The following is a 115,343-nucleotide window of genomic DNA, read 5'->3' as shown; positions in this document are numbered from 1 at the left end:
CCATGTACTCCTCGATCTCCTCGTCCCGTTCCTGAATCCGCTCCGGTCGGTAGGACTCCCCCAAGGCGTCCTTGTTGTGGAAGATGTTCTGTTTCCGCTCGAAGCGGCGCATCGTGCTTCGCACCTTACAGTGTACCCACTTAAAACCACGGTTACAACTGATTCATCTGATGCAAGTGAAGACACACACACTCCACTGTTGCAAGTGAAGCTAGTGTGAGAGGGTACTCTAGAAGAACAACACACCACTGTTTCATCTGAAGCGCTGATATTATTTGGATGGGGTATTCCGTTATTTCCTCGTGATTGGGCCTGACTAGTCTGTTTTCACTCGCAACAGTGGTGTCTGTCCGGGAGGGAGACGGCAGTTCTCAACTCCGGTCGCGAACCGATCAACCCCCTCGTTCGAACCTTCACTTGCAAAAGTGGTGTGTCTGTGTCCCGGTTCGCCGGGTCGATTGACCTTCGATCACCGCTTCGAGAGGCAACTGAACACCCCCCTCCCCACCGCCTCGGCCTCGATCACTTGCAACGGTGGGGTGTGTGTGCCGCCGCGCATTTCACTTGAATCGGTGGTGTCCGACGCCCTGCCGGCGACCGAGCGCGCTTCACGTGTAATAGTGGTGTGTCTGTGGCGGCCGACGCTCGATAGCTCCCGTTCGGCCGAGAGTCCTACCTTCGGCCGTCCGAAAGCACGTCGGACGCGGCGGTTATCACGGGTTCGTCGTCCCGAACGTCGGTATGGTATATCGTGACCGTCCCCTGACTGTTGACTCGAATCTCGTAGTCGTCGGTATAGAACAGCAACTGCCACTGCGAGTCGTTCTGACTCCTGAGGTCGGCGACGATGTCCGGGTCGATGTGGTCGTATAGGGGGCCTATCTCCAGTGGGTCCACCGCTTCTATCTCGGCTATCGTCTCGACTATCGTCTCTACGATGGGGTCCGGCCCCGTTCTGTTCGTCCACGTCGTCTCCGCGAGGACGCGTTCGCGGTCGGCGTCTCGTTCGAACGTTCGCGGGCGGACGGTGTACATCCCGACGAGGATACCCCCGCCGATACCGAGACTCCAAACGGTGACGAGTTGGTCGTTCAACTGCCAGACCGGCAGTTCGCGGACCCGGTGGAGGACGACCCACCACCCGCCGATAGCCCCGGCGGCGAGTGCCCCGACCCATCCCAGTTTGACGATGTGGTCTATCTGCTCGGACTCGAAGCGTTGGCGGCGGACGTAGAGCGTGAGTACCAGGAGTCCGACCGAAACGCCGACGGGGAGCAGTATCTCGAGGACGTCCGTCGGAACCGACCCCCGGTCTATCGGGACGTACGCTCCAACTCCGACGAGGACGGCGACGAGGAGGAGCGTCAGTTGGTGCTCCGACTGAACGTACCTCCCGCTATAATGCATGCTTCCGTGTACGTCTCGAATATTTATAAGTCGTCGGAATAGCGGTCGGAATCTGGACGACCGAAGCGGTCACACTGTTCCGACTCCCCCACGAAACCCTCCCTCCGCGAAGTTCCACCGCCCCGCGAACCACCCCCCTACGAAGGCTCAAAAGACTTTGCGGAGGGGGTCGATTTACCAGGCGTGCACCTGACCGCTGACCGTCACTTCTGCGTCCGACGACGGGGAAAGGGAGGTCCGACGCCGTTTCCATCGCCCATCGCCCGCCCGAGAACGCCCGGTCCGGGTCAACGGCCCGACAGTTCGCGGACTCCCGACCGGACGAGACTCGGACGGAGACGAACCCCCGACCGGACGGGACTCAGACGGAGACGAACTCGGAGGTCGGGATCGTGATTCGCTCCGACATCGACGCACGGAGCGTCTTCTTCGCTATCTTGCTCGCCTTCTTCGCGCTTCTCGTCGCCGCGATAATCAAACCGTTCCTGTCGTATCTCCTCGGGGTTATCCTCTTGGCGTTCGTTCTGTACCCGCTTCAACGGCGACTCGAACCCCGCCTCGGCGATCAGTTATCGGCGTTCGCTCTCGTCGCCGGCGCGCTAAGCGCGACGGCCCTCTCGGTGGCCGTGATGGTGATGGCGGTACCGACCGACCCCTCGCGAGTCACGCAGACGATAGAGAACGAACTCGCGCGCGGACAGTTTCAGCGGCAGTTAGAGAGCGCTCTCGGCGTCGAACTACCGCTTCAATCGTTCTTGGCGAACGCGCCCCGCCGCGTCGCGCAACTCCTCGTCGGCGACATCTCGAACATCGTCAGCGCGACGACGGACGTGTTCATCGGCCTCCTCCTCCTCGTCTTCTCGCTGTACTACCTGCTCAAGGACGGCGACCGACTCGTCGCGTGGATAAAACGGATGCTGCCGCTGGAAGCGGAGATAACCGAGGAACTCACCGACGAGGCGTACGTCACCACGTGGGCCGTGCTGAAGGGGCACGTCCTGGTCGCCGTCGTGCAGGGAATCGTAGCGGGCGCGGGCCTGTTCGTCGTCGGCATCTCGAACGTCCTCTTCTGGACGGCGGTGATGATGTTCCTCGCTCTCCTCCCCATCGTCGGCGTCGCCGCGGTTCTGGGGCCCGCCGCCCTCTATCTGTTCCTCGACGGGCGTCTCCTCGCGGCGGGGTTCTTGGTCGCTTACGGGCTCACCGCCGTCGCCCTCGTCGACGACTATCTCCGGGCGTACGTCGTCGATAGGGGGTCGTCGCTCCACTCCGCGGTCATCCTCGTGGGCGTCTTCGGCGGCGTGTACGCCTTCGGCGTGATGGGCCTGTTCTACGGCCCGATAGTCATCGGCCTGTTCAAGCGACTCGTCCAACTGTTCAACGAGCATTACGTCGAGACGGCCGAGACGCGAACGCGGGCGGAGTGATGCCGTCCCCCGACGGAGAGCTGCAAAAACATGTGGGTCGTTCGCACACCCGAAGAACGCTTACGTCGTCTCCGGCGGTCGGTTCACCGCACGGATGAATCTGTCCGCGGTCATCGACGACGTGAACGAGAACCCGCACCGCCGGCGGAGTTTCTACGAGTACCCTGAACTGTACGACTTCTATCACTCGCGGGTTCTCGACCGGGAGGCGCAGGTCGGCTTACTGGAGCGATTTAGCCCCGAGGAGACCGCCCGCGTTCTCGAGTTCGGGTGCGGAACCGGACCCCTCCTCGCGCGCATCGAAGGCGAGTACGACGAGGTGTTCGGCGTCGATTCGAACGAGTCGATGCTCGAACGTGCCGAGGAGAAAGTCGAGACGGCGACGCTTCGACGGGCGGACTTCACGGCGTGGTCCGCCGCCGACGAGGGCCGGGTGTTCGACGTCGCGGTTCTGATGGGCGGTCTACTCCACCTGACCGACGACCGGAATCTCGAATCGTTCGCCGAGAACGCCCACGAGAGCCTTCGAGACGGGGGCGCGTTCGCCACCTTCTTCCAACCGCTCTCGGACGACGTCGAGAACGGGAGTACGAACCTCCAAACCGTCGAGTCCGACCGGTACGCCGTCGAACGGCGCTCCGTGTGTGCGCTCACCTCCGAGCAGGGTCACTACACGACCACGCACCTGTTCGTCATCACCGACGAGAAACGGGGGACGGAGGCGCGCATGGGGACGGTGTTCGAGGGACGATTCCACGACCCGGAATCGCTCGAACGCGCGTTCTCGGCCGCCGGGTTCGGACGCGTCGAGGTACTCGACGGAGATGGTCCGTCCGTCCTCCACGCGGTGAAGTGACGCCGGTCAGGAGTCGCGTTCGAGGTACGTCATCGCCTCCTCGTCGGACACCTGTCCGAACCGGTCGTAGAACTGCCCGACGGCGCGGAAGTTCGACGGCGTCTCCAGACAGACCACCTCGTCGGCCTCCGCTTCGAGTTCGTCGATGGTCCGCGGCGACCCGACGGGGACGGCGAGGACGACTCGTCGCGCGCCCGCCTCGCGGACGGTCCTGACGCAGGCCGTCGCGGTGCCGCCCGTCGCGACGCCGTCGTCGGCTATCACCACCGTCTTCTCGCGCAACTCGGGCGTCGGCCGGTCGCCGCGGTACCGGTCGGCTTTCTCGCGCGAGGCGCGTTCGACGCTCTCGCGTTCGGATTCGACGTACTCCCTGTCCACGCCGCCCGGCCCGACGGCGTCGTCGTTCACCCAGAAGTGGCCCTGACTGGAGACGGCCCCGACGGCGTACTCGGGGTTGTTCGGGGCGCCGATCTTCTTCGCGACGATGATGTCGAGTGGGACGCCGAGTCTATTCGCGATGGGTCGCCCTATCGGCAGTCCGCCTCGCGGAACCGCGAGAACGACGTCCGCCTCGACCCCGCGCTCTGTGAGTTCCTCCGCCAGTTGCCGGCCGGCATCCGCTCTGTCTCGGAACATCTGTGCTATCGTGTGACGTAGGCGCGGCGGCGACATAAGCGGCGTCCCCGTTGGTTCTCACAGCCGACTTGGGGAACCAACGGGCGGTCGTAGCCCCCGCCCGGCGCTACAACGTCACCGTCGTCTCGGTGTGACCGGAGGGGACTTCGACCGTCTCCTCTTTCTGCTCCGTCGCGAGCGTGACCGCCGCGGCGTCGGTCGAATCGACGGTCAGCGTTATCGGGTCTGCCGGGTCGAGTCCCGCTTCTTCGACCCAGACGGTGGCTTCGCTCACCCGTTCGAGGACGGCCGAGAGCGCGTTTCGCTTCGGCGGGTCCGACGTCGGTTCCGTCCACTCCGTCCCGTGCTTCGTGTGCGGCGCCGGTTCCGTCCCTTCGCGTTCGTAGTTCACCGCGACCGGCGGCGCCTCGCCGAACGCGTGCGAGCGAACGTCGACTCGCCCGTCGGCCGCGCCGTCCGCCACCCGGACGCCGGAGACCCAGTACGCGCCGTCGTGAACGAGGTCGAACTGCTCGGCGTCCTGTGCGGGAATCGGACGGTAGACGACTCGAACCGGAGACTCTGGAACCGTCGACGTCCCGAGGAAGTCGCGGGCCGGACCCCACTGGTCGCGGAACGCGAACGTGAAGTGGTCGTAGCCGGGGAAGACGTCCAGTTCGTGACGGTACTCCAACTCGCGCAGTCGCTGTTCGGTACTCGTGTAGACCGGCGCCGGGACGAGTTTGTCGTTCGAACCGTTCCACATCCGCACCGGGAGGTTGCGGAATCCGTCGAGGTACTTCGGGGTGCTCGCCTCGTACGCCTCCGATTCGAAGGCGCCCCCGGCGACGGCGAACGCGCGGGCGAACAGGTCCGGATAGAGGCCGCCGAGGCGGAACGTCCCGAACGCACCCATGGAGTATCCGCCGACGGTCACGCGGTCCTCGTCGACCGCGAACCGGTGGGCCGCGTCGTTCCACGCCTCGAACACGTCGAGTTCGGCCTCGTCGTTGTACCATCCCGCCGGACCGCGCCCTTCCGGCGTCAGGACCAACGAATCGCGCTGTTCGCCGAGTTGGCGGAGGAGGTTCGGACTGAGGACCGCGTACTCGCTGTACGTCGACCCGAGGGAGTGGAGGTGGAGGTGCAACGCCGTCGGGTCGCCGTCGTAACTCTCCGGCACGTACAGCCCGTACGGTTGGATGCGGCCGAGCAACACGTCGTTCTCGGCGTCCACCCCCGACCCGAGGTCGTACCGCGACGAGTACAGGCAGGTGAGGAAGCCGGAGTCGGGGATTCGGCAGTCGGTGACGCGACTGTCGAGTTTCCCGAACTCGACGTCCGCGTGCAACTCCGAGACGTCTCGCTCGGCGAGTGCCTTCGCCTGCGCGTGGTCGCGCCAGTGGCCGTAGCCGATGCCGCGCGAACCGAGTTCGGTCGTCTCCTCCACCTCGCCGGTCTCCCGATTCACGTTCGGCGCGCCGACCGGTTCGTCGAACCGGAAGCCGACGTTGAACACCGGCGGGGGGTTCTCGCCGTGGGCACCGCCCGGATGCGTCGAGTCCGGCAGTTCTCGGACGGGAGTGAACCGCTCGTTCTCCCCGTCCCAGAGACCCGCGACGAGGTAGTGCCGCCACGTAGCGTCCTTCGGCGGAGAGAGGGGGACGGTCACCTCTATCTGGTTCCGTTCGAGGTCAACCGACGACTCGACGGACTCGCCGTCGAGTTCCGCGCCCGACCCCCACGTCACGAGCGTGTGATTCAGGCCGAGTTCGCCGAGGGTTCCGATTCCGTACCCCCAGTCGTCGGTTCCGCCGGACTCCCCGGTGTCGATGCCGAGAGCCACCGCCGCGGCGTCCGGTTCCACCATCGTGTTGAGGGTGAACCGATACCGGAGTTTCCCCTCGTGGCGCGTCGCGCGGAACTCCACCAAGTCGGCCGCGTTGTGCCGGTAGGTCGCCTCGTCGGTCGGGTAGACGACGTCGCCCGTCATCGTCCCGTTCTCCCCGTAGGCGTCCTCGCTGTTCGGCGCCGGTTGCGGCGGTTCGGACGTGTTCGTCGTGTTGGCGCCGTAGTCGTCGTAGACGTAGTCCTGATAGAGGTACTCCCCTTTGACGTACGCCTCGGTGCCGGCGACGCGGAGCGAATCGGCCTTCCACGGGGGTTCGTTCTCGAACTGCGGCGCCGTCACCGGTTCGTCGTACAGGAGAGACGGACCGGGGCCCGGCGACCCGCCGTCCGCGGACCGAAAGCCGCCGTCCTCGTCCGTCGCCCGCGCCGGCGTCGAGGCGAGAGCGCCCGTTCCCGCGAGTGCGCCGAGGAGACCGACGCTCCGCAGGACCGTTCGACGGGAGTGTCGCCGCCCCTCGTCTCGTTCGTTCTCTCGGCCGTTGTTATCTATCATGAAGAACACTCTGTCCGACCGCGTACAAGGAGTTACTGCGCGGTCTCTCGCCGACGAAACGATTGTCAATCTCTGCCGCACCCTCGTGGTCTCTGAACCAGAACCGGTCGATTCGGTACTCTGGCTACGTGCGAATCACACGACGTAAAAGTGATATATCAGGACGATGCTGGCCGTATTGTAAATTCCGTGCGCTACCATCGGTGCGGTTAACCGGCCGGTGTAAACGAACAACAGCGTGTAGGCGATAGTGGGAACTAAAATATCGAACCACTCTACGGAGTTCGTCGGCAGGTGGCCGACGCTGAAGAACAGTACCGATAGGAGTGCGGCCACCCACAGCCCGATACGCGGGTTCTCGAACGTGTCTCCGAGGACGGTGATGAAGTACCCTCTGTTGTAGAGTTCCTCGGTGATTCCGCCGCCGATTACTCCCAACGCCACGTAGGAGAGGAGACCCACGACCGTCGTTCCGTCCATCACGGAGATCATCTGCGCTACGTCCGCCCTCTCTGCCCCGCCGGTGGCCGGGATGATCCACCCCATCTGCAGTGCCGCCCAGCCTAACCCTATCGACAGTCCCAGTACGCCGTCTCGTCTCAAGTTCCGCGAGGTGAGACCTATCTCTCGGAAGTCCTTCCCGAGATAGTTCAGCGACACGTAGAGTAGCGCACCGACGGTGGTGAACTGGAAGAGTGCGACCAGCAGTAGATTGATGCCGGTGAGACCGCCGTTGTACCACGTGATTCCGAAAAAGAGGTTGGGGACGACGAAGAGGACGAACCCCACGACGACGGTCGTGACGAACACCAGCAACGTTTTGACTCTACTATCAGCGGTTTGAGACATAGCCGTCAATCCCCTGTAGAATGGAGAGATGAGCGGATAACCCTATCGTACTTGACACAACGCTAGTTTCTCCCCACCGCCGCGAGATGACGTTTCAGCGGGCGAATCCGCCGGTTCGATCCCACTTACTCAGATGACGCCTCCGAGTCCGAGGGCGATTATCGGGAGCGACACGATGATACCGAGAATCCCGGCCGCGAGTCCGAGGCGTCGTCCCCGGTCGTCGCTCATAGCTCCGTTATCGACGCTCTCTCACAAGTCCGTTCGCCGGCCGGCGGCCGACCGGCGTTCTCACTTGCGGACGTTTCCGTGTTCGTCTATCTCGCCGCGGACGATGCGCGTCGAGGAGATGCGTTCACCGTCGTCGGCGTAGACGTACGGGACGACGACGGCCCGAATCGGGTCCATCCCGCGTTCCCGCCGAACGTCGTTGATGGTCTCGACTTCGGGCACCGTCTCGGGGGAGACGACGAGTGCGTCGATGGAGGGGTCCTCGGTGGCTATCCCGTGTTCGTCCGCGAGTCGTCGCACGCTCACGTCGCGCCCCCACTCGTCCATGTCGGCTATCTCCGCCCGTACGTCGTCGGCCCGTCGGTCGTACGGCGGAACCGACCGCGTCCGCTCCGCGCCCGCGAGTTCGTCGCTCGTGAGTGCGACCACGACGCCGTCGTCTCCGAGTTCGAGTGCCGCGCGCAGGAGCGCCCGGTGGCCGTCGTGAAGGGGTCCGAACGTCCCCGCGACTGCGACTCGCATGCCCGAACGTTGGCTCGGGACGGCCGTGTATCCTCCGTTCGTTCGGTGCAGTGAAAATCACCGGAGACGACCTATCCTACCGGAATATCGGAGTTTCGCCTCAGCGTTTATTGATTCTCGGGCGTTAGCTCGGACGGGGGTGAACACGATGGACTACGACAGCTTTCTCGGTCAGGTGCAGAACGAACTCGAACTGAGCTCTACGGGCGAGGCGGCCCGAGCGACGCGCGCGGTCCTGACGACGCTCGGCGAACGCCTCGAAGGGGGCGAGGCGAGCGACCTCGCTGCACCGTTACCGATGGAGATAGACCGGTTCCTCCTCGAAGCGGAGTCCGGGCAGCAGTTCGACTACGACGAGTTCGTAGACCGGGTCGTCGAACGAGAGGGGGAAGACCGGTCGGAGGCGGCGTACCACGCCCAGGCCGTCCTCGACGTGGTGAGCGAGACGGTTCCGGAGGGAGAACTCGAGGAGGTCAAAGCGCAACTCCCCCCGGAGTACGAGGACCTCTTCGAAGTCGCGGAGCGAGCGACCGACGGCGGGCAGTAACCCGTCTCCGGTATCGGCCGAACCGCCGACCCCTCGTCGGCCGTTTCGCCCGTCCCGTCGTTCGCGTTCGTCGGTCGGACTCCTCCCTCGCACCGTCCTCGCGGGCGATCCTCTCCGGGCGTTCACTCCGACAAGAGTAAACTAATACCGGACTTCGGAGGATACATACGGACGATTTCGAGTTATCGTCCGACAAACGAGTTCTACTTTGTCGTTAACCGCGAAAATTTTTAATACGAGATCTGCTGTCTGTGGCCGTAGTGCGTGAGGATAGTTACCAATGCCCGACGTACATTTCGAGGTAGACACCGACGAACCGCCCGACGAACAGCCGGGAGCCAACCCGTTCAACCGCTGGCACCCGGAAATCGAACCCGTCGTCACGGCCGAACCCGGCGAGACGGTCCGCTTGGAGTGTCTCGACTGGACGGGCGGCCAGATACGGGATAACGACAACGCGAACGAAGTCCGCGACGTGGACCTGAATCAGGTGCACTACCTGAGCGGTCCGGTCGAAGTCGAGGGGGCGGAACCGGGGGACCTGCTGAAGGTGACGCTTCTGGACATCGGCCCCCTGAACGAACGCTCGGAGTACGGGTTCACCGGCATCTTCTCCCAGCAGAACGGCGGGGGCTTTCTCACCGACCACTTCCCCGACGCGTCGAAGGCCATCTGGGACATCGACGGCACCTACGTCTCGTCGCGCCACATCCCGAACGTCCGCTACGAGGGGATGATACACCCCGGACTCATCGGGACGGCTCCCTCCGAGGAACTGTTAGAGGAGTGGACGACGCGCGAACAGGAACTCATCGACCGACACCGGGAGGACCCCGAGTCGATTCCCGACCACCCCACGGGGGAGTCCGAACCGCCGGTTGCGAACCCGCCCACCGAGGACGGCGCCCTCCCCGGCGAGGCGACGGGCGACGCCGCGGACCGAATCGCCCGGGAGGGTGCGCGGACGGTCCCGCCGAGGGAACACGGCGGTAACTGCGACATCAAGGACCTCTCGCTCGGTTCGACCATCTACTTCCCCGTCTTCGTCGAGGGCGGGAAGTTCGGCATCGGCGACATCCACGCCTCGCAGGGCGACGGCGAGATAACGTTCTGCGGCGCCATCGAGATGGCCGGGTACGTGGACCTGCAGTTCGAGTTGGTGGACGACGGGATGGAGAAGTTCGGCATCGACCACCCCATCTTCGAACCGGGACACCGCGGGCCGAACTTCTCCGACTACGTCGTCTTCGAGGGCTACTCCGTCACGGAGGACGGCGAACAGAAGTACATCGACTCCCACGTCGCCTACCGCCGCGCCGCCCTCGAAGCCATCAGTTACCTCACGAAGTTCGGATACACGCGAGAGCAAGCGTACATGATTCTCGGGACGGCACCCATCGAAGGGAAACAGAGCGGCGTCGTCGATATTCCGAACGCCTGTTCGACGCTCGGTATCCCGAAGGACGTGTTCGAGTTCGACATCAGTCCGGACTCCCTCGGCGAGTTCGACGGCGAGGACTTCGGACAGGTCCCCATCACGGACGACCCACTCGGGTGAGCGACCGCGGCTGTCCCCTCTCTTTGGCGGTAAACCCGTGAGCGCGATATCGTCACCCCTCCGAGGCCGCCGGTCCGAGTCCGTCCTCCTCGACGACCCGACGCACCACGGACGCCAACGGGAGCAACTGCTCTTCGTCCACCGCCTCCGGTTCGGACACGTCGCCCGAGGCCACCGCGTGGTACCGCGAGGCCGCCAGCAACGCGATTCGCATCGCGTCGTTCGTCGTCACGCGCCGGTCCTCGACGGCGTCGTTCAGTTCGTCGCGTATCTCGCTCACCCGTTCGCGCGTCTCCATCGACATCGTCAGCGACACCTGATACCGGTGCGGAACCTCCTCGTGGAACTCCTCGACGGCGGACGCGAGGGCTTCGCTCTCCTTTGTCATAAGTTACCACGACGCTCGATTCGGCCCTAAGTCTTCGGGACGGCGGCGTCGTCGCCCGCACGGGCCGGCCGGGACAGCAGTTCGGTTACTGTCACGTTTACGGCCGAACAGTCCCCGAGACGGCGAACGGGATTTTTTGCGCTCGACGGCGTACCGACGGAGGATTCGATGGTGGAGCGAGATATCACGCGACTGGGTTCCGAGGGGCGGGGTCCGGTCGGCCGCATCGACGGCCGCGACGTTCGCCGGACGAACGTCGCCGCCGGACGGGGGGTCGCCGCGGTGGTGGAGTCCACGTTGGGTCCGAAGGGTCTCGACAAGATGCTCGTCGGCGCGGACGGACACGTCGTCGTCACGAACGACGGGGCGAAGGTGCTCGAGAACCTCCCTCTCGACCACCCGGCGGCGCGGGTTCTGGTCGAAACGGCGCGTCGGCAGGACGACCGGGTGAACGACGGGACGACGACGGCTGTCGTTTTAGCGGGGGAGTTACTGTCGAACGCCGGGGACCTCGTCGAACGCGGCGTCCCGCCGGCGGCGGTCGCGGCGGGGTACCACCGGGCGGCGACGCGCGCGTCGGACGCACTCGACGAGTATGCGGTCGATATCGACCCGGACGACGCGGCGAGACTCGAAGACGTGGCCCGAACGGTCGTCACGGGCAAGTGGGACGAGTCGGCGGCGGAGTGTCTCGCCCGGCGCGCCGTCGAGACGGCGGCGGCGGTCGGGGAGGGGCGCACCCTCGACTTCGAGCGAATCACGAGACAGACGGCCCCCGGCGGGTCGGTGTTCGATTCGACCGTCTGCGGCGGCCTCCTCGTCGATTTAGAGCTCTCCTCGACGGACGTCGCCTCGCGGGAGGCGACTCTCCCGGCGCGGTTTCCCGACGCGACGGTCGTTCTCGTCGACGGGCAACTCACCGTCGAGACGCTCTCCGGCGCGAGCGAAGTGGTCGTCGAAACCCCCGAGGAACTCCGGGAGTTCGAGGCGTACGAACGGGAGCGATACGACGACATCCGCGCGCGAATCGAGGGCGTCGGCGCGGACGCGGTGTTCTGTCAGAAGTCGATAGACGACCCGGTGCGGGACGCCCTCGCGCGGGCGGGGATTCTCGCCGTCGAACGCACGCGGGCCGACGAGTTCCGGACCCTCGCGCGCGTCACCGGCGCGTCCCCCGTCGCCGCCGTCGAGGAGTTGACGCCGGCGGACGCCGGCCGCGCCGAACTCGTCGAACGTCGGTCGGCGGGCGACCGCGAGTTCGTCGCAGTCGAGGGCGAGTCGGCGTCGCGTCACGTCTCCGTCCTCCTCCGCGGCGGGACGCCGCGCGTCCTCGACGAACTCGCGGGCATCTTCGACGACTGCCTCGGCGTTCTGCGGACCGCGGTCGAGGAGGGGGGAGTACTCCCCGGCGGCGGGGCCGCGGAGGTACGCCTCTCGCGGGAACTCTCGGCGTTCGCACCGAGCGTTCGGGGAACGGAGCAACTCGCCGTCGAGGCGTTCTCGGACGCGCTGGAACGCGTGCCGTGGCTTCTCGCCGAGAGCGCCGGCCTCGACCCGATAGACGTACTCGCGGAACTGCACGCCCGCCACGACGACGGCGAAGTGTTCGCCGGACTCGACCTCGCGGCGGGCGAACCGGCGAACACGCTGTCCCGCGGCGTCGTCGAACCCGTGCCGGTGAAGCGACGGTCCGTCCTCGGTGCCGCGGAGGCGGCGACGACGCTCGTTCGCGTGGACGACGCCGTCGCCGTCGCCTCGCCGGGGGAGGACGACGAACCCGGCCACGACCACGACCACGGCCGCGGCGGCGTCGTCGAGAGCACCGGCGGGTACCCGTGGACGCTCGGACATTGATCGAACATATGTGATCGTACAACCGGAATCCCGCCGACGCGGCTCCCCCGACTGCTCATCCTGCTCGGCGTGGCGGCCGTTTTGGTAACGCTCTCGCGCAGCGAGACGTTTCACAGTCTCCTCACGCCGCTCGTCGAGCGCGCTCTCAGTCGCACCGCGACCTTCGAACTCCGCGACTACGTCGGCCTACTGAACCTCAACCGCGAGTTCACCGTCGCCGACCTCACCGTCCGAGGAACTCGTCACGCGGGCCGAGGGCGACACCGAAGCGCACGAACGAGCGAAGAACGCGCACCGCCGCCTCCTCGACTTCGAGCGACGACTCGACCCGGAACAGGACCCGACGCCGGACGACGCGCGGTCCAACCGACATCTCCACCGAACGTAGCGCCGTTCGCCGCGAACGAGGCACCGTCACCGGAGTCGCTCCGCCCCACCGTCACGAGCCGATTAGTCCGACGTTATCCGCCTAGGCGACCGTACGACCGGCGTACGCGCCTTCCGTGCCCTCCGAGTCGTCTCCGGCGCTTCGGTGGCTTATGCACTCGTTAGGCGTCCCGTCGCCTCGCCGCGGCGGGGTATGGTCTGCGTTACAATCTATCCGCTGTTCGAACGGTGGGACAGACACATGGGCGTCGGTCGTTCACCGCCGAACTCCGTACTCTCCGGGGGGCGGTTCGGTCGGGATGCGCTTCGGTCGCGTCTGGAGTACGCCGCGTCGGTCGGGTGGTTCCCCGCCGTCGTCACCGTCTGGTTCTTCGTCGTCCAACCGTCCATCGCTCGGTTTCGACTGTTCGCGCTCCAGTCGACGCCCCCCTCGTCGCTCGAAGAACTCCCCGTTCGCGCGGTTGGCGTCTTCGCGCACGTCCTCTTTCACGACCCGACGCAACGGCCGCCGCTTCACCTGTTGAAGAACCTCGGCCTGTTCGCCGCCGTCGCCGTCGGCTTTCTGAGCCTGAACGAATCGGCGGACGCGATTCGTGCCGCCTACGCCCGTCTGGTGGTTCTCACGCCCCCGGTGACGGCGGCGGTGTTTCTCGTCACCGGACGGACGAAGTTCGGATACGGCGCGTCGACGGTCGGATTCGCCCTGACCGGGTACGTGGCGGGCGAGATCGTCGCCGGAAGCGCTTCGCCCCGTCACTCCCGACTCGCGTTCGCCTTCCTGTGCTACGCGACGGCGGTGTTCGTCGGGGACGTCGTGACCGGGGGACTGGCGACTGCGCTCCACGCGGCCGGATTTCTGCTGGGTGCGTCGTACGCGATACTCTCCGCGGCGCGGTGAGACGCGTCGGCGTGCCACGTCCGACCACCTCGCACGACGGTCGGACGACCCCTCGGCGGCCGAACCGCCGGGAGAGGCCGTCGCAACGGCGCAAAGACGCTCTTCGTCCCTCATTTGCCCGCCGCCTCACTCCGAGAGGTCGTTCAGCATGGTCGCAAGGGCCTCCTCGGCGTGCGGGCGCATCGGTTCGACGAACATCCCGACGAAGGCGTGTATCTGGTCGGAGTAGTGGTGGTGCCGAACCGGGACGCCCGCCTCCGAGAGGCGTCTCGCGTACGCGATTCCCTCGTCCCGAATCGGGTCGAACCCGCAGGTGAGAACCGACGCCGGCGGAAGTCCCGACAGGTCCCGCGCCCGCAACGGCGAGGCGTAGGGGTGTTTGCCGTCGAGTTCGTCGCCGAGGTAGTGGTTCCAGAACCACCGGCTGTCGGCGCGTTCGAGGTAGTACCCGGACGCGTTCTCCTCGTGGGACGGCGTGTCGAAGGCGTGTTCCGTCGCGGGGTATATCAGCAACTGTCGTTCGAGGGCGGGGCCGTCGAAGTCCCGAAACGAAAGCGCGACGGCCGCCGCGAGGTTGCCGCCCGAACTATCGCCGCCGACGGCTACCCGTTCCGCGTCGCCGCCGATGGCGTCGGCGTTCTCCGTCACCCACCGCGTCGCGGCGCGGCAGTCCCGCAGTCCGGCCGGGAACGGATGTTCCGGCGCGTGTCGGTAGTTCACCGAGACGACCAACCGACCGGACTCGACGGCCATGTGGCGGCAGGCGGCGTCCATCTTGTCGAGTCCGCCGAGCACCCACCCGCCGCCGTGGAAGTAGACGAGGACGCCCCGCCCGTCGTCGCCCGCCGGTCGGTAGATACGAAGCGGAATCGGGTCGTCCGGCCCGGGAATCGAGATATCGAACACCTCCTCCACGTCGGGTCCCTCCGTCCGTTCTACGAGCATCGCCGACTGTTCGCGCTCGGACTCGACGGAGAGGTTCGCCGTCGAGGGGAGGCCCCTCGACTCCACCCCCTCGAGGAACGCCTGAGCGTCGGGATGCAACTCGCCCCGTCCGGCGTCTTCGTCCACTCCGTCGGTCGATTCCCCCGTCATCGTCACTCCAACCCCCCTTCGGCGGCGCGAGGACGGAGGTCCTCGCTCGGTTCGGTGCGGCGTCTCTCCCGTCCTCCCTTCTCCGACGCGTCGGAAACGGTCGCGCGCATACGATATTCGAACGTGGTTTGGTACCAAAGAACTAGGGAGAGCCTCCTCCCGGTGGCCGCCTCTCCTCGCTCAAAGGCTCAAAACTATCTTTTCCGCCTTTGGTATCCAAACTCTTCTCCTGTCTTTGCCAGTTTTGCTATCTCGTATTTCTCTCATCGCCAGACGGTGGTGCCTCCGTCCGCTAGCAGTCCCGCCGTTCGGACCGCCTGACGCTCCCGTCACCCGAACGATTATGCGGGCCTCTCCCGTGACTCGGGGACGCATGACGAGACTCGACGACGGACGGACCGGCGGCTATCGGGGGGACGGGTAGTGCCGATGCCCCTCTCTTCCGTCTCGGCGGCGTGGATTGCGGAGGCGGGCGAGTCGATGGGGTTCGACCTCTCTGCGGCGGACGCCGAACGCTTCGCTCGCGGCGTGAGCGACGAACTCGGCGGGTACGCCGCCCTCGACGAACTCGCGCCGACGGACGCCTCGGGGTCGGTCGCGGTGCGCGACGTTCGCGCGCCCGGCGAGGACGAGGACCCCCACAACGCCTACATCACGGCGTTCTCGATGGAGAGCGGCGACGGTGACGCCGACGGCCCTCTCTCCGGCGTCGATGTCGCCGTGAAGGACAACCTCGCCGTCGCGGGCGTCCCGATGACCTGCGGGTCGCGCGTCTTCGAGGGCGTCGTCCCCCGACGGAACGCGAGTATCGTCGACCGACTGCTCTCTGCGGCCGCGCGCATCGTCGGCAAGACCAACATGGACGAACTCGCCTACGGCCCGACGAGCGAAACCAGCGCCTTCGGGCCGGTGACCAACCCGGCGGACGGGAGTCGAGTCGCGGGCGGGTCCTCCTCCGGAAGCGCCGCCGCCGTCGCCGAGGGGTCGGCGGACCTCGCACTCGGGAGCGACACCGGCGGGTCGGTCCGCATCCCGGCGTCGTTCTGCGGCGTCGTCGGCTTCAAACCCTCGTGGGGCGCGGTTCCGCGCGACGGGTTCGTGGACCTGGCGTACACGCTCGACCACGTCGGAACGCTCGCGCCGGACGTGGAGACGGCGGCGCTCGGATTCGACGTGATCGGCGGCTACGACGCTCGGGACCCCTCCTCGGCGCTAGCGAGGGAGATTCCGGTCGGCGAGTGCGCGTCGGGACTGACCGACGCGCCGGACCCGGCCGACCTCTCTCTCGGCGTCCCCGAGGAACTCCTCTCGGACCACGTCTCCGAGGAGGTGCGCGAACGCTTCCGAGACGCCGTGGCGACGCTCGAATCCGCGGGGGCGACCGTCGAATCGGTCCGACTGCCGACCGTCGAGGACGCCGTCTACGTCTGGAACGCGATAACGAACGTCGAGTTCGCCGCCGCACTCCGGCGGAACGGCCTCCCCCTCGAACGCCAGGGACCGTTCGACACCGCCCGGTACGACGCGGCGAGTGCGAGACAGTCCGCCGCGGGCGTCGGGTTCGGCGACGTGGTGAAGGAACGCGCCCTCGTCGGCGCGGCCTTGCTGGACCGGTACGACGGCCGCCACTACACCCGGGCGCGGAACGTCTGTTCGACCTTGAAGGCGGAGTTCGAGGCCGCACTCGACGGCCGTGACGCCCTCGTCTCGCCGACGATGCCCGTCGTCGCGCCGGAGGTGGGCGCGTGGCGACCCCACGAGTACGACGACGCGGACGGCGGGGAGAGCCTCGACGTGCCACTCGCGTACAACACGCGCCCGATGGATCTCGCGGGCGTCCCCGGGGTGACCGTCCCCGACGGTGACGACGACGGCGACGCACTCCCGGTCGGCGTCCAGTTCGTCGCCGGGTCCTACGAGGACGCGGAACTCCTCCGAATCGCGCGCACGTTCGAACGGGTGCGGGACGGGGACGCGTAGCCTCACCCCTCGATTTCGGTCGTCAACCGACCGTCGTCGTCGAACGTCAACCGCCTGCGCTCGCCTATCTCCACGTCGTCTCTCCCCTCAAGTTCGTCGAGAACCGGTTCCGACGCCAGCATCGTCCCGGGTTCGAGCGTGTTCCTGATGCGACCGATGCGCATCTCCGAGAGGTCCGGCACCCCGGTCATCGACGCCGCGAGGACGAACGCCGTCGCGTCGCAGGGGACGACGAACGGCACCTTCGAGCGTTCGGGTTCGCCGCTGGTCGTGATGTTGACGTACATGTCCTCGAAGTCCACCGACTCCAGCAGGTCCCTGCTCGCGAAGTCCGCGAGGCCGATGCCGATGGCGTTGCCGTGGGACTCCTCGGTGACCGACCGGACGTAGACGCGCGTTATCTCCGGGGTGTGGACCTCCGGTTGGTTGTGGAACCGAACCCGCCCGAGTACGTTCGTGTCCATCCCCGTTCCGCTGACGTTCTTGCCGAGTTCGTCAACCATCAGGAAGTCCAGTTGCTCGACGGGCAGGGAGGGGAAAAGCTCCGCCGACCGTTCGAGCAGTTCCGCCTCGCGTTCGGGCAGGTCCTCGACTGGGACGCCCTCGACGCGCGCGGCGCGTTCCCGGTCGTTCTCCACGACGGCGATGCCGCCGACGATGGGCACGTCGTCCGCCTCGAACAGCAACTCCGCGCGTTCGGGGACCACCTCGTCGAACCCGCGGGCGATGGCGGCGTTGTGCATGTTCTCCGCGCCGCGGTGCTTCCCGAGGCCGATGACGGCCATCTTACAGAGCCCCGACTCGACGGGTCCGCGGTAGTCGGTGTGGAGTTTCACGCGGTTCGCCAAGAGAATCGCGTCGGCGTCGAGTGCGTCCTCGGCGGCGTACACCGGTTCGCCGTTCGGGTCCTCGGCCACCGCCTCGACGGCCATCGACGACCGAATCTCGCAGTCCATCGACGCCTCCGTGATGCCGAGAGACGCCAGCGTCTCCACCTGTCCCTCCGCCGTCGCGCCGCCGTGACTCCCCATCGCGGGCATGACGAACGGGTCGAGCCCTCGGTTTCGGAGTTCCTCGATTGCCGTCGAGAGGACCGTCGGCATGTCGTGTATCCCCCGACTGCCCGCGGTTATTGCCACCTCGGCCCCGCGCGAAAGTTTGTCCAGCGCCGGTATCTCGGCTATCGCCGCGGCGGTGGCCGCGGGAACGTCGTCCACCTCGGGCGGGTCCGTCACCGTCCGCACCGTCGCGAACGTCGGGAGGTCCGAGAGCGACGCGTCGTTGACCGCCTCCAGTCGTTCCCGGCCCGGAAACTCCAGTTCGACCATCTCTCCTCCGAGTTTCGTCCCCGTGCTAATGAATCCCGCGCCGGTCCGCTCGCCTCGCCTTCACTCGTCCATCACGGCGACGACGGGCACGTCCGAACTCAGAAGCACCGACTGCGTGGTGCTCCCGAACAGGGCCTTCCCGACGGGCGTCCGCTTGCGCCCGCCGACGACGAGGTACTTCGCGTCCACCCGTTCGGCCTCGCTCAACAGTTCCTCCACCACGTCGCCGACGCGTCCGCGCGTCACGACCGGTCCCGGCCTGTCCGTCGAGGCTTTCACGACCGTCCGCGCCGTCGCCTCCGCGTCGTGCTGTCCGTTCTCGACGGTGTAGCGTTCGCCCCGCCGGACCTCGTCTCGCTTCTCGAACTCCTCCTGCGGGAGGACGTGGACGACGACGAGTTCGTCGCCGTACGCCTCCGCGAGGTCCTCTCCGACGGTGACCGCGCGGTCGGGTTCCTCGTCGCCGTCGACTGCTGCCAGTATCGCCATGGTGTGACACACGCCCGCAGAGGAACATAAACGTTGGCGGCGGACTGCCGGCGTGGCAAGGTATAACTTCCGCCGCGGGGGAGTGACGGACGATGACGGACGACGTCGCACGACGGTTCGAAGGCGCGCACTGCCCCCTCGTCACCCCCTTCGCGGGTAGCGACGTGGACCACGAGGCTCTCGGCGAACTGGTCGAACACGTCCTCGACGGCGGCGTGACGGGCCTCGTCCCCTGCGGGACGACGGGCGAGTTCGCCAGCCTCGACGCCGCAGAGTACCGGGCGGTCCTGGAGACGACCGTCGAGTACGCCGACGGCGCGCCCGTGATGGCCGGCACCGCGGGGACGAGCGTCGCCGAAACGCTCGATAAAATCGAGACGGCGGCCGACGTCGGCGCGGACGCCGCCCTCATCACCCTCCCGTACTTCCACGGGTCGAACGACCCGGCGGGCGACGAGGCGTTCGTGCGACGCGTCGCCGACGACGCCGCCCTTCCGATATACCTCTACAACATCCCCGCCTGCGTCGGCCGACCCATCGCCGCCGACTCCGCGGTCGAACTCGCGGAACACGACCGAATCCTCGGCGTGAAGGATTCGAGCGGCGACTTCAACTACTTCTCGGAACTCCTGCGGCGGACGCCCGAGTCGTTCCAACTGTTCGAGGGGTTCGACAGCCACTTCGTCCCCGGACTACTCTTCGGGTCCGACGGCGGCGTCAACGCTCTCTCGAACGTGATTCCCGAGGCGTTCGCGGCGGCGACGGACGCGGCGTTCGACGGCGACGCCGAGGCGGCCCGGCGGATCCACGAGGAACACGTCGCTCCCCTGTTCCAGCAGTGCGTCGAACACGGGTTCGGCCCGGCGACGAAGGCGGGACTCCGCGCGCGCGGCGTCCTCGAAACCGACGAGGTTCGACCCCCGTTGGTCGAACTCGACGCCGACGCTCGCGACGAAATCGCGTCGCTCGTGGAGGACGTCGTCGCCGCGTACGAGTGACGCTCTCCGGCCGTCCCCGTTCTCGCTTTTCCGCCGTCTGCGGTCGCTCTCGCACGGACGTTCACTCGTAAGCGTGGACTCTCCGGTCGTTCACTTGTAAGCGTGGAGTCCCTCGGACGTTCACTCGTAAGGGTGGAGTCTCCTCACCTTCACTCGTAAGCGTGGAGTCCCCCACCCCCGTCTCCCCGACCTGTCCCCGCGGCGCGTCGTTGCCCCGCCGCGGTGGAGACTCCCCGGCCGCCTACTCCTCCCGTCGGACGAGGCCCTCCGCGTGGTCGAGGGCCGCCGACGCTCCCTCGGCGAGGTGCGTCGCGTCCACGCCCGCGACGAGGAAGTCCACGCCCCAGTCGAGACGTGCCTCGCGTTGGTCGGCGCTGGTGGCGAACGTTCCGACCGCCGCGTCGGCGTCGCGGGCCGCCTCGATTGCGCTGTCGACGCGTTCGAGGAACTCCGCGTCGTCCCACTCGCCGAGGCGACCCATCGACAGCGAGAGGTCCACCGGCCCGACGAACAGGCCGTCGATGCCGTCCACCGTCGCGATGGCGTCGGCGTTCTCGACGGCGCGTTCGGACTCAAGTTGGACGAACCGGGCGAGTTCGTCTTCGGCCGTCTCGACGTGGTTTGAGAGCGAGCGACCGTACCCCGACGCCCGGGTGAGGCCGAGTCCGCGCCGCCCCTCCGGCGGGTAGCGACTCGCATCGACTATCTCCTCGGCCTGTTCGGCCGTCTCGACCATCGGGACGAGAATCGCCGTCGGGTCCAAATCGAGCGTCCGTTTCAGCGTCGTCGGGTCGTCGTCGGCGACGCGCACGAGCGACTCCGTCGTCCCGGGGGCGGCGTCCGCCGCCCGGAGCAGGTTCCCCATCGTCTCGTACGACATCGGCGTGTGCTCCTGGTCGAACGAGACGAAGTCGTAGCCGAGTCCGGCCAGAAGTTCCGCCGTCTCGGGCGCGGGGATGGTGACCCACGTCCCTATCGACGGCTCCGTCGCCTCGGCGATGCGCGCAAGTCCGCCGTCTTCGGTCATACTGCCTCCCTCGTCGCCCGGCCACCTATACCTTCGACTCCGGGTCGGCGTTGCCGCCGCCGGAGGCGGCGGTCAGAAGTGCGAGAACTTGTCGCGGCGGTAGAGGTCTATCTCGCTGACGGTGTTCGGCGGGCGTTGCTTCGCCGCGAACGCGATGGCTTCGGCCACCTCCGCGGGTTCGGTCACCTCGCCCGGTTCGAAGCGGTCTTTCATCTCGTCGTCCGTCTCGGACCCGAACTCCGTCCGCACCTCCGTCGGGTTGACGACGGTGACGGCCACGTCGTCGTCGCCGACGGTCCCTTCGAGACTCAGCGCGAACCCCCGCGTCCACCACTTCGTGGCGGCGTAGACGGCGTCGTTCGGTCGCGGGTACTGCCCGGCGAAACTGCCGAGGAACACCAGGTTCCCGGACGACTCGCGGAGGTGCGGAAGCGCCGCTTGCGCCGTGTAGAACATCCCGTTGACGTTCACGTCTATCATCAACTCGAAATCCTCGACGGAGAGGTCCTCGACGGGTTCGTTGACGCCGAGGCCCGCGTTGGCGACGACGACGTCTACCCCGCCGAACGTCTCGGCCGTCTCCGCCACCGCGGCCCGCACCTGCTCCGGGTCGGTCACGTCCGTCGGGACGACGATGGCCTCCCGGTCGTGTTCGGTCCGCACCTCCTCGGCGACGGTTTCGAGTCGGTCCTCTCGGCGCGACGCGAGGGCGACGTGCGCCCCCTCGGCGGCGAGTTCGAGGGCCGCCGCCCGGCCGATTCCGGAGGTGGCTCCCGTGACGAACGCGACGTTGTCTTCGAGTGCGTCTTCGTCCATACGCGAGGTACTCTCGCCCGGGGACGGTAAAGGTGAGGTTTCAAACGGGTATCACGAAGACTCCTGACGACCGTCACCGTCTCCGCTTCCGTCTTTTCCCGCCGTCTTGTCCCGCCTTACTCACCTCGTCTCTGCCTCCCGCCTCAGGCGGTACAGGCGTGGCCCGCCGCCGACGCCCTCTCGCGGAGGGTTCGCCGCGCGTCTCGCAGGGCCTCCGCGTCGCCCTCGACGCGCCCCTTCTCGATGCGGGTGGTGATGGCGGAGGCGACGCGGCACTCCGCCGCGTGCAGGTCGGTTTCGAGCGCCGACACCCGCTTTCGGTCCGCGGCGTCGAGGTTCCCCGCCCGCGCGTCGTCGAGCATCTCCGCGCCCCGCGCCGACAGGAAGACGGACTGCCGGGTGTGTTCTGAGAGTCTGGTCGCGTCGTCGCGGTCCCACTGCAGTTCGACCGCCTCCTCGCCGAGTGCCTTCACGAGGAGGGCGGCTTTGTCCACCGTCGCGTCCGTCTCGTCGTATCCGGGGAGGGCGTCGGCCCGCGCGTCGTACCCGACGAAGACGGCTCGCTCGGGCGCGCTGTAGGCGTCTGCGGGGTACGCCGCGGCTCCCACGCCGCCGACGCCGAACAGGAACAGGGCGACGAGGAACAGTCCGAGGAACGCCCGCGGCGCGCCGCGGACGGGTTTCGGTTCCAAGAGCGGGTGGTTCCGCGTCCGTTCCATCGGGAGCGAGACGACTCGCTCCACGAGGGAGGCCAGCGAGTGGGTGTTCTCAGAGGCGCCGGTGACGACGACTCGTCCGTCGCCCGCGATGCGGACGAAGGAGTTGTGGAAGCCGGTGTGACGAACCGTGAGGCCGCGACCCTCGCCGAACCGGTCGCGGCGGCACTCGTCGTACTCGTCGGCGGCGGCGACGGCCGCCTCGATGTCTTCGAGCGTTCCGTCGGCGTCGCCCACCTCGTCGCCGGAGACGAATATCGACTTCCGCTCGAAACTGAGGCTCGACCCGTTGCGACGGTACTCCGCGAGGCGTCGAATCCACAACTTCGCGCGGGCCAACGCGACCGGAATCGCCGGCAGGAGGACGGCGGCCGCGACTGCCCTCAGGTATCCGGTGCGGGACGCGGGCGCGACGCCGTATCGGAACGCCGCCCACAGGGTACCGACCGCGAGTGCGACCGACCCGCAGACGACGAACGCTCTGAGCTTGTTCATCCGGTCACCCCCCGAGGAACGTCCGCTTGATGCGCCCGAAGAAGCCCACCTTCCGGCGCTGACTCTCCGATTCGAACACCGGCCCGAGTTTCGCTTCGAGGTCCTCGCGGCTCTCGAAGCGGTCGACGTTCGTCTCCGAGAGCAGTTCCGCCAGCATGATGGAGTTGCCGTCCTCGTCCAACTGGACGTTCGCCAACGCGTGTTCACGCTCCAACCGGCGCACGGAGACGGGGTAGGACCACCCCGACTCCGAGACGAGTTCGTGGACCGCGTCCGGGCCGTGTGCCATGTTCACTCGTGGCGCTTCATCGAATATAAAACTTTCACGCGGCGTCAGCGGGTGCGGGCGGGGGGTCGGCGTCCCCGTCGTTCTCGGCGGGGTCGCTGGTTGCCGACGCGTTCGCTTCGTCCAGAAGCGACGCGACGCACCGAAAGCCGAGGCGACTCCCGGAGGGGTCGCGAACCGACGCGAGGAGCACCCGCGACCGGTCGAGCGTCTGCGCCCGCGAGAGTCGAACCCCGTCGGCGGTGAACGCGCGGACGACGACGGTGTACCGACCCCACCGCAGGACGGTCTGGTTCGTCCCGGCCAGCGACGACGTCACGGCCTCGGCGGCGGCGACCGACCGCCACCGGTCCACGGTGAGTCTGAGCGTCTCGCCGGACGGCGGCACGTACCTCGCGGTGTACCGCACCGCCGGTTCGGGGTGGTCGCCGAGGTCGACTCGCCCGTCGAACGACTCGATGCGTTCGGAGTCGAGGAGTCGCCACCCGTCCAACCCCGACGCACTCGCCCCGGGCACGACGGACGGGGTGAGTTCCTCGGGGTCGGCGTCGTCGGGCGGCGACGGACAGCCGAGTGCGGCGTAGTCGGTCCGCCCGCCGAGGCGGGAGGCCGTCGGTCCGCCCTCCACCGCCGCCGGGTCGGTCGCCGTCTCGACTCCCGTCCCGGTCGGCGTCGCGCCGTTCTCGGCGGACCCGAACGGCGGCGCGTCGAACGACGAGACGAGGCCCGGTCCGACGAGGGCGACGGCGGCGAGACACGCGGCGAGGGCGACGGCGGCGGCGAACCGCCGCCCGAGGCGTCTGCGCCGACTCAGAACTCGTTCGCGTTCGGCGCGGACGGCACCGGGCTCTGCGAACTTCTCGGCGCCGCGACCCAGATGCCGGGCGAGGAGCGACGTCGCCCGGTCGCGTTCGACCGCGTACCGGACGACGCGGAGCAGTTCCGCGGCGTCGACGACCGTCGGTTCCGGCGCGTCGGCGGTCGATTCGGGGACGAGACGGGAGGTGACGACTCGCGTCGCCCGTCCGTCGCGTCCCGGCGTCGGTTCGCCGTGGGTGACTCGGAGGCGACCGCTCTCGCCGCGGGTTTCGACGGAGAGCGTCGTCCCGTTGCGCGTCGCTGACCGCCCGCGCGCCTCCCAGACGGCCGCGACGAAGGCGGCGAACGCCTCCTCGTCGAGGCGGCGGAGCGCCGCCGAAAAGCGCTCGACCTCCGGGTCGGTTCCGCGAGAGCGAAGTCGCACGGTCGTTCAGAGACGCGCCCGGAGGGCGGAGACGACCGCCTCGACGACTTCGACCCCGATACCGTCACCCGGAAGTGCTGTGATATCGTACGTCACACCACGAGAGTCGCCGAGAGCGGTCAAAAGCGTTCCCCCGACGGACGCCGTCCTCGCCGGCACGTGTTCGACTCGGCGACGAGTCCTCGATTCGGCGTCGTCCGTCTCGCTCGGCCTCCGACGCGATCACCGGCCGCGTCCGGTCGTTTCTCCGCTCTTCCGCACCGTCAGACCTCCTGTTCTACCGTCCGGCGCGCCGTCTCGGCCCGTTCGCGGCCGTGGACGAGTGCCTCCTCGGTGTTGCGGTCGAACAGGTGGAGGTCCGACTCGTCGAACGTCACGTCCACTACCTCGCCCTCCGCCGGTTCGACTTCGACGGGCGCGCGGAGGCGGCATTCCTTGCCGCCGACCCGCAGGTAGAGGAAGTTGTCCGAGCCGACGATTTCGACGACGTCGACCGTCGCCTCGAACGTCTTCGCGGGCGGCGCTGTGGGGTCCACGCGGAGGTTCTCCGGGCGGATACTGAGCGTGTACTCGCCTTCGCCGCCGACGGCGTCGACTATCTCCTCGGAGACGCCGTACGAGATGCCCTCGCCGACCAAGGTCCCGGTGCCGTCGCTCTCGACGCGGAGGTCCACGTCGAAGAAGTTCATGCTCGGAGAGCCGATGAAGTCGGCGACGAACGCGTTGGCCGGTCGGTAGTACACCTCCTTCGGCGAGCCGACCTGTTGGAGTTGGCCGTTGTCGAGGATGACGATGCGGTCGGCCATCGTCATCGCCTCCTCCTGGTCGTGCGTCACGTAGATGGTCGTGATGCCGAGTTCCGAGTGGATGCGCGACAGTTCCGTCCGCATGTGCTTGCGGAGTTTCGCGTCCAAGTTCGAGAGGGGTTCGTCGAACAGGAACACCGCCGGTTCGCGGACGATGGCGCGACCGGTCGCCACGCGTTGCTGTTGCCCGCCGGAGAGGCTTCCGGGTTTCTTGTCGAGCAAGTCCTCGATGCCCATCATCTCGGCCGCCTCGACGACGCGGCGGTTCACCTCCTCGTCGCTGAGGTCGGTACTCAACTTCAGCCCGTAGGCCATGTTCTCCCGGACGGTCTTGTGGGGGTACAGCGCGTACGACTGGAACACCATGGCGATGTCGCGCTCCTTCGGCGACATATCGTTGACGGGCTGTCCGTCCAACCGAATCTCGCCGTCCGTTATCGACTCCAACCCGGCGAGCATCCGCAACGTCGTGGATTTGCCGCACCCCGAGGGACCGACGAACACCACGAACTCGCCGTCGGGAATCTCGAGCGACAACTCCTCGACGGCGACTATCGGGCCGGACGTATCCTCGAACACTTTCGTTACGTCGTCGAATTGAACACGTGCCATGTTAACTTACTCCAATTTTGGTTTGCGTCTCAGTTATTTAGTAGTATCCCCGAGAGGCGGGTCGAAACCCCCTCGGGGTGCCGATTCGCCTCACATCCCTCCCAGTCCCTCGCCGACGTAGCGTTGCGAGAGACCGTAGAAGACCACCGGCGGTGCCACGAGAAGGACCACGGAGGCCATGAGGATGTTCCACTGCCGGAGCACGTCGCTCCCGAGGATGTAGTGCAGGGCCACCGTGGCCGTGCGGACTTCCTCGTCGCTGGTGAGGACGAACACCCACAGGAAGTTGTTCCACGCCGTCAGGAACGCGAACAGGGCCGCCGCGCCCACGGCGGGCGCGGAGAGGGGCAGGACGATTCGCAGGAACGCCCCGAGTTCGCTGTGCCCGTCGATGAGTGCGGCCTCCTCGATGTTCTCGGGGATGCCCTGCCTGAAGAAGCCCTGCAACAGCCAGATGGTCTGCGGGAGGACGAAGATGGACAGGGCGATGATGACGCCCGTGAGGGTGTTGATGAGGCCGAGGACGAAGAACACCTCGTAGACGGGGATGGTGATGACTATCCACGGGAACATGATGGTGAAGACGGCGGTGTAGAACAGCACCTTCCGCCCCGGGAAGTCCAGTCGCGCGAACGCGTACGCGCCGGGGATGGAGAAGAACAGCGAGATGACAGTCGCCGTGACGGAGACGATGATGCTGTTGCTGAAGAACGTGACGAAGTTGTACCGTTCCCATATCTGCTCGTACGCGGTGATGGTGAGGTTCTTCAACGCCGGGAGGTAGTTCGTCTCCGGGTTGATGGCGGCGAAGTCCGTCAGGAACGACGTCCGAATCACCCAGTAGTACGGCGCTAAGGCGAACAGCGCGAACAGTCCGAGCGCGACGTACAGTATCAGTCGGGAGCGGCGAGTCTCGTTTATCATGGTCAGACGTACATCTCCTCCTCGTCTTGGATGACGGTCACGTAGAAGATGGCCGCCGTCATCGAGATCACGATCATGGCCATCCCGAGCGTGTAGGCCCGCGAGAACTGCAGGTTCACGTAGGCCGTCTCGTACGTGAGGATGCTCATCAGCATCGTCCGCGTCCCGGGGCCGCCGCCGGTCAACTCGAACGGTTGCGCGAACTCCGCGACGTTCCACGCCGTCCGAAGCGCGAGGATGACGATGGTGGGCGTCACGAGGTGCGGGAGGGTCACGTCGCGGAACCGCCGGAGGCGACCCGCCCCGGCCAACGCCGCCGCCTCGTACTGTTCGCGCGGGATGCCGACGATGGCCGCGGCGTAGATGATTCCGGCGTACCCGTAGTCGTGCCACGACTGCGCGACGATGAGCGACACGTACGGCCACAGGTCCTCCGCGAGGAACGCCGGCGTCGTCACGCCGAAGAGGTCCGAGACGAGTCTCGGGACCATCCCGAAGTCGCTGTTGAGGAACCACAGCCAGATGACGCCCCCCGCCAACGGCGCGGAGAAGTAGGGGGACATGACGACGGCGCTGGTCCACTCGCGCAACCCGCTTCGGAGTTCGGCCAACAGGAGCGCCGCGAACAGGCCGATGAACAACTGCAGGAACGTCGTCCCGAACACGAACACGAGCGTCCACCCGAACGCGAAGTGGAACAGGTCGTTCGTCAACAGCCACACGTAGTTGTCGAGACCCACGAACGTCCCCACTCCCCCCAACCGCGTGTTGGTGAACGTCATGTAGACGCCCCGCACGATGGGGAAGTAAAACAGGAGCGTGAACATCAGGAACGTGGGGAGAATGAACAGGTAGCCTATCCAGTTCTCCCGGGCACGGTCCATCAGCGTGGTCTCCTCCATGCCGTACTTCTGCCTGATGTGCTGTGTGTTTTCTTGTGCCAAGGTACTTCTTCGATGCCCTGCGACCGGTAAAAATGTTAGGGGCCGATTCTGCCGATAATACGGCGAACGACCGGCTAAGCGACGCTATCTATGCCGGGCCGCGGCGGCCGCGGCGGCTCCGAGACGCAGTTACTGTCCGAGTCGCTTCTGGATGCGCTGTCGGATGAGGCCGGGCGTCTCCTCGGCGGAGTGTTGCCCCGCGATGGCCTGACTGAGCGTCTCGTTGATGTCGGTCCACCGAATCGGGTCCACGTCGCGTACGTCCCACGACGCGCCCGTCGTGGAGTACTGGACGCCGTACTCGTCGGCGTTCTTGTACGCCTGCTCCGTGCTCTGTGCGAGGTCGTACTCGTTGAGGACGGCTTCCAGTTTCGTCTTGAGACCCGGAATCGCCTCGTAGTGTTCGCCCCAGGCGGGCAGGACGAACTCGTTGTCGCTCAAGAGGAACATGTTGAGGTCCCACGCGGCCTGCTGCTTCGCGTCGCTGGCCTGGAAGATGCACTGCTGTTGTTCGAGCGCCCACATGTGGCCGCCGTGCTCCCCCTCGACGCCTTCGAGGTCGCTGATTCCGAAGTTCTGCCCGAACTGGGGATCGACCTTCGGGTGCGGGAGGAGCATGAAATCGCCGTTGCCGCCCTGCCACCCGAACTTGACGTCGTCCTTGGTGGCGGTCCACCGACTGGCGGTCGGCACCGCGTAGTTGAACGAGGCGACGCGGCCGGTCAGCATGAGGGAGGGGATGTCCTCGTCGCCGCGTTGGGCCGCCTCCTGGCTACTGAACTGGTTCGCCATCTTGACGCAGGTCTTTATCATCCCGTCCGTCTTCCCTTGGTCCTCGTGTTCGTCGTTCCCCACGACGATGGTCGGGTTGTCCGGGTTGTCGCCCGGGCGCATCCACGGGTCGGTCCCGTCGGTGTACGCCGTCCGGGCGTACCCCCAGTACGATTCGAGGTCGCCGGGCACGCCGGTCTCCTCGTAGGCGATGGCGTCGGTCTGTTGGTCCACGCGCTTGACCGCGTCGAGGAACCCGCTCCACGTCGAGAGTTCCTCTTTGGGGTTGCTGACGCCCGCCTGACTGAACAGTTTCGGGCTGATCCCGAGGTTGCTGTTCGTGTTGCGCATTCCGCCGCCCGACCAGTACTCGCCGCGGTACTGCGCAGACTCCTTGTTTGCCGCCGTAAAGTCGTCCGGAAGCGAGTCGGTGGACTCGATGAACGGCTTGTGGTCCGGAACCTTGTCGTTGAGGTAGAACTGTAAGCCGCCGCCGCCGGCCTCCGCGAACGTCGGCGGGTTCCCGGACGACACCGTCGAGGAGAGTTTCGAACGGATATCCCCGTACGAAGCCGTCTGAAGGCTCACCGAGACGTTCCCGTTCTTCTCCTCGAACGTCTTCATCGACTCCTGGAAGTGGGACTTCATCGCGGAGTTCTCGACGGCCTGCGCGCTCAGGTAGTCGATGGTGACGCTCTCGGACCCGCCGGAGTCCGACCCCGTTTCGCCGGTCGAACCGCCGCCCCCTTCTTTCGGTTCCGGCGTGCCTCCGCCCTGTTCGCCGCTACACCCCGCGAGTCCCCCGAGTGCGCCGACCGTCGCCGTGGCGGCGGTCGCCCGCACGAAGTCCCGCCGCGACGGCTCTGCACCGGCCTGCCCCTCGGTGCGGTCCGCGCTCTCCCTGCCACTCGTGCTACTCTTTGACATTGCGCTATCTAAATGATAGACAGTGATAATAAATGTTTCTCACGCGGCCACCAATTTCTCGCGGTTTGTCCGCCAATTCCGGACGAATTCGACCGTTTCGTCCCGCAGACTTATGACCGGAGAGGAAGACTGCGCGACCATGGACTCCGACGCACGGCACGCGCTACTCGACGACGCGAACCGCGTCTGCGAACTCGTCGGGACGACGCTCGGTCCGCTCGGGACGAACAAACTCGTCGTGGAGTCGGGCGGGCGGGTGACGGCCACCTCCTCGGGGTCGCTGCTCTTGGACCGCCTCGAACTGGACGACCCGGCGACGACGCTTCTGGAACGGGCGGCCGGGGAGTTTCGCCAGCGACACGGCGACGGCGCGACGACGCTCACGCTCCTGACGGGCGCGTTGCTCCGCGAGGCCGACGGGTTACTCGACCGGGGCCTCCACCCGACGACGGTCGCCCGCGGCTACGAGGAGGCGCTCTCCGTCGCCGAGGACCGACTCGACTCCCGGGCCCGTCCCCTCTCGGTCGTCGGCCCGGAGGCCGTCGCGCGGACGGCCCTCACCGGGACGCGGAACCCGATGACGAGACGGCGGGTGAGCGAAGCGGTGGCCGACGCCGTCGAGACGGTATCGGCGGCGGACTCGCCGACCGGCGGACGCGGAGACGTCGCCGTCCTCGCGCGACTCGGCGGCGTCGGCGACACCGAACTCCTCGAAGGCGTCGTCGTCGAGACGCCACTCGTCTCCGACGCCATGCCGCGCCGCCTGTCCGGCGCGGGCGTCGCCCTCCTCGCTTCGACGGTGGACGTTCCCAAACTCGGCGGCGCGACCGAATCGACCGACTACGACCTCTCGATGGACGCGGACTCCTTCAAGGACCGGGCCGCCGTCGGCGAGTACGAACGCGAGGAGTTCCGCCGTATCCTCTCGTCGGCCGTCGCGTCCGGGTGTCGGTTCGTCGCGACGAAGGGGGGCGTCAACGACCGCGTGAAGACGCGACTCGCCGACGCGGGCGTGGCCGCCATCGACCGCGTGGACGACGAGACGATGGCGCGTCTCGTCCGGAACACCGGCGGGCGGGTGGTGCCCACTCTGGCGGAGACGACGCCCGAGACGATGGGGCGGGCGGACGTCCGCGTCGAACGCCTCGCCGGCCGGGAGTTCGTCTACGTCGAGGGCGACGACGCGCCGACGTTCACGCTGGTCTGTCGCGCCCCCGACCCGCGGTCGGTCACCTCGTTCGAAAGAAGCGCCGAGAGCGCCGTCGCGGCGACGCTCCGGGCACTCGACGACGAACGCGTCGTGCCCGGCGGCGGCGCGACCGAAATAGACCTCGAACGCGCGGTCAGGGCGGCGGCGCGGGGAACGTCCGGACGGGAGCAACTCGCCGCGGAGGCGTTCGGCAGGACCCTCGCGACGGTGCCCCGGCGACTCGCCGAGAGTGCGGGCATCGACGGGTGGTCGGGCGTCGTCCGCCTCCGGGTCGCCCACGACGAAGGCCGGTCGTCGGTCGGCGTGGACGCCCTCGCGGGCGAGATTCGGGACGTTCTCGACGGCGAACCGGTCGTCGAACCCCTCGGTCTCAAGCGCGACGCCGTGTCTTCGGCGACGGAACTGGCGACGCAACTGCTCCGCATCGACCGACAGATACCCGCGAACGACCTCTCCGACGAGGATTCGACCGCGGCGGCCAGATGAGGCGGTTCTCCACTCTCTCTCCTTCCTTCTCCCTCACTCGGCCGCCGTCAGTCGTGCTCCGTCTGCGGCGTGAACGGCCCGGGTTCGACGCCCGGCGCGACGACGGCGTCTACGGTCCCCAACTGCTCGGCCGTCGCGACGGCCGTATCGACGGCCTGCGAGAAGACGCGCCGCGGTTCGACGACGCCCATCTCCCACGCGTCCGCCGCCTCGCCGGTGGCGACGTCGAGGCCGACGGACGCGGGGCGTTCGGCCGCCTCGGCGTGCGCGCTTCGGAGTTTCGCCCGCACGTCGATGGGGTCGTATCCGGCGTTTCGAGCCAGCGTCGTCGCGAGCGATTCGCAGGCGTCCGCGAACGCCTCCACGGCCAACTGCTCTCTCCCCTCGACGCCGCGGGCGAACTCCCGCAGGTCGCGTGCGACCGCCACGGGTGCCGCGCCGGCCCCCGGGAGCACCTGCCCGTCCATCGCGGCGACGGCCGTCGTCTCCACGGCGTCGGAGACGAGTCGCTCGTGCGTCGTCCGGCCCTTCTCCGTCGGCGCGCCGACGAGAATCGTGAACACCGGGCCGTCGCACTCGTCGAAGTGCGCCCACTTCTCGTCGCCGACGCGCCGTTCGAACACCCGCCCCGCCCGCCCCAGTTTCGACTCGTCGAGGTCGGAGACGTGGCCGACGACGGTGGCCCCCGTCGCGCGGGCGACGCGGTGTACGTCGGATTTCGGGTACTGCGCCCGGTCGACGACGGCGACGCCGTGCGATTCGAGGGCGGCTTTCACCTCGTCGTCGAGTTCCGCCCGCACGACAAGCACGTCCGCGCCCGTTTCGGCCACCCCCGCGGCGACGGCGTCGACGGCGGCGTCGCGCCCCTCGGCGTACGCCGCGACGGCCCCAGCGGAATCGAGCGTCACGCCGGACCGGCCCTCCCGCCCGAAACTCGTCGCCGACTCCTCGACGTCGATGTCGCGTTCGAGGACGGCGACCCGAGCGTCCGCGAGGACGCCCTCGACGGACGGCGACCAGTCGAACGAGAGGCGACTCCGGTCGCTCGTCTCGTGTGCGCCGGGACGGCGACGCACGACGTGGCCGCGCGAGAGGGTACAGTCGGCGTCCACCCGCGTCCGTACCGTGACGTCGTCCGTGTCGAACCACCCGTCTTCGCTCTCGCGGGCGAGGCCCGAGACGGCCGCCGAGACGGCGTCCGCGTACTCTTCCCGCCGTCGGTCCGAGAGGTCGGAGGTCATCGTCGTCGCGGCCACCCGCGAGAGCAGTTCTCGGTCCGTCGCCTCGACCGGACGCGCCAAGTCGTCCAAGACGGCCCCGGTGCGGTTGGCCGCCATCGCGTACCCGACGGCGACGCTGCCGGGGTGGAGGCCGTCCCCGACCAACTCCGCCCCCGAATCGAGCAGTCTCGCCGCGAGAAGCGCCGCCGCCGTCGTCCCGTCGCGGAGGCCCCGCCGCACCGAGTCGAGTCCGTCCACGAACAGGGCGGCCACCGGGTGACCGAACCCGTCCCCGCGTTCGACGGCGTCGAGGAGTTGCCCGGCGTCTCTCGTCACCACCGTCTCGGGAACGTCCTGCGGGTCCACCGTCTCGACCAGCGTCGTCCCGCCCGCCGGACCGTACGTCGAGGCGACGAGCGATTCGACCGCCCGCGCCGCTTCGACGACGTACTCCCGCGCCGCCTCGTCGCGAGTGACCCATGCGCCCGTCCGCGCCCCGTCGTCGCGTGCCATGCATTGGCGAAGCACACCGCGGGATATAAATGTACGTGGCGGCGAGCGGGCCTGTACCGAGCGTCGACGAGACGGGCAGTCCTCGCCGGACTGTCGATATCGTCCGCCGAGACGCGACGTTCCCGGCGAACCGGTTCCGGCCGTGCGACGATATCGCACGAATGTGTGAGATAGTACCACGACCGGTCGCCGTTCCGCGGAACCTATCCGACGAACTTCGAGCGAAAACCCCACGACGAACGGCGTGACGCCGTTTCTGCGTCCCGATTCGTCGTCCCCGAAACCGGCGACGCTCACGTTCTCGAAAGCGTCGTTCATCATCGATAAACGTACTCTAGATGCGACAGTTTCGACTCTCGAACACCTTCGATGTCGCACTCTTCACCGCTGACTCCGCACAAATTCGGTGTTCGATTCCTCTCCGAGACGGATATCCGATACTTCTTCGTCCGTTCGGAACGTCCTTCGACACCGACGAACGAGCGATTCGGTTTCTGCTAACTCGTCACCGCGTTACAACCGTAGTTGCGTAACGGCGCGTCGGATCCGGCGACCGTTCGCGCCGACCGTCGCGGCGTCCGGCGGTCTGCGGGACGTGTGCGACGATGGTGAACGGATTCTCGAACTCGCCGTGGTTCCGGTCTAATCGTCCGACGTGCGTCCATCGAACCTGCGACGCGAACCAGCATTTATTACGGTTCCCCGTGTCGGCCGAACTATGCCACCGACCATCACGCGGATAGAAAGCACGGAATTCCGGTACCCACTCGAGGACGTGGGCACCGACGGAAACGGGTTCAACCTCTCGTACGAACCGGGAACGACGACGGAGCGGAAACTGTTCGCCATACGGGTCCACACCGACGAGGGCATCACGGGCGAGTACGTCGGGGGGAACTCCCCGGGTGCGGCGCAGATAAACACGTTCGCGGACTACCTCGTCGGCAAGAACCCCCTCGAACGCGAACGCCACTGGAGCGAAGTGAAGCGAGCGTTGCGGAAGTACGACCGCATGGGAATCGGTCCCATCGACATCGCCCTGTGGGACTTCGCCGGGAAGTACTACGACGCGCCCATCCACGAACTCCTCGGCACCTACCGCACGCGACTCCCGGCGTACGCCTCCACCTACCACGCCGACGACAACGGCGGGTTGGACTCGCCGGAGGCGTACGCCGACTTCGCCGAGGAGTGTCTGGAGGCGGGCTATCCGGGGTTCAAGATTCACGGCTGGGGCGGAAGCGACGAGGCCAGAGACGTGAAACGCGAAGTCGAGACGATTCGCGCCGTCGGCGAACGCGTCGGCGACGAGATGGACCTGATGTGCGACCCCGCCTGCGAACTGGAGACGTTCGCGGACGCGTTGAAGGTGGGACGCGCCTGCGACGAGTACGACTTCCTCTGGTACGAGGACCCCTACCGCGACGGCGGCATCTCCCAGCACTCCCACGAGAAACTCGGCGAGATGATAGAGACGCCCATCCTGCAGACCGAACACGTCCGCGGACTCGAACCGCACACGGACTTCATCGCCAACGGCGCGACGGACTTCGTCCGCGCGGACCCCGAGTACGACGGCGGCATCACGGGCGCGATGAAGATTTCCCGCGTCGCGGAGGGGTTCGGCCTCGACGTGGAGTATCACGCGCCCGGCCCGGCGCAACGACACTGCATCGCGGCGACGCGCAACGCGAACTACTACGAACTCGCCCTCGTTCACCCGGAGGCGCAGAACACCCAACCGCCGGTGTACAAGGGCGACTACTCCGACATGTTCGACACCATCGACGACGACGGGACGGTGCCCGTGCCGGACGGCCCCGGACTCGGCGTCGAGTACGACTGGGACTACATCGAGGAGAACAAGACCGGAAGCGTCCACGTCTACGAGTAGTGACCGTCGAGGCGGGAATCGTCGGCACGGGCGGAACGCGGGGATGAGAATCCCCGACGTGCACGAGGCCGAACAGAGAGGTCCGACGCGGTCAGAGGAAGGCGAACGCTCGGACCGGCGACCCGCTTGTCCCGCGGAAGTTCAACGGCGGGAAGAAGAAGTACGCGCGGCGACTCTCGGCGCCCTTCAGCACCCGGTCGAGGTTTCGCACCTCCTCGATGGGTATCACCCCGTTCTCCAAGAGGGGGAGGTGAGACTCGTCCGCGCCCACGTCGGTGCTCGGGCCGTGGGCGGGCACCTCGTCGACCCACCCGCCGACGCTCGCGCCCTCGGTTCCGACCGCCTTCAGGTTCAACTCGGCGCAGTACTGCGCCGCCTCGGCCGTCAGGTAGGGGAACTCGAACAGGTACTCCTCGGTGAGTCCGTAGTACTCGTCCCACCCGGTGTGCAGCATCAACACGTCGCCGTCCTCGATGTCCTCTTCGAACGCCTCGATGTCCTCGGCCGTGATGGCCTCCTCCGGGTCCTTCGGCGTCACGTCGATAGCGACGCCCTCGCCCATGAACTTCGAGAGGGGAAAGTCGTCGAGGGACCGCCCTTCGGGAACGAAGTGAAGCGGTGAATCGACGTGCGTTCCGGTGTGGGTTCGCATCTCGGTTCGCTCCATCGTGAACCCGTCGCGGGCCGCCCAGTCGGTCCGTTCGAGCTCGAACGGCGGGAACGTCGGCCAGACGGGCATGCCGTTCTCTATCGGGTTGCTCAGGTCGATAATCTCCTCCGGCGGGAACATACGCGCCGTACGTCTCCCCCGGGAGAGTTAACTGTTAGCACGGAACGGAAGGGGGCGCCTGCACGGACGCCTCAGAATATCTGCCACCCGCCGTCCACGTGGAGGAGTTCTCCCGTCACGTAGTCGGCGTCGTCGCTCGCGAGGTAGAGGTACGCGCCCGCCACGTCCTCGGGCGTCCCGGCGCGTCCGAACGGCACCGGCTTGATCAGGTCGCCGCTCTGTGCCTTCTCTCGGGCCTCCTCGGACCATCCCTCGGTGAACTCGGTGGCGATTTGCCCGGGCGCGACGGCGTTGACGCGGATGCCGTGTTCGGCCAACTCCAAGGCGGCCCCGCGGGTTATCATCCGCACCGCGCCCTTCGAGGAGTCGTACTGCACTTGCTCGAACTGCGCGGTGTTGGAACTTATCGACGCCGTGTTGAGGATGACGCCGGGGTCCTCCCTGTCGAGCATGTCGTTTGCGGCCACCTGCGTCCCGAAGTAGACGCCCTTCGCGTTGACGGCGTGTACCGCGTCGAACTCCTCGGGGTCGAGTTCGAGTATCGATCCGTTGATGATCAGTCCCGCGTTGTTCACCATCACGTCCACGCCGCCGAACTCGCGGGCCGCCTCGACCAGCGAACGGAGTTGCTCCCGGTCGGTTACGTCCGTCTCGACGAACTCCGCGGTGCCGCCCGAATCGCGGATGGCCTCGTGCGTCGGCACGTCGGCGTCCTTCGGTTCGTCGTCCAAGTCGGCGACTATCACCGTCGCGCCCGCGTCGCCGAAGCGCATGGATACCTCCCGGCCGATGCCGGACGCGCCGCCGGTCACGATTACCGTCTCGTCTCCGAAGTCTGGTCGGATTCGTCCCATCGCTCACGTCTGTATTCGCAGAGTTGACGGTTATACGTTTGCCCGGTCACGCCGTCGCCTCCAACAGTCCCTTCAGGTAGCCGACGGCGTAGAGGCGGCCGAGCGTCATGTACCCCGGATTCGAGTTCTCCTCGCCCGCCATCGTCGGCACGTGGTCCGGGCGGACCGGCCCCTCGAAGCCGACGTCGCGGTACGCTTCGATGCAGGCGCGCATGTCCGTCGGGCCGTCGTCGTGCCACGTCTCGACGAACTTCCGGGCGTCGCCCTCCACGTCGCGGAAGTGGACGAAGTTGATTCGGTCGCCGAAGCGACGGATGGTTTCGGGGATATCGACGCCCATCGCCGCGAAGTTCCCCTGACAGAACGTGATGCCGTTGTACTCGCTGTCGTACATCCCCATCACCCGGTCGTAGTTCTCCGGCGAGGTGACGATGCGGTCCACGCCGCGGATGCCGTCGATGGGCGGGTCGTCGGGGTGAAGTGCGAGTTTCACGCCCGCCTCCTCGGCGACGGGGACCACCTCGTTCAAGAAGTGTTCGAGGGCGTCCCACAGTTGTTCGGCGTCCACCGGCGCTATCTCCTGTTGGGGCGCGCCGGCCATCAGTTCGTCGTCGTACGCCGTGGTGAGAGCGTCACCGCGGATGGGGAGGGCGGTGGAGGTGCGCGCCCACCGCTTGCCCGCCATCCAGTCGTAGGCGACGACGGGCACGCCGAGTTCGCCGAGGTTCCGGAGGTACCGCTTGAACCGCGCTATCTCCTCGTCGCGTCCCTCGCGTCCGAGGCGGGTGGCGTCGGAGATGGGGACGCACCCCTCGATGACGCCGAGTTCGAGGCCGTAGTCGCGGAATTCCTGGACGAGTTCGAGGAGTTCGTCGTACCGCCACGGGCGCGACCCGTCGCCTATCTCCAATGAGTGATACACCGCGGTTTCGACGCCCGTCTGCTTCGCCAAGTCCCATCGCTCGTCGCGCTCTGCGGGCAGGATGAGTGCCGGTTCCATACCCCTCTCTCCCGCCGAACCGCCAAAAAACTACACTCCCGGCGAACGGGCGGGGCGGACGCGCCTCACGCGTCGAGAACGTCCTCCGCGAACTGGCCGCCCTCGAACTTTACGGGTTCGGCCTCCGAAACCACCCGTAAGTCGTCACGTTCGCCCGCCTCTTCGAGGAGGGCGGGCGACGCCTCGATTCGTTCGAGGCGCATCGTGTCGCGGACGCGGACGACGCGCGGCGCGTCGAGGCTCTCGACGCCGATAGTCGAGAGGCAGGCGAGGAGTCCGGCACGGTCCGTCTCGACGGCCGGCGGGACGTGCGCACTCCGCAACGTCCCGGCGGTGACCGTGTTCATCAGCATGTCGTGGAGGTCCGCCTCCTCGAAGAGGTCCGCGTGTATCAGGTCGGCGGACCCCGCGCCGGTGGCGTTGCCGTGGGAGGCCGGGGTGAGGCCGCGGACGAAGATGCGCTTTACGTCCGGGGTCTCCGGTTCGGGTTCGTTCCCGTACACCCGCCGGCCGATGACGTTCGTGTCCAACCCCGCCCCGGAGATATCCTTCCCCATCCGGTCGACCACGAGGACGTCCACCTCGTCGAACGGTAGCGTCGGCAGGCGGTCGTACGCGAGTTCGAGGAGTTCGGCCTCCCGATCGAGGAGTTCCGAGGACGGGACGCCCTCGATGACGGCGGTGTCGTCGCGTTCGTCCTCGACGACGGCGACGCCGCCCGCGACGGGCAACTCCGCGAGCAACAGCGATGCGATTTCGGGGAGCATGTCGCGGAAACTCCAGTCGGCGGCCCACGAGTGGGCCGTCTTCGCGCCTCGTTGCTTCCCCATGCCGACGACGAGCATCTTCGCGAGGCCCGACTCCACCTCGCCCTCGAAGTCCGTGTGGGGCTTCACGCGGTTGACGGGGACGATGGCGTCGGCGGCGGCGGCGTTCGCGTCGACGTGCACCGCCACGCCGCGGTCCGCCGTCTCCCCGACGACGACGGTGTCCATCGTCGCGCGTATCTCGCACCCGAGGGTGTCTTCGGTCATCCCGAGGGATTCGAGCATCCGCCGTTGCCCCTCGGCGGTTGCCCCGCCGTGACTCCCCATCGCCGGGAAGACGAACGGGTCGTGCCCCCGTTCGCGCAGGCCATCGACCACCCCGCCGACGATATCGGGGACGTTCGCGATGCCGCGACTGCCCGCGCCGACGGCCACCTCGCCGCCGTCGGGCACCGTCGCTAACTCCAACGCGGCCACGGCGTCGGCGGCGTGTCCTCGAACCTCGTCGGTCGGTATCGGGTCCGTCTCCCACTCCTGTTCGACGACACCCATCTCCGGAATCGACGCGTCGCCGCAGGCGTCGAGGACGGAACGCTCCGGAACTGGCGTCGGCCCCGCCCGAGAGCCGTCTCTTCGTGGCATGCTATACCAAACCCCGCCGCCGAGCAAAAAATTGACGCCGATTCCGGCGTTGCACCGGTGTCGGTGCCGTTCTATCCGTCGGGGGCGACGAGTTCCACGGGGTGGACGGCGTCGCGGGCGAACAGGGCGCTCATCTGTTCTGCGCAGGAGGTTCCGCTGGCGACGAGGGTTCTGTCGCCCGCGTCGGCGAAGTCTTCGCGCAAGTCCTCGCCGACGTCCATCGCCAGTTCATAGTACTCGCTCTTGTAGCCGAAACTGCCGGCCATGCCGCAACACTCCGAGTCGGAGGTCATCACGTCGTAGCCGAGTTCGGCGAGGACCGCCTCGGTGTACGCTTCGACGCCGAGCGTTCGCTGTTGGCAGTGACTGTGGTAGGCGACGGGGTTCGTCGGCCCCGAGAGGGCGTCCGCGTCCGCGCCGTTCCGAAGGAGGCCGTAGACGTACTCCATCACGTCGTAGGCGTTCTCCGCGAGTCGTTCGTGCGTCGCCTCGTCGAGCAGTTTCTCGTACTCGCGGCGGAACGCGGCGAGGTCCGACGGTTCGATCACGACCACGTCGAACTCGGCGTCGAGGTACGGGTCCACGTCGTCGGCGACGGCGCGGGCGTTCTCCGTCGCCGTCTCTATCATCCCCTGCGAGAGAGGCGCGCGTCCGCTCTCTCTCGGCGTCGAGAGTTCGACGTGCGCGCCGAGGGCTTCCAGCGTTCGGACGGCGGCCTTTCCCCTCTCGACGCGGATGTAGTTCGTGTACGTATCGGCGTAGAGGACGACTTTCCGGTCGGCGGTTACGTTCGGCGCGCGCGGCGTCCGCGACTCGAACCAGTCGACCAGCGTCTCCCGCTGGAACTCCGGCAAGTCGCGGCGGGCGTCCACGCCGATGAAGCGGTCCATCGCGGCGCGGACGGGGCCGAGGCTCGCAATCGCGTTCGAGAGCGGTGCCGTCGCAGAACCCAGTTTAGCGAGCGTCCCGAAGTTGCCGAAGAAGCGCTTCTGGAGGCTCATCCCGCCGGGTTCGACGTCGGGCGTGAGGCCCTCCACGAGGAAGTCGAACTGGGAGGGGTCCGCCCCCTGATTCCGCCTGTCTCGGACGACGGTGTTTATCCACGGCACGTCTATCTTCACCGGGCAGGCGTCCACGCACCGGGTGCATCCGGTGCAGAGGTCGTTGAAATCGTCGGCGCTGTCGATGCCGTGGACGCCCGTCTCCCACCCGGTGGCGATGCCGCCGGTGTACGTCTCGCCGCCGAAGGCGTGCCCGCCGACGTGCTGGAAGTTCGCGCAGGAGTTCGCGCAGGCCCCGCACCGGATGCAGTACAGCGTCTCCCGCAGTTGGTCGTCCTCGCGCATCTCCGTGCGCCCGTTGTCCACGAGGACGAGGTGGAAGTCGCGTTCGTCGGCGCTCCCGAGGGGTTCGTCCGGGGCGTCGAAGTCGATGGTCGGCGACTCCACGGGCGGCGTCAGCATCGTCACGTACTGCGCTATCGGTTGCCCCGTCGCCGCCTTCGCGATGAGTTCGATGAACGGCTGTAACTCCTCCGCGCCGGGAATCAGCTTCTCGACGCCCGCCACCGCGACGTGGGTGTCGGGGGTGACCGCCGACTTCCGGGCGTTACCCTCGTTCGTCACGAGTGCGATGGTGCCCGAGTCGGCGAGGACGAAGTTCGCGCCGGTCATCCCCACGTCGGCGTCGCGGATGCGTTCCCCGAGGTAGTCGCGGGCGAACTCGGTGAGTTCCTGGGCCGTCTCGAACGGTTCCTCGGGGTCGAACGCCTCGTTGAACAGGCGCGCCACGTCGTCTTTCGACTTGTGGAGCGAGGGCCCGACCAGGTGCGAGGGCGCTTCCTCGGCCACCTGCAGGACGAACTCCCCGAGGTCGGTCTCCCAGACGTCCGTCCCGCGCGCCCGGAGATGTTCGTTCACGTCCAACTCCTCGGTGGTCATCGACTTGCTCTTGACCACCGTCTCGGCGTTTTCGTCCTCTACGACGCCGGCGATGTACTCGTTCGCGTCGTCGGCGTCGTCGGCGACGTACACCGTCCCGCCGTTGGCCTCGACGCTCTCGCGGACCCGTTCGACCAGTTCCGGCAGGCGTTCGATGGCGTCCTCCTTGATTTCTCGCGCCTCGGTCCGCAGGCCCTCGTACTCGTCGAAGTCTGCGGTCACCGCGTAGCGGTCCTCGTTGAAGACGGTGGTGTTCGCGCGGATGGCGTCGCCCTCCGTCTTCAGCAGGTGCCGAATCCGCTCGGCCTTCCGCCGACGCTCTCTCCGTGCGCTCATCGCCCCTCCAGCAGAATCACGCGGACGGTGCGCGGCCCGTGGACGCCCTCGACCAACGCGCCCATGTCGCCGGTGGAACTGACGCCCGTGGCGAAGACGGACGACCCGCCGTCCGCGAACCGGTCTGCGAGGTACGGGACGGTCGATTCGACGTCCGCCGCCACGTCGCTCTCGCGGACGACGCCGACGTGCGTCGGCGGGTAGAGCGACACGAGTTCGTTCCCGGCGGCGTTCGAATCCACGACCAGCGTCCCGTACTCCGCGACGGCGCGCCCGACGGGCGTGACGCCCGTCTCCGCCTCCTTGATTCGACGGGGCGTCAACTCCGTCTCCACGGGCGTCTCGTCCAGCGACGCGCCGTCGAACCCGAGTGGCGTCCCGACGGCGGGTTCGTCCACCGCCTCGGCGACGGCGTCCGCGAACCCCTCGGCGTCGGTGCGGGTGAGCGTCACGTCCAACTCCGCGAGCGACGACTCGAACGTCGATACCGCGTCGATAGCCATGGTTCCCTCTTCCGTCACTACCGTGTTAACACTTGCTGCGGTAGATGTAACCGAGCTACAAAATACGGCTCGTCCTCATCTGCTGTCCCCACCGGGCGTCTTCACCGACCGTTCGCGCGTCGGTTCTCCACCACCGTCGCCGCGACGCGAACGGCGTCCACCATGCTCGTTTCGCTCGCGATGCCCTCGCCCGCGATGTCGAAGGCGGTTCCGTGGTCCACGCTCGTGCGGACGATGGGGAGTCCGATAGTCACGTTTACGCCGCTTACGCCGCCGGTGCCGTCGAATCCGAGCATCTTCAGCGGGATGTGGCCTTGGTCGTGGTACATCGAGACGACGCAGTCGAAGTCGCCCCGCGCCGCGCGGACGTAGACGGTGTCCGGCGAGAGGGGGCCGTCGGCGTCGATGCCCTCCTCGCGGGCGCGTTCGACCGCCGGGGCTATCTCCGCCTCGTCTTCGTCGCCGAGGAGTCCGCCGTCCCCGGCGTGGGGGTTCAACCCCGCGACGGCGACGCGCGGCGACTCGACGCCGAGTTCGCGGAGGGCGTCGTCGGTCACCCGAATCGTGTCGAGGACGTTCTCCGTCGTCACGAGGTCACAGGCCTCCCTGAGGGGGACGTGCGTGCTCACGTGCGTCACGCGCAGGTCCTCCTCTACGAGCATCATCGAGTAGTTCTCCGTGTCGGTTCGCTCCGCGAGGAGGCCCGTGTGGCCGGCGTGGTCGCTCCCCGCCATCCGCGTCGCCTGCTTGTTGATGGGCGCGGTGGCGATGGCGTCCACCTCGCCCGCGAGGGCGAGTTCGACGGCGCGTTCGACGTACGCCAGACTCGCCTCGCCGTACTCCGCGCGCAACTCCCCGTAGGCGAGTTCGTCCACGTTGTCCATGTCCAGGACGGACAGCGCCGAGGGGTCGTCGCTCGCCTCCGCAGCGGAGTCGACCGCGCGCACGTCGAGTGCGGCGTCGCACGCCTCGACGGCCGCCCGCACCGCGTCCGCGTCGCCGACGACGACGATACGCGCGAACTCCACCGCCGCGGGGTACGCCTTCGCGGCGACTTCCGCGCCGACGCCCGCCGGGTCGCCCATCGTCACGGCGACGAGCGGTTTACTCGAAGTCATCACGTCCTCCGAGACGGGCGGCGCACTTACGTATTGCCCCGGGCGTGCCGAACGCGCCCGCTTTCGTCACCACCGGCGTGCCGTCCGCGAGTCCGCCGGCGATTCGCCCGAGCGGTATCCCTTCCTCGACGGACTCCCCGGTGAGGAGGACGCCCGCGGCGTCCACCGCCTCGAACGCGTCCGCGGCCACTGCCCCGCCCGTGACGAACAGCGATTCCGGGGCGTCGCCGCAGTCGCGCCACAGTCGCCTCACCGCCTCCGCCAACGACTCGCTGACCCGTTCGCGCACCGTCGATTCGTCGACGCCGAGGCGCCGCCCCGCCTCGACGGCGCGGTTCGGTGCGTCGGCGTCCGGGGCAGAGACGAGTGCGGCGAGTCCGGACTCCGAGAGGCGGTCGGCGCACGCCGCCGCGGCGTCCTTACTCGCCCTCTCGGGCGACTCGACGGCCGTTTCGAGGGCGAGGGGAACGACCGACGAGTCGGGAAGCGCGCGAACCTGCGCTCTCGTCGCCGGGTTCGTGCTCCCGACGACGCAGAGGACGCTCCGCTCCCGCCTCGGGACCGACGGCGGGCCGTCGGCGGCGGGCGACGGTGTCTCGACGTACCGGGCGAGTCCCGCGCTTCCGACGTAGAGGACGTCACACTCCGCCCGCGCCGCCCCCGCGGCTATCGCTTCGAGGTGGCGTTCGTGGGCGGCGTCGGCGACGACGACCGTTCGGCCCTCCCGCGCCGTCGCCTCTACGTCGGCGGCGACGGTCGCCGCGCCCGCGGCGACGCGGTTCACCGCCAGTCGGACGACCGGGAAGGTGGACGCCGCGAACCGCGTCGGGAGGTGCGACGTCTCGACGGGTCGCTCCGGGTCGTTCCCCGCGTCCGTCTCCGCGACGGGGACGCCCTCGACGAGGTGGAACCCCTCGACGGTCGTGCGGCCGTTTCGCGGCGAGGCGGGCGCGACGAGGGCGATATCCGCGCCGGTCGCGTCGAGGGCGGCGTCCACTTCGGCGACGAGGTTCCCCCTGAGCGTCGAATCGACCTTCTTGTAGACGAACGCGTACCCGTCGTCGCCCACCGCGCGTTCGACCCTCGCGGCGGCGTCCGACGGGTCGGCGTACCGGGAGTCCGTGTCCACGACGCGAACGTCCGTCCCGGCGTCCGCGTCGGTCGATTTCCCTCGCGCGGAGACGAGCGTTCGAAGGCCGCGGGCGGCGAACTCGTGGCCGGTGTCGGTCGCCCCGGTCAGGTCGTCCGCGACGACGAGTCCCGAAGGCTGCATGCGACGGTCTTCCGCCAGCAGTCGTAAAAACCTACCTCGGGAGCGAAGGCGGCGGCGTTTAATCTGAGGTTCGTATATATCTCCGGTAGATTTACAACTCAGGCTTTCCAGTGCTTTGGCATGGTAGACCATGACAATAGTCTATCAGTTCTCGGGCGGAGAGCGTACTTAAAAGGGGCGTCGGTCGCCGCACTCGGCGGGTTAGCCGGGTGCACGGGCGGCGGTGACGGCGGCTCCGGCGGTGGCGACGGCACCGAAGGCGGCGAGGGGTCCTCGTACGACAAGGTGTTCGCGACGGCGGAGACGTTAGAGAACGACTACTGGAGCGCGTTCGCGGAGGGGTACGGAACGGCGGCGGACGCGTGGGGACTCGAACACGACATTCAGGCGAACGACGCCGACACCTCGAACATGCTCTCGCAGTTCGACTCGGCCGTCAGGGGCGGCGCTGACTCCGTCGTCGGCACGGCGAGCGACGACTCGGGCGTCCCGTCGTTGGCCGACGCCGCCGGCGGCGAGGGCGTGCCGTTCGTCGAGATGTGGGCGATGGGCAAGTGGTACACGCCCCTCGACGCGGGCGAGCACTTCGTCCAGTACAACATCCCCGAACCCGTGCGGACGGGCGGTTTGACCGCTCGCATCCTCTTCGAGGCCATGGGCGGGGAGGGGAACTTCGTCCACGTGACGGGCATGCAGGGCACCGTCGGGGCGAACGGGCGCAACATGGGCGTCGAGGAGGCGATGAAAGACTACCCCGACGTCGAACGCCTCGGCGACCCGTTGCCGGGCGACTGGAACCGCCAGAAGTCACGCGAGTCGATGCAGAGTTTCGTCTCCCGATTCGGCGACGAGATAGACGGCGTCTACGCGCAGAACGACACCGAGGCCCAAGGGGTGTTGACAGTCTGTCAGGAGCACGACCTGAACGTCCCGATAGTGGGCTACGACGGCACCCAAGAGACGGCGAAGGAGATTCAAAACCAGCCCGAAGACGGGAGTCGCATCGTCGCGACGTTCACCGCCCACCCCGCGTGGCAGGCCGGGTGGGCGATAGCGAAAACCTACGACTGGCACAACGGGTGGCGACCCGACACGCCCGAACGGATGATGTTCACCGGCGGTTCGCTCGTCGTCAACGACCCCTCGAAGTGGAAGGACACGCTCGACCACGACCGCTTCGTGAAGCCGCAGACGTACCTCGACTCCGTGTTCGGGTCCGGAGACCCGCCGTACGACTGGAAGAAGATGTCGGTGGTCGAGTCCGGCGAGGACGCGTTCGACCCGCAGAACAAGCTCGTTCCCATCCGGAAGAGCGACTTCTTCCAACTGCTGTGGACGGAGGAGAACAAGCCGAACGGCTACTCGCTCCCCGACGAGTACGACGACTCCGACGCGTTCGACGAAGTAGAACAGACGTACGCGGACCGGTGGTCGGACCCGTACGCATGAGCGTCACCGCCACGAACACCCCCACGCCTACGAGATAGATGTCCTCGAACAAACAACGAAACCAACCGCCTCGGGACGCCGAGGCCGCGGTCCGAGGCGAGGAACTGTTCCGCATCGACGGCGTCTCGAAGTCGTTCCGCCACGTGGACGCCTTAGACGACGTTTCCCTCACCGTCGGCACCGGAGAGGTCGTCGGCCTCGTCGGCGAGAACGGCGCCGGAAAGAGCACGCTGTTGAAGATTCTCACCGGCATCCACCGCCCCGACGACGGCCAACTGTTCCTCGACGGCGAACCGATAACCGTAGACGGGCCGAACGACGCCGCCAGCGAGGGCATCTCGCTCGTCCACCAAGAACAGGACGTCATCGGGAACCTCACCGGGTACGAGAACATGTACCTCGGCCTGTTCGACCGATTCACCACCGGCGGCGTCCTCGACCGGCGGGCGATGCGGGAGGCCGGACAGGAAGTCATCGACGAGTTGGGCATCGACATCGACCTCACCGACACCGTCGCCCACTACGACTTCAACGAACGGCAGATGCTGGAGATAGCCAAGGCGTTCAGCTACCTCGGCGACGCCGACCGGCCCATCATCCTGCTCGACGAACCCACCGCCGGCCTCGAAGAGGAAGGACGCGACCTCCTCTTCGAGCAGATACACCGACTCCGCGAGACGGCGTCGTTCGTGTTCGTCTCGCACGAACTCGACGAGGTCCTCGAAGTCTGTGACCGAATCTACGTCCTGAAGGACGGCGCGGTCGTAGACGAAGTCGCCGCCGCGGACACCACCGAAGACGAACTCCAGCGAGCGATGGTCGGGCGGGACGCCTCCGAGGAGTACTACCACGTCTCCGCCCAACGAACGGTTGCGGGCGAAGACGTGGCCCTCTCGGCGGACGGCCTCGCGACGGACGACGGTCTGGCGGACGTCTCCTTCGACCTCAGGGAGGGAGAGATCCTCGGCGTCGTCGGCGTCGACGGGTCGGGGAAGGCCCGACTCGGCCGGATTCTCGGCGGGGCGCGCGCGCCCGACGCGGGCACCGTCTCCGTCGGCGGCGAGCGAATCGAGAACCCGACCGTCTCGAAGATGGTCGACTCCGGCGTCGGCTACGTTCCCAAGGAGCGCAAATCGGAAGGGTTGCTCCTGTATCAACCGCTCCGGTTCAACGTCTCGCTGCCGAGCATCGGACTCCCCTCGATGCGCGACGACGTTCCGCTCGCCGGTCGGTCGCTCCCCCTCATCGACTTCGACCGCGAGGAGGAACTGGCCGAACGGGCCGTCGAGCGACTGAACATCAAGACGCCCGGCATCGACGAACTGGTCGAACGGCTGAGCGGCGGTAACCAACAGAAGGTCGTCCTCGCGAAGTGGCTGATGCGCGACGTCTCGGTTCTCGTCTTCGACAACGTGACCCGCGGCATCGACGTCGGCGCGAAGGAGGAGGTGTACAGGCTCTGTCGGGAGTTGGCCGACGACGGCGTCTCGATGCTGTTCATCGGCGACGAACTCCCGGAGGTCATCGGGATGGCCAACCGCATCCTCGTGATGAAAGACGGCAGTATCGTAGACGTCGTCGAGGCACCGCCCGGCGACAAACCGACCGAAGAGGAAATCATTCAGGAGATGATCTGACGATGTCAACGACTATCGGCGACGGCGCACGAGAGAAGTTCGAACAGTTACGCGAGAGACGCGACCTCCGCGATTGGCTGGTCGATTTGGGGCCCTTCGCGATGCTCATCATCCTCGTCGCGTTGTTCTCGTTCACGAGCGACGTGTTCGCCACGTACGGGAACTTCATCGGCATCCTGAACAACAGCATGATTCTGCTGCTCGTGGCCCTCGCGGGGACGTTCCCCATCCTACAGCAGAGCATCGACCTCTCGGTGGCGGCGTTGGTGGGCCTCACCGGCGTCGTCACCGCGATGATGGTCAACCAGATCGGAATTTTGGCGATTCCGGTCGGCATCCTCGTCGGCGTCGCGGCGGGCACCGTAAACGGCGTCATCTTCGCCAAACTGAAACTGCCGTCGTTCCTCGTCACCCTCGGAACGCTCTCCATCGCGCAGGGGTCGGCGCTGCTTCTGACCGACGGGTCGTCCATCCCGTTCCGGAACGAACAGGCCCAGTGGGTAGCGACGGGCGAACTGATTCCGACGGTTCCGAACCTCGTCCTCTGGGGACTGCTCATCTACGCGATTACCTCGTTCGTCGCGTGGAAGACGTCGTTCGGCCGCTACACCTACGCGCTGGGGGAGTCTGAGAAAGTTGCGGACCTCTCGGGCGTGAAGGTGGACCGGTACAAAATCGGCGTGTTCGTCCTCTCGGGGCTGCTCTGCGGCATCGCCGGGGCGTTGCTGGCCGCCCGCATCTCCTCGGGGCAGGCGACGATGGGCGACGGCTTCCTCCTCCCCAGCATCGCCGCCATCGTGATGGGCGGCACCGCCCTGACCGGCGGCGTCGGCGGCCCCCACCGAACCATCATCGGCGTGATGGTCATCCAGGTCCTCCAGAACGGACTGGACCTCAACGGCATCGGCTCGTTCGTCCAAGAGATAATCCTCGGGTTCGTCGTCATCGGCGCGGTGTGGATGTCGCTGGACCGCGACAAGATAGACGTGGTGAAGTGACGGGCGGCGAGGGCGAGCGACCGGCCCCCTCTCCGCCCGAGTCGGTGAGTGAACTATTCTTTCGACCGAACCGGGAGCGGAACGAACACTCGGTCTCCCGCCGGCGAAAAGACTAACACGCTCGTCATCGACACTCGTTCCCATGGGTCACACGTTTAGCGGCTACCGCAGGCCGGACGGCCGAGTGGGCGTCCGCAACCACGTCGCCGTCCTCCCCACGTCGGTCGCCGCCTCCGCCGTCGCGTCGGCGGTGGCCGCGGAGGCCGGCGCGTGGGCGCGGGCGACGCCGCACCAACTCGGAACGAGCCAACCGGACCCGGCGAGGCGGCAGACCGAGCGAGTGTTGACCGGCGTCGGACGGAACCCGAACGTCGGAGCGGCCCTCGTCGTCGAACTCGGCACCGAGGACATCGACGCCGACGATATCGCGGACAGCATCGCCGCCGACGGGGCGGCCGTCGAGACGCTCACGATACGCGAGGCCGGCGGCACCGAGGCCGCCCTCGCGGAGGGCGCAGAGCGCCTCGAACGCCTCGACGAGGAGGCGAAACGCGCCAGACGCGAGGAGGCGGACGTCTCGGAACTCGTCTTCGGCGTGGAGTGCGGCGGTAGCGACGCGACCAGCGGAATCGCGGCCAACCCGGCGGTCGGCGCGACCTGCGACCGACTCGTCGAGGCGGGCGGCACCGCCTGCTTCAGCGAGACGCCGGAGTTCATCGGCGCCGAACACATTCTCGCGGACCGGTGCGTGGACGAGGAGACGCGCGCGAAACTCCTCGACCGGGTCGAGAAACGCGAGGGGATGGCCGAACTGATGGGCGTTGACCTCCGCGGCGCGCAACCGACGCCCGGGAATCAGGAGGGCGGCCTCACCACCATCGAGGAGAAGAGCCTCGGCGCAATCTCGAAGGGCGGGACGACGCCCGTCCGCGGCATCGTCGAGTACGGCGAGGACCTGCCGGTCGGCGGCGGACTCGTCCTCATGGACACGCCCGGATACGACGTCGAGAGCGTCGTCGGCAAGGTTGCCGGCGGCGCGCAGGCGATAGCGTTCACCACCGGGCGCGGGAGCACAACCGGCAACCCCGTCGCGCCGGTCATCAAGGTGACCGGCAACCCGAAGACGTGGGAAACGATGGCGACCAACATCGACGTGAACGCGGGGACGGTGTTCGACGGCGAGTCCGTCGATTCGGTCGGCGAACGCGTCTTCGAGACGCTCGTCGAGGTGGCCGACGGCCGGCGCACCGAGTCCGAGCACCGGCGGTTAGAGGAGTTCGCCATCAACGAGATTCAACCGCGGGAACTCGACGCGGAGGCGGGCGCATGAAGGGTCGCGTCCTCGACGACGCCCTCCTCCTCCTGAGCGACGCCGACAACGTCGGAACGGCGGTGGACGACCTCTCCGCGGGAACCGAAATCGAGCGCGGCGGGCGGACCGTCACCCTCTCCGAGGACGTTCCCTTCGGTCACAAGGTCGCCGTGGAGTCGTTCGCCGTCGGCGACGAGGTTCGGAAGTACGGCGAGGTCATCGGCGCGGCGACGCGGGCCATCGGCCCGGGCGAGTGGGTCCACACCCACAACTGCGAGAGCACCCGCGGCCGCGGCGACCGGGCGGACGCCGGAGGTGAGGCGGCGTGAGCGCTCCGTCCGTCACCGGGCGGACGTTCGAGGGCGTCTTCCGAACAGACGGGAGCGTCGGCGTCCGCGACAACGTCCTCGTCCTCCCGTCGGTCATCTGCTCGCACATCGTCGCAGACCGCATCGCCGCCCGCGTAGACCGCGCCGTCTCGACGCCGCACGACCACGGGTGCGCCCAACTCGGGGCCGACAACGAGCAGACGCGCCGGACGTTCCTCTCTCTGGCGGAGAACCCGAACGTCGCGGGCACACTCGTCGTCGGACTCGGCTGCGAGGAGGTTCAGAGCGACGACGTGGCGAACGCGCTCCGGTCGCGGGACGTCCCGGTCCGGGAACTGTCGATACAGGGCGTCGGCGGCACCGACGAGTGCGTCGAACGGGGCGTCGAGGCGGCGTCGGAACTCGCCGAACCGCGCTCCGAGGCTCACTCCGACGCCTCCATCGGGGACCTGACGCTCGGAATCGTCTCGAGCGACCTCGACACCGCGACGGTGGACGTGGGGGACCCCCTCGTCGGCGACGTGGCCCGCGCCGTCGTCGCCGCTGGGGGTCGGGTCGTCGTCGCCGGGAACGAACGCGTCCTGGCCCACCCGGAGGCCGCACGCGACGCGACGGCGTACGAAGCCCGCGACTCGCTGGACGAACTCCTCGCCCGGCACGAGGGCGACCCGCCGCGCGCGACGCGCGTCGGTCGCTTCGCCCAAAAGCGGTCGTTCGAGGCGGTGACGCGTTCGTGGGGGGAGCGCGACGTGTCGGAGGTGTTGGCGTACGGCGAACGCGCGAGCATCTCGGAGGGTCTCGCCCTCGTGGACGCGCCGTCGCGGTTCGCTGAAGCGACGACGGCACTCGCCGCGGCGGGCGCGAACGTCGTCGTCCACGTCACCGGCGACGGCATCCTCGCCGGCCACCCCCTCGTCCCGGTGGTGAAGGTGACCGGCGACCCGGGGACGGCGGCGGCGCTACCGGACGACATCGACGTGGCGGCGGCGAACGCCGACGCCGACGACCTACTGGAGAAACTGGTCGCCGTGGCGAACGGCGACCCCTGTTGCGCGGAGCGACACGGCCTCACGGAGTTCGCCATCACGCGCGTCGGGCCGTCGATGTGAATCCGTCTCGGCGTCCGCTTTTTCTCGGTCTCAGAACGCGCTCGGGGTGACCGATTCGCCCGGCGGGCGAACTGGAAGTGACAGTTTGACGAACGACGAGTCGCAGAAATTGAAAACGCACGCCCGACGGGGGGCCGTCGGTCACGAGTACGTGAGGTTGAGTTCGATGACGTTCGCAGCGCTCTGGACGCGTTCGGGTATCTCCGATTCGAACGTCTCGCCCTTCATCCGACTCGTCGGCCCGGAGACGCTCACGGCGCCGATGGCGCGTCCGTCCGGGTTCGTGACGGGCGCGGCGACGCACCGAAGCCCGGAGAGTCGCTCCCCGTTGTCGGTGGCGTACCCGCGTTCGCGGATAGCCGCCAGTTCCTCGTCGAGTTCCTCCCGCGTCGAGACGGTGTTGGCCGTCTGCGCGGGCAGGCCCCAGCGGTCGACTATCTCGTCGACGCGTTCCTCGGGGAGGTGCGCCAGAACCGCCTTCCCCAGCGAGGTGCAGTGGAGGCCGACGCGCATCCCGGCGTGCGTGTCGAGGTTGACCGCTCGGTCGCCCTTCGAGCGGAGGAGGTACACTCCCCGCCCGTGCTCTTCGACCAGCAGATTCGCCAACTCGCCCGTCTCGTCGGCGAGGGACTCCACCTCCGGTTTGGCGACGTCGTAGATGCGCATCCGGTCGCGCGTGTGTTCGCCGAAGTCGAGGAACTTCAGGCCGATGCAGTACGTCTCGTCGTGCCAATCGACGTACTCGTGTTCCCGGAGCGTTCGAAGGTGACTGTACACCGTGCTCTTGGGAAGTCCGAGTTCGTTCGCTAACTCCGTCACACCGGCGTTCCCCTTCTCCTTCAACGCTTCGAGGATCCGAAGCGAGGTTCCCAGCGCCCCGATCGTGTTCGTGGTGTTAGTTCCCATGACACACACCGATTACCGTCCGATATATATAACGTTTGTTCACGTTCCCAGAACGTGTTTCCGACTATGGTGGTGGACGGCCCGACATCGTCGTGTGCGCCGAACGGACGGAGTGGCGGTGCGACCGCCTCCGAGAGGGAGGCCCGAAGATTCATGTTCATTGCTGACATAGTCCGCGGCGCGGTCGGAGGGGACTCGCGCGTAGTCCGAGAGCCGCGTGCCACTATCAGTTCAACCAGCCCACTGCCGTCATCCCCTCCGTCCCGCACGCCGTTCTGCGGTCGGAGCGACCGTTCGCGTCCGACGCGAAAAATAAGGTCCGAGAGCGCAGGCTCAGTAGTTGTCGTAGACCGTCTTCGTCGTCGTGAAGAAGTCGAGGGCGGCCTCGCCCTGTTCGCGGTACGTGTTACTGGAGGAGTCCTTCATCCCGCCGAAGGGGACGTGCAGTTCGAGTCCCGTCGTCTTCTCGTTTATCTTGACGACGCCGGCTTCGATGTCGTCCACGAAGCGGTTCGCCTCGGAGTGGTCGTCCGTGACGACGCTCGCCGCGAGGCCGTAATCGACGCCGTTCGCCACTTCGACGGCCTCCTCGTAACTCTCGACGCGGATGACCGAGAGCACGGGACCGAATATCTCGTCCTGCGCGATTCGCATGTTCTCGTCCACGTCGGAGAAGACTGCGGGCGAGACGAAGTAGCCGTCCGCGCCCTCGACGTCCACCTCCTCGCCGCCGGTTTCGAGGGTCGCGCCTTCGTCCTGTCCGATTTCGACGTACTCCAGCGTCGATTCGAGTTCGCTCTCGCTCACCTGCGGCCCCATATCGTGGCCGTCGAGGCCCGGGCCGACGTCGATGTCCTCGGCGGCGGCGACGACGCCGTCGACGAACTCGTCGTACACGTCGTCGTAGACGATGGCGCGGGAGGTGGCGGTACACGCCTGCCCGGTGACGCCGAACGCCCCGGAGGCGACGATATCGACCGCCTCGTCGACGTCCGCCGTGTCGGAGACGATGGTCGGGTTCTTCCCGCCCATCTCGCACTGGACGCGCTTTTGGTCGTCCGTCGCGGCGTCGTACACGTGGTGTCCCACCTTGGAACTCCCGGTGAAGGAGACGGCGTCCACGGCGTCGTGGTCCGTGATTGCGCCGCCGACGTCGCTCCCGGACCCGATGACGAGGTTCACGACGCCGTCGGGGATTCCCGCTTCGTCGAGACACTCGACGATACCCTTGGCGACGCCGGGGGCGAGTCGCGCCGGTTTGATGACGACCGCGTTACCCGTCGCGAGGGCGGGCGCTATCTTCCACGCCGGGATGGCGATGGGGTAGTTCCACGGCGTGATGAGGCCGGCGACGCCTAACGGCTCTTTCTGCGTGTAGAGGTTCGACTCGCGGCCGCTTGCGGCCTTGACGGTGCCGCCGTAGTCCCCCGCCTTCTGGGCGTAGTAGTAGAAGATGTCGACGGCGCGTTGGACCTCTGGTTCGGCCTCCGCGGGCGTCTTCCCCTCCTCGCGGGTGAGCGTCTCCGTCAGTTCCTCCGTGCGGTCTTCGAGCAACCGCGCGGCCTGCGTGAGAATCGCGCCGCGTTCCGGGCCGGGCGTAGAGGCCCACTCGTCGGACGCCGCGGCGGCGGCCTCGATTGCCCTCTCCGCGTCTTCGGTGGACCCCATCGCGTACTCCGCGACTACCTCCTCGGTGTTCGCCGGATTGGTCACCTCGAACGTCTCTCCCGACTCTGCCTCCGTCCACTCGCCGTCTACGTAGTTCGTGGCTGCCATGGGCACCGGGACGTACGCCCGCATGCCTTAGGGATTTTTCGGTGAATGTGATGCTGGAACTCCGGGAAATGCGACACTTCGGGCGGCGTGCTCTTCTAACTCCCGTCCGAACGCGGACCCGCCCACGGCGAGGCGAGCCCCACCGGCCGATACGTCGACATTTGCTAACAATTATGTGGCAGTATCCGGTAACTGAACGCATGCAGTACTACGCATTAGCGGGTGCGGAGCGACCGGCACTCGTCGCACGAGACGAGGACGACGCCTTCGACTTGACGAGTTCGAATCCGAAGGTGGAGACGTTCTCCGACCTCGCGCGGGCCGCGGACATAACGAATCAGAGCGTCGACGACGTCGCGCGTGGACTGCTCGACGAGGCGGATTCGTTCCCGGCGGACGACCTGTCCGAACGGGCCCGGCGGCCGGTCGTTCCGGACGAGGTGTGGGCGGCGGGCGTGACGTACCACATCAGCGAACAGGCCCGAGAGGCCGAAAGCGGGATGCCCGACGTGTATCTGGACGTCTACGAGGGGGAGCGCCCCGAGATATTCTTCAAGGCGACGGCGAGTCGGACCGTCGGCCCGAACGAGGCGGTCGGAATCCGCGGGGACTCCTCGTGGGACGTTCCGGAACCGGAGTTGGGCGTCGTCCTCTACCGCGGCGACATCGTGGGCTACACCGTCGGCAACGACGTGAGCAGTCGGTCCATCGAGGGCGAAAACCCCCTCTACCTCCCGCAGGCGAAGGTGTACGACCGCTGCTGTTCTATCGGCCCCTGCATCACCTCCGCCGCCGACATCGGCGACGCGCAGAACCTCGGCATGACGATGACCATCGAACGCGACGGCGAGGTACTGTACGAGGAGTCCGCCTCCACCGCCGAGATGGTCAAATCCTGCGAGGAACTCGTCTCCTACTACGCGCGTCACAACACCGTCCCCGAGACGGCGGTTCTCCTGACGGGCACGGCACTCGTCCCGAGCGACGACTTCACCCTGCAGGAGGGCGACGACGTCCGCATCGAAGTGGACGACATCGGCGTCCTCGAAAACACCGTCACGGTCGTCTGAGGCCCCTCCGAGTCGGAGGCGGCGCGCGCTCCCCGTTTACTGTCGTCGCACGAGACAGTACCATGAGGACACGGGAACGGAGTCGCTCGAACTGCGGACACTGCCGGTCAGAGCGACTGTCTCACCGCGTCCCGCACGAGAGACTCCGCGGAAGCCGGATTCTCCTCCGTGCGACGAAGCCGAACGCCCGTCCGTCATCGGAATCCGTGACCGAGGGACGACTGTAACGCCGGCCGAGCGAACGGGACCGTCCGCGGGCCGTTCGTCCAACCCGCCGGCCGCCGACATCGAGACGGCCTCGCCGCCGGTGGATTTCCGCGCCGCTTACCGGTCGAGTACCCGTCGGGACGAGACAGGATAGTCCGCCTCCGCCTCCCGACTCGTCCGCGGGTCGCTCCCGTCGAACGGGACGCCTCCGTCGTTCCGTATCGTCACACCGGCGCGACGGCCGTTCCTCTCCCGTAAAACCGGCGGAACGAGTCCGCGATGTTCGTCGCGCGGGCCGTAGACCGCTCGTCGTATGGGGTCGTCTCGACGGTAGCGCGGACGACGATAGCGGCGGTCCGACCGCGGAACGATTGCGGCCGACGGCCGACGAGTCGAATCACTCGGAGACGGTTATCATCCCCTTGACGACGGCGGGGTCCACCGCGTTGCGGAAGGCGTCGTCGATATCGTCGAGCGACGACTCGAACTCCACGATGCCGTCCACGTCCACGGCGTCGTCTTCGAGGAGGCCGATAGCCGCGTCGTACGTGTTCTTGTAGCGGAACGACCCGTGGACGTCGAGTTCGTTGTCGATGACGTCGAGGACGTCGAAGGGAACCTCCGCCTCGTCGGCGAGGCCCACCAACACGACGGTGCCGCCGCGGCGGACGGCGTCGATGGTCGAACGGATGGACGGTTCCGCCCCGGACGCCTCGACGACGACGTCGGCACCCGCGCCGTCGGTGTACTTCGCGACGGCCGTCGCCGCGTCCGTCTCCGAGACGTCGATGGTCAGGTCCGCGCCGCGTTCCTCGGCGAAGTCGAGTTTCTCCGGAACCACGTCGGTGACGAGGACGTCCGTCGCGCCCGCGGCGAACGCCGCCTCCATCGTCAGTAGTCCGATGGGACCCGCACCGGCGACGAGTACGGTGTCTCCGGTTCCGACGTTCCCCCGGCGACACGCGTGGATACCCACCGAGAGCGGTTCGCAGAGTGCGCCTTCGGTGGTCGAGACGTTCTCCGGAAGTTCGTACGCGAAGTCGGCGGGCCAGGAGACGTACTCCGCGAACGCGCCGTCGTGCGGCGGCGTCGCCATGAACTCGACGTCCTCGCAGAGGTGGTAGTCCCCGCGCTTGCAGTGGGCGCACCGGCGACAGGGGACGCCCGGTTCGAGCGCCACCCGGTCGCCGGGCGCGAGGCCCTCGACGTTCTCGCCGACGTCGACGACTTCGCCCGCGCTCTCGTGGCCGAGGACGAGGGGGTCCTCGACGACGTAGTCGCCGATTCGCCCGTGCTCGTAGTAGTGCACGTCCGACCCGCAGATGCCGACGTCCCGAACCGCGACGAGGACGTCGTCGGGGCCGGGCGAGGGGTCGGGGCGTTGCCGAATCTCGAACTCGTTCGGTTCGACCAAAACTGCGGCCTTCATACCCGCTTCGACGGGTGGAACTATCAAAAACGTGGGGGTGACCGGGCGTTCGTCACCACTCGGCGACGCTGCCGTCCTCGTGGTGCCAGACCGGATTGTACCAGTTGACGTGCGTCTGCGCCTGTTCGCGAACGTACGATTCGTCCACCTCGATTCCGAGTCCCGGCCCCTCCGGCCGTTCGACGTACCCGTCCTCGAAGGTGAAGACGCCGGGGTCTTCCAAGTACGCGAGCGCCGGACTCGACCCGGGGTCTTCGAGGCCCAAATCCTGTTCCTGCATGACGACGTTCTGCGAGCAGAACCCCACCTGCAGGCAGGCGGCGAAGGCGACCGGACTGAGCGGACAGTGGGGGACGACCGCGACGTCGAACGACTCGGCCATCGAGGCTACCTTGCGGAGTTCGGTGATTCCGCCGACGTGCGTGACGTCCGGTTGGATGACCGAGACGGCGTCCTCGACGAACAGGGGCTTGAAGTCGTACCGAGAGTAGAGTCGCTCGCCGGTCGAGACGGGAACCGAGGTGCGCGCCGCGAGTTCGGCGAAGGAGTCGTCGTGCTCCGGAGAGAGCGGTTGGTCGACGAACATGGGGTCGAACGGTTCGAGCCGTCTAAGGAGGTCTGCGGTCATGGGCTTCGAGACGCGGCCGTGGAAGTCCACGCCGAGGAACACGTCCTCGCCGACGGCGTCTCGAACCGCCGCTATCCGCTCTATCGCCCGGTCGGCGACGCGTTGGGTCTCCAACGGTCTGAACTCCCCGACGAGGTTCAACTTGAGCGCGCGGAACCCCTCCTCGACGTACTCGGACGCCGACTCGGCGATGCCCGCGCAGGAGCTGCCGCCGATCCACTGGTGGACGAGCATCCGGTCGCGGACGTGGCCGCCGAGCAGTTCGTGCACCGGCGCGCCGTAGTGCCGCCCTTTGAGGTCCCACAGCGCTTGGTCGATGCCGGAGAGCGCGCTCATCAGGACGGGGCCGCCGCGAAAGTACCCGCCTTGGTAGAGCTTCCGCCAGTGGTACTCGGTCCGAAGGGGGTCCGCACCCAACAGGTACCCCTCGACGAGTTCGGTGACCGCCGATCGGACCGTCTCGAGCCGCCCTTGGACTATCGGCTCTCCCCACCCCACTGTCCCGTCGTCCGTCTCCAGTTTCAGCAGTAACCACCGCGGCGGCACCGCGTACAGTTCGTAGTCCGTGATTTGCATGGGCGGCCTATTCGCGAGTAACCACTTGAAAGGGCGGGACGCCGGCGGAGCGCACTCGGCGGCGAGGAGTACTGATGCGCCGCCGTCGGCGTCGCCCTACTGCGTGCGTATCGCCTGCACGTGCTCTTGGAGAGCGACCTGCGCCCGGTCGTCCAGTCGGCGCTGGTGGACCGTCTCCCCGGTGTCGCCGTCGAAGAGGTGCACGTCCCGGTTCGGCACTTCGACGTACACGCGTTCGTCCTCGCTGATGGGGCGCTGTCCGTCGGTTTCGACGATGAACGGCTCGTCCGTCTTCGCCCCGTTCTCGGGGCGCAGGTAGACGTAGGAGACGCTCCCCATCGGTTCGACGACGTCCACGACGGCTTCGAACTCGTTGCCGCCCGCAGGCTGGTCGTTCAGCGACAGGTCCTCCGGCCGAACTCCGAGGGCGACGTCCGTCGAGGGTTCGACGGACGACTGCATCCGCTCGGTCAGGTCGTAGTCGAAGCCGTCGAGGCGGAGCGTCCCGCCCTCGGTGTGGCCCTCGAAGAAGTTCATCGAGGGTTCGCCGATGAAGCCCGCGACGAACCGGTTCGCCGGCCGGTAGAAACACTCCAACGGCGTCCCTATCTGCTGGAGTTCGCCGTGGTCGAGGACGACGAGTCGGTCGCCCATCGTCATCGCCTCCGTCTGGTCGTGCGTGACGTACAGCGTCGTGACGCCGAGGTCGTTCTGCAGGCGGTTTATCTCCGTCCGCATCTCGGCGCGCAGCTTCGCGTCTAAGTTCGAGAGGGGTTCGTCCATCAGGAAGACGTTCGGGTCGCGGACGATGGCGCGCCCGAGTGCGACCCGTTGCTGTTGTCCGCCGGACATCTCCCCCGGGGTGTTGTCGAGGAGCGAGTGGATGCCCATCATCTCCGCCGTGCTCTCGACGCGTTCGGCTATCTCCTCCTCGGAGAGCCCCGTGGACATCTTCAGCCCGAAGGACATGTTCTCTCGGACCGTCATGTTCGGGTACAGCGCGTAGTTCTGGAACACCATCGCGATGTCCCTCGCACGCGGGCCGAGTTCGTTGACGATGGTATCGCCGATGACGATGTCGCCCTCGCTCTGCCGTTCGAGGCCGGCGACCATCCGGAGGAGCGTGGACTTTCCGCTCCCGGAGGGGCCGACGAAGACGACGAACTCGCCGTCCCGTATCTCCATCGAGATGTCGTCCACGGCGACGACTTCGTTCGTTCCCTCTCCGAATCGCTTCGTCACGTCGTCGATGTTGATGCTTGCCATTGTCCTGCGTTCCGCACACGGCTGTGTAGCCCCGCCGTCCGGGCGCGATTTGCGAGCGATACCGACCGACCGTTCCGTCTCGCGGTCATTCTTTGAGCACCACGCCGAAGCTGAGTCCGGCCGCGAGGTACTCGTTGACCGCCACGACGAACACCAGCACGGGAACGATTATCGCCGTCGAAGCGGCGGCGAGCAGTCCCCACTCTATCTGGCGGACGCCGATGAACTGGTACACCTGCATCGACACCGTCACCGCCCGGTTGTTCGTCAACACGAGCGAGAACAGCAGTTCTATCCACGCGAAGATGAAGCTGATGATGGCCACCGAGAAGATGCCGGGCTTGGCCGACGGGAGGACGACGCGCCGGAACGCCTGAAACTGCGTCGCGCCGTCCACCTTCGCGGCCTCTTCGAGGCTCTCGGGGATGCCGTCGAAGAACGCCTTCATCACCCAGACGACGAGCGAGATGTTGATGGTGACGTACATGAACACCATCCCCATGCGGGTGTCGTACAGGTTCAACGCCCTGAAGATGACGAAGAAGGGGATGACCACCGCGATGGGCGGGAGCATCCGCGAGGAGAGGATCCACACCAGCACGTCCCGCTGTTTGGGCACGTCGTAGCGAGAGAGGACGTACGCCGCCGGGACGCCGATGAGGAGGACGATTATCACCGACGCCGTCACCATGACGAGACTGTTGGCGAACGCCGCGATGAAACTCGACTCCTGTGCGAGCTGCATGTAGTTGTAGACCGTCGGGAGGAATATCCAGTCCGGCGGCAGCGAGATGGCCTCCCGCGGGGGTTTCAGCGACATCGAGACGATCCAGTAGAGGGGGAACAGCACTACGAACGACCACGTCAGGAGGACCGCGTGACGACCGACGGACGCGAGTCGCTCTCTGGTGGTCTGGGAGAACCGGCGGGACGGTTTCGTCGGTTCGTTCGTCGCCATCAGTTCCACACCCCCTCGAAGCCCACCTTCGAGATGAGGACGTTACAGAGCGCGACGATGCCGACGAGGTAGACGATGGCGATGGCGCTGGCGACGCCGAGGTCCACGAACTTGAACCCCTGCTCGAAGATGTTGATGCTCACGAGCTGCGTCGCCGACCCCGGGCCGCCGCGCGTGAGGCTGAACACCAGCCCGAACGTCCGGAAGAGGTCGATGAGTCTGATGAGGACGGCGACGAACAGCACCGGTTTGAGGTAGGGGACGACGACGTGGACGTACCGCCGCCACAGGGGCGCGCCGTCCACCCGCGCCGCCTCGACGAGGGTGTCCGGCACCGACGAGAGGCCGGCGTAGAAGATGATGAACATGAACGGCGTCCAGTTCCACGTGTCGACGAGGATGACCGTCAGAAGCGGCACGTCGCTGAGGAAGTTCGGCGCGGCGAACGGCGTGTACGTGGCGATGAGGTACGGAACCACGCCGACTTCCGTATTCAGCATGATGCGGAATATCGTCGCCAACGACACCGGCGCGACGGCCATCGGGAGGATGAACGCCACCCGGTAGAACTTCCGCATCCGGTCCGAACGCACGCCGGTGACGAGTGCGGCCAAGACGAACCCGATACTCGTCTCTAACGTCAGCGCTCCGGCGACGAACGCCAGCGTGATTGCGAACGAGTGGGCCGCGCCGGCCTCCGCGAACGCCGTCTGGAAGTTACTCAGCCCCGCGAACGCGCCCATCGTGTCCGGACTCGCCAAGTCGTACTGGACGAAGCTGAGATAGAGGTCGTAGACGCCGGGGAAGACGGTGATGAGGAGCATCACCAACACCATCGGCGTCATGAACCAGTACGGGAGGTACTCGTTCCACAGTTCTCGGACCCTCGTCAGCGTGAATCCGTTCTGCGTCTCGGTTTTCGTTTGGGTGCTCATTGGTTGCTGTCGGGGTTTCGGTCGCTCTCGCCCGGTTCCGCGGCGGGCATCAGTTGACCGCCGATTCGGCGCTCTCGGCCGCGTTCTTGAGGGCTTCCTCCGCCGACTGGTCGCCCGCGATGGCGGTCTGGAGTTCCTCGGAGTACTTCTGTCCCCACTCGGGGTACTTCCTGTCGAACGGGTCGGGCTTCGACTTCTTGAGCGATTCGAGCGTGACCTGCGCGAAGTTCTCGCCCACCCGAGAGCGGAACTCGTCGTTCTCCCACACCGACTTCCGGACGGCGAACGCCGCGTCGTTCTCGACGTGCATCCAGTCTGTGGTCGGCTTCGAAGACGCCCACAGCATGAACAGGAACGCCTGCTTCGAGTTCTTGGCGTTCTTCGACGTCGAAATCTGCCACGCGTAGGAGTTGGTCGTGAAGCTCCCCTCGGCGGGGGAGGGAACCTTGCCGATACCGATCTTGTCGGCGACGTCCGAGGACTCGGGGTCCGTCAGGCCGGGCCAAAAGAGGTTAGCGTCGGCGACGATGTGACCGGCGTTCCCGGACTGCATCGTCGAGAGGACGTCCGACCACGTCTGACTCGACGCGCCCTCCGGGCCGTAGTTCCGTAGCAGGTCGACGTACCACTTCCCGGCCGAGATGGCACCCTCGCTGTCGAGGCCCGAATCGTCGGGGTAGCTGTCCCACAGCTTCGCGCCGAACTGGCGGATGAACGTGTTGAGGATGTAGATGTTCATCCCGTAGCCCTTCTGTCCGCGGCCGGCGGTGCCGACCACGCCGGACTCGGCTTCCTGTATCGCCTGGGCGTTGGCGACGAACTCCTCTAAGGTCTCTGCGACCTCCAGTCCGTGCTTTTCGTAGAGGTCCGTCCGGTAGAACTGGGTCTGCACCTCGACGGTTATCGGCATGCCGGTCCACGTGTCGCTGTACCCGCCGCCGTGGGCCTGCCACTTCGTCGCCTCGAACAGGTCGTCCGGCTTGAACCAGTCCTCGTCGTACAGGCTCTCGTCTTCGAAGTACGGGTCGAGGGGTTGGAGCCACCCGGACTCGCGGAACTGGTTGACGACCTGGTCGAGGAAGAACACGTCGAACTTCCCCGCGCCGGTGCTCACGTCGGTCAACCGCTTCGTCCGGAACTGCTGTTCGGGGAGGACGTTCCACACCACGTCGATGCCGGTCAGTTCCTCGAAGACGGGGATGGCGGGCTTGATAGCGGACACCCACGTGTGGTTGACCGCGCCGATGTTTATCGAAGACCCCTCGAACTGCCGCCAGTCGATGTCGGCGTCGTACTCGCTGAGCGGGATTGCCAACTCGTCGGACCCGCCGCCCCCGGTCCCGGTTCCGTCGCCGGAGCCCCCGGTACCGGCGCTGTTGGTTCCGCCTCTGGTACACCCTGCGAGACCGGCGAGGACTCCCGCACTCGCCGCTCTCTTGATGAAACTCCGTCTGTTGCTGTCGGTCATCGTCGTAGACCTCTGTCCAAGACAGTGAGCCGCATAGTATAAAATTATTCATTAGACACACTCGTTACCATTTGTCACTATGGCGGGACGGGTCGGTGGGCGCGGTCGTCACGAGACTAAACCGCAGCGAGAGCGCTGATACCGCAGGTTCGATCGAACGAACCGCCTCGTACCAAGTTTTATTAAACCGCCGGGATACGTCGAGTACGCTGACGTGGTAGCGTGAACCAAAGTTCCAACCATCGGCGGCGCGACCGCCGGCGGTGTCCTCGACCGAGAGGCGGAGACGAACCGTGAGACGAACAAGCGACGACCGGTCACTGCTCGACGACGAGACGGCGGCGCATCTCGCGGCCTGCCGCGACGAGTTGCCGGAACGTCCGCCCGCGACGGCGGTCACCTTCGGGTTCGACGGGTTCGTCGACAACGTCCGCGAGATGGTCGACGAACGTCGGAGCGCGGAGGAGTACGCGGAGTTGGAGACGCTCGGCGAGTTGGGAACGCGAATCGGCGACTCCGTGGCGGCGGACAGTTCGCTGACCGTCGAGTGGTGCCACCTCGGAACGCGGGCCGGCGGCCACGCCGCCCACCTCTCGCGCGCCTTCGGCCGACTAGGATTCGACCCGACGCTCATCGGCACGTTCGGAGAGCCCCCGAGAGACGCGTTCGAGGCGGAGTTCGGCGACTACGAGATGCACAGCGTCGGCGACCCGACCATCACGGACGCGGTGGAGTTCCGCGACGGCAAACTCATGCTGCAGGAGGCGGGGAGCCAACCGCGACTCGACTGGACGACGCTCGCCGACCGAGTCGGGGTGGAGACGCTCGCCGACGCCGTGGACGGGTCGGCGGCCCTCGGCGTCGGCTACTGGGCGAACGTCCCCGAGATGGCCACCATCTGGGACGGACTCCGGTCCGAACTGTGGCCGCTCCTCTCTGACCCGCCCGAGACGGTGTTCGTGGATCCCGCCGACCTCAGACACCTCTCGACGGACCGAATCAGGGCCGGCGCAGAGTCGCTTTCGGCCCTCGACGACGTCGTCCCCGTCACCGTGAGCGCGAACCGCTCCGAGACGGCCGTTGTCGCCGGCCTCCGCGACGGCGACGAGGAGGTGGAGTCGATTTGGACCGCGGCCGAAACCGCCCGCGACGTGCTCGGCGTGACGCGGTACGCGGTCCACTCGCCCACGGAGGTGGCCGCGGCGACGCCGGAGGGCGTCCACCGGGCGGCCGTCCCGCGGACGGACGACCCGGTGCTGACGACGAGCGCCGGCGACCACTTCAACGCGGGACTGCTGTTCGCGGAGATAGCCGGCCTCACGGCCGGCGCTTCGCTCGTCGTCGGCAACGCCGTCGCCGGTTACTTCGTCCGAAACGGCGAACCGCCGACGTACGACGATTTGCTCGGATTCGTCGCCGAGTACGAGCAGGCGTTCGAGTAGCCGAACGGGACGACCGGCCGAGACGAGAGGCGAACCGGCCGAAAACGGATCGACCGAAAGACGACCGAGACGAACCGGCTGAAAACGAACACGCCGAAACACGACCGAGACGAACGATGACCGAGACGAGAACCCGAGACGACGCACCGCCCGCAGAACGCACCCCACGGAAGACTCAGTAACTATGCGCGCAGCAGCACTCACGGACGTTGGCGAGATGGAAGTACAGACGCGAGATCGACCGACCCCGAACCCCGACGAAGTCCTCGTCGAAGTCGGCGCCTGCGGGGTCTGCATGACCGACTACCACATGTACCACGGTTCCTTCGACGTCGAGACGCCGTTGGTGCTCGGCCACGAGAGCGCCGGCACCGTCGTCGACGTCGGCGACGACGTCCGCGGCTTCGAACGCGGGGACCGAGTCGCGATGAACCCGGTCGTCCCCTGTAACGCCTGCTCGGCCTGCAAGCGGGGCGACACGCACCTCTGCGAGAACAACACGTCCATCGGCGGGGCGGGCGAGACGATAATCGACGGCGCGTTCGCCGAGTACGTCCGGGTCCCGGCGACCAACGTCGAGAGCGTCGGCGACCTGCCGTTTCGGGAGGCTGCGTTGGCCGAACCGCTCGCGTGTTGCGTCCACGGCGCGGACCGAAGCGGCGTCCGACAGGGTGACAGCGTGGCCATCATCGGGGCCGGACCGATCGGACTGATGTTGCTTCAGACGCTTTCGAACCGCGGCGCGAGCCCCATCGCGGTTTCGGAACTCGACCCCGACCGGCGCGAACTCGCGGCGGAACTCGGCGCGGACGTGGTGGTCGACCCCGCCGAGGGCGACCCGGTCGAGGCCATCCGCGACGAAATCGGCGAGGTGGACGCCGGCATCGAAGTCGTCGGCAAGGTGCCGACCATCGAGCAAGCCCACGAAATCACCGCCAAGGGCGGAAACACGCTGATTTTCGGCGTTCCGCCGCAGGACGCCACGCTCGAGGTCAACCCGTTCGACATCTACTTCGAGGAAGTCGACCTCCGCGGGACGTACGCGCTGAATCAGGAGTCGTTCGAACGCGCCGTCTCGCTCCTCCGGCGCGGGCGCATCGACGCCGACGCCCTCGTCTCCGAGGAAATCGGACTCGACGACATCCCCGCGGCGTTCGACCGGATGGCCGACGCGCAGGGTCTGAAGAAGATAGTCGTTCCCGGGAGAGGGCAATGAGCGAGTACGAACTCCTCGACACCGACTCCGGCAACGCCGTCGTCGTCGCTCTCGACCACGGCATCGGCATGGGCGCGGTAGACGGGTTCGAGGACCCCCGCGCCACCCTCGAAGCCGTCCTCGACGGCGGCCCCGACGGCGTCCTCGTCGGGCCGTTCTTCGCGGAACGGTTCGCCGACGTACTCGCGGCGTCGAGCGCCGACGTTTTGGTGACGGCCGACTTCGTCTCCCCGTCGAGTCACCCCGGCGAACAGGTCGGCCCCTGGGTCCAGCAACGCGCGTTCGACGCGGAACGCCTCCTCGACTGCGACCCGGTCGGCGTCAAATCCGTCCTCGCGTTCGGGCGGCAGGACACCCGCGCGATGGAGCGAAACGTCGAGTACATCACCGAACTGACCGAGGAACTCCGCGGAACGGGCGTCCCGCACATCGTCGAGACGGTGATGTGGGGCGACGGCGTCCCCGCGCGGTTCGAGACGGAGACGGAGTACGTCGCAAACGCCTGCCGCATCGGGTGGGAACTGGGCGCCGATATCCTCAAAGCGCCGTACACGGGGGACGCCGATTCGTTCGCGTCCATCGTCCGGAACGCGCCGGTTCCCGTGATGATACTCGGCGGCCCCTCCTCCGGGTCGGTACGTGCGATGCTCGAAGACGTCGAGGGAGCGATGGCGGCCGGCGCGCGCGGACTCGTCATCGGCCGCAGCGTCTGGCAGACCGACGACCCGACCGCTGTCACCCGCGCCCTCGGCGACATCGTCCACGACGGACGGTCCGTCGAGAGCGTCTGGCCGGCCTGAAATCGGCGGTACCGACTCCCTTTCTTTTGCTTCTCTGCGTTCCGGCTAGTAGGCTGTACCGGCCGTCTTCAGAGCAACCGCTTCGTTCTTCAGAGATGAACGAACTAAATTCGAACCCGACGGAGACTGAAACGACTCTCCTGAGTTATTGTTCATTATGTAATCTACGCAGACTAACCGCCTCCGAACGCCGCTTCGTTCACCTGTGCTGAACAAGATATTTACCCCGAGGGAGGGTACGCGCAGACACGATGTCCGAATACACGGTGGCGGCCACCCGAACGTCGTTGCGAATCCTCGAAACGCTCGTCGAGTCCGACGACGCCCTCGGCGTCACGGCGCTTTCCGAACGGGTCGGCGTCGCAAAGAGCGTCGCTCACAATCACCTCTCGACGCTTCGGGCGTGCGGATACGTCGTCGAGAAAGACGGGACGTACGAACCCTCGCTCCGAACGCTCAACCTCGGCGTCCGGACGCGCGCCCGGACGACCGTCTACGACGGCGCCAGAGAGAAGGTGGACGCCCTCGCGGAGGCGACGGGGGAGACGGCGACGCTGTTCGTACTCGAGGCCGACCGAGGCGTCCCCGCTTACGTCTCCGAAGTCGCTGACGGGTGGTCGCCGGAGTTCCGGGCGGGCGAACGGATGCCGCTTCACCTCAACGCGCCGGGAAAGTCCCTCTTGGCGTCGCTCTCCGAGGATCGACTGACGGAGATACTCGACCGAAGCGACCTGACCGCGCGGACGCAGGCGACTATCACCGACCGAGACGAACTCGAAGCGGAACTCCGCCGCATCCGCGACAACGGCTTCTCGTTCTGCAGAGGTGAACAGTTCGAGGGCATAGTCGGCGTCGCCGCGGCGGTTCCGAACGCGGGCGGCGACCGGACGGCCGCAGTCGGCGTCTGCGGCCCGGCCGACCGGTTGAACGGTCGGTACCTCGAAGAGGACATCACCGGGCAGGTGCTGAGTACCACGAAGTCCATCCAAGTGGACCTGACAGGGGAGTGACCGCCTCGCGGAGTGTGGCTCCGTCCGTGCGGCCGCGGACGGAGACGCCAACCGGGGGAGGACGGCCCTACGACTCGGGAATCCGCTCTCTCCGAAATATGTGACAGCACTATGACTGTAACGGGACGCTCGAACGCCTCTCCTCGTCTCACCTACTCGTATCGAACCGCGCGTCGGCGAGTCGGGAGCGCAACTAGGCGAAGATTCTGCCCCTTGCCACACGGCTTATGTTCCGGAGGGAACACCCACACGCGATGCACGCTCGGAACGCGGCCAGGTACGCCACGCTGGTGTTGGCCGCGGGTATCTGGTTCCTGAGCAAGTTCCTCCGGTACGCGTTTCCGCCCCTCTTCGAGACGATGCAGGCGAGTTACGGCGTCTCGAACGCGGAAGTCGGGACGATATACACCGGTCTCATGGTCGTGTACGCGTCGTTGCAGTTCCCCTCGGGGATGCTCTCGGACCGGTTCGGGTCCGTCCGCGTCGTCGCCGGCGGCGCTCTGTTGGCCTCTCTCGGGTCGTTCGTCCTCGTGTTCGACTCGCCCGCCGCGGTGCTTGCGGCGGCGGCCGTCCTCATCGGCGCGGGGACTGGCGCGCACAAGACGGTCACCGTGGGGATTCTCTCTCGGGTGTACCCGGCCCGAACGGGACGCGTGCTGGGAACGTACGACACGTTCGGAGCGTACGGCGGCGTCGGCGCGTCCGCGGTAGTGACGCTGTTTCTCGTCGCCCCGCCGGCGTTGGACGGCCTGTTCTCGCTGTTACCGGGTGCGACGTGGCGGGGAGTCTTCCTCCTGTCCGGCGTCGTCGGCGTCGCCCTCGCGGCGGCGTTCGCGCGGTACGTCCCCCGACAGTTACCGGCGTCGTCCGAGGCGGCGTCCGACTCCGAGGAGGCCCCTCCCGCCTCGGCGTATCTCCGCCAGTTCGCAAACCCCGCCTTCTCCGCGTTCATCCTCGTGACGGTGCTCTTCTCGTTTTCGTACAACGGCGCGGTGGCGTTCCTCCCGTTGTACCTCTCGGAGGTGGCCGGGTTGGAGACGACGACGGCGAACCTCCTGTACTCGGCGCTGTTCGCGGTGAGCGTCGTTCAAGTGCTCACCGGCGACGTGAGCGACCGGACGGGCCGACTCCCCATCGTCGTCGTCACCGTCGCCATGGCGGCGACGGCGCTTCTCGGGGTTATCGTCTTCGCGAACGCGGGGGCGGTCGTTCTCGGCGTCGCCGTCGTCACCTTCGCCCTCGGGAGTCACGGCTTCCGGCCGGTCCGCGGCGTCTACCTCGTCGAACTACTCCCCGACCGAATCGCCGCCGGCGGGTTCGGCATCGTCCGGACCCTCCTGATGGGCGCCGGCGCGGCGTCGCCGACAGTCGTAGGGTTCGTCGCGGACGGATTCGGGTTCCGAATCGCGTTCGCCCTGCTCTCGGCGTCGCTACTCGGCGCGGCGGCAATCGCGACCGGACTCCTCCTCGTCGGCGGGGACGGACGAACGGTGACCGGACCCAGTTGAGACGGCCGCCGTCTTACCGCCGCCGACTATGAAAGGCGCGTCGGAAATCGCCTCCCCGCCGTAACGTCGAGGGAACTCCGCTGTGTCGTTACAAACATAGATTTGTAACGGACACGTCCATGCACTCCGGAGACGTACGTCTCGAACGCGCTCACCTCCCGTTATCTCCCGATTTTCCCGCCTCTTCCTCCTCGGTGCGCCGCCCGTCCGGCGAGCGACGTGCAATTCCACTCATGGTAGAACTTATGTGCGCGATTACCGTAGGACTTCCATGAACCTCGACATACCGGGCGACGACGGAAAGCGGGTCAGCGCCGTTCAGCGAGCGTTCGAAGTCATCGGCGTGTTGCGGGAGTCGGGTACGGTCCGCATCAAGGACGTCGCGGCGGAACTCGACATTCCGACGAGTACGGCGCACGTCCACCTGAAGACGCTGGAGTCCGTGGGGTACGTCGTCCGCGACGAGGACGGCTACAGACTGGGGCTTCGATTCCTCCGGGACGGTTCGGTCGCCAGAAACGGCCGGCGCGTCTACTCGACGGCGAAATCCGAGGTAGACGGCGTCGCCGACAGCACCGGCGAAGTCGCGAACCTCGGCGTCGAGGAGAACGGCCAGCGCGTCATCGTCTACCAGTCGGAGGGCAGCGAGGCGGTGTACGACAACGCGCTCGTCGGCGAGTTCACGAACATGCACTGGACCGCCTTGGGAAAGGCTATCCTCGCCGAGTTACCGGAGGAGTACGTGACGCAGATCGTCGAGCACTACGGCCTTCCGGCGGCCACGGAGAACACCATCGACGACGCAGAGACGCTCTTCGCGGAGTTGACGGACGTTCGAAACCGAGGGTACGCGCTCGAAGACGAGGAGCGACGCGCCGGAATCCGTTCGATAGCGATTCCAATACTGGTGGACGGCGGCGTCATCGGAGCGGTCTCGCTCTCGGGCCCGAAGGAACGGTTCGACGCCGACCGAATCGACGAGGAACTGTTGCCGGCGCTCAAGGACTGCAGAAACGTCGTGGAGGTCAAAACCGCGTACGAATAGCGTGCGAACTCGGCCTCTTTCCGGTGAGACGGCGGCGACGAATACACTATGAGTGGACATCCGTGCGATACGGGAACGAACCTCTGGTGGGTCCTCTCCCCCGTGAGGCCGCTACCGTCCCGATACGACGCGTCAGAACCCGACTTCGGGCGCTCGGAGCCGTCGGAAAACACGTAGCGTGAGCAAAGTTTACGTGCGAGGAACCCTCTCGATTCTTTCGTATGGATCCAGCATTGATGCTGCCGCCGTCTCCGGACAGACGATGGACGCTCGCAAAGCAGATGGGCGTGGACCGCGGCGTCGTCCGGTTCTGGGGAGTCGACGACTGGTGGGAGTACGATACGCTCCTCCGCACGCGAAATCGGTTCGAGGACAACGGAATACGGCTGCAGGTGGTCGAGGACCGACCGCCGATGACTCGGACCGTCCTCGGGAAGGAGGGCCGCAACGAGGAGATAGCGACGGTGAAGCGGTTGCTCAAGAACATGGGAAAACTCGGAATCGAGACCTACTGTTGGGTCTGGACCGAGAACCCGGTCGGAGTGCTCCGCACCTCGGATTCGATACCCGACCGAGGGGGGTCGCTGAAGTCCGGTTACGACCACGAGTGGAGTCGTCGGGCGGACGACCATCCCGAGTCCGGAATCACCGAGGAGGAACTCTGGGAGAATCTCGAATACTTCCTCGACGAAGTCGTACCTGTGGCGGAGGAAGCGGGCGTGAAGATGGCCCTCCACCCGGACGACCCTCCGTTACCGTCCGTACGCGGCGTCCCTCGCCTCGTCACGTCGGTCGACAACTACGAACGAATCCTCGACCTCCACGAGAGCCCGAACCACGGGGTGACGTTCTGCCAGGGGAACTTCGCGGCGATGGAAACCGACGTTCGGTCGGCCATCCGCCGCCTCGGGGACCGCATCCACTTCGTCCACTTCCGCGACGTCGAGGGCTCCGCGGAGTCGTTCGTCGAGACGTGGCACGACGACGGCCCGACGGACATGCGCGCCTGCATCGAAGCCTATCGGGACGTCGGATACGACGGCCCCATTCGACCGGACCACGTTCCGAAGATGCTCGGGGAGGAGGACCGAGACGGGGCGCACGCCGGTTACACGGACATGGGCCGACTGTTCGCCATCGGCTACATGAAAGGACTGCTCGAACAGACCGCTTAGCCGCATCTTACTCGTGCGACGCTCCCTAACGGTGAGGCCGCCAGTGTCGGCGTCTCGTCCTCGCCGGACGATGATTAAAATGTACTATCGGGAAAGATATAAGTGGTAGTATCGTAAGTTGGGTAATGTATGTCACAGCAGAGCCGAAGAAGCTTCATCAAACGGGCTAGTTTGCTCGGCGGAACCGGCGCAGTCACGTCGCTCGCGGGCTGTTCCGGCGCCGGCGGCGGTTCGGGGAACACCGGAACCACGGGTTCCTCCGGGGGCGGCGACTCCGGCAGCGAAAGCCACTCGATGCTCATCGGGAGCGTCTTCCCCAGCGGTCACGTCATAAACGAGATGGCGAACTCGTGGGCCGACACCGTCGCGAAGGAGACGGACGACCGCGTCTCGATAACCATCGAACCGGCGTTCGGCGGCGAACAGGAGGTGATGGAGCAGACGCGAATCGGCTCCATCGACGGGACCATCATCGGGACCCGGTGGGTCATCGATTACGACCCGAAGAACTTCTGGGTCGAGTCCCCGTTCGTCTTCGAGAACTGGGAGCAACAGAAGCGAGCGTTCGAGGCGGACTACCTCGACGACGGAAAGAAGCGACTCCGCGAGGAGGGCAACCAGCGACTCGTCGAACAGCCGGTGTACCGAGGGTACCGACACACCTCCGGAAAGAGCGCCTTCGAGACGCCGGAAGACATCCAAGGGACGAACCTCCGCGTGCCGGACCTCTCCCCGTGGGTGAACATCTGGGAGGGAATCGGCGCGAGTCCGACGACCGTCGCCTTCGACGAACTGTACAGCGCGCTCCAACAGGGCGTCGTGAAAGCGCAGGAGAACCCGGCGGAGACGGTTCTCTCGGCGTCGCTCCACGAGGTGCAGAGCCACTACACGCTGACTCAACACCTGGCCTCGACCGGGTGGTTCACTCTCAACACCGACACGTTCTCTTCGCTGTCGGACGACGACCAGACGGTGGTCACCGACACCCTCACGCAGAGCATCAAAGACCTCAGCACCAAGATCGCGGAGTCGGAGTCGAAAGCCATCGACGAACTGAAGAACAAGGGGATGACGATCGTCGAACCGGACCGCGACGCGTGGTTGGCGGCGGCGGAAGAACCGCTGAAAGCCCAGTTCGAGAAGAAGTGGGAGCCGTCGCTCGAAGAAGTACGAAACATTTGAGAACGCCCCCTAACACACGACACGCATGGTCGAGACCAACGAGAACACGTCCCCCGGCCGATACTTCGACGGCGCGGTCAGGGCAGTCGCGTTGTCCCTGTACGTGCTGATGATACTCGTCGTCGGGTTACAGATACTCACTCGGTGGGTGATCGGTTCGTTCATCGGCAGTAGCTTACCGTGGACCGTCAACCTCTCGCAGATGCTACTCGTCGCCGTCACGTTCATCGGCGCCGCGGTGGCCAGCGGGAAGCGCGAACACATCTCGCTCGACCTGCTGGTGTCGCGCCTCTCGGACGACACGATACGGGCGTTGACGGCCCTGCGGACGATACTCGTGTTGGCGTTCGTCGGGGTCATGGTCAGCGGCGCGTACCCGCTCTACCAGCAGAACAGAGGCTCCGTCATCGGTGCGTTGCCGGCTCACGCCCCGTTCACGCAGGCGTGGCTGTACGTTCCGGTCGTCGTCGGCGGCGTCGTCATCGCCGTCTACGGCGTCCGCGACCTGTGGGCGGTAGTCGCGTCGCCGGAGACGATACTGGAAGATATGAAACGAGGAGACGACGATGAGAACTGACGCACGACTCGGTCGAACTCGCACCATCCGTCTCGGGGAGGCGACGGTCTGATGGGGGACGTCGGCCTCCTCGTCCTGTTCGTCGGGGTACTGCTCGCGCTCTACCTGTTCGAGGTGCCGGTCGTCTACGCGCTCGGACTGACGAGCCTCATCCTCATGTGGACGACGTCGATACCCTTCGAACCGCTGCTCGTCGCCCAGACGATGGTCAGCGGGAGCAACTCGTTCGTCCTGCTGGCTATCCCGCTGTTCCTTCAGACGGGGCTCCTGATGAACGCACTCGGCCTGACGGACGTCATCTTCGACTTCGCGACGGCCATCGTCGGGCCGATTCGTGGCGGCCTCGCCCACGTGAACATCGTCGCCAGCATCATCTTCTCGGGGATGACCGGGACGGCCGCGGCCGACGCCGCCGGACTCGGCGCGATAGAGTACCGGGCGATGCGCGACGAGGGGTACGAGGAGGGATTCAGCGTCGCGGTCACCGGGTCCTCGTCCATCATCGGACCGATAATCCCGCCGAGCGTCCCGCTCATCATCTACGGCGTCATCGCGCAGGTGTCCATCGGGACGCTGTTCATCGCGGGACTCGTCCCGGGACTCATCATGGGACTCGGGCTGATGATACTCTGTACGTTCTACGCCAACAAACACGGCTACGGCCGCGGCGACTGGTGGTCGCTCGACCGAATCGGCCGGACGTTCCTCAGGGCGCTTCCGGCGCTCGGGACGCCGATTCTCATCATCGGCGGCATCTTGGGCGGTCTGTTCACCGCGACGGAGGCGGGCGCGATAGCCCTGTTCTACACGATACTCATCGGAACCCTGTTCTACGACGCGCTCACGTTAGAAGAGCTGATAGAGAGCTTCGAGGACGGGATGACGAGGACGGCGTCGCTGACGTTCATCGTCGCCGCCGCCTCGCTGTACGGCTTCCTCATCCGGCGCGCCCAACTGCCGGAGTTGCTCGCCGAGGCGGTCACGACCGTCTCCACCGACCCCGTCGTCGTTCTGCTGCTGATAGCGGGCGTGCTGTTCATCGTGGGGCTGATGCTGGAGACGATAGCGGCCATCACCATCCTCACGCCGGTGTTCCTCCCCGTCATCGAGCAGACGGCAATCAGCCCGATCCACTTCGGCGTGATAATGATAATCACGCTGATGATCGGACTGTTGACGCCGCCGTTCGGCGTGATTCTGTTCGTCCTCAACGCCGTCACCGGCGTCTCTCTCGAACGAATCACGCGGAACATGGTTCCGTTCTACGTTCCGCTCCTCGTCGCACTCGTACTCGCCATCGTCTTCCCCGAAGTCGTGATGTGGCTCCCCCGGACGATGGGACTCGCCTGACCGAACCTCCGGCGGACGCCGACTTCGGGCCGTTTTCGAGACAATCGAAAGAATAAGGGAACGACGGGTGGTTATCGGTACCGTATGTCTGACTCACCGACGCAGACTGTGAGCGTCTCGAACAAGACGGCGGTCGTCATCGGCGGAACGAGCGGTATCGGGCGCGCAATCGCGCTGGCGTTCGCGGACGACGGCGCGGACGTCGTCGCGACGAGCCGAGACGAACGCGCCGTCGCGGAGGCCGCGGAGGAACTCCGCTCGCGGGGCGCGGAGACGGTCGAGGTCACCTGCGACGTTCGCGAGATGGACTCCGTCGAGAACCTTTACGAGCGAGTGTCGTCCGAACTCGGGGAGGTGGACGTGTTAGTCAACTCCGCCGGATCGGTGGCGAAAGCGCCCGTCACCGAGATGGACGCCGAAGACTGGGAGCGAGACATCGACACCAACCTCACCGGCGTCTTCCGCGCGTGTCAGGTGTTCGGCCGGGAGATGGACGAGGGGAGTATCGTCAACATCTCCTCTATGTCCGCGGGACAGGCGCGGGAGCAACGTCCGGCGTACTGCGCCGCAAAGAGCGGCGTCAACGGTCTCACCCGCGCCGCGGCGGCCGACCTGGGGCCGGAGGTGCGGGTCAACGCGATAGAGCCCGGATTCGTCGAGACGCCGTTGGCCGGCGACGCGTTCGCTCAGGGTACCGACCTCCGCGAGCAGATAGACGACCGGACGCCCCTCGAACGGGTCGCACAACCGACGGAAATCGCGGGTGCGGCGGTGTACCTCGCCAGCGACGCCGCGTCGTTCACGACCGGCGAGACGCTCAAAATCGACGGCGGGTACGACGACAGTTCGCTATGAGTCGTCGCTGACTCGGACGACGCCTTTCACGCTCTCCGGTTCGATAGCGCGGTCGAACGCCGCCTGCGTTTCCGCGAACGGGGACTCGAAGCTCACGATTCCGTCGACGTCGAACCGCCCGGTTCGGATTCCCTCGATGGCTTCCTCGTAGGTGTCTCTGAACCTGAACGACCCCTTCAGGTCGTACTCGCCGCCGATCAACTCGACCACGTCCGCCGGGAGTCCGGCGTCGAGGGGGATGCCGACGAAGACGACGGTGCCGCCGCGCTTGACGGCCTCCGTCGTCAGTTCGATGGCGCTCTCGGCCCCGGAACTCTCGAAGACGACGTCGACGCCGTCCTCGTCGACGCGTTCGCGAACCACGCTGACGGGGTCCTCGGACGTCACGTCGACCGTGTGGTCCACGCCGCGGCGGTCGGCCAATCGGAGTTTCTCGTCCACCACGTCGGTCAGGACGACGTCTGCCGCCCCGCGGGCCATGGCAACCTCCGAGACGAGTTGTCCGATGGGACCGCCGCCGGTGACGAGGACCGTATCGCCCTCGGAGACGCCGCCCCGTTCGCAGGCGTGCATCGCGACGCTCAGCGGTTCGACGAGGGCGCCCTCCCGCAGGGAGACGTCGTCCGGAAGCGGGTAGACGAGTTCTGCCGGCCACGCGACGTACTCCGTGAGTGCGCCGTCGACGGGCGGCGAGGACATGTACTCCATCCGCTTACAGAGGTGGTACTCGCCGTCCGTACAGTACGAGCAGTCGCCGCACGGAATTCCGGGTTCGACGGCCACCCGGTCGGACTCCGAGACGGAGTCAACGTCGCTCCCGACGTCGACGACGGTGCCCGCAGATTCGTGCCCGAGGACGTGCGGGAAGTCGACGACGTTGCCGCTGTTCTCTCCGTGCTGGTAGTAGTGGAGGTCCGACCCGCAGATTCCGACTCGGTCGATTCGGACGAGCACCTCGTCCGACTCTATCTGCGGCCGGTCCCGCTCGACGAGCGAAAGTTCACCGACAGCTGTCAGTGCGCAGGTTCGCATAGGAGAACTGCCGACGAACAGACGTATACGTTTTTTGGTGCCGGTACCGTATCGTCGGAACGACACGTACTGGCGTCGGTTCGAAGCGTCACGCTTCGGTGTCGCAGCAGGCCAGATCGCCGATCGTTCGTGTCAAGAACTGTCCAATCGTTATCGGTCCCGCCGGCGGTTTCCCCTGCGTGAGAACCCTCGCGGCCCCGCCTTTCTCGATGTGAACGGTTTCCGAAACCGACTGCGCGGGGGTCGGGCTCGCCGCTAAGAGGTCCATCGCCACTCGTTCTGACTGAATCGTTTCGATTCCTCCGTGAGCGAACACGTGGTTCAACTCGTGGAGTTCGTATTTGATCGCATCGACGCCGGCTTTATCTAGCGCGTCGTACAGAACGCGACTGTGTTTGATCGGAACCACTTGGTCTGCGCGTCCGTGCATGATGAGGAACGGCGGGTCGTTCGCGGAGACGTGCGTCACCGGACTCGCCTGTTCGAACCGAGCCCGGTTCTCGGACTTCGGGCCGCCGATGAGCAGCGTCTCGGGATTGCCCGTCTCGCCCGGCGTTAGCGTGAGATCCGAGACCCCATACCAGTTGACGACTGCTTGAACGGCGCCCGACTCGTCGGGTGCGACCTCCTTCCGGAGTTCGTCCTCCGAATAAGCCTCTCCCGCGAGGTCCGTCACGTCGTCGAGAACGCCGACGAGACTGGCTAGGTGGCCGCCTGCCGACGCACCCCACGCCGCGACGCGTTCGGCGTCGTACCCGTACTCGCCTGCGTTCGCCCGTAACCACCGAACCGCCGCCTTCGCGTCGACGAAGTGATCGGGAAACACGCCGCGCGGCGTCGGGTTCTCGGGATCGATACTCGGTAACTCGACATCCTCGGGAACCTCCGAGAGCCGATAGCTGACGCTCGCAATCGCCATTCCCCACTTCTCGGCGTACCGCGCCAGTTCGGGGGCGTTGTCTCGGGTGTTGAACACCCAGGCCCCGCCGTGGTAGTAGACGATCAGCGGCGGGTCGTCTACGGCCGGAACGTACAGGTCCAGTTTCATCTCGCCTACGTCACGTTCGGCGTACGTGACGCCCTCGTGGACGGTGACGGAATCGGACTCCTCGGAGTCGTTCGTCTCCGTCGATTCATCGCTCGACTCGTCGGGCTCGCTCGTCTCCGTTGACTCATCGGTGGCGGCGACGCTCCCCGAATAGCCGCCAACCGTGAGTGCCCCCGTAAGACCGAGGAACGTCCGCCGTTTCGTACTGCTCTCTTCTCCATCGGAACCTTCTGTCGGGAGCTCCATGGACGAAATGTTAGACGACAATCATTGTTATCTTTTGGGTAGGTATGGAGCTAAACCGTGCCGCCAACGAAACACGGTTGCAGCCAATGAATACGCTTTCGCCGGAATATGCCGGAGACGCTACTTCTCCGGCCGACGGACTCGAAAACACTACTATTTCTACGTGGCGGGGAGGCGTCGCGCGGGCCGGACAGGAGGATGAATGCCGTTGAGTGGGCCGACGGTGCTTCTTACGGACGATGTTGGAGTAGGGACAGATCGACTAGGAGTCGGAGGAAATAGGACTATCGCGCCGTTGAGGAGAACGATGTGCGGTCGGTTTATCAGACGTGTCTCCTCTGAACCCCTCCGACGATCCTTTTAATATGTTCCTCGGTGAAACCGACGAGGACCGAATCTTCCTCGAATGAGCGCACTCGGTGAGTACAATCAATTATGTACATCCCTGGAGTAGGGCTAATTGATCAGATTCTTCCTGCGCTTCGATCGCTCTGCACGCCCCCTACTAGACGACTCGTAACACCCCCGCCTAGAGCGATCACCGCCCTCCATCTTGATCTGAACGGCAGTCGAAACACGTCACCCCTTGCAGTGGTCAGCACAGCTTCGAGGGTGAACGCCGAGGTGGGGTTCATCTGCGCTTCTTTGAGTCCTCCACTGTGCTCTTGCTGTTCGGTCGAACAGCGGTTGTTCACCCAAAGAAAATCATGGCCGTACGCCCCGAGCTAACGTCGGGAAAATGTGTGTCATCTTGCTCATCACTTGGACATCCACGACGCCCGATGCTACCTGCCTATAGACACGGCTCTACTCTTCTACGTAGCGTGCTCTGCGGTCATATCTGGTTGGACGTTGTATTGAACGACCTGAATTTTCAGCCTGGGGGGTCCACCACCCACAGACTCAAACGCTGAAATATTACTGATATAACCGTTAGATCTCACTATTATCCGTGTCGCGCGGTGGTAACTCGCCGCAACGGAGAGATAGTCGATGGAGGAATCAGGAGACACACTGCCGATAGAGGGCCTCGCTAGGTCGATTCGAGACAGCGAATACGAGGCCGTGCGTACGTCTCTGCCCACCTCGACACGGGAGACGCTGCGGACCGGAAGAACGCGTTACGGGAGTTGCGCCGCCTCGCGGACGACCGCCCGGCCGCCGTCTCCTCGCTTTGCCCTTCGCTGACGCCGTTTCTCGCGGACGACGAGCGGTCGATCCGGTTGACGGTCACGAACCTGTTCGTCGCCCTCGATCCGGCTGGTCTTCGCCCGGTTCACTGTGCTACTGCGGTGAATACTCTGCCCCGCCTTCCGCACACACGAAGTGGCTCTCGGTCCGAAATCCGCCCGAGTCCTCGACTCTCGGTTCTACGCGTTCTCGACGACGATGAGATACGTCTCCGGACGCGCCGCCCTGAATACGTCCGTGAACCCGTGGTCGCCGAGGGCGTCAACGACCTCGTCCGCGGTGTAGCGTTCGTCGAGGGGTGGTCCGCTCTCGCCGGTGCCGGTCGCGGCCCAGTCTGCGACGACGAACCGGCCGCCGGGTGCGACGACGCGAGCGAGTTCGTCGAATGCCTCCTCACTGGCGAACTCGTGGTAGGTCATGGTCGAGAACGCCGCATCGACCTGGGAGTCCTCGAACGGAAGGTCGGCGACGTCGGCCGTAACGAGGTCGACGTTCTCGGGGACCCCTTTCTGTCGGTAGTAGTCGTGCATCTCGTCTTGAACGTCGACGGCGTAGACGCGGTTGCTGTGCGGAGCGATATCGTCGGTGTAGAACCCCGTGCCGCTTCCGAGGTCGGCGACGGTCTCCTCACCGTCGAGGGAGAGCCCCCACAGGAGTTCCTCACGAGAAACGTACCGATACCGATCGGACGCGCTCTCGAGTTTATCGGCCTTCGACGCGTCGAACGTGTGGTGGCCCATGCGTTCTTGCTTGTCGAACGACTGCAAAATATGTAGCGGTCGCTGATCCGTTTTCGAGCTTCCGTTTCGGCGTAACGCCGACGGAGGACGTCGATTATGAAGGCGTAGAACCGTTCGATAGCGGATTCGACCAGGGGACCGACGCCATCGGAGGAACGTAATATCGCCAATAGAATTGCATATAATGAACAATACTAGTTACGTCTCGTCCGGAGTTGCACGGCGAGTGCAAGACGGCACTGAAGAGTCACGGTCTTCGACGCCAGCCGAAAGGAAGAATACAAAGAGCGGTAGAGCCCGGTGAGAACGACTACTTTCGAGGGGTATCTCGATGGTCCGCCGGCGGACGAGGTGTGTGCGTCCGCTGCGCCGCCGGGCGACACTTCGCTCCGCTCGGACCACGAACGTACTCGCGTGGATGCTATCGGATCGGTCGTAACGGTTCGCACCGGTTTCGGGCCCAGACGACTGTACCGATGTTGCACTATACTCGGAAATCCGAGCCAGCTAGCCTCCGTTGGAATCGACGGAGACGCGAACGTTCAGCGGCGTACTGTCCACAGAGTCGGGTCGAACGTCTGATCCCGGGTTCTATAGGAGCCGAGCAGAATTGCATGTCTCATACTCAAATCTTTTATTGACGTACCTCCTACATGGTGGTGATAACGATGCCGGATTCTATGGCCGAACAACTCCAGCAGGACATGGAGTGTGAGGGTCTCCTTGAGTGCTTCCACGGTCTCAAACAGCTCGACAAGGAGTGCTTCCAAACCCTCGTAGACGCGACGGAACCGCTCACAGTGGACGAAATCGCAGATACAGTCGATCGAGAGCGGTCGACCGCCTACCGCTCCGTCCAACGTCTACTTCAGGCGGGATTCATCCAGAAAGAGCAGGTCAACTACGAGCAGGGCGGCTACTACCACGTCTACTCACCGAGTGACCCATCGAAGGTCGCGAGAGATATGCAGCGGATGCTCAACGATTGGTACGCCAAGATGGGCCAACTCATCCAAGAGTTCGAGGACAAGTACGATCAGACCCAGCACACCGCCCCCGCCGAAGGGTAAGAGCGGATTTGAACGTTCGTACTGCGTGTCCTTCACGCACCCCGACGAGGGCACCTGTTTTGTCGTCCGTTTCAGACAGAACTGAAAGGACCCGACTGCGAGACGTTCGCTGATTCAGCAGTCGACGAGGAGACCGGCGCGAACACTTCTGTCCACTGCCTTCCGGAGCAGCGCGTCCGTGATCGACTCGGTGGTTAGCAAGAGAGCGTCGGCGTCCAGAGTATCGATGACGGCGAAGGGGTCGGTGGGCCCGTATCGTCCAGCCAGTGCGGGTCCGATAGTGATTCCAGCTCGAATCCCTGCGTCGTGCGCACGCTCCGGGATGTCGTCGACGAACCCCTGACCGGCGAAGAGAACGGTTCGTTCCACTAGTCCGTGACGTCTGACTGCCCTTACGACGTCGTCGACGAGACCGGGGTCCTTCAGATCGATCCAGGCTTCGAGCGTCGTCTCGCTGATCACCGAGAGCGACTGCTCGAGGGTGGGCACGGTTTCACCGTCGCCCGTGGTGAAAGACTGTATCTCCGCGAGTGAGAGGCGGTCAACGCGGCCGTTACCAGTCGTCGTTCTGTCGACCGTTGCGTCGTGGATGACGACCAACTCGTCGTCGCCCGTCCGTCGAACGTCGAACTCGACGCCGTCGACCCCCCACTTTGCTGCCGCCTCGAAGGACCGTACCGTGTTCTCGGCCGCCGCCCGCAGTCGGCCTCGATGCCCGATGATTGGAAGCACAGTCTACAGAGACGGGGCAGAGAGAAACTGATTTCGACGACCCTGTTGAAAATTAAAAATTTGTGATAGGAACCGGAAACAACGTTGAATAGAACGCGCAATATTGCCGGGATGATTCTCGAACACCGTTCACGTATCGGGTGCCGGAAGCGTAAACGAAAACGTCGATCCCTCTTCGGGTTCGGAGTCTACCCAAATCTCTCCCCCGTGGCGTTTGACGATGCGCCGGCAGAGTGCGAGGCCGATTCCTGTCCCTTCGTACTCCTCGTGGCTGTGGAGTCGCTGGAACACCTCGAAAACCCGGTCTACGTCTTCTTGATCGATACCGATCCCCTCGTCAGTGACCGAAATTATCCACTCGTTTCCGTCACGCACCGCAGAGATCGACACTCGGGGTTTCTGCTCACCGCTGTACTGGAGAGCGTTTTCCAGCAGGTTCTGGAAGAGTTGGCGGAGTTGGCTGGCGTCGCCTCTGACAGTCGGGAGCGATTCGGCGGTGATTTCGGCACCAGTTTCGTCGATTCGGATACCGAGATCCCTCAGCACGTCGTCCAGCACTGCCTCGAGATCGACCGAATCGAAGGACTGTCCCTCTGTTTCGACTCTGGAGTACGTAAGCAGCCCCTGGATCATCGCCTTCATCCGCTCGGCACCGTCAACTGCGAACTCGATGAACTCTTTTGCGTCTTCGTCGAGGTCATCGCTGTACCGACGTTCGAGCAGTTGGAGGTAGCTCGTGACCATCCGTAACGGCTCTTGCAAGTCGTGAGAGGCAACGTGGGCGAACTGCTGGAGGCGCTCGTTGGACTCTTCCAACTGACGCTGATACGTGTACCGGTCGGTGATGTCGAAATGGGCGACAGCGACGTATCTCTGGTCGCTGGTAGCGAACGATGCTGCCCGCATGAGAAACCAACGTTGCTTGTCGGGCGAGTGGCACGGATACTCGAACTCGAAGAGTTCTCGCTCGCCCGTTAGAATCTCGGATAACCCGGCTGCGGCCGCTTGTGCCGTCTCCGTCTCCGCTTGTCTGGTGATCGAAAGATAGTTCGTTCCGACCGTATCCGGTCTCAGTTCGATGTCGTTCGCTTCGCCGAACTCCCGCCATGCGCGATTCGTATACAGGATCGTCCCTTCGTCATCCAGGATTGCAAAGTTTATCGGGAGCGTGTCCACGGCCGCTGGAATAAGAGCCTCTGGCTCACGGCCATCCATATCCGCTTTTAGTTGACTGACAGAGATAAGGCTGTTCCCGGTCTGGTTGCGGACGGAGCGTTCTCTGCAGTCAGTACGGATATTCTCCCACCCTCTCGGTAGTTCGTTCGACTTTAATCACCGAACCTGTTTGCACGCGCTACTTCGATGTGAGTTCAGCGCCGACGAGACGGGATCGTTGCAGTCCCACTGAGTGGGGCACGGAACTGTGTCGTCCTCCTGTCGACGACGACGTCACGTGCCCGGCGTCACCGAATTTCCGAAGGAGGGAACGGGTGCCTCTGACAGCGCTTTCACCACAGACACACATTATCAAAAAATGATGTGTTCCGGTGGGAATCTCCGGTTCGTGCTCATAAAATGTAGGAACACGTTCTCATGATAGATAATCGCTACACGACCAATTACTTTAGGCGCTTACCTTTCGGGGGGAGAGAACGGTTGTAGAGATAGAATGGCAGTCAACCGAGACGGCACTCTTTCCGGGTATTCACCTGATGACTACTTCGCCGTCCTCAGCGGAAAACAGCAACAGGCTGTAGCGAGCATCCTCGCCGAGAAAGACCGTTCGGTCGAACTCTCACTCCTCGCAGCGGAGGTTGCCGCTGTCCTCGCAGACGATAAGCGGGACGTGAGACGAGTGGAGATGAAACTTCACCACTACCACCTTCCGAAGTTAGACGCGGCGGGCCTTCTCGAGTACTGTTCCGAGGATCGCCGTGTCAGTCCGGCGAAGAGCCTGCGAACGGTCGTGCCGCCCAAAACGGCGTCGCTGAATTAACTCGCCTGCGACCGACCATTCCGGATGCGGAAGTACCTCGTCCGGACGGAACTCACAGCAGGACCGCGAACACCGGGTAGGAGGCCGCGACCGCCAGCGAGGGCGTTACCACCCACATCGTAACGATCCGCTTGGCCGCCTTCGGATCGAAGAGGCTCCGCTCGTCGAGGTCTGCCGGTCCCTCCGCGCCGATGTCCGGAACGTCCGGAATCTCCTCCGGTTCGTCCGCGGGTTCCTCGTGGCGGGCGATGTCGCCGATGGTCGGACTCGCAGGCGCCTCCTCGACGCGTGAGGTGACCAACGCTCCCGTCGCGACGTCAAACTCCGGCCGCTCGGGCGTCGGCGTCGCTAACTCCGCGAGCGTCGCGGCCCGACTTGCCCGCCCCCATCCGAGTCCGATGATGGTCGACGTCGTACTGACCGCGAGACTCGCGGGAATCCCCAAGTACGAGAGGATCGTGATGACCGTGCCACCGACGATGGAGACGATCAGCGACGCGAGAATCGGGAGTTCCGTGATGTCGTCTCCGACCGTCTCCAGCGTGCGACGGGCGATCGTGAAACTTCCCAACGCGAAGGCTCCCACCGCGAGCAGGACGCCCTGATCGACGGTGAGCGCCCCACCCTCGCCGACGAGGGGGGCCACAGCGTTCGCCGCGTTCGACGCCCCCGCCGAGAACGCCATGTAGCAGGCGATGGCGACCACCGAGAGTGACCCGACGATATCTTGCGGTGACGCGTTCGGGTTTAGGTACGGCCGTGGAATCGCTCCCGAGCGGTCGAGTTGGACGAAGTGGAGATCGAACGTCGTGAACGCGACGTAGCGGTCGAGATACGGGTAGACGTAGCGCCCGACCACGAACCCGATGGTGAAACACACCAGCGGCGCGACGATCCACGCCGAGACGATGACGAACATCAGCGCCTGATTGAGCGTGTCCGACGCGAGACCCAACCCGACGATGGCGCCGACGGCAGTCATCGACGTCGAGGCCGGAACGCCGTAGAGATTCGATATCAACAGCGACGCGCCCGTGAAAAACAGGACTGCGACACTTGCGATGGGCGTGAACTGGGCCGCCGGCACGATACTGCTGCTCATCGTCGCGATGACGTTCCGGCCGACGGTCCACGCGCCGAGAAACCCGAAGCCGACGAACAAAGCCCCCGCGGTCGCCTTCCGAACGAGGCGCGAGCCGACTGCGGGGCCGAACGCCACACCCGTCGACGAGCCTCCGATGTTGAACCCGACGAACACGGCGACGACGATACCGGCGACGGTTAGCAGTGATACCATCGTGTCGTATCTGCGCCATCGTTATTCTGCCTCCATATATAATCCTCCGAAGTCCGTTTCGGGTCGGTGCTGACGTGATCGTACTGCCGACGTGGATGCCGGATTCTCTATTCATATTCAACCCGCGAGTGGTTCCGGACCTAGTCAGTACGCGACGACCTTTTCCTCCCCGGATTCATTATCGCTCGTATGAGCGATCAAGCCGGGACTCCGGAGGGTGGGTTTTGGGCGGACGCTACCGGCGAGCAGGCGGTCGATCGGTACTCCACGCTCGTCAATATGGTCGACGATGGCATCTACCAGCTCGACGCCGAGGGGCGGTTCGTCGCGGTCAACGAAACCATAGTCAGCTTGACCGGCTACGCCCGGAAGGAACTCCTCGGCGAGCACGCTTCGATCATCCTCGACGACGAGGACGCCAATCGCATCCAGCGCGAGATCTACCGGCGATATATGGACGGCGACCGCGAGGGAGAGCCGCTCGAGCTCACCGCCCAACTGGCCGACGGCGAGACCCTCCCGTGCGAACTGGAGCTTCACCTGCTCGCTGAGGAGGGGACCTTCCAGGGCACTATCGGGGTCGTGCGCGACATCACAGACCGGAAACAGACGGAACAGGAACTCCACGAACGCGAGCGCGAACTCCGGCGGAAAGAGCGGCGGTACGAGGCCATCTTCGAGGATCCCAACATCCTCGTCGGCCTGCTCGACCCCGACGGGACCGTCCGAGACATCAACCAGACGGCCATGGAGTACGTCGACGCCGATCTGGAGGACGTACGGGGCGAGCCGTTCTGGGAGACTCCCTGGTGGGGCGAGGGCGACGGCGTCCAGCCTGAGGTGAAAGAGTGGGTCGAGCGGGCGGCGGCGGGCGAGTACGTCGAGTTCGAGGCTGACCTCACCCGCGCAGACGGCGAACCGTACACCATCAGCGGCTACTACCGACCTGTCACCGACAACGACGGTGAGGTCGTGTCCATCATCGTTTCCGACCGCGATATCACCGAGCGGAAGCAGCACGAGCGCGAACTCGAGTTGTTCCGCACCCTGCTCAATCACTCGAACGACAGCGTACTGGTGGTGGATCCGGAGACGGGCCGCTACCTCGACGTCAACGACACCGCCTGTACGCGGCGGGGGTACTCGCGTGAGGAGTTCCTCGAACTCAGGGTCACGGATCTCGAAACCGAGATTCCCGACCACGAGGCGTGGCGGTCGTTCGTCGAAGGCCTACGTGCCGAGGGGCAACTGACCTTCGACGGACACCACCGCCGCAAGGACGGTACGACGTACCCGGTCGAGGTCAACGCGTCCTACGTCGACCTCGATCAGGAGTACGTCCTCGCCATCGCTCGCGACGTTACCGAGCGCCGGGAGTACGAACGGTACCTCGAGGACGCCAAATCACGGTTAGAGGCGGCGACAGATGCCGGCGCGGTCGGGACCTGGGAATGGAACATCCCCGAGGACGAGATGGTCGTCGGGAAGACGTTCGCTCGGACGTTCGGCATCGACCCCGACGTCGCCCGCGAGGGCGTGTCGCTCGATCAGTTTATCGAAGCCATCCACGAGGACGACCGCGAGCGAGTCACGGCGGCGATCGAGGAGGCCGTCGAGACGGGCGGCGACTACGAGGAAGAGTACCGCGTGTGGAACGCAGACGACGATCTCCGCTGGGTTGTCGCTCGCGGGCACGTCGAGTGCGACGACGGCGAGCCGATCCGCTTCCCGGGGGCGCTCACCGACATCACCGAACGCAAACGCGCCGAATTAGAACTCCAGCAGAACAACGAACAACTGGAGACTCTCTTCGAAGTCCTTCCCGTGGGCGTCGTGGTCGCGGAGGCCGACGGACAGATCGTCCAAGCCAACGACATCGCACACGAGATCTGGGGCGGCGACGTCTTCGACGTCGAGTCCGTCGAGGAGTACGAGCAGTACCCGGTCTGGGACGCTGATTCCGGCGAGCGCGTCCAGCCGGACGAGATGACGCTCGCGAGGGTCATCCACGGCGAGGAGGTGCTCGACCCGGACATTTACGAGATCGAGGCGGTCGACGGCGAACGACGGGTCGTCCGACTGGAGGGGATGCCCGTCCGCAACGAGCACGGCGAGGTGACCCGCGGCGTAGCTACCCTCACTGACATTACTGACCGCCGTGAGGCCCAACGCGCGCTTGAAGAGTCCGAGCGCCGTTACCGAACGCTGGTCGAAAACTTCCCGAACGGCGCAGTGGGCCTGTTCGATGAGGACCTGCAGTACACCGCTGTTGGCGGTCAGCTCTTCGACAGGCTCGACTACGGCCCGGAGGATCGAATCGGACACCGCTTTACTGAAATCCATACATCGGATCTGGTTGAGGAGTTAGAACCGCACTTCCGGGCCGCACTCGACGGTGAGGCGGGCTCCTTCGAAATCGAATACCGCGGCCGACACCTGCACGCCAATACACTCCCCGTCAGAGACGCCGACGACGAGGTGTACGCGGGCATGATCGTGATCCAAGACGTGACCGAGCGACGGGAATACGAGCGTATGCTGGAGGTGTCCAACGAGCGCCTCGAACAGTTCGCCTACGCCGCGTCCCACGACCTCCAAGAGCCGCTCCGAATGGTCTCGAGCTATCTGCGGTTGCTCGAACGGCGCTACGCCGACGACCTCGACGAGGACGCACGGGAGTTCCTCGATTTTGCCGTCGACGGGGCTGACAGGATGCGGGAGATGATCGACGGTCTGCTAGAGTACTCCCGCGTGGAGACGCGTGGCGATCCGTTCGAGGTCGTCGACCTCGACGACGTCCTCGCGGAGGTCTGTGACGACCTGCAAGTGATGATCCAAGAGAGCAACGCAGAAATCACCGCCGAAGACCTCCCTCGCGTGGAGGGCGATCGCGGGCAGTTGCGGCAGGTCTTCCAGAATCTGTTGGACAACGCCATCGAGTACAGCGGCGACGAACCCCCGCGGATTCACATCGGCGCCGAACGCGACGGCGACCGGTGGCTCGTGTCCGTCGAGGACAACGGCATCGGTATCGATCCGGAGGACACTGACCGAGTCTTCGAGGTCTTCCAGCGCCTGCACACCCGGGACGAACACGCAGGCACTGGTATCGGTCTGGCGCTGGTTGAGCGCATCATCGAGCGCCACAACGGCGATGTCTGGGTCGAGTCGTCCCCTGGCCAGGGCTCGACGTTCTCGTTTGCGCTACCTGTAGCGAGCGATTTCGAGACGTAAGGACTTCACATTCTGTTCCATGTCGAGGACTTGTTTGCTTACTCTGTTGATGTGTGTGGTACGTTCGTCCTAGCGGACCCATTATGGGTCTCTGTGCGGAACCCGCAGATGAAATAAATCCGCGCGCTTAGCATCACAACGACGAACAGGCCGACGATGAATGCAATCTGCCCCCTTTCGTCGATAGCGGAATCCACGCGTGAGGGACAGACGGAATCGATAGCGGTGCGCGGTCGGCAGAAAAGAACGTGTCGACGGTAATCTCGAGCAGGCACGGCGGGACCAGTTTCATGATTCGCCACGGGATCGTCGAGATGCCAACGGTTCCGAACATAGGCCCGTGTTCCGGAACGGATCGTACTGACGCGTCAGGATCGGATTTGAGCTGCTCACCTGCTCTTCGTAAACGCGTCTTGAACGGGAGAGACGACGAGGCACGGTCACGGGGACATGAGGACCGAACCGTCTACAGGGAGATGGCGTCCTCACGGCATCCGAAGGCGGAGACTGGCTCCGTGTCTGCTCTCTCTGCGCGTAAGGGCCGAAGCGATACCCCCTCCCTGGAGCTCGATCCAATCCCCTTGCAGGGGTTTCTATCCCCTCTTAACGACGTTCCGAACTCTATCCTATACGTGAAAGTAAGGAATATTGGGCAGATGATTTTTGATTATGTCCATTGACTTACCTCTGTATGTCGGAGCAGGTGTTCGACCTCACTGGTTTCCAGCGTGACCTTCTGACCGTGATCGCTGGCCTCGATGAACCGTCAGGGCAGGAAGTGAAAGAGGAAATAGAGAAGCAACACGACGATGTCAACCACGGTCGTCTCTACCCGAATCTCGATGCACTCGTCGAGGAAGGCTACGTAGAGAAAGGGCAGATTGATCGGCGGACGAACTACTACGAACTCTCCGACCGAGGCGAGCAAGCCCTTCTCAACCGACGCCAGTGGGCGAACTCGGTCGTCCCCGAACTCAGCACGAACTCGTAATTCAACGGTACTGCCTTCGAGCAGTACTGTTTGTTCCTTGCGGACGGAAAACTACTCGTACTGCACTCCTCCCTGCGTAACTAGTAGCTAGAACTACTTACTCGCTGAGATACGCTCCTTCCCACTCCTGACGATCAGTAATCTCGCGGTCACCCCTCGCAGTCAGTGTGTAGTAGTTCGTTCGCTTGTCGCGCTCACCTTTCTCGATCAGCCCTTTCTCTACGAGGGTGTCGAGATTCGGATACAGGCGCCCGTGATGAACCTCTTTCTCGTAATAGTCCTCCATCTTCTCTTTGATCGCGAGGCCGTGTGGCTCTTCGAGACCCGCGACGACGAGGAGCAGATCACGTTGAAATCCAGTGAGATCGTACATTCATCGAACCTGATTACTCTGGCACTATAACTATATCTTATTCTGTCTATTCCCTTACTGTATCCCCTGCTGAAGAGACTGGCAAGAAGAGAACTAGGCGTGTAGTGCTCTTGTGGCAGTTTAGCCTATCTCCCCGGGTGAGGTGAGGCGTTCACGGGGGTGCGCCTCAGGGATATCGTGTCTACACCTTCACTTGCAGGACTGGACCCCTCGAAGCGTGTCCTCCCTACCGCTTTACGAGGAGATATCTCCGTCGAGGTCCTATCACGACTGCTCGTTTCTGGCATCGCCCGAACCGGATTCGAGCCTCCCCATCCCCACCCCTCGGGCATTTCTGTGACATCTCAGCGGACCCTCCAAGTATCTCCACTTCCACTGTGCTTGGCTGACCTATATTTCGCTGGGGGCCTCTGTTCACACGAGAGGAGATCACCCCAACTGTCGACCCCCTCTTTCGCGTACAATAATGCATCCATCTCACCACATCCAGAACGACCGCTCGCACCGTGGTATCGGGGCCTATCCCTCGCGTCTTCTTGCGAAATCCTGTGTACAGGCTACGAACGGACTGTGGGTGAGTATCCAGATTCGGCGGATTTCATCAACGTAAGCTAACCCATGCTTCAGACCCTCAGGCAACTCCTCCGGCGTTCACGAACTGAAGATCAACTCTACGAGTGTCGTCACTGCGGAACGACCGTTTCTTCAACTACAGATGTGTGTCCGGTGTGTGATTCTCGCGAAATCGGACGCCATGATCTTTCCTAAGGCGATTCACGATATTCACCATCTAAAGCCACTGTATGTCCGGTATCACCCACCAGTAGAAAACCGAGTCTATATCGGTCGTTATGCGGCACCGAGAGACGTACCGTTGGAGAACTGTCCTGACCGAGTCGCCTCATCGGCCAGTGGAAGCTCGACGGTAAACACGCTCCCGTCGGGGCCAGTCTCGGACAGTTGAACCGTACCGCCGTACCGTTCGACCAAGGTCCGTACGAGATAGAGTCCGATTCCGTGACTCCCACCAGTGTTATCGCTCCGTTCGAACAGTGTTTCGCGGACGCTGTCTGAGATTCCGGGACCGTTGTCCGCGATAGACACCGTCGCCGCATCGGCGCCTACCTCGACGGTCACGTCCACCCGAGGCGTCTCACTATCGTTGTGTTGCACCGCGTTAGCGAAGAGGTTCGCAAACACCCGGGGGAGAAGGTCGTCGGCCATCACGTAGACGCCATCAGGGATAGACGTAGTTACCTCGACGGCCTCCGTGTCACCTCTGGGGTCGTCGAGCGTCGTGGCGAGAACTTCGCTGAGGTCCACAGCCTCTCGTTCGATGTTTCCTTGGCTAGCCTGCATCAGCACCTGAACGTCTCGAATGACCTCCGCCATGTCCCGGCCCTGTCGATGAATCCGTTCGAGATTACGCCGAAGTTCATCGTCTAAGTCGTCGTCGTCCATGTGGACGGACGCGTACCCCGTGATGACGTTGGCGGTGTTCAGTACTTCGTGACGGAGAAGGCTGTTCAGGTAATCGAACCACTGCCGCTGAGATTCGGCCTCGTCAGCGCGAATGGCCGCGCGCTCAGCACTGAGTTCACGCTCGATGGCACGCGCCTCGATAATTCCGAAGACGAGTCCACCGACTCCGCCCATGGCCATCGAGATCCGGGCCCATCCGACGACGCCATGGAGGGTACCCGGATACCAGACCACCATCATCGGTGCATTAACTCCGAAGAAAAGCGTGATCCCGCCGACAAACCACTTGGCGATACGAGGGTATCGCTTGGGAGAGAGGTCCTTACTCTCTATGTGATGTCCGCCATAGACGATGCCGACCGAGAAGACGACGGTGAAGAGGAGAGTCAGGAGGAAGTTCGCTGTGAGGAGCGGTTCCACGTGGAGACCGTAGAACGCTATCCACTCGACGACGAACGCGAGAAAGAACAGGACACCAACCCTCGATATCAGCAGCGGTATTTTGTCTGGGGGAAAGGCAGCCGATAGCCGAGACGCCAAGTCCATGTGCTAAGTGTCGCGCTATAGAATAAATACCTTCGGCGATATTATCAAAACACAGAATCGGGGCCGATGGTTCATCCGCTCCCAACTAGCTTGTTCTCCGAAAGCGGGGACGGAACCCTGGCTGTTACAATGGAACGGAATGATACACTCACTACTGGAACCGCACCTGGGTCAGCGTCACGGTGAACGTGTATCTGAATATGAAGTATGTAGCGCACGTTTAGTATCGTAACTGAGAACTGGAACTCCATCGGACCGGTTTTAGGTTAGCAGCCGCTCAAACGACTCAGTTAACACAGATCCCAGTCGTTCAACTACAACCTACACCCGAAATACGCACGAGTACGTTGGCCGGATGGACGCCGTCAACACCGCTACGGCCCGAGCATCCGTGTTGGTTAGCTGACTTGGTCCGTGGCTGACTCCTCACCAATATCATCTCCTGAAATCACCGACGTAATCGTCGAGGCCTTGGACGCGTTGGATTCACCCGCAACTTCGATTGCTGAATAGACGCTCTCTATTCAGCTCACTCGACCGAAATGACGACCTTGCCCTGGTGTTTGCCATCTTCAACGTATCGATAGGCCTCGCGGACATCTTCTGGCTCGAAGCCGAAAGTCCGGTCGACAACCGGCTCGAGATCCGCAGCTTCGATCGCACTGTTCATACGGTCGAACATCGCGCGACTGCCAACGCCCATCGAGCCCTCGACGGTGAGGCCATTCAGCAGAATCTGGCTGGGATGGACCTGCCCCTCCGGGCCGGAGAGGACGCCAATGAGGTGGACGTGGCCGTCGAAACCGGTCGCTTCCAGCGACTTCTGAAGGGTTCCGGGGCCACCAACCTCGACGACGTGATCGACGCCGCCGGTCTCTTCTTGAACGGCCTCGCCCCACTCGGGCGTCTCCTCGTAATTGAGTGTCCACGTCGCGCCAAGTTCGCGGGCACGTTCTAATTTCTCGTCGCTCGAGGAGGTGACAAAAACATCAGCGCCTTGCATCGTCGCGAACTGCAGCGCGAACATGGAGACGCCGCCGGTACCCAGGACTAAAACCGTCTCGTCGGCAGTTAAATCGCCCTCTTCGTGGAGCTCGCGCCACGCAGTTAATCCAGCGCAAGACAGCGTTGCTCCCTGTTCGTACGAGAGGTTGTCAGGAAGCACTGCTAGACTATCGGCCGGGAACGTCACGTACTCCGCTAAGGCCCCATCGACGTTGCCGCCGGTTGTCCGTGCGATCTTCTCGGACGCGACCGGGCCGTCGACCCAGTCAGGCGCAAAAGGAGTCGCAACCCGGTCGCCCTTCGAAAGGCGCTGTACGTTCTCGCCGACTGCAGTAACCTCGCCGGCCCCGTCAGAAAGTGGGACGACTGGCAGTTCGGTACCGGGGTATGTGAGGTCCTCGTCGGCAATCGCCAGGTCGCGGTAGTTCAAAGAGGTAGCTCGAATTTCGACGAGCGCTTCGTCAGCCGCCGGTTCGGGGCGTTCGCGTTCTACTTCGACGATTCCAGAGTAGTCACTCGAGGACTCCTGAACTCCGTAAGCTTTCACAATTAGACTGAAGATACCTATGGGGTTCACTCTTTGGTCTGGCGAGCGTTTCGCCGACAACGCCCTCGATACTGTTCCGATGGCGAGACGAGAGTAGCGCGTGCGAACGTTGTACGTTGATCGTCGAGTGAGTTTCTCTATCTTTGAACCAGAGAACTCTCGAGGTAGCCTGTGCGCCGCCGCGCAGCCTGTCGCTCACTCTCTGTCAAGCGGAACTGTTCCAACTCGTCTTCGAGCGAACCGAGTGCCCGACGACGCTCTTGATGTGCTTCGAGGAAGGTCGCAATATTCTCCGCCGCCATCTCCTTGAGTTCTCCACTTAGGAGCGACCCCGTTCGATACTCGCGTGCAAGTTGTTCTACCCGCTCATCACGTTCTTCAAAGAAGTAATACAAGAACTGATACGAGACGTCTACCTCTGGGTTCCCTCCCTGTTCTCGATGTTCTTCTCGACTAGTTTGGCCACCGGAATAAGCGTGGGTGCGGATTTTGTCGAAGACCGCTTCCCGGTCGTCTGAGAGATGGATACTCGGTGCATCGTCGGACGTACTCATCTTCCCCGGCCCTTCGAGACTCGGGAGAAACTTCGAGAGCAAGGCACCGGGCTTGGCCACATCGTACCGTTCCTTGGCGGCGATGTCCCGACAGACTCGAACGTGGGGGTCTTGGTCGACCGCAATCGGTACGAGCGTCGGATGGCGACCCTCCACAAGTTGGGGTAAGAGGAGGTGTGCGGCTTGGACAGCGGGGTAGAACGAGAGGCCGATATTCTCGGGTTCTCCGTACGTTGAGTCCACCGTCGATTGAGTCACCTCTTTGGCAAATGCTACTGCTAACGGGTACACAACGTCAGCGTCGGCTGTGTCTACGATGATTCGGGTTCGTTCGGGGTCGAACCCGACTGCGAGAATATCAAAGAGGTTCTCGCGGGTGTAGTCGCTAATTTCGCCCAGCGACTCGTCTTTGAGGAAGTACTTCTCGTCGTCGGAGAACGGGATGTAGACGAGCGTTCCAGTCTGGTCTTGCAGATACTTAGCGAAGTAAAACGGGAAGATGTGACCGATGTGCATCGGCCCTGAAGGACCACGCCCCGTCACGATGGAATGCGTTTTACCGTCGTTGGCGGCGTCGAGGAACGGGTCTACGTCTCGCTCTGCATAGAATATGTTACGGCGTACGAGCGGATGGCCGGGGTCGGGGAATTTCGCCTTCTGCTCGTCAGTGAGGGCATCAGCCCCGAACTTGTCGAGGAGTCGGTCATAGTCGATGTCGCCTTCGACGGCATACGGTGTTACGGTGAAGTCGTCTTCTGCTGGCATGTGCGTTTGGTGGTCGTAGTCACTTTGGAGGCGATGCGATCGAGAAAGCGAGTGAGCATCGCGGTCGAATCCGCCGGGTTAAGCCCGTCCGACTCTAAACCGCGATACTGTCCACTTCCCGAGACGCGTGCCAACGCCAGCAATTGGCGTGGGAAGTGGACACCATGTTGACATCGATGGGGCTGTACCTCTTATAGATTTTGTTCCTCTACCATCTTGCAATCTGGAGACCAATCCTCCCGATCGGTCTCGACGCGCCTGACTTCAGAGAGGGAGAATCGTCATATCGTCAAACGATTCGTAGTTTCCCTCTGCCGAGCGATTCGGTGAGGTCCACGAGGCTTCGAGCGTCTTCCCCCGCGTGAGATTATCTGTAGTCGCGGCAAGGACGAACTTTGTAATTTTCATGCTAGTGTTTAAATTCGCCATATAAATTTCGAACCTGGGAGAAATATATCGAGGAGGATGGTAGTGGAGAAGTCCCAGCCCTAGCCGGCATATCGCCGAAAATAACCTTATTCGGACGATTGCGAAATCGTAGGGTAGTATAAAATATTACCCGAACATTTTTCGATTAGATGTGATATCTATTCGGTCGGATTCTATTTAGAGATTGATCACTCGCCTGTGTTTGCCAACATCTCCGCAGGAGTCGCCTGCGATCACGACCCCTCGGTGCGAAGCCGTATTCAGACAGTGAAGAAATGAGAGGGTATCTTGCTCATTCTCTGCAAAGACGACTACCTTCACAAGATCGCCGTAACTGTCACAGTCTGTGATAATTCGCCGTAATCCCTCGTTCCTAGGGGTCTGCTCGAAGTCATGGTACGAACTGACTGATCTCACCCCCATACTGTCTAACTCACCTACTATCTCTTTGTTCTCTTGTACGTAAACAGGGAAAAGGCTCAACCGAGCGGAGCGAGAGGACCGGATTATGGCACGCGATACCGAACGCGCTGTCTACGTCCAGCGCATCGACCCCGACCGCAAGCAGGAATACATCGACGCACACGACGACGTACCTGCCGGCGTGACCGATGCGATGGAACGTGGTACCGTCACGGAGTTCGAACTGTACGTTCGGGACGACTTGGCCGTTTGCGTTCTCGAAGCAGAGGATTTAGATACGTATCTCGACGCAGTTACGGACGATTCTGATGTCGAAGCGTGGGAGCGTCACGTCGCTCAATTCAAGCGAGAGGGTGTCAACGTCGACGCCCCCGAAGACGAGCAGATACCGTTCATGGACCGACTCTGGTCGTTTCGCCCCGGGGAGTAACCTCGAACGAAGTCGCTGATACAGAGGCACAGCGACCACCGTGTGTAGTCGTCCCTAAGCATTATCTAGCCGCGTACTAGAAGAGTCGTATGCAGTTCGACTGGATGATCCAGTGTTACGCAGGAGACGGTGTCCATCGGGATACGCCTCTGGTGGAGACACTGAAACGATCAGACGTCCTCGACGGGGCGGATACTGCCGTCGAAGCGGGACTCGACGGACTCTGGGCGCCCGACCACTTCATGCTCGGCCCCCACGCGCAGGAGTACGAGGTGTGGACGCTCCTCAGTGTTCTCGCCGAACGGACTGACGAGGTGGATATCGGTTCGCTCGTGAATTCCGTCACGTATCGCAATCCGGCGCTCCTTGCGAAGATGGCGACGACACTCGATATCCTCTCGGAGGGACGACTCCGTCTCGGACTCGGGGCAGGATGGCACGACGAGGAGCACGCGGCCTACGGGTTCGACTACCCCGACGTCGGGACGCGTATCGACTGGTTAGAAGAGACCATCCAGATAGTGAAGGCGATGTTCACCGAGGATCATCCCTCGTTCCACGGTGACCACTTCCAGATAGAGAACGCACTGAACGAACCCAAACCGGTCAGCGATCCTCACCCGCCCATCGTCGTCGGCGGTGCCGGACCGCGCATGCTGCGACTCATCGCGAAATACGCCGACGAGTGGAACGTCGAGATCAGCGCACGCGCTCGGGGAAAGCCAATCGAGTTCAAGGTACGGAAGTTCGAGGAGTACCTCGAAACCGAGGGGCGTGACCCCGACGACGTCGAACGGTCGTGGCTCGGACACGTCCTCGTCCGCGAGACCGAAGACGAGATCGCCGAGTACGAAGAGCGGATATTCCCTCTGCCGTGGGGCGAAGAGTCCGACATGGACGATCAACTCGAAGACGCCGCGGACGCACGAGAGAAAGGAGGGTTCCTCATCGGCACGCCCGCGCAGGTGGCAGAACAGATAACGGAGATTCGCGACCTCGGATTCGGCAAACTTCAACTTCTGTTCCTCGACTTCCCCGAGACGACGGGGATGGAACTGTTCGGCGACGAAGTGCTCCCCCAGTTCTAACGGTCAGTTTCGTCCCATCGTCGAATTCGGCTGACTCGTTCTCACACCGCTTAACTTCCATCTGTCTTCTACGTTAGGTTTTTGACCCGTGTGTGAGAGTGTCATTCGTGGTAGCCCATGGCTGATGAGAGAGAAGTATCTCACTCGAACGACGGAGACGCACAGCAGACGACTGATCTCGTGACCGGACTGTCCCGCAGGGGGATCCTCGCAAGTGGCGGTGCGCTGACCCTCGGATCGCTGCTCGGCGTCGACGCGGCCGGAGCAACGAGCGGGAAAGAGAAAGAAGACGGTAGAGAATCGGCACCCGAGACGATGACAGGGTTCGAGGAGGCGGTCGCCGAGACAACGGAGCGGGGACGACACGTCGTCGAGGAAGGCCCGTACGAACCCACGTGGGCGTCGCTCGGAGATGTCGACCCGACGCCGGAGTGGTTCCGCGACGGAAAGTTCGGCATCTTTTGTCACTGGGGGCCCTACTCGGTCCCGGCGTACGGTCACGAGTGGTACCCACGGCAGATGTACAACGACGGCCATTGGATTCACGACCACCACGTTGACACGTACGAGCGACCGGACGCGTACCCGTACCAGAAGTTTGTCCCCGAGTTCACGGCCGAGAACTTCGACGCCGACGAGTGGGCGGACCTGTTCGAGCGTGCGGGAGCATGCTTTGCCGGGCCGGCGGCCGAACACCACGACGGGTGGTCGCTCTGGGACTCGAAGGTAACGCCGTGGAACGCCGGCGACAGGGGACCGAAACGCGACTTGGTCGGCGAACTCTCCTCTGCGATTCGAGATAAAGGGCTCCGGTTCCTCACCACGTTCCACCACTCGTACAACCTGCGCGGCGAGGAGGGCTACTTCTCGACCGCGTACGAGAACTACCCGTCGGTGATGGAAGAGTACCCCGACCGAGTCATGTACGGGAATCTCCCCGAAGAACTGCGTCACGAGACGTGGTTCGCGAAACTGGTGGAGGCTGTCGGGCAGTACGATCCGGACCTCGTGTGGTTCGACTGGGGACTCCACTGGATGCCCGAGGCGTACCGCAAGCGCTTCCTGGCGTTCCACTACAACAGGGCCGCGGCGGAGGACCGAGACGTCGTCGTCACGAACAAGGACGACTCGCTGCCCCTCGATGCGAGCGTCGAGGACTTCGAGATGGGACGGCCGAAGACGGCACAGGAGCAGGCGTGGACCGCGGAACTGCCGGTCGCCGAGACGGGCGGGTGGGGGTACGTGGAGGGTCGCACGTTCTACTCCGCCGAGTTCATCCTCCACACGCTCATCGACATCGTGAGCAAGAACGGACAACTCCTCCTGAGCATCGGACCCCGGCCGGACGGGACGATAGAGGAGGCCGAACGCGAGCGACTGCTCTCGGTGGGCGAGTGGCTCGAAACGAACGGCGATGCTATCTACGGGACGCGCCCGTGGGAGGCGTTCGGCGAGGGCCCCACTCGACTGGAGGAGGGCGGCGACTTCGTCTCGGACATCGTGTACACCGCCGACGACGTTCGATACACGTGCGATCCCGACACTAACTCCGTCTACGCCATCGTGATGGGGTGGCCCGGGGCGGGCACGCTCACGCTCGCCGGGACGGCGGTCGAGAACGCCTCGGGTGCGTCGTCGACGCAGTCGGAGGATGAGGATTCGTCCGGGAAGCCGAAGGAGGGTGAGGTGACGCTCCTCGGGTACGGACGCGTCTCCCATAGCGTGGACGACGACGGACATCTGACGATCGACGTCCCCGGCCTCTCGACGGGGGAGCGACCGAGCAACATCGCGGTGACGTTCGAACTCTCCGGTTTCGACCTCTCGCCGACGGACGCCGCGCACCGATAGCGCTGCGACCGTCACTCACTCGGGGCGGGTACCGGTGGACATCATGTGGACCAACGCGTCGCGGTCCACCTTCGTAGGATCCGCGACGTCGACGAGACGACCCTGATAGAGGACGGCGATACGGTCGGCCAGCCCGAATATCTCGTCGAGACTGTGGCTGACGATAACGACGGTTATCCCCTCTGCCCTCAGCTGTCGGACCGTCTCGTGGACGAGTTCGGTCGCCTCGACGGAGAGCGCGCTCGTGGGTTCGTCGAGGATGACGAGATCGGGGTCGAACGCGAGTGCACGAGCGATGGCGACGAGTTGCCGTTCGCCGCCCGAGAGGAACTCCACCTCGGTGTGGGCGTCGATATCGTCGCGGTCCAGCCGTTCGTCTAGGAGCCGTTCGGCCTTTCGGTACGTTTCGTCCCAGTCGACGATCGAGAGCGGTCCGAACCCCCGGGTGGGGAACTGGTCCATGTAGATGTTCGTCGCCACGTCCAAGTCGTCCATGAGCGCGAGGTCTTGGTACACTGTCTCGATACCGTACCTGCGAGCGTCGTCCGGATTCGAGAACGAGACGGCCTGCCCATCGACGTAGATAGTGCCGTTGGTAGGTTCGTGGACGCCACAGAGCACCTTCATCAGCGTCGATTTCCCCGCGCCGTTGTCGCCGACCATCGCCAGAATTTCCCCGTCGCCGATGTCGAGTGTGATGTCTTCGAGGGCGACGATGCGGCCGAAGTGCTTGTCGACGTTTTCGATGCGGACTTTGGATGTCCCGGTGTCGCTTGCCGCCCCGGTGTCGGTGACTTCGTCGGCGTGGCTCACGTCGATCCCCCGGAGAGGACGCGGGTCCGAATGCTCTCTTTCATGTTGTACAGGAGGATGGCGACGAGCAGAACGATGCCGTTTGCCATCTCGACCTGTGCGGCGGCGACTCCGCTGAGGTTGAGTGCGGTCTGGACGATACCGAGGAGCAACAGGCCCCCGAGCGCCCCGGAGATGAGCCCGCGGCCGCCGAACAGGCTGATTCCGCCAATAACCGCCGCGGCGAACGCGGGAAAGACCATGTTCTCCGCGATGTCGGGAGCGACGATGGTGGTGTATCCCGTGAGTATCAGCCCCGCTAGTCCGGCGAGAATGCCGCTGATGGCGTAGACGGTGATGATGACGCGGTCGGTGTTGATGCCGACGGCGCGGGCCGATTCCTCGTCGCTCCCGACGGCGTACACTGACTGTCCGAAGTTAGTGTACCGCATGACGAACGCGAACGCCGCGAACACGACCACGAGGATGCCGATGGCGAGCAATGACTGCCCACCGAGGTACAGGTACGCCTTCGGAAGCCCCGTTACGGGCTGGGTGTTCATCGCCGTCTTGGCCCCGCTGAAGATGATGAGGAACGCCAGCGTCTGCAGGAACGGGTTGACGCCGAGTTTGGCGATCATGACGCCGTTGAGGACGCCGATGAGCCCCCCGACTGCGAGGATGAGGACGATACCCGCGTAGGGGTTGGCGACGACGCCCCAACACGACGCACAGTCACCGATCACCATCCCCGTGAACATCGCCGAGAATCCCGCGATGGCCCCGATAGAGAGGTCGAAGTGCCCCGTGAGAAGGCAGATGCTCTCGGCGAGCACGAGGAGGCCGAGCGGTACGGACGAGTAGAGTACCAACTCGAACGACCGGAGGTTAGCGAACAGTTCCGGCACGAGGACGGCCGTGACGAGGATGGCCACGACCAGTATCGGCCAGATCATGTGCTCTAACAGCACGGGCACGATACGGCTCGTTCGATCCGAGTTATGAGACGTGGTGAGCGACATTGTGCAGAGTCGTGTTGATGTCCTTCGTGTCGGTTGTCGGTCGGACTAGTTCCATATGTTCCCCCAGAGGTACGGGGCTTCGGCGTTCTCCTGCGTAATGACGATGCCGTTCGTTTTGACGTGGGGGTGACCGTCTTTCTGCTCGACCGTCGCCGGAGCCCAGATGGGTTCCGACCAGAGCTGCACGCCTTTGTGCTCGACCGGCTCGAACGAGTAATCCTCCGCGGTGAGTTCCGTTCCGGGCTCCGGAATCGCATCGTCGCCGTTCTCCCAGTAGTTCTGCATCTGCTTGATTGCCAGCGGGATGTAGAAGTAGTTGGGCTGGTCGACCGCGGCGTCGATCTGTCCGGAGCCGATCTTCGGGTTGACCTCCGGACCGCCGTCCAACTGCGTGAGGACGACGTGGTCGGCGTCGCCTTTCGGTCGGACGAGTCCCTGTCGGTCGAGTGCGGTGTAGGTGCCGAGTCCGGACGTCATGTTCGAAGAGTAGATCCCGTGAGGAACCTCGTTCCCGTTGAGCCACGTCTGCACTTTCGACAGAGCGGTGCTCCGCGTCCAGTCGGTCTGTACCGTGTCGACGATCTCGACGTCGTCGTGTTGCTTGATGGTCTCCAGAAAGCCGTTCGTCCGCCTGTTGGACGCGCCGAAGAAGTCCCCTCGCACGTTGAGGATCCGGTACGTGTCGACGTCGGGTTTCTGGTTTCCGAGCGCCTCGTACATCTTCTCGGCGCAGGTCCTCCCTGCGCCGTAGTTGCCGAACGCGGTGAACGATTTCACGGCGGACGTCGGCGCGTCGTTGTTGGCGGTGAACACGGGGATGCCTGCGTCGGTCGCCTCCTGTATCACGCCGTTGAGCGACTCGTTCCACGGGACGAGCACGATACCGTCGTACTCCTGGTTGACCATCTGCCGCACCTGCGAGATCTGCTTGGCGGCGTCCTGTTCGTGGACGAACGTCTCCAGTTGGTACCCCTGCTGTCGTGCGTAGAGTTTCCCGGCCTCGAAGAACGCCGTGATCCACGACCCACCGGCCCGGTGCTGAGAGATGCCGATCCGTTTACTGTCGGCGGAGCCGCCGTCGTCGCCCCCGGTCGCTCCCCCGCTTCCGCCGGTCCCGTCGCTCTCGGTCGAACCGGAATCGGTTCCGCCTGTTCCGCCTTGTCCGCCGGAACAGCCCGCGAGAGCTGTCGAAACCGCCGCTCCACCGGCTATTTTGATGAAGCTACGCCTGTCACTGTAACGCATGCACGAAGAAAGATGACCTGCTATCTTAAATCTTTAGCATAGATTGGGATATTCCGGGCATCAGAGGCCACAGACCCAGGGACGAGTCGTCGACGATCAGCCACGAAGTCGTTCGAAGGTCCGGTACGAGAGGAACGCCCGGTCGCGGGCCGAGAGGAACGGTGCGGCCTCCAGCCACGAGAGGCAGTCCTCGTACGACGCCCAGTCGTCCATCCACGGATAGTCGGACCCCGCCAACAGTCGCTCCGCGCCGAACCATTCGAGGAGACGCCGAACGTACTCGTGGAGGTCCTCGTACGGCCAGCCCGACTCGGCAGAGCGCGGGAGCGAACTCACCTTGACCCACACGTTGTCGTGTTCGGCGATGTCGGCGAAGTCGGTCCACGGTGCTTCGTCGGGCGACGTCGTCTCGTCCGGCCACGCCATGTGGTCGACGACGAACGTCACGTCGGGGCGGTCGGCCGCAAGTCGCTCGATCATCGAGAGCTGTTCGCCCTTCGGGAACACGTAAACGTGGGCGTCGAGCGACGCTACCTCGTCCCAGACGGGTTCGAGCCGGTCGTCGAGAATCCACTCGCCGGTCCGGTCGAGATCTGTAGGGATCGGTTCGTACGCAAGTGCAGCGTGCATCCGGACGCCGAGCATCCGCGGGTGGCCGGTTACCCGTCGCAGTCGGCGTCGGACCGCCGCCTCGTCGCCGAAGAAGTCCACCAGCCCGACACCGTAGAGGCGATCGGGGTGGGCCTCGATGCTCCGCATCGTGTACTCGTTGGCCCGTTCCCCCCGACCGTACAGCGGCGTCGTGACTATCACGCTCTGGTCGACTCCGACTCGGTCCATGTCGGCTATCAGATCGGCGTGGGTGTACGCGCCGTTCCACCCCGGCGGCAGCACGTCCGCTCGCCAGGGTAGTTCGGCGGTGTCGGCTCCCCACGCGTGCGTGTGTGCGTCGATGAGTCGCATGCCTAGCGACGGCGACGTGGACCGACCGCATAAACGTTGGTGCGCGTCTATCGGCGTCACCAGGAGGTGACGCTCACGTCCTGTAACGGCCGTTCGAGCGGAATCTCCACCTGTCCACCCGTGTAGTGCGAAAGGTAGATGCCCACGATGATCTCAAGCGAGCGAGTGGCCTCGACGCCGGTCGAATGGTTCTCGGTTCCGCCGTCCACGAGATCGACGACGTGTTCGGCCGCGTTGGTGAACGAGTTCGCGTAGTCGTCCTCCCACGTCCACGACCCCTCGATACCGGGGAGCGACCGCTCGACGTGCTCGCCGTCCTCCAAGGACCAGTAGCGCCACTCGCCATCGTCGTTGTTCATGTAGAGTTTGCCCTCCGAACCGATGAAGTTGAGCGTCATCGACGAGGACTCCCGAGGGACCGTACAGTCGATGGTAGCGAACGTCCCGTCGTCCATCACCACGAATCCGCCGCCGCCCGCGTCGTCGACGGACTGATCCGCGCCGAGGGAGTCCACCGCCTCGTTCTCGCCGTTGACGTAGCCGCCGATAGTCCGCGCTCGCGCGTCGAGCAGGTAGACCAGCGTGTCGAGCAGGTGCGTGGAGTTCCGGAGGAGTTCCATTCGGAACTGTGCCGAGACGGAGTGTACCTCGCCGAGCAGGTTCTCCTCGTGAACGAGTTCGCGGAGGCGCCGGAGTTTGTCGGTGAAGCGGAACGAGTGGTTGACGACCAGTTCGGTGTCGGTCTCTTCGCACGCTTCGATCATCTCGTTCGCGTTCGTCACCTCCGAGGCGAGGGGCTTCTCACACCAGACGACCGACGGTGACGACTGAGAGCGCACCGCGTCGATCACGTGTCGGTGGTGGAGAAACGACGGGGTGCAGACGGAGATGACGTCCAAATCTTCGGCCGCGAGCATCGCCTCGTGTCCGACGTATCGCCGGTCTAGCGGAATCCCCCACGCCTCACCGAACCGTCGCAGTTTCTCGTCGTCCACGTCGGCTATCGAGACGAGTTCGACGCCCTCGGCGGCGTCGTAGCCGCCGGCGTGACTCGCGCGTATCTTCTCGCGCCCTATCTTCTCCTCGTCGTGCATGCCGAGGATACCCATCCCCGCGATACCGCCGGCACCGATGATTCCAGCTTTGTAACTCATGACCCCTCGTAGGTGTGGACGCTCCCCGTCTTGTTCCGCTCGATGTAGTCCCAGTCGTACTCGACGCCGAGGCCGGGACCGTCCGGAACCGGAACCGTTCCATCGTCGTCGACCGCGTCCATCGTATCGGAGTACTCGCCATCGTAGACGGGCGGTGTCGTGTTCTCGCAGTCGGGGTGGACCAATGCCATCTCGTAGTAGTTCGTGTTGCGGATGGCGGCGATGCAGTGGCGCTGTGCGGGCCCGGGAGCGTGGAACTCGACGTCCAGCCCGAACCCCTCCGCCACCCGCGCGATCTTCATCGCACCGGTGATGCCCGCGTCGTACTCCGGATCCGCGCGCAGGAAGTCCGTCGCGCCGTTCTGGACGAAGTCGGAGTGCGATTCGAGACCTCGCACGTGTTCGGTCTGGAGGATGGGGGTGGCGAGTTTATCAGCGAGTTTCCGGTGGGCGTGTTGAGAGATGCCGGCGTCGCGGAACGGGTCCTCGTACCAGAAGAACCCCTCCTCGTCGCAGGCGCGACCGACGGCGAGGGCGTCGGCGAACGTCTCGTACTCGCAGGCCGGGTCCAACATCAGATCCATCTCGTCGCCGACTCGTTCTCCGACCGCGTGAACCGCCGCGATCTCTCTGTCCAGTTTGCGCGAGACGTCGCTGCCGCCCCAACCGTGTATCTTGAACCCGTCGAAGCCGGAGTCGCGGCACTCTTCGGCGAAGTCCGCAAACGCCTCCGGGGAGTCCAGTCCGCCGTTCTCGTCGCCGTGGTAGGTTGACGCGTACGCCGGCAGGCGTTCGCGGTACGTGCCGAGTAGTTCGTGGATAGGAGCGCCGTAGTACTTGCCGGCGAAGTCCCAGAGGGCGATATCGATGGGTCCGATACCCATCCGGTCGTACTTCCGTAGGGCGCGCTTTATCTCTGACCAGTGCTTCTCGCGTTTTAACGGATTTTTGCCGATGAGGTAGTCCGCAAACGTGTTCCACTGGGCGGCGCCGGGCGAGTTGCCTCCGACGTACTCGCCCGTGATTCCCTCGTCAGTGTGAACCCTGAGCGCGAACAGTTTCCGGACGGTGGTCTCTCCCGGTTCGTACACCAAGTTGAAACCGGCTTGATCCGTTCCGATGTCCTCGAGTGGGTATTCGAACTCGACGCTTTCGATCCGGGTGATCGTCGGTCCCATATGTCCCTCCAATTGGAATAGTCACGGTAAAAGTATACCTCTCGGAGTGCTATCGGAGGAATACGGCGAATCGTGATACCTCACCGACTTGCCTGAGACCACCGCACCCCGACTCGTTCGTCAGTAATGAACATAAGTTATATAATGACGACCGTCACAACAAGTAGCATGGGCAAAAACGTCAACCGAGCGAAAAATCCGGTGAAGTCCGCGCTGACGACGCTCAGAATCGTCGAAGCGCTCAAAGACCGAGAAGGAGCGCGGGTCACGGATCTCGCGCAGGATCTCGATCTGCCCAAGAGTAGCGTCCACAACTACCTGAGCACGCTCGAACAGGAGGAATACGTGGTCAAGTGTGACAACCGCTACTACGTCGGGCTCAAGTTCCTCGATATCGGAACTGAAGCCCGAAACAGGCTCTCGATACACGACATCGCGAAACCCGAGATGCAGTCGCTCGCAGAGCAGACGGGTGAACTCTCGAATCTTCTCGTCGAAGAACACGGGAAAGGGGTTTACATCCACCGTGAGGTGGGTGAAGACGCGGTGCAGGTCGACGCTACCACCGGCCAGCGTGTGCACCTCCACAACACCGGACTCGGGAAAGCGATTCTCGCGCATCTCCCTCCCGAACGCGTCGAGGAGATACTCGACCGACACGGGATGCCAGCGACGACGGAGAACACCATCACCGATCCCGAGAACCTGTTCGATGAACTCGCCGAAATCCGAGACCGAGGGGTCGCGTTCGACCGGGAGGAACGCCTGAACGGACTGCGCTGCGTCGCCGCGCCCATTCTCGACCAGGAGGACGAAGTCGTCGGTGCGGTGAGCGTTTCCGGCCCTCGGAGTCGGATGTCCACCGAACGGTTCAGAGAGGACATCCCGACCCTGCTTCGGAACGCGGTGAACATCATCGAACTCAACATCGCTTATCGGTGATCGCCGGGCCTATTACTCGACGACGGCCGCTCTCTATCTATCGCAAATTTACCGCCGATCGTCCGTCTCTTGACGCCCCTGTTTTCCAGGGACGAACAGACCAGATCCCGGCGTTCAGCACGTCGAAGTTGGGCGCCTTTGTTCATCTATGAGTAACGTGCAGCACTCCTGAACTGTCCGTATCGATGAAAACAATCAGAAATCTCAGATAATATGAAATATTACTTTTTTCCTCGGAATGGTAGTCTGTATGTATTCTCATATCTGATCTGGGTTGTAGTTTTACAAATCCGTTCCTTCTCCTTCTGTTCGTTGCTGACGAACTAATTGTCATTATGAAGAACGCTCAAGCTGGTTATTGTAAACAGACGGGTAGTGAGAAGAAGGCGAAAGCGTTCCGTTACGAATCTAAGGCTGTAATGGAACGAGTGGAAGTTTCCGTACTATCTACTTACCCCGTGAAGCTGTTTCTGAGAGACGAAGAACTGTTCGACTCTGACTATCTCTCGGTTTCTCTCTGCTCTCTCGTACGCCGTAAAGCGCCATCCGCGATCCAGTAAGAAAGTTCACTTTAAATCTACGTAGATTTAAGACAGTGGACTAACATTATCGAAGCGCTCCCGAGAACGCCACGAGGGGGCGAAATTACCCATGAGCGAGCAATCACCCTCGTCGACAGATAGCGATAGTGCACCGTTCGGATCGACGCGGAGACGGTTCCTGCAGGTCACCGGGTTGGCGGCCGCCCTCCCACTCGCCTCGGAGGGGACGTCTGCCGCATCCGTCCCCGCGACCACCAACGGACCGGGACGTATCGAGAACCTCTCGGCCTACTTGGAAAACCCCGAGCGATTCGAGGAGAACCGAGAACCGACCACGGCTACGGCGGCGATGCCGTACGAGTCCGCGCAGGCGGCCCGCGACGCCGACGTGAAGTTCGCACCGTTCGAAGAACGGTTCGCCGAGTCGTCGTACGTACGCCTCCTAAACGGTGACTGGAACTTCCAGTTTTTCACCAATCCGGGACAGTTGCCCCCCTCGTTCGACCACGATAGCGGGAACTGGGACACCGTCGCCGTTCCCGAACCGTGGCAGACACAGGGGTACGACGAGCGCATTTACACTAACTGGCGTCCGACGTGGATCGGCTACTCCGATGCGCTCGCGATGGAGTGGTCCGAGTTCAACGACGCGTTGAACCCACAAGCAGGAGACGGGAAACTGAACATCCCCGGTGTCGGAGACGAGAGGCCCGACCCGGTCGGCGTCTACAACCGAACGATTTCGATTCCCGCCGAGTGGGACGGCCGCGAACTGTTCGTTCGGTTCGAGGGCGTCAAACAGGCCGCTTTCGTGTGGATTGACGATCGGTACGTCGGCTTCCAACAAGGGTCGATGACTCCCGGCGAGTTCGACATCACCGATTGTGTTACCGCCGGTCGCGACCACGAACTCACCGTGCAGGTGTACCGGTGGTCCGACGCCGAGGCGCTAGAGTGCATCGACATGCACAAGTACGCCGGTATCTACCGGAGCGTCTACCTCTACGCAACGCCACAGGTTCACCTACGGGACTTCGACGTTCGGCAGGAACTCGACGACGAGTACCGCGACGCGACGCTCTGCGTCGACGCCGAAGTCGCGAACTACGGCGACGACGAGGCGGGCGCGTACACGGTTCGCGGCGTCCTCCGCGATCCGGACGGCGGGCGAGTCACGACCCTCTCGGGGACGGGACAAGCCGACGGCGACGGCTTCGTAACCTCGATGGAGACGTCCGTGGAGAATCCGAAGAAGTGGACCGCAGAGCATCCGACTCTCTATACGCTCACCCTGGAACTCGTCCGCGAGGCCGACGGCGCCGTGATGGAGGCCTCTCTCGAGAAAGTGGGGTTCAGAGAGTACAGCGTCGACCGCGGCCGCCGCGGCGCGCAAGTTCGGGTCAACGGACGGCCCGTCAACGTCAGAGGCGCCAACCGACACGAGGTCGACCCGGAGACGGGGCGCACGGTCTCTGCCGACCTGATGCGGACGGACATCGAGTTGATGAAGCAGTTCAACCTCAACGCCGTCCGTACGTCCCATTACCCGAACGACCCCACGTTCCTCCGTCTCGCCGACGAGTACGGGCTTTACGTCGTCGACGAGGCCAACTGCGAGACGCACTGGAATCAGCCCGTTCTCGCATCGACGACGGCGTATCACGACCAGGCGGTCGCGCGGTTCCGCCGGATGCTGCTTCGCGACCGCAATCACGCCTCCGTGTTCGCGTGGTCGACCGGGAACGAGGCCGGCACCGCCGCCGAACACCTCCACATGGCCGGTCTCGGAGTCGGGTCCGACGACGAGTACGTTCCGACAACCACGGAGGAGACGCGACTCCCCAAGACCGACAGCGTCGAGACGTTCGAGAAGGACGTCGAGGGTCTCGCCGGGGACCGCCTCCTGTACCATCAACCCAACATCGGCGGGTGGGAAGTCGAGTTCTGCGACATGCTCGGTCCGCGGTACATCGACGTCGAATCGATGGTGAGTCTGGCGGCGGACGGCCAGTTAAAAGACAGCCCCAGATTCGGCACGTACGATTACGGTGACCCGACTCGACCGATCGTGATGGGCGAGTACAACCACGCGTACGGGAACAGTCTCGGGCTAGTCGACCGATTCTGGAACGAGTACATTCAACCGCCGGTCCGACTCGCCCGGGACGCGTCGGGTCACGGGAACGAGGGCACGGTCGTCGGTGCGCCGGCCGTTCACGACGCCGCGGACGGCGCGTCGCTCACTCTCGGACCCGACGACCGGGTGACTGTCGAGTCGCCGCCCGACCTCACGTCGTCCGATGTCGAGTTCTCGGTGGCCGTCTCTGTTGCGGGACTCGACACCGACGCCGCGGTCGAACTCGCCTCGAAGCGCGGCGCATTCCGCTTGGTCACCAAGGAAGGTCGCTTCGTATTCTCTGTCGGCGGTGGCGCGGCATCTGTCGCGGGGCGGGTCCCATCGTCGTTCACTGACGACAGATCGCATACGCTCGTCGCCGTCTGCCGCGCAGACTCGCTCGACCTCTACCTCGACGGGTCGCGGTTGGCTCGAAGCGAGCATTCGCTCTCATCGGTCGATGGTGGGGACGCACCACTTCACATCGGCGGTGAGACGTCGGGCGACGAAACCGTGGCCTACGACTCCGTCAGCGTCTTCGACCGCGCGCTCTCGAAGGAGGCGGCGGCGTCTCCGACCGCCGCAGAGGCCCCCGTACTGGCGTACACGTTCGAGTCGCTCCTCCGAGACGCCAGTCTACAAGGCGGGTTCATCTGGGAGTGGAGCAACCAGTCGCTGAACGCGACCACCGACAACGGGCAACAGTACCAGTTTTACCACCGCGAGGGACCGGCCGGGAGCTTCTGTCTCAACGGGATGGTTTGGGCGGACCGGCGAGTCCAACCCGAACTGTGGGAACTCAAGCAGTGCCACCAGCCAGTGAAGGTCGCCGCACGAGACCTGACCGCGGGTGAGGTGTACGTCACGAACCACCACGCGTTCACGTCGCTGAGTGAGTTGGACGCCCGGTGGGAACTCGCGTGCGGCGATCAGACGGTGCAGTCCGGCGAACTCTCGCTCGATATCCCGCCGGGTGCGACGCGTCCTGTGACTCTCGACGGGTTCGAGACGCCGTCTTCGGACGAACCCGGGGCCGAGTACACGCTCACCATCTCCTTCGCACTCTCTACTTCGACCCCGTGGGCAGAGCGCGGTCACGAGGTGGCGTTCTCGCAGTTCGAAGTGCCGGTCGACGTGCCCGAACCGAAGACGGTCGACGTCGCGGAGATGCCGACGGTATCGGTGGCCGAGACAGACGGCTCCGTGGTCGTGTCGGGCGAGGGATTCGAGTACACGTTCGACCGCGAGGCGGGAACGCTCGCTTCGATGCGTGCGAACGAGACGGAACTCATCGAGCGCGGCCCGCTGTTCAATTTCTGGCGCGCCCCGATCATGAACGAGTCGACGAGTTGGGGCGGGAACGTGGCGGAGACGTGGCGCAAGCTCGGATTGGACGAGATACAGTACGCGGTCGAGTCGGTCGACATTACGCGTGCGAACGACTGCGTCGTCGACGTGACCGTCGAGGGCCGCGCCGTCGGCGACGCCGACTCCGACCCCGGCTTTGCAACGACGTATCACTACCGTGTGTTCGGAAACGGGGCCGTGACCGTCGAGGTGGCGGCAGAACCGAACGATCCCCTCGTCGATGGAATCGGGGAGTCGGAGTGGCTCCCGAAGGTCGGTCTCCAGATCGAGGTAGCCGACCGGTTCAGCACGTTCGAGTGGTACGGCCGTGGTCCGGAGGAGACGTACCCCGATCGGAAGTCGGGGATGAAACTCGGTCGGCACGCTGGATCGATCGACGACCAGTTCGTGCCGTACGTCCCCCCGACGGACAACGGCAACAAGACCGAAACTCGCTGGGCGGCGCTCACGGGCGAATCTACGGGACTCGCCGCATTTGCGGACGAGGAGCCGATGAACGTGAGTCTCAACCAGTGGTCGAACCTCGCCGAGGCCGACTACGTGTACGAACTCGAAGACCGAGGGTCGGTCGCGTTCAACCTCGACCACGCGGTAACGGGAGTCGGCGGAACGCCGGTTCCTCCGTTCGAGGAGTATCGGGTGCGGCCGGAGCCGATTTCGTTCTCTGTCACCCTCCGACCGGTCACAGACGACTCCGATCTGATGGAACTCGCGACCCGGCGACTCCAGAAAGGGGACCGTGAGGAGAACACTGATTGACGGGAACTGAGCGGCCGATACCGCTCGCCGGTTCGTATTTCGACACCCACGCTTCCCAACTGGAGCGTGTGGACGTGCATCGATCCACGAGCGACGAGAGAGAGTTCGCGACCCGCCCCGGTCGCATTCGAGAGCGAGAGCCCACGCTAGCTACAGAACATCGTCAGGGCCGGTGTCTCCTATCGCATCCGTAGCTTGGTCGATGGGTGGATAGAACTCGTCGGCCGTGACTGTGTCGATGTACTGGAAGAGGAGGGTGATAAACGGGGAATTTAGAATAGGCTATACAATTAATAATATGCGTGATATTGTACCTTCGTCCCGATACGACGCGACCGAAAGCGCAAACTGTACTCGATTAGCTCCAACTCAAAGACGATAGTTCTTCCACAGTCGAAACCGATACGGGCTATACTCGGACAAGCTATGGGGGTTAGCCCTGTTCGTAGAGTTGCGACAGCTCTCTACGAGATGTACGAGATAGAATATTAGGTTGAGCACATTTTCAAATACTATTCGTATGATCTCAGGAAAACTGGTGTCGTAGGCGAATATATTCCCAGTGTGAAATGATACACGCAGGAAAGATGTATCTATCACGGTATGAGGGATGAATTTAATATGATTAGCTAGGTTGGGTGAAGGTACCCAGCTGCAGTATCGATGGAAATAATTGTATGGGTGTGTACAGGAACCAATTTCATATGGATACTGACAAAAGTCTCCTAGCAGTTGGACTCAATTTACTCGAAATAGAATATTCATTGACGAAGGCGAGTGCTGGACGGTATTTTGTGATTTTATTTAATACTGGAAACTGGTCGAGACAAGGATCTCTAATCACCCTCATTATCAGTATTTGACTAATTCCAGTTCAGTTGGAACGTCTTCATGTTTTGCGGATTATTTTAATGTTACAGTACTATGGTTGTAATGCCTGCACTAGCCTAACAGCGCATAGTCGTTGCAAGGTTCAGAAGGGATTTGCTGCTAATCCGAATCCTGTATCGCCTCACGAGGCCATGCAAGCGATACGAATCCTACCCGGACGTCACCGCTAGTAGTCGGACACGTCTCAAGGAATTTGCAGTACGTTGGATATTCCCTCTCTATTTTCACCAAATGACAAAAATTTAAAAGTGATAGATCGAATATGAAGACGTGACACAACATAGTCGGCGAGCGTTCCTCCAGGTTATCGGAGCAACCGGAGTGATTGGCTTTGGCAACCGTACAGTAAGCTCCCGAAGTCATAGATCACGGTACTTAGTTGACCTTCAGGAGGTATCTCGCAACGACCTTCCCTCAAGAACAACGATTATTCACGATCTCCCCGAGATAGATCTGCTAGTTGTGAGTGGGGACCGATCAAAGCTAGAGAGAGGCACAGCTATGGTCCCTGATCTTGAAGTTACCCAGGATAATGCTGGGCCCGCAGCGGAATACGCTGGTCCCTCGACTGAGACGAAGTGGGAAAATCACAACCACGACGGACCTGCGAAGAATACTGAATTCCAGTGGGACAAACGAGTGCAGAATGTTGGTGATCTCACCGATAAACCCGGTGGAGGTAAGTTCATTCACGATGTAACAAAAGGAGAAGGGACACGAGTTGCTGTCATCGACGATGGTGTATTCGATCAACATCCCGATCTCACGTCTGTAGTGAATGAAGACTTATCTGAGAACTTCACTTCTGACGAATACGACTTCCGTCCCAATGGCGCAGGGTCGCATGGTACTCACGTGGCCGGTACTATTGCAGCTACAAACAGCAATACTGGACCAACCGGTGGGGTTCTCGGAACGGCACCAAATACAGAAATCGTTGCTCTCCGCGTTTTTTCAAACGCTTGGGGAACAACTGGAGATACCCTTGCTGCAATTATGGCCGCAGCAGACAAAGGATGTGACGTAGCGAATATCAGTCTTGGATTCTCTCCTTTCAACCCCGGATACTATGCATCGTTCATCAGAGAATCGTATCGTCGAGTGGCCGACTACGCGAAGCAAAACGGGATGTTGATCGTGACTTCCGCAGGTAATAGTGCCGTAGACATTGGTAAAGAAGACATTGTGAGTCTCCCATCGGAGGTTGATGGGATATTTAGTGTCGCTTCGACTGGCCCGATTGGATTTGGTTGGGGAGACAAGCACGATAACAACGAGCAGAAGTGGCTCAAAGGGGATCGATTAGAAAAACCGTCAACGTATCCGAGTGAATTTACGAACTACGGGGACGGTATTGATCTCAGTGCATCCGGTGGTAATTACGTACCCGGGTCCCGAGACACGAATCCTAAAGCGCATCTCGATTACGTGTATTCGACGATATACAAGCGAACTCAGTCGGATGAGATCGTTCCGGCCTATGGATGGAAAGCGGGCACGTCGATGGCTGCTCCACAAGTAGCGGGTGCTATAGCTCTGATACGTTCTCTTCGTCCCCGAAGCACTCCAGACGAAGTAACTGAATATCTCAAAGAGACAGCAGTTAGTGGGCCGGGGGGCTCAAAGTATCACGGAGCCGGTCATCTTAATCTTAAGCGACTTCTGAAAAGGATCCACTAAAGAATATATTGTATTTTTCGTATCTGGCTCGAAAGCAGCGTTTCCGACGCTCTTGAACCTCGATGTGAATATCGTATACGAAGCGGATTCAGAGTACCGAGCAGGAGATTATTCCCCGTGAACCATACTGAGCTACACAAGGGCGTTGTCCCTTTCGACTACTGCCTTGATCGACTCGTATCGCTGATTAAGCCAGTTGGATAGCTGATTTGTACCATCTGAGACTACGATACTGCTCATCCGCATCTCCTCATTATACGTGATTAATGATGCATTGTCCGAAGTCAAGCAGATACCGTACGTCGGTAATTCGGTGGCACTGAGCACTCTATGGCTTTCTGGTTCTTTGAGAGAATCGACTACTGATTGTTCAACGATTCTAAACGCACTTTTTCTACCTATGAATTCAAGTTCTTTCAGCGGCTCTCGATTGTCGAGAGCCGAGAGCAGACGTGGATTCAATGACGGTGTATATATCTTAACCACATTCGAATCGTCAATAATACCAATAAGAGTATTTAGAGGCAAAAAAGGAGTGCTCTGGCTGCTGGTTCTTATTTCGTTATTTTCTATTGCTTCAGGGGTTAGATCGATATCCTCGGGAAGCCTTGAGAGGACAGATTTCGCCTGTCTCACTTTTTCTACTTCTTCAAACAGTGAATCAAGCAATCGCTTCAACCGACTGCCAGTAGGAGTAATCCGGTATTGGTTCGACGTAGATTCTTCATCGACCCAACCCCGTTTCACTAATTCTCGGATATTTCGACGGAGAGTCGTCCGATGTGAGTCGATGGTGTTTTGTAATCCATCGGCTGTACGAGGACACTGCTCCAGCGCAGCAAGAATACGATATCGGTTCGGAGAGCTGGTAAAGAACTGGAGTGTATCGTACTGTTCCTTTCTTTGTGACGGTGTCGACGAGCGTGTCAATTCTCTTTTTGTCATCTGATCCTATATGATTCTCTTTCCCGTAGAGTATAAATTCACCGCTGGTATTCTGCACAAGGATATCCGTCCTACTCTCACCACCAGAGAAGGCCGTGCTCAGGAAATTAATTATCTACTGAGTAGGGCGGATCACCAGGTAGAAGGAATCATGCCGCTCTCTGAGACAGTAGACGACTAGTTTGATAGTAACGACCTCCGAGATCGCTATCCTTCGTCGACAAACCGGCGTGCGGTCCGCCTGTAAGCTGTCGCTCCGATCGCATGTGGGAGATGTCTCTTAACCTCTTACAACAATTTGAACTACTACCCATTCTTAAAATTAAGGGACCGAGGGATGGTGGTCCAGTTAGGAGAGACAAACGCCGAATGCTTGTGCACACTCTACACCTGCGACTCCAACACAGACCCCTTGGAGACAGGCAGCACAAGCGACTGCACCAATACCGGTCGGAGCACCAGCACACGTTCCTGAACACGCTGCACACCCTGCCCCCGAGGCGAGACAGTCTCCAAGGGCCGGACCACAGTTCTGCTCCTGCGTTCTGATCTGCGGGCTCAGGGTTGCGCTCTTTTGATTGATGGAGACATCGACTCCCAGTTCATCGGTGGTACTGTCGAATTCTTCCTCGAAGGTCAGGTTGAATGAATGAGCCGACTCGTCGCTCTTCGTGATGAGGAAGTCGTCGATATCGGATCCAGTAGTAACCATCGCTTCGTCGTCGATGTCGGCTATTTGCCCGACAATCTCACGCTCTTGACTCGTCGCGGACCTTCGAAAGACCACGTCATCTTCTTTGCCGAGGAGTAGAGGGTCACTTCCGCTCGGGAAGTCCTGATATTTGTCCGGTAGCTCGTTCTGAACCGAACCTTTGAGATCGTTCCCGAAGTGGAACTGTGCACTCTCCTGATTGTCGACCTCTGCATAGATGATCTTCCCGAACTCCACAGAGATCGTCACCAGTTCTAGCTCTGAGTTGGATCCGTCCAGTTGTTGGACTTGATGCTTCGCTTCGCCTAGTTCTGGGTCGTTGAGTTCGTCGAGAATGGATTGGACGCCTGGCGAGTGAAGAGCACGTTCCAGATCCGAATCAGTCGCTTGCTCCGCTGCAGCGACCTGCGAACCCAGTGCCCCAACTGCGATACTGGATGTGCCAACAGCCTTGACGAAACTACGTCTATTTAGCGAACTCTTCGTCTCCTGCGGTTTGTCTCTATCGTGTTCTTTCGACATGCTGCAATTGAAAATTAGACGGTTTCAGTATCAATGTATTCCATGAGTAAAACCAACCATTGAGGCATGTGCGAATATCACTCGCTGAGCAGACCATGCATTAATATTCGCCTGACCGTTTTGCTACGTACGATGTCAGTCCAACGGCTTCGACAACCGGAGTACACCGGAAAAAACCGATGTACTCCCTGCACAATCGTTAATACCGCAATCGCAATATTCATAAGTGTTCTCGCATCAATCATTTCGCCGGTCCTCGGGCCAACCGTGTTTCTCGCTTCCATGCTTACTATCTACCTGCGCGGGTATCTCGTTCCGGGTACTCCAAAACTTACCAAGCGATACGTTCCGGACGGGGTCCTTCGCTGGTTCGACAAGGAGGCGCCGAACCGATCCTCTGACACAGAGGTCAGAGTGAATCCAGAAGCTGTATTACTAGAGTGCAATGCCGTCGAACCCACCGAGGACGGGACAGACCTCGAACTCTCTTCGAGTTTCGAACAATCATGGCGCAGTGGAATGCAGTCCGTTACAAACCCTGGTATCAATGAAATTAGAAGCACGATAAGCGGCGTCAATAACCACTTGAACTTTGAGCAGAGCGGTGATTCGGTTATCGCTCATAAAAATGGCGAAGTGGTCGGTCAGTGGGATTCTACAGCAGCGATAACTGCTGACGTTGCTGCTGCGAACGAACTCGTGCAGCGGTCACCGAGTTGGAAGAAGATGACCTTCGCCGAAAAGGCGAGAATACTAATGAGTCTCCGCGTTTTCCTTGAGAAATGCCCTGCCTGTGAAGGTGATATACGGCTTGAAGATGATGTTGTGGAGTCGTGCTGCCGATCATACGATGTCATCGCGGCATCATGCACGGCGTGTGACTCACAACTCTTCGAAACCGAGTGGAACGAGGAACTCGAAGCGACTGCTTGACCCTTCTCACTTGTTCGGGCTTTACGATGGTCTAACGTAGAGCGTCATATCGAGAAAAGCTATCGACAGTCATTCCCGTGTAAAAAGGTCCTCTACTGAACAGTCAAAGTATTCTGCAAGCTTGAATGCAAGGTCGAGTGAAGGGTCATAACGTCCCGTTTCGATTGCATTAATCGTTTGCCGGGTCACTCCGACCTCTTTGGCGAGCTCTCCCTGTGTGAGGTCCCGCTTCGCACGATATACCTTCAATTCGTTATTCATCTGTCACTTATGTACCGGTAATAGACGAAATAAAGAACATAGATCACCGTACCTGCGGAGAAATAGATGGTAGATACGTTCTCTCTAGG

96 protein-coding genes (1 of these 96 running past the window's edge) are annotated in these 115,343 nt (G+C 64.0%); 39 read left to right on the top strand and 57 right to left on the bottom strand.

The genetic code is table 11. From position 1 onward, the window contains the following. Both BLS11_RS15625 and BLS11_RS15620 read right to left on the bottom strand, forming a co-directional pair. On the bottom strand, positions 1-112 hold the beginning of the coding sequence (locus BLS11_RS15625; protein ID WP_092538717.1) for an orc1/cdc6 family replication initiation protein. Its footprint begins 1,115 nt before the window's first position; only the first 112 of its 1,227 coding nucleotides appear in the window; the start codon lies at positions 110-112; its stop codon lies beyond the left edge, outside the window. Between the two features lie 560 nt (positions 113-672). Further along, positions 673-1,407: a HalOD1 output domain-containing protein gene (locus BLS11_RS15620; RefSeq protein ID WP_092538716.1), complete on the bottom strand. Its 735-nt coding sequence runs from the start codon at positions 1,405-1,407 to the stop codon at positions 673-675. A 392-nt stretch (positions 1,408-1,799) separates the two neighbouring features. Between BLS11_RS15620 and BLS11_RS15615 the strand changes: the two genes are divergently transcribed. Both BLS11_RS15615 and BLS11_RS15610 read left to right on the top strand, forming a co-directional pair. After that, entirely contained in the window at positions 1,800-2,834 is a 1,035-nt protein-coding gene (locus BLS11_RS15615; RefSeq protein ID WP_175454473.1) for an AI-2E family transporter, read from the top strand. Between the two features lie 94 nt (positions 2,835-2,928). Then, positions 2,929-3,690 (top strand): class I SAM-dependent DNA methyltransferase, encoded by a 762-nt coding sequence (locus BLS11_RS15610; RefSeq protein ID WP_092538714.1) that lies wholly within the window; start codon positions 2,929-2,931, stop codon positions 3,688-3,690. A gap of 6 nt (positions 3,691-3,696) precedes the next feature. Here BLS11_RS15610 and BLS11_RS15605 read toward each other — a convergent pair whose 3' ends face one another. The 4 genes from BLS11_RS15605 to BLS11_RS15590 all read right to left on the bottom strand — a co-directional run bounded on the left by BLS11_RS15605 (position 3,697) and on the right by BLS11_RS15590 (position 8,311). Beyond that, positions 3,697-4,326, bottom strand: coding sequence for a phosphoribosyltransferase (locus BLS11_RS15605; protein WP_092538713.1), 630 nt, complete (start codon positions 4,324-4,326; stop codon positions 3,697-3,699). A 106-nt stretch (positions 4,327-4,432) separates the two neighbouring features. Next, positions 4,433-6,709 carry a dienelactone hydrolase family protein gene (locus BLS11_RS15600; protein ID WP_092538712.1) on the bottom strand — a complete coding sequence of 759 codons (2,277 nt, stop codon included), beginning with the start codon at positions 6,707-6,709 and terminating at the stop codon, positions 4,433-4,435. Positions 6,710-6,844: 135 nt separating this feature from the next. After that, a complete protein-coding gene (locus tag BLS11_RS15595; protein WP_092538711.1) occupies positions 6,845-7,558 on the bottom strand; it encodes a CPBP family intramembrane glutamic endopeptidase in 714 nt (237 codons plus the stop codon). Positions 7,559-7,849: 291 nt separating this feature from the next. Continuing rightward, on the bottom strand, positions 7,850-8,311 hold the full coding sequence (locus BLS11_RS15590; RefSeq protein ID WP_092538710.1) for a phosphopantetheine adenylyltransferase: 462 nt from the start codon (positions 8,309-8,311) through the stop codon (positions 7,850-7,852). 148 nt (positions 8,312-8,459) lie between these two features. On the opposite strand from BLS11_RS15590, the gene BLS11_RS15585 reads away from it, so the two are divergent. Then, positions 8,460-8,858 (top strand): DUF2267 domain-containing protein, encoded by a 399-nt coding sequence (locus BLS11_RS15585; protein WP_092538880.1) that lies wholly within the window; start codon positions 8,460-8,462, stop codon positions 8,856-8,858. 280 nt (positions 8,859-9,138) lie between these two features. Then, positions 9,139-10,416, top strand: coding sequence for a formamidase (gene fmdA / locus BLS11_RS15580; RefSeq protein WP_092538709.1), 1,278 nt, complete (start codon positions 9,139-9,141; stop codon positions 10,414-10,416). A 52-nt stretch (positions 10,417-10,468) separates the two neighbouring features. Here fmdA and BLS11_RS15575 read toward each other — a convergent pair whose 3' ends face one another. Beyond that, entirely contained in the window at positions 10,469-10,804 is a 336-nt protein-coding gene (locus BLS11_RS15575; RefSeq protein ID WP_092538708.1) for a hypothetical protein, read from the bottom strand. A gap of 168 nt (positions 10,805-10,972) precedes the next feature. Here BLS11_RS15575 and thsA point away from each other — a divergent pair, with 168 nt between their 5' ends. Then, a complete protein-coding gene (gene thsA / locus BLS11_RS15570; RefSeq protein WP_092538707.1) occupies positions 10,973-12,658 on the top strand; it encodes a thermosome subunit alpha in 1,686 nt (561 codons plus the stop codon). A 223-nt stretch (positions 12,659-12,881) separates the two neighbouring features. Here thsA and BLS11_RS19515 read toward each other — a convergent pair whose 3' ends face one another. Then, positions 12,882-13,031, bottom strand: a complete 150-nt coding sequence (locus BLS11_RS19515; protein WP_175454472.1) for a hypothetical protein — start codon at positions 13,029-13,031, stop codon at positions 12,882-12,884. A 207-nt stretch (positions 13,032-13,238) separates the two neighbouring features. On the opposite strand from BLS11_RS19515, the gene BLS11_RS15565 reads away from it, so the two are divergent. Then, on the top strand, positions 13,239-13,943 hold the full coding sequence (locus BLS11_RS15565) for a hypothetical protein (protein WP_139172807.1): 705 nt from the start codon (positions 13,239-13,241) through the stop codon (positions 13,941-13,943). A gap of 126 nt (positions 13,944-14,069) precedes the next feature. On the opposite strand, the gene BLS11_RS15560 is transcribed toward BLS11_RS15565, so the two are convergent. After that, the gene (locus BLS11_RS15560; protein ID WP_092538705.1) at positions 14,070-15,038 is read right to left on the bottom strand and encodes an alpha/beta hydrolase; all 969 of its coding nucleotides are present in this window, start codon (positions 15,036-15,038) and stop codon (positions 14,070-14,072) included. A 429-nt stretch (positions 15,039-15,467) separates the two neighbouring features. Between BLS11_RS15560 and BLS11_RS15555 the strand changes: the two genes are divergently transcribed. Beyond that, a complete protein-coding gene (locus BLS11_RS15555; protein ID WP_245698982.1) occupies positions 15,468-17,018 on the top strand; it encodes an amidase in 1,551 nt (516 codons plus the stop codon). Between the two features lie 2 nt (positions 17,019-17,020). Here the strand turns inward: BLS11_RS15555 and BLS11_RS15550 are convergent, their stop codons facing one another. Further along, positions 17,021-18,346 (bottom strand): nickel pincer cofactor-dependent isomerase, group 22, encoded by a 1,326-nt coding sequence (locus BLS11_RS15550; protein WP_092538704.1) that lies wholly within the window; start codon positions 18,344-18,346, stop codon positions 17,021-17,023. 60 nt (positions 18,347-18,406) lie between these two features. After that, the gene (locus BLS11_RS15545; RefSeq protein ID WP_092538703.1) at positions 18,407-18,835 is read right to left on the bottom strand and encodes a universal stress protein; all 429 of its coding nucleotides are present in this window, start codon (positions 18,833-18,835) and stop codon (positions 18,407-18,409) included. 92 nt (positions 18,836-18,927) lie between these two features. On the opposite strand from BLS11_RS15545, the gene BLS11_RS15540 reads away from it, so the two are divergent. Continuing rightward, positions 18,928-19,833, top strand: a complete 906-nt coding sequence (locus tag BLS11_RS15540) for a dihydrodipicolinate synthase family protein (protein WP_092538702.1) — start codon at positions 18,928-18,930, stop codon at positions 19,831-19,833. 241 nt (positions 19,834-20,074) lie between these two features. Here the strand turns inward: BLS11_RS15540 and BLS11_RS15535 are convergent, their stop codons facing one another. The 9 genes from BLS11_RS15535 to BLS11_RS15495 all read right to left on the bottom strand — a co-directional run bounded on the left by BLS11_RS15535 (position 20,075) and on the right by BLS11_RS15495 (position 29,400). Continuing rightward, complete coding sequence (locus tag BLS11_RS15535) at positions 20,075-20,860, bottom strand: HpcH/HpaI aldolase family protein (protein WP_092538701.1); 786 nt, start codon at positions 20,858-20,860, stop codon at positions 20,075-20,077. A gap of 72 nt (positions 20,861-20,932) precedes the next feature. Beyond that, positions 20,933-21,676 (bottom strand): SDR family oxidoreductase, encoded by a 744-nt coding sequence (locus BLS11_RS15530; protein ID WP_092538700.1) that lies wholly within the window; start codon positions 21,674-21,676, stop codon positions 20,933-20,935. Between the two features lie 143 nt (positions 21,677-21,819). Further along, complete coding sequence (locus BLS11_RS15525) at positions 21,820-22,887, bottom strand: hypothetical protein (RefSeq protein ID WP_092538699.1); 1,068 nt, start codon at positions 22,885-22,887, stop codon at positions 21,820-21,822. Positions 22,888-22,891: 4 nt separating this feature from the next. Continuing rightward, positions 22,892-23,176, bottom strand: coding sequence for a hypothetical protein (locus BLS11_RS15520; RefSeq protein ID WP_092538698.1), 285 nt, complete (start codon positions 23,174-23,176; stop codon positions 22,892-22,894). A gap of 34 nt (positions 23,177-23,210) precedes the next feature. Further along, positions 23,211-24,416, bottom strand: a complete 1,206-nt coding sequence (locus tag BLS11_RS15515) for a hypothetical protein (protein ID WP_092538697.1) — start codon at positions 24,414-24,416, stop codon at positions 23,211-23,213. Between the two features lie 263 nt (positions 24,417-24,679). Continuing rightward, on the bottom strand, positions 24,680-25,834 hold the full coding sequence (locus BLS11_RS15510; RefSeq protein WP_092538696.1) for an ABC transporter ATP-binding protein: 1,155 nt from the start codon (positions 25,832-25,834) through the stop codon (positions 24,680-24,682). Positions 25,835-25,924: 90 nt separating this feature from the next. Further along, positions 25,925-26,758 carry a carbohydrate ABC transporter permease gene (locus BLS11_RS15505; protein WP_092538695.1) on the bottom strand — a complete coding sequence of 278 codons (834 nt, stop codon included), beginning with the start codon at positions 26,756-26,758 and terminating at the stop codon, positions 25,925-25,927. A gap of 2 nt (positions 26,759-26,760) precedes the next feature. Next, complete coding sequence (locus tag BLS11_RS15500) at positions 26,761-27,702, bottom strand: carbohydrate ABC transporter permease (RefSeq protein ID WP_245698980.1); 942 nt, start codon at positions 27,700-27,702, stop codon at positions 26,761-26,763. Positions 27,703-27,831: 129 nt separating this feature from the next. Continuing rightward, positions 27,832-29,400 (bottom strand): ABC transporter substrate-binding protein, encoded by a 1,569-nt coding sequence (locus BLS11_RS15495; protein WP_114936189.1) that lies wholly within the window; start codon positions 29,398-29,400, stop codon positions 27,832-27,834. 139 nt (positions 29,401-29,539) lie between these two features. Between BLS11_RS15495 and BLS11_RS15490 the strand changes: the two genes are divergently transcribed. Continuing rightward, entirely contained in the window at positions 29,540-31,096 is a 1,557-nt protein-coding gene (locus BLS11_RS15490) for a TCP-1/cpn60 chaperonin family protein (protein ID WP_092538876.1), read from the top strand. A 47-nt stretch (positions 31,097-31,143) separates the two neighbouring features. Here the strand turns inward: BLS11_RS15490 and BLS11_RS15485 are convergent, their stop codons facing one another. Beyond that, positions 31,144-32,829, bottom strand: coding sequence for a TCP-1/cpn60 chaperonin family protein (locus BLS11_RS15485; RefSeq protein WP_092538694.1), 1,686 nt, complete (start codon positions 32,827-32,829; stop codon positions 31,144-31,146). A gap of 718 nt (positions 32,830-33,547) precedes the next feature. Here BLS11_RS15485 and BLS11_RS15480 point away from each other — a divergent pair. Then, positions 33,548-34,723, top strand: a complete 1,176-nt coding sequence (locus BLS11_RS15480; RefSeq protein ID WP_092538693.1) for an enolase C-terminal domain-like protein — start codon at positions 33,548-33,550, stop codon at positions 34,721-34,723. A gap of 91 nt (positions 34,724-34,814) precedes the next feature. On the opposite strand, the gene BLS11_RS15475 is transcribed toward BLS11_RS15480, so the two are convergent. The 8 genes from BLS11_RS15475 to BLS11_RS15440 all read right to left on the bottom strand — a co-directional run bounded on the left by BLS11_RS15475 (position 34,815) and on the right by BLS11_RS15440 (position 43,946). Further along, positions 34,815-35,513: a cyclase family protein gene (locus BLS11_RS15475; protein ID WP_092538692.1), complete on the bottom strand. Its 699-nt coding sequence runs from the start codon at positions 35,511-35,513 to the stop codon at positions 34,815-34,817. A 71-nt stretch (positions 35,514-35,584) separates the two neighbouring features. Then, a complete protein-coding gene (locus BLS11_RS15470) occupies positions 35,585-36,367 on the bottom strand; it encodes an SDR family NAD(P)-dependent oxidoreductase (protein ID WP_092538691.1) in 783 nt (260 codons plus the stop codon). A gap of 46 nt (positions 36,368-36,413) precedes the next feature. After that, positions 36,414-37,367, bottom strand: a complete 954-nt coding sequence (locus BLS11_RS15465) for a mannonate dehydratase (RefSeq protein ID WP_092538690.1) — start codon at positions 37,365-37,367, stop codon at positions 36,414-36,416. 65 nt (positions 37,368-37,432) lie between these two features. After that, positions 37,433-38,776 carry a nickel pincer cofactor-dependent isomerase, group 22 gene (locus BLS11_RS15460; protein WP_092538689.1) on the bottom strand — a complete coding sequence of 448 codons (1,344 nt, stop codon included), beginning with the start codon at positions 38,774-38,776 and terminating at the stop codon, positions 37,433-37,435. Positions 38,777-38,847: 71 nt separating this feature from the next. Continuing rightward, the gene (locus tag BLS11_RS15455; protein ID WP_092538688.1) at positions 38,848-41,052 is read right to left on the bottom strand and encodes an LUD domain-containing protein; all 2,205 of its coding nucleotides are present in this window, start codon (positions 41,050-41,052) and stop codon (positions 38,848-38,850) included. Next, on the bottom strand, positions 41,049-41,573 hold the full coding sequence (locus tag BLS11_RS15450) for an LUD domain-containing protein (protein ID WP_092538687.1): 525 nt from the start codon (positions 41,571-41,573) through the stop codon (positions 41,049-41,051). Before BLS11_RS15450 ends, BLS11_RS15455 begins: the two co-directional genes overlap by 4 nt. Before the next feature lie 83 nt (positions 41,574-41,656). Beyond that, positions 41,657-42,673, bottom strand: coding sequence for a 4-hydroxythreonine-4-phosphate dehydrogenase PdxA (pdxA, locus tag BLS11_RS15445; protein ID WP_394327402.1), 1,017 nt, complete (start codon positions 42,671-42,673; stop codon positions 41,657-41,659). Continuing rightward, positions 42,660-43,946: a four-carbon acid sugar kinase family protein gene (locus tag BLS11_RS15440; RefSeq protein WP_092538685.1), complete on the bottom strand. Its 1,287-nt coding sequence runs from the start codon at positions 43,944-43,946 to the stop codon at positions 42,660-42,662. The genes pdxA and BLS11_RS15440 overlap by 14 nt, the downstream gene beginning before the upstream one ends. 120 nt (positions 43,947-44,066) lie before the next feature. On the opposite strand from BLS11_RS15440, the gene BLS11_RS15435 reads away from it, so the two are divergent. From BLS11_RS15435 to BLS11_RS15410, 6 genes are all read left to right on the top strand, one after another. Beyond that, on the top strand, positions 44,067-45,395 hold the full coding sequence (locus BLS11_RS15435; protein ID WP_092538684.1) for a sugar ABC transporter substrate-binding protein: 1,329 nt from the start codon (positions 44,067-44,069) through the stop codon (positions 45,393-45,395). A 38-nt stretch (positions 45,396-45,433) separates the two neighbouring features. Next, positions 45,434-47,032 carry a sugar ABC transporter ATP-binding protein gene (locus BLS11_RS15430; RefSeq protein ID WP_092538683.1) on the top strand — a complete coding sequence of 533 codons (1,599 nt, stop codon included), beginning with the start codon at positions 45,434-45,436 and terminating at the stop codon, positions 47,030-47,032. Positions 47,033-47,133: 101 nt separating this feature from the next. Further along, positions 47,134-48,030 carry an ABC transporter permease gene (locus tag BLS11_RS15425; RefSeq protein WP_092538875.1) on the top strand — a complete coding sequence of 299 codons (897 nt, stop codon included), beginning with the start codon at positions 47,134-47,136 and terminating at the stop codon, positions 48,028-48,030. Between the two features lie 142 nt (positions 48,031-48,172). Then, on the top strand, positions 48,173-49,360 hold the full coding sequence (locus BLS11_RS15420; RefSeq protein WP_092538682.1) for a UxaA family hydrolase: 1,188 nt from the start codon (positions 48,173-48,175) through the stop codon (positions 49,358-49,360). After that, complete coding sequence (locus BLS11_RS15415; RefSeq protein ID WP_092538681.1) at positions 49,357-49,671, top strand: UxaA family hydrolase; 315 nt, start codon at positions 49,357-49,359, stop codon at positions 49,669-49,671. The genes BLS11_RS15420 and BLS11_RS15415 overlap by 4 nt, the downstream gene beginning before the upstream one ends. Next, positions 49,668-50,780: a UxaA family hydrolase gene (locus BLS11_RS15410; protein WP_092538680.1), complete on the top strand. Its 1,113-nt coding sequence runs from the start codon at positions 49,668-49,670 to the stop codon at positions 50,778-50,780. The genes BLS11_RS15415 and BLS11_RS15410 overlap by 4 nt, the downstream gene beginning before the upstream one ends. Before the next feature lie 141 nt (positions 50,781-50,921). On the opposite strand, the gene BLS11_RS15405 is transcribed toward BLS11_RS15410, so the two are convergent. Further along, positions 50,922-51,686, bottom strand: coding sequence for an IclR family transcriptional regulator (locus BLS11_RS15405; RefSeq protein ID WP_092538679.1), 765 nt, complete (start codon positions 51,684-51,686; stop codon positions 50,922-50,924). A gap of 333 nt (positions 51,687-52,019) precedes the next feature. Further along, positions 52,020-53,462 carry a 2,5-dioxovalerate dehydrogenase gene (gene xacF, locus BLS11_RS15400; RefSeq protein WP_092538874.1) on the bottom strand — a complete coding sequence of 481 codons (1,443 nt, stop codon included), beginning with the start codon at positions 53,460-53,462 and terminating at the stop codon, positions 52,020-52,022. Positions 53,463-53,662: 200 nt separating this feature from the next. Between xacF and BLS11_RS15395 the strand changes: the two genes are divergently transcribed. Next, positions 53,663-54,532 carry a fumarylacetoacetate hydrolase family protein gene (locus tag BLS11_RS15395; RefSeq protein WP_092538678.1) on the top strand — a complete coding sequence of 290 codons (870 nt, stop codon included), beginning with the start codon at positions 53,663-53,665 and terminating at the stop codon, positions 54,530-54,532. Between the two features lie 604 nt (positions 54,533-55,136). Here the strand turns inward: BLS11_RS15395 and BLS11_RS15390 are convergent. The 6 genes from BLS11_RS15390 to BLS11_RS15365 form a co-directional block, all read right to left on the bottom strand. Continuing rightward, positions 55,137-56,168 carry an NAD(P)-dependent alcohol dehydrogenase gene (locus BLS11_RS15390; protein WP_092538677.1) on the bottom strand — a complete coding sequence of 344 codons (1,032 nt, stop codon included), beginning with the start codon at positions 56,166-56,168 and terminating at the stop codon, positions 55,137-55,139. Positions 56,169-56,220: 52 nt separating this feature from the next. Then, entirely contained in the window at positions 56,221-57,372 is a 1,152-nt protein-coding gene (gene dgoD, locus BLS11_RS15385) for a galactonate dehydratase (protein WP_092538676.1), read from the bottom strand. 96 nt (positions 57,373-57,468) lie between these two features. Continuing rightward, positions 57,469-58,638, bottom strand: a complete 1,170-nt coding sequence (locus BLS11_RS15380) for an ABC transporter ATP-binding protein (protein WP_092538675.1) — start codon at positions 58,636-58,638, stop codon at positions 57,469-57,471. Positions 58,639-58,723: 85 nt separating this feature from the next. Continuing rightward, positions 58,724-59,596, bottom strand: a complete 873-nt coding sequence (locus BLS11_RS15375; protein WP_092538873.1) for a carbohydrate ABC transporter permease — start codon at positions 59,594-59,596, stop codon at positions 58,724-58,726. Beyond that, positions 59,596-60,531: a carbohydrate ABC transporter permease gene (locus BLS11_RS15370; protein ID WP_092538674.1), complete on the bottom strand. Its 936-nt coding sequence runs from the start codon at positions 60,529-60,531 to the stop codon at positions 59,596-59,598. The genes BLS11_RS15375 and BLS11_RS15370 overlap by 1 nt, the downstream gene beginning before the upstream one ends. 49 nt (positions 60,532-60,580) lie before the next feature. Beyond that, a complete protein-coding gene (locus BLS11_RS15365) occupies positions 60,581-61,999 on the bottom strand; it encodes an ABC transporter substrate-binding protein (protein WP_092538673.1) in 1,419 nt (472 codons plus the stop codon). Positions 62,000-62,292: 293 nt separating this feature from the next. Here BLS11_RS15365 and BLS11_RS15360 point away from each other — a divergent pair, with 293 nt between their 5' ends. The 11 genes from BLS11_RS15360 (at position 62,293) to BLS11_RS15310 (ending at position 74,159) form a co-directional block, all read left to right on the top strand. After that, a complete protein-coding gene (locus BLS11_RS15360) occupies positions 62,293-63,441 on the top strand; it encodes a carbohydrate kinase family protein (RefSeq protein WP_245698976.1) in 1,149 nt (382 codons plus the stop codon). A 184-nt stretch (positions 63,442-63,625) separates the two neighbouring features. Next, on the top strand, positions 63,626-64,657 hold the full coding sequence (locus BLS11_RS15355) for a zinc-dependent alcohol dehydrogenase family protein (RefSeq protein ID WP_092538672.1): 1,032 nt from the start codon (positions 63,626-63,628) through the stop codon (positions 64,655-64,657). Further along, a complete protein-coding gene (locus BLS11_RS15350) occupies positions 64,654-65,457 on the top strand; it encodes a class I fructose-bisphosphate aldolase (RefSeq protein ID WP_092538671.1) in 804 nt (267 codons plus the stop codon). Before BLS11_RS15355 ends, BLS11_RS15350 begins: the two co-directional genes overlap by 4 nt. Before the next feature lie 251 nt (positions 65,458-65,708). Then, a complete protein-coding gene (locus BLS11_RS15345; protein WP_092538670.1) occupies positions 65,709-66,467 on the top strand; it encodes an IclR family transcriptional regulator in 759 nt (252 codons plus the stop codon). A 254-nt stretch (positions 66,468-66,721) separates the two neighbouring features. Further along, complete coding sequence (locus BLS11_RS15340) at positions 66,722-67,975, top strand: MFS transporter (protein WP_245698973.1); 1,254 nt, start codon at positions 66,722-66,724, stop codon at positions 67,973-67,975. Positions 67,976-68,246: 271 nt separating this feature from the next. After that, positions 68,247-69,020 carry an IclR family transcriptional regulator gene (locus BLS11_RS15335; RefSeq protein ID WP_092538668.1) on the top strand — a complete coding sequence of 258 codons (774 nt, stop codon included), beginning with the start codon at positions 68,247-68,249 and terminating at the stop codon, positions 69,018-69,020. Between the two features lie 221 nt (positions 69,021-69,241). Then, positions 69,242-70,195, top strand: coding sequence for a mannonate dehydratase (locus BLS11_RS15330; protein WP_245698970.1), 954 nt, complete (start codon positions 69,242-69,244; stop codon positions 70,193-70,195). Between the two features lie 129 nt (positions 70,196-70,324). Next, positions 70,325-71,377, top strand: a complete 1,053-nt coding sequence (locus BLS11_RS15325; protein WP_092538666.1) for a TRAP transporter substrate-binding protein — start codon at positions 70,325-70,327, stop codon at positions 71,375-71,377. Positions 71,378-71,402: 25 nt separating this feature from the next. Then, positions 71,403-71,954: a TRAP transporter small permease gene (locus BLS11_RS15320; RefSeq protein ID WP_092538665.1), complete on the top strand. Its 552-nt coding sequence runs from the start codon at positions 71,403-71,405 to the stop codon at positions 71,952-71,954. A 51-nt stretch (positions 71,955-72,005) separates the two neighbouring features. Further along, positions 72,006-73,304 carry a TRAP transporter large permease gene (locus BLS11_RS15315; protein WP_092538664.1) on the top strand — a complete coding sequence of 433 codons (1,299 nt, stop codon included), beginning with the start codon at positions 72,006-72,008 and terminating at the stop codon, positions 73,302-73,304. 84 nt (positions 73,305-73,388) lie between these two features. Then, positions 73,389-74,159: an SDR family NAD(P)-dependent oxidoreductase gene (locus tag BLS11_RS15310; RefSeq protein WP_092538663.1), complete on the top strand. Its 771-nt coding sequence runs from the start codon at positions 73,389-73,391 to the stop codon at positions 74,157-74,159. On the opposite strand, the gene BLS11_RS15305 is transcribed toward BLS11_RS15310, so the two are convergent. From BLS11_RS15305 to BLS11_RS15295, 3 genes are all read right to left on the bottom strand, one after another. Next, on the bottom strand, positions 74,154-75,191 hold the full coding sequence (locus BLS11_RS15305) for an NAD(P)-dependent alcohol dehydrogenase (protein WP_092538662.1): 1,038 nt from the start codon (positions 75,189-75,191) through the stop codon (positions 74,154-74,156). The two genes, BLS11_RS15310 and BLS11_RS15305, sit on opposite strands and share 6 nt — an antisense overlap. Positions 75,192-75,279: 88 nt before the next feature. After that, complete coding sequence (locus BLS11_RS15300; RefSeq protein WP_394327405.1) at positions 75,280-76,239, bottom strand: prolyl oligopeptidase family serine peptidase; 960 nt, start codon at positions 76,237-76,239, stop codon at positions 75,280-75,282. A 1,616-nt stretch (positions 76,240-77,855) separates the two neighbouring features. After that, positions 77,856-78,416: a class I SAM-dependent methyltransferase gene (locus tag BLS11_RS15295; protein WP_092538660.1), complete on the bottom strand. Its 561-nt coding sequence runs from the start codon at positions 78,414-78,416 to the stop codon at positions 77,856-77,858. 668 nt (positions 78,417-79,084) lie between these two features. On the opposite strand from BLS11_RS15295, the gene BLS11_RS15290 reads away from it, so the two are divergent. After that, positions 79,085-79,486, top strand: a complete 402-nt coding sequence (locus BLS11_RS15290) for a helix-turn-helix domain-containing protein (protein WP_092538871.1) — start codon at positions 79,085-79,087, stop codon at positions 79,484-79,486. A 114-nt stretch (positions 79,487-79,600) separates the two neighbouring features. Here BLS11_RS15290 and BLS11_RS15285 read toward each other — a convergent pair whose 3' ends face one another. Both BLS11_RS15285 and BLS11_RS15280 read right to left on the bottom strand, forming a co-directional pair. Further along, positions 79,601-80,218 carry a glycerophosphodiester phosphodiesterase gene (locus tag BLS11_RS15285; protein WP_092538659.1) on the bottom strand — a complete coding sequence of 206 codons (618 nt, stop codon included), beginning with the start codon at positions 80,216-80,218 and terminating at the stop codon, positions 79,601-79,603. 129 nt (positions 80,219-80,347) lie between these two features. Then, entirely contained in the window at positions 80,348-81,433 is a 1,086-nt protein-coding gene (locus BLS11_RS15280; RefSeq protein ID WP_092538658.1) for a PAS domain-containing sensor histidine kinase, read from the bottom strand. Positions 81,434-81,887: 454 nt separating this feature from the next. On the opposite strand from BLS11_RS15280, the gene BLS11_RS15275 reads away from it, so the two are divergent. Beyond that, positions 81,888-82,214: a DUF7344 domain-containing protein gene (locus BLS11_RS15275; protein WP_092538657.1), complete on the top strand. Its 327-nt coding sequence runs from the start codon at positions 81,888-81,890 to the stop codon at positions 82,212-82,214. A 52-nt stretch (positions 82,215-82,266) separates the two neighbouring features. On the opposite strand, the gene BLS11_RS15270 is transcribed toward BLS11_RS15275, so the two are convergent. Next, positions 82,267-83,511: an inorganic phosphate transporter gene (locus BLS11_RS15270; protein WP_092538656.1), complete on the bottom strand. Its 1,245-nt coding sequence runs from the start codon at positions 83,509-83,511 to the stop codon at positions 82,267-82,269. Positions 83,512-83,700: 189 nt separating this feature from the next. Between BLS11_RS15270 and BLS11_RS15265 the strand changes: the two genes are divergently transcribed. Together BLS11_RS15265 and BLS11_RS15260 are read left to right on the top strand one after the other, a co-directional pair. Beyond that, complete coding sequence (locus tag BLS11_RS15265) at positions 83,701-86,745, top strand: PAS domain-containing sensor histidine kinase (RefSeq protein WP_092538655.1); 3,045 nt, start codon at positions 83,701-83,703, stop codon at positions 86,743-86,745. A gap of 703 nt (positions 86,746-87,448) precedes the next feature. Next, complete coding sequence (locus BLS11_RS15260; RefSeq protein WP_092538870.1) at positions 87,449-87,736, top strand: PadR family transcriptional regulator; 288 nt, start codon at positions 87,449-87,451, stop codon at positions 87,734-87,736. Between the two features lie 97 nt (positions 87,737-87,833). Here the strand turns inward: BLS11_RS15260 and BLS11_RS15255 are convergent, their stop codons facing one another. The 5 genes from BLS11_RS15255 to BLS11_RS20015 form a co-directional block, all read right to left on the bottom strand. Then, complete coding sequence (locus tag BLS11_RS15255) at positions 87,834-88,109, bottom strand: PadR family transcriptional regulator (protein ID WP_092538654.1); 276 nt, start codon at positions 88,107-88,109, stop codon at positions 87,834-87,836. Positions 88,110-88,958: 849 nt separating this feature from the next. After that, on the bottom strand, positions 88,959-90,137 hold the full coding sequence (locus BLS11_RS15250) for an ATP-binding protein (RefSeq protein ID WP_092538653.1): 1,179 nt from the start codon (positions 90,135-90,137) through the stop codon (positions 88,959-88,961). 529 nt (positions 90,138-90,666) lie between these two features. Beyond that, positions 90,667-91,689 (bottom strand): zinc-dependent alcohol dehydrogenase family protein, encoded by a 1,023-nt coding sequence (locus BLS11_RS15245; protein ID WP_092538869.1) that lies wholly within the window; start codon positions 91,687-91,689, stop codon positions 90,667-90,669. A 137-nt stretch (positions 91,690-91,826) separates the two neighbouring features. Continuing rightward, a complete protein-coding gene (locus BLS11_RS15240; protein ID WP_092538652.1) occupies positions 91,827-93,008 on the bottom strand; it encodes a tryptophan--tRNA ligase in 1,182 nt (393 codons plus the stop codon). 606 nt (positions 93,009-93,614) lie between these two features. Further along, a complete protein-coding gene (locus tag BLS11_RS20015; protein ID WP_394327400.1) occupies positions 93,615-93,920 on the bottom strand; it encodes a type I 3-dehydroquinate dehydratase in 306 nt (101 codons plus the stop codon). Positions 93,921-93,945: 25 nt separating this feature from the next. Between BLS11_RS20015 and BLS11_RS15230 the strand changes: the two genes are divergently transcribed. The 3 genes from BLS11_RS15230 (at position 93,946) to BLS11_RS15220 (ending at position 97,229) form a co-directional block, all read left to right on the top strand. Beyond that, a complete protein-coding gene (locus BLS11_RS15230) occupies positions 93,946-94,290 on the top strand; it encodes an L-rhamnose mutarotase (RefSeq protein WP_092538650.1) in 345 nt (114 codons plus the stop codon). Between the two features lie 89 nt (positions 94,291-94,379). Beyond that, on the top strand, positions 94,380-95,378 hold the full coding sequence (locus BLS11_RS15225) for an LLM class flavin-dependent oxidoreductase (RefSeq protein WP_092538649.1): 999 nt from the start codon (positions 94,380-94,382) through the stop codon (positions 95,376-95,378). Positions 95,379-95,495: 117 nt separating this feature from the next. Then, positions 95,496-97,229 carry an alpha-L-fucosidase gene (locus tag BLS11_RS15220; protein ID WP_092538648.1) on the top strand — a complete coding sequence of 578 codons (1,734 nt, stop codon included), beginning with the start codon at positions 95,496-95,498 and terminating at the stop codon, positions 97,227-97,229. 15 nt (positions 97,230-97,244) lie between these two features. Here BLS11_RS15220 and BLS11_RS15215 read toward each other — a convergent pair whose 3' ends face one another. The 6 genes from BLS11_RS15215 to BLS11_RS15190 form a co-directional block, all read right to left on the bottom strand. Continuing rightward, a complete protein-coding gene (locus BLS11_RS15215; protein ID WP_092538647.1) occupies positions 97,245-98,042 on the bottom strand; it encodes an ATP-binding cassette domain-containing protein in 798 nt (265 codons plus the stop codon). Further along, positions 98,039-98,998 carry an ABC transporter permease gene (locus BLS11_RS15210; RefSeq protein WP_217629024.1) on the bottom strand — a complete coding sequence of 320 codons (960 nt, stop codon included), beginning with the start codon at positions 98,996-98,998 and terminating at the stop codon, positions 98,039-98,041. Before BLS11_RS15210 ends, BLS11_RS15215 begins: the two co-directional genes overlap by 4 nt. A 90-nt stretch (positions 98,999-99,088) precedes the next feature. Further along, positions 99,089-100,288, bottom strand: coding sequence for a sugar ABC transporter substrate-binding protein (locus BLS11_RS15205; RefSeq protein WP_092538645.1), 1,200 nt, complete (start codon positions 100,286-100,288; stop codon positions 99,089-99,091). A gap of 96 nt (positions 100,289-100,384) precedes the next feature. Further along, the gene (locus tag BLS11_RS15200; RefSeq protein WP_092538644.1) at positions 100,385-101,251 is read right to left on the bottom strand and encodes an amidohydrolase family protein; all 867 of its coding nucleotides are present in this window, start codon (positions 101,249-101,251) and stop codon (positions 100,385-100,387) included. A gap of 56 nt (positions 101,252-101,307) precedes the next feature. Then, positions 101,308-102,405, bottom strand: coding sequence for a Gfo/Idh/MocA family protein (locus BLS11_RS15195; RefSeq protein ID WP_092538643.1), 1,098 nt, complete (start codon positions 102,403-102,405; stop codon positions 101,308-101,310). Continuing rightward, complete coding sequence (locus tag BLS11_RS15190; protein ID WP_092538642.1) at positions 102,402-103,583, bottom strand: mandelate racemase family protein; 1,182 nt, start codon at positions 103,581-103,583, stop codon at positions 102,402-102,404. The genes BLS11_RS15195 and BLS11_RS15190 overlap by 4 nt, the downstream gene beginning before the upstream one ends. A 168-nt stretch (positions 103,584-103,751) precedes the next feature. Here BLS11_RS15190 and BLS11_RS15185 point away from each other — a divergent pair, with 168 nt between their 5' ends. The 3 genes from BLS11_RS15185 (at position 103,752) to BLS11_RS15175 (ending at position 111,881) form a co-directional block, all read left to right on the top strand. Beyond that, entirely contained in the window at positions 103,752-104,525 is a 774-nt protein-coding gene (locus tag BLS11_RS15185) for an IclR family transcriptional regulator (RefSeq protein ID WP_092538641.1), read from the top strand. A gap of 651 nt (positions 104,526-105,176) precedes the next feature. After that, positions 105,177-109,310, top strand: a complete 4,134-nt coding sequence (locus BLS11_RS15180; protein WP_092538640.1) for a beta-galactosidase small subunit-related protein — start codon at positions 105,177-105,179, stop codon at positions 109,308-109,310. Positions 109,311-110,471: 1,161 nt separating this feature from the next. Beyond that, positions 110,472-111,881 (top strand): S8 family peptidase, encoded by a 1,410-nt coding sequence (locus BLS11_RS15175; protein WP_092538639.1) that lies wholly within the window; start codon positions 110,472-110,474, stop codon positions 111,879-111,881. Positions 111,882-112,013: 132 nt separating this feature from the next. Here BLS11_RS15175 and BLS11_RS19085 read toward each other — a convergent pair whose 3' ends face one another. Together BLS11_RS19085 and BLS11_RS15170 are read right to left on the bottom strand one after the other, a co-directional pair. Further along, a complete protein-coding gene (locus BLS11_RS19085; protein WP_449404961.1) occupies positions 112,014-112,826 on the bottom strand; it encodes a helix-turn-helix domain-containing protein in 813 nt (270 codons plus the stop codon). Positions 112,827-113,175: 349 nt separating this feature from the next. Then, positions 113,176-114,060 carry a hypothetical protein gene (locus BLS11_RS15170; protein ID WP_092538638.1) on the bottom strand — a complete coding sequence of 295 codons (885 nt, stop codon included), beginning with the start codon at positions 114,058-114,060 and terminating at the stop codon, positions 113,176-113,178. Positions 114,061-114,192: 132 nt separating this feature from the next. Between BLS11_RS15170 and BLS11_RS15165 the strand changes: the two genes are divergently transcribed. Beyond that, positions 114,193-114,993: a DUF8054 domain-containing protein gene (locus tag BLS11_RS15165; protein WP_092538637.1), complete on the top strand. Its 801-nt coding sequence runs from the start codon at positions 114,193-114,195 to the stop codon at positions 114,991-114,993. Between the two features lie 69 nt (positions 114,994-115,062). Here the strand turns inward: BLS11_RS15165 and BLS11_RS15160 are convergent, their stop codons facing one another. Next, on the bottom strand, positions 115,063-115,254 hold the full coding sequence (locus BLS11_RS15160; protein WP_092538636.1) for a helix-turn-helix transcriptional regulator: 192 nt from the start codon (positions 115,252-115,254) through the stop codon (positions 115,063-115,065). Between the last annotated feature and the right edge of the window lie 89 nt (positions 115,255-115,343).

This window comes from Halopelagius longus (assembly GCF_900100875.1).
GTDB classification, from domain to species: Archaea; Halobacteriota; Halobacteria; order Halobacteriales; family Haloferacaceae; genus Halopelagius; species Halopelagius longus.
Note: the sequence above shows the minus strand (reverse complement) of the source record. Positions and strands in the feature narration are given on the sequence as shown.

Bases quoted from the DNA above. Each gene is read 5' to 3' on its own strand.
- BLS11_RS15275 (WP_092538657.1), top strand. From the start codon at position 81,888: ATGGCAGTCAACCGAGACGGCACTCTTTCCGGGTATTCACCTGATGAC.
- BLS11_RS15370 (WP_092538674.1), bottom strand. From the start codon at position 60,531: ATGAGCACCCAAACGAAAACCGAGACGCAGAACGGATTCACGCTGACG.
- BLS11_RS15610 (WP_092538714.1), top strand. From the start codon at position 2,929: ATGAATCTGTCCGCGGTCATCGACGACGTGAACGAGAACCCGCACCGC.
- BLS11_RS15525 (WP_092538699.1), bottom strand. From the start codon at position 22,887: ATGAACAAGCTCAGAGCGTTCGTCGTCTGCGGGTCGGTCGCACTCGCG.
- BLS11_RS15340 (WP_245698973.1), top strand. From the start codon at position 66,722: ATGCACGCTCGGAACGCGGCCAGGTACGCCACGCTGGTGTTGGCCGCG.
- BLS11_RS15365 (WP_092538673.1), bottom strand. From the start codon at position 61,999: ATGACCGACAGCAACAGACGGAGTTTCATCAAGAGAGCGGCGAGTGCG.
- BLS11_RS15455 (WP_092538688.1), bottom strand. From the start codon at position 41,052: ATGAGCGCACGGAGAGAGCGTCGGCGGAAGGCCGAGCGGATTCGGCAC.
- BLS11_RS15405 (WP_092538679.1), bottom strand. From the start codon at position 51,686: ATGGGAACTAACACCACGAACACGATCGGGGCGCTGGGAACCTCGCTT.
- BLS11_RS15295 (WP_092538660.1), bottom strand. From the start codon at position 78,416: ATGGGCCACCACACGTTCGACGCGTCGAAGGCCGATAAACTCGAGAGC.
- BLS11_RS15310 (WP_092538663.1), top strand. From the start codon at position 73,389: ATGTCTGACTCACCGACGCAGACTGTGAGCGTCTCGAACAAGACGGCG.
- BLS11_RS15220 (WP_092538648.1), top strand. From the start codon at position 95,496: ATGGCTGATGAGAGAGAAGTATCTCACTCGAACGACGGAGACGCACAG.
- xacF (WP_092538874.1), bottom strand. From the start codon at position 53,462: ATGGCAGCCACGAACTACGTAGACGGCGAGTGGACGGAGGCAGAGTCG.
- BLS11_RS15375 (WP_092538873.1), bottom strand. From the start codon at position 59,596: ATGGCGACGAACGAACCGACGAAACCGTCCCGCCGGTTCTCCCAGACC.
- BLS11_RS15165 (WP_092538637.1), top strand. From the start codon at position 114,193: ATGTCAGTCCAACGGCTTCGACAACCGGAGTACACCGGAAAAAACCGA.
- BLS11_RS15200 (WP_092538644.1), bottom strand. From the start codon at position 101,251: ATGCGACTCATCGACGCACACACGCACGCGTGGGGAGCCGACACCGCC.
- BLS11_RS15530 (WP_092538700.1), bottom strand. From the start codon at position 21,676: ATGGACGAAGACGCACTCGAAGACAACGTCGCGTTCGTCACGGGAGCC.
- BLS11_RS15170 (WP_092538638.1), bottom strand. From the start codon at position 114,060: ATGTCGAAAGAACACGATAGAGACAAACCGCAGGAGACGAAGAGTTCG.
- BLS11_RS15195 (WP_092538643.1), bottom strand. From the start codon at position 102,405: ATGAGTTACAAAGCTGGAATCATCGGTGCCGGCGGTATCGCGGGGATG.
- BLS11_RS15475 (WP_092538692.1), bottom strand. From the start codon at position 35,513: ATGTTCCCGCCGGAGGAGATTATCGACCTGAGCAACCCGATAGAGAAC.
- fmdA (WP_092538709.1), top strand. From the start codon at position 9,139: ATGCCCGACGTACATTTCGAGGTAGACACCGACGAACCGCCCGACGAA.
- BLS11_RS15315 (WP_092538664.1), top strand. From the start codon at position 72,006: ATGGGGGACGTCGGCCTCCTCGTCCTGTTCGTCGGGGTACTGCTCGCG.
- BLS11_RS19515 (WP_175454472.1), bottom strand. From the start codon at position 13,031: ATGTCGGTTGGACCGCGCGTCGTCCGGCGTCGGGTCCTGTTCCGGGTC.
- BLS11_RS15620 (WP_092538716.1), bottom strand. From the start codon at position 1,407: ATGCATTATAGCGGGAGGTACGTTCAGTCGGAGCACCAACTGACGCTC.
- BLS11_RS15395 (WP_092538678.1), top strand. From the start codon at position 53,663: ATGCAGTACTACGCATTAGCGGGTGCGGAGCGACCGGCACTCGTCGCA.
- BLS11_RS15575 (WP_092538708.1), bottom strand. From the start codon at position 10,804: ATGACAAAGGAGAGCGAAGCCCTCGCGTCCGCCGTCGAGGAGTTCCAC.
- BLS11_RS15600 (WP_092538712.1), bottom strand. From the start codon at position 6,709: ATGATAGATAACAACGGCCGAGAGAACGAACGAGACGAGGGGCGGCGA.
- BLS11_RS15230 (WP_092538650.1), top strand. From the start codon at position 93,946: ATGGCACGCGATACCGAACGCGCTGTCTACGTCCAGCGCATCGACCCC.
- BLS11_RS15425 (WP_092538875.1), top strand. From the start codon at position 47,134: ATGCTCATCATCCTCGTCGCGTTGTTCTCGTTCACGAGCGACGTGTTC.
- BLS11_RS15225 (WP_092538649.1), top strand. From the start codon at position 94,380: ATGCAGTTCGACTGGATGATCCAGTGTTACGCAGGAGACGGTGTCCAT.
- thsA (WP_092538707.1), top strand. From the start codon at position 10,973: ATGGTGGAGCGAGATATCACGCGACTGGGTTCCGAGGGGCGGGGTCCG.
- BLS11_RS15180 (WP_092538640.1), top strand. From the start codon at position 105,177: ATGAGCGAGCAATCACCCTCGTCGACAGATAGCGATAGTGCACCGTTC.
- BLS11_RS15320 (WP_092538665.1), top strand. From the start codon at position 71,403: ATGGTCGAGACCAACGAGAACACGTCCCCCGGCCGATACTTCGACGGC.
- BLS11_RS15440 (WP_092538685.1), bottom strand. From the start codon at position 43,946: ATGCAGCCTTCGGGACTCGTCGTCGCGGACGACCTGACCGGGGCGACC.
- BLS11_RS15240 (WP_092538652.1), bottom strand. From the start codon at position 93,008: ATGCCAGCAGAAGACGACTTCACCGTAACACCGTATGCCGTCGAAGGC.
- BLS11_RS15460 (WP_092538689.1), bottom strand. From the start codon at position 38,776: ATGCCACGAAGAGACGGCTCTCGGGCGGGGCCGACGCCAGTTCCGGAG.
- BLS11_RS15415 (WP_092538681.1), top strand. From the start codon at position 49,357: ATGAAGGGTCGCGTCCTCGACGACGCCCTCCTCCTCCTGAGCGACGCC.
- BLS11_RS15335 (WP_092538668.1), top strand. From the start codon at position 68,247: ATGAACCTCGACATACCGGGCGACGACGGAAAGCGGGTCAGCGCCGTT.
- BLS11_RS15435 (WP_092538684.1), top strand. From the start codon at position 44,067: ATGGTAGACCATGACAATAGTCTATCAGTTCTCGGGCGGAGAGCGTAC.
- BLS11_RS15305 (WP_092538662.1), bottom strand. From the start codon at position 75,191: ATGCGAACCTGCGCACTGACAGCTGTCGGTGAACTTTCGCTCGTCGAG.
- BLS11_RS15540 (WP_092538702.1), top strand. From the start codon at position 18,928: ATGACGGACGACGTCGCACGACGGTTCGAAGGCGCGCACTGCCCCCTC.
- BLS11_RS15480 (WP_092538693.1), top strand. From the start codon at position 33,548: ATGCCACCGACCATCACGCGGATAGAAAGCACGGAATTCCGGTACCCA.
- BLS11_RS15160 (WP_092538636.1), bottom strand. From the start codon at position 115,254: ATGAATAACGAATTGAAGGTATATCGTGCGAAGCGGGACCTCACACAG.
- BLS11_RS15585 (WP_092538880.1), top strand. From the start codon at position 8,460: ATGGACTACGACAGCTTTCTCGGTCAGGTGCAGAACGAACTCGAACTG.
- BLS11_RS15380 (WP_092538675.1), bottom strand. From the start codon at position 58,638: ATGGCAAGCATCAACATCGACGACGTGACGAAGCGATTCGGAGAGGGA.
- BLS11_RS15535 (WP_092538701.1), bottom strand. From the start codon at position 20,860: ATGACCGAAGACGGCGGACTTGCGCGCATCGCCGAGGCGACGGAGCCG.
- pdxA (WP_394327402.1), bottom strand. From the start codon at position 42,673: ATGACTTCGAGTAAACCGCTCGTCGCCGTGACGATGGGCGACCCGGCG.
- BLS11_RS15470 (WP_092538691.1), bottom strand. From the start codon at position 36,367: ATGGGACGAATCCGACCAGACTTCGGAGACGAGACGGTAATCGTGACC.
- BLS11_RS15590 (WP_092538710.1), bottom strand. From the start codon at position 8,311: ATGCGAGTCGCAGTCGCGGGGACGTTCGGACCCCTTCACGACGGCCAC.
- BLS11_RS15345 (WP_092538670.1), top strand. From the start codon at position 65,709: ATGTCCGAATACACGGTGGCGGCCACCCGAACGTCGTTGCGAATCCTC.
- BLS11_RS15325 (WP_092538666.1), top strand. From the start codon at position 70,325: ATGTCACAGCAGAGCCGAAGAAGCTTCATCAAACGGGCTAGTTTGCTC.
- BLS11_RS15190 (WP_092538642.1), bottom strand. From the start codon at position 103,583: ATGGGACCGACGATCACCCGGATCGAAAGCGTCGAGTTCGAATACCCA.
- BLS11_RS15265 (WP_092538655.1), top strand. From the start codon at position 83,701: ATGAGCGATCAAGCCGGGACTCCGGAGGGTGGGTTTTGGGCGGACGCT.
- BLS11_RS15495 (WP_114936189.1), bottom strand. From the start codon at position 29,400: ATGTCAAAGAGTAGCACGAGTGGCAGGGAGAGCGCGGACCGCACCGAG.
- BLS11_RS15510 (WP_092538696.1), bottom strand. From the start codon at position 25,834: ATGGCACGTGTTCAATTCGACGACGTAACGAAAGTGTTCGAGGATACG.
- BLS11_RS15490 (WP_092538876.1), top strand. From the start codon at position 29,540: ATGGACTCCGACGCACGGCACGCGCTACTCGACGACGCGAACCGCGTC.
- BLS11_RS15350 (WP_092538671.1), top strand. From the start codon at position 64,654: ATGAGCGAGTACGAACTCCTCGACACCGACTCCGGCAACGCCGTCGTC.
- BLS11_RS15520 (WP_092538698.1), bottom strand. From the start codon at position 23,176: ATGGCACACGGCCCGGACGCGGTCCACGAACTCGTCTCGGAGTCGGGG.
- BLS11_RS15595 (WP_092538711.1), bottom strand. From the start codon at position 7,558: ATGTCTCAAACCGCTGATAGTAGAGTCAAAACGTTGCTGGTGTTCGTC.
- BLS11_RS15270 (WP_092538656.1), bottom strand. From the start codon at position 83,511: ATGGTATCACTGCTAACCGTCGCCGGTATCGTCGTCGCCGTGTTCGTC.
- BLS11_RS15550 (WP_092538704.1), bottom strand. From the start codon at position 18,346: ATGGTCGAACTGGAGTTTCCGGGCCGGGAACGACTGGAGGCGGTCAAC.
- BLS11_RS15560 (WP_092538705.1), bottom strand. From the start codon at position 15,038: ATGACGGGGGAATCGACCGACGGAGTGGACGAAGACGCCGGACGGGGC.
- BLS11_RS15505 (WP_092538695.1), bottom strand. From the start codon at position 26,758: ATGATAAACGAGACTCGCCGCTCCCGACTGATACTGTACGTCGCGCTC.
- BLS11_RS15185 (WP_092538641.1), top strand. From the start codon at position 103,752: ATGGGCAAAAACGTCAACCGAGCGAAAAATCCGGTGAAGTCCGCGCTG.
- BLS11_RS15355 (WP_092538672.1), top strand. From the start codon at position 63,626: ATGCGCGCAGCAGCACTCACGGACGTTGGCGAGATGGAAGTACAGACG.
- BLS11_RS15465 (WP_092538690.1), bottom strand. From the start codon at position 37,367: ATGGAACCGGCACTCATCCTGCCCGCAGAGCGCGACGAGCGATGGGAC.
- BLS11_RS15485 (WP_092538694.1), bottom strand. From the start codon at position 32,829: ATGGCACGCGACGACGGGGCGCGGACGGGCGCATGGGTCACTCGCGAC.
- BLS11_RS15330 (WP_245698970.1), top strand. From the start codon at position 69,242: ATGGATCCAGCATTGATGCTGCCGCCGTCTCCGGACAGACGATGGACG.
- BLS11_RS15290 (WP_092538871.1), top strand. From the start codon at position 79,085: ATGCCGGATTCTATGGCCGAACAACTCCAGCAGGACATGGAGTGTGAG.
- BLS11_RS15420 (WP_092538682.1), top strand. From the start codon at position 48,173: ATGGGTCACACGTTTAGCGGCTACCGCAGGCCGGACGGCCGAGTGGGC.
- BLS11_RS15250 (WP_092538653.1), bottom strand. From the start codon at position 90,137: ATGGACTTGGCGTCTCGGCTATCGGCTGCCTTTCCCCCAGACAAAATA.
- BLS11_RS15430 (WP_092538683.1), top strand. From the start codon at position 45,434: ATGTCCTCGAACAAACAACGAAACCAACCGCCTCGGGACGCCGAGGCC.
- dgoD (WP_092538676.1), bottom strand. From the start codon at position 57,372: ATGCAAATCACGGACTACGAACTGTACGCGGTGCCGCCGCGGTGGTTA.
- BLS11_RS15605 (WP_092538713.1), bottom strand. From the start codon at position 4,326: ATGTTCCGAGACAGAGCGGATGCCGGCCGGCAACTGGCGGAGGAACTC.
- BLS11_RS15255 (WP_092538654.1), bottom strand. From the start codon at position 88,109: ATGTACGATCTCACTGGATTTCAACGTGATCTGCTCCTCGTCGTCGCG.
- BLS11_RS15555 (WP_245698982.1), top strand. From the start codon at position 15,468: ATGCCCCTCTCTTCCGTCTCGGCGGCGTGGATTGCGGAGGCGGGCGAG.
- BLS11_RS15300 (WP_394327405.1), bottom strand. From the start codon at position 76,239: ATGAAACTGGACCTGTACGTTCCGGCCGTAGACGACCCGCCGCTGATC.
- BLS11_RS15565 (WP_139172807.1), top strand. From the start codon at position 13,239: ATGGTCTGCGTTACAATCTATCCGCTGTTCGAACGGTGGGACAGACAC.
- BLS11_RS19085 (WP_449404961.1), bottom strand. From the start codon at position 112,826: ATGACAAAAAGAGAATTGACACGCTCGTCGACACCGTCACAAAGAAAG.
- BLS11_RS15390 (WP_092538677.1), bottom strand. From the start codon at position 56,168: ATGAAGGCCGCAGTTTTGGTCGAACCGAACGAGTTCGAGATTCGGCAA.
- BLS11_RS15280 (WP_092538658.1), bottom strand. From the start codon at position 81,433: ATGGATGGCCGTGAGCCAGAGGCTCTTATTCCAGCGGCCGTGGACACG.
- BLS11_RS15545 (WP_092538703.1), bottom strand. From the start codon at position 18,835: ATGGCGATACTGGCAGCAGTCGACGGCGACGAGGAACCCGACCGCGCG.
- BLS11_RS15205 (WP_092538645.1), bottom strand. From the start codon at position 100,288: ATGCGTTACAGTGACAGGCGTAGCTTCATCAAAATAGCCGGTGGAGCG.